Origin of the sequence: Dyadobacter luteus (genome assembly GCF_003383615.1) — a bacterium.
Classification (GTDB): Bacteria; Bacteroidota; Bacteroidia; order Cytophagales; family Spirosomataceae; genus Dyadobacter; species Dyadobacter luteus.
Map to the genome: position 1 here is coordinate 1 of NZ_QNUL01000017.1, position 115,343 is coordinate 115,343.

General features: G+C 42.9%; 81 protein-coding genes and 1 pseudogene (1 of these 82 running past the window's edge). 43 read left to right on the forward strand and 39 right to left on the reverse strand.

Going from position 1 to position 115,343, the window contains the following annotated elements; genetic code table 11:
* Positions 1-137: 137 nt before the first annotated feature.
* The 6 genes from DSL64_RS18685 to DSL64_RS18710 all read right to left on the reverse strand — a co-directional run bounded on the left by DSL64_RS18685 (position 138) and on the right by DSL64_RS18710 (position 4,754).
* Positions 138-926: an SHOCT domain-containing protein gene (locus DSL64_RS18685; RefSeq protein WP_115832547.1), complete on the reverse strand. Its 789-nt coding sequence runs from the start codon at positions 924-926 to the stop codon at positions 138-140.
* Between the two features lie 90 nt (positions 927-1,016).
* A complete protein-coding gene (locus tag DSL64_RS18690; RefSeq protein ID WP_115832449.1) occupies positions 1,017-1,262 on the reverse strand; it encodes a hypothetical protein in 246 nt (81 codons plus the stop codon).
* A 132-nt stretch (positions 1,263-1,394) separates the two neighbouring features.
* Positions 1,395-1,832 carry a PepSY-like domain-containing protein gene (locus DSL64_RS18695; protein ID WP_115832450.1) on the reverse strand — a complete coding sequence of 146 codons (438 nt, stop codon included), beginning with the start codon at positions 1,830-1,832 and terminating at the stop codon, positions 1,395-1,397.
* Positions 1,833-1,911: 79 nt separating this feature from the next.
* Positions 1,912-2,733: an HAEPLYID family protein gene (locus DSL64_RS18700; RefSeq protein WP_115832451.1), complete on the reverse strand. Its 822-nt coding sequence runs from the start codon at positions 2,731-2,733 to the stop codon at positions 1,912-1,914.
* 78 nt (positions 2,734-2,811) lie between these two features.
* Positions 2,812-4,080 (reverse strand): sensor histidine kinase, encoded by a 1,269-nt coding sequence (gene porY, locus DSL64_RS18705; RefSeq protein ID WP_115832452.1) that lies wholly within the window; start codon positions 4,078-4,080, stop codon positions 2,812-2,814.
* On the reverse strand, positions 4,077-4,754 hold the full coding sequence (locus DSL64_RS18710) for a response regulator transcription factor (protein ID WP_115832453.1): 678 nt from the start codon (positions 4,752-4,754) through the stop codon (positions 4,077-4,079). The genes porY and DSL64_RS18710 overlap by 4 nt, the downstream gene beginning before the upstream one ends.
* Before the next feature lie 132 nt (positions 4,755-4,886).
* Between DSL64_RS18710 and DSL64_RS18715 the strand changes: the two genes are divergently transcribed.
* Together DSL64_RS18715 and DSL64_RS18720 are read left to right on the forward strand one after the other, a co-directional pair.
* Positions 4,887-5,183, forward strand: a complete 297-nt coding sequence (locus DSL64_RS18715; protein ID WP_229217141.1) for a filamentous hemagglutinin — start codon at positions 4,887-4,889, stop codon at positions 5,181-5,183.
* Between the two features lie 355 nt (positions 5,184-5,538).
* On the forward strand, positions 5,539-10,014 hold the full coding sequence (locus DSL64_RS18720) for a carbohydrate-binding protein (RefSeq protein WP_115832454.1): 4,476 nt from the start codon (positions 5,539-5,541) through the stop codon (positions 10,012-10,014).
* Positions 10,015-10,065: 51 nt separating this feature from the next.
* On the opposite strand, the gene DSL64_RS18725 is transcribed toward DSL64_RS18720, so the two are convergent.
* Positions 10,066-10,653, reverse strand: coding sequence for an ASCH domain-containing protein (locus DSL64_RS18725; RefSeq protein ID WP_115832455.1), 588 nt, complete (start codon positions 10,651-10,653; stop codon positions 10,066-10,068).
* A 122-nt stretch (positions 10,654-10,775) separates the two neighbouring features.
* Here DSL64_RS18725 and DSL64_RS29665 point away from each other — a divergent pair.
* Positions 10,776-11,101, forward strand: a pseudogene (locus DSL64_RS29665) (four-helix bundle copper-binding protein).
* 7 nt (positions 11,102-11,108) lie between these two features.
* Here DSL64_RS29665 and DSL64_RS18735 read toward each other — a convergent pair.
* Positions 11,109-12,116 carry a GlxA family transcriptional regulator gene (locus DSL64_RS18735; protein ID WP_115832549.1) on the reverse strand — a complete coding sequence of 336 codons (1,008 nt, stop codon included), beginning with the start codon at positions 12,114-12,116 and terminating at the stop codon, positions 11,109-11,111.
* 192 nt (positions 12,117-12,308) lie between these two features.
* On the opposite strand from DSL64_RS18735, the gene DSL64_RS18740 reads away from it, so the two are divergent.
* Together DSL64_RS18740 and DSL64_RS18745 are read left to right on the forward strand one after the other, a co-directional pair.
* Entirely contained in the window at positions 12,309-12,740 is a 432-nt protein-coding gene (locus tag DSL64_RS18740) for a hypothetical protein (RefSeq protein WP_229217142.1), read from the forward strand.
* Between the two features lie 34 nt (positions 12,741-12,774).
* Positions 12,775-13,266, forward strand: a complete 492-nt coding sequence (locus tag DSL64_RS18745) for a DUF1579 domain-containing protein (RefSeq protein WP_115832457.1) — start codon at positions 12,775-12,777, stop codon at positions 13,264-13,266.
* 13 nt (positions 13,267-13,279) lie between these two features.
* Here the strand turns inward: DSL64_RS18745 and DSL64_RS18750 are convergent, their stop codons facing one another.
* Positions 13,280-14,572, reverse strand: coding sequence for a hypothetical protein (locus DSL64_RS18750; RefSeq protein ID WP_115832458.1), 1,293 nt, complete (start codon positions 14,570-14,572; stop codon positions 13,280-13,282).
* Positions 14,573-14,914: 342 nt separating this feature from the next.
* Between DSL64_RS18750 and DSL64_RS18755 the strand changes: the two genes are divergently transcribed.
* The 5 genes from DSL64_RS18755 (at position 14,915) to DSL64_RS18775 (ending at position 23,072) form a co-directional block, all read left to right on the forward strand.
* Positions 14,915-15,406 (forward strand): SRPBCC family protein, encoded by a 492-nt coding sequence (locus DSL64_RS18755; protein WP_115832459.1) that lies wholly within the window; start codon positions 14,915-14,917, stop codon positions 15,404-15,406.
* 306 nt (positions 15,407-15,712) lie between these two features.
* Positions 15,713-16,300, forward strand: a complete 588-nt coding sequence (locus tag DSL64_RS18760) for an RNA polymerase sigma factor (protein WP_115832460.1) — start codon at positions 15,713-15,715, stop codon at positions 16,298-16,300.
* Positions 16,301-16,383: 83 nt separating this feature from the next.
* Positions 16,384-17,466, forward strand: coding sequence for a FecR family protein (locus DSL64_RS18765; protein WP_115832461.1), 1,083 nt, complete (start codon positions 16,384-16,386; stop codon positions 17,464-17,466).
* Between the two features lie 194 nt (positions 17,467-17,660).
* Positions 17,661-21,062 (forward strand): TonB-dependent receptor, encoded by a 3,402-nt coding sequence (locus DSL64_RS18770; protein WP_115832462.1) that lies wholly within the window; start codon positions 17,661-17,663, stop codon positions 21,060-21,062.
* A gap of 72 nt (positions 21,063-21,134) precedes the next feature.
* Positions 21,135-23,072 (forward strand): RagB/SusD family nutrient uptake outer membrane protein, encoded by a 1,938-nt coding sequence (locus tag DSL64_RS18775; protein ID WP_199539444.1) that lies wholly within the window; start codon positions 21,135-21,137, stop codon positions 23,070-23,072.
* An 85-nt stretch (positions 23,073-23,157) separates the two neighbouring features.
* On the opposite strand, the gene DSL64_RS18780 is transcribed toward DSL64_RS18775, so the two are convergent.
* The gene (locus DSL64_RS18780) at positions 23,158-23,658 is read right to left on the reverse strand and encodes a DinB family protein (protein ID WP_115832464.1); all 501 of its coding nucleotides are present in this window, start codon (positions 23,656-23,658) and stop codon (positions 23,158-23,160) included.
* 154 nt (positions 23,659-23,812) lie between these two features.
* Here DSL64_RS18780 and DSL64_RS18785 point away from each other — a divergent pair, with 154 nt between their 5' ends.
* Positions 23,813-24,379, forward strand: coding sequence for a hypothetical protein (locus DSL64_RS18785; protein ID WP_115832465.1), 567 nt, complete (start codon positions 23,813-23,815; stop codon positions 24,377-24,379).
* A 5-nt stretch (positions 24,380-24,384) separates the two neighbouring features.
* Here DSL64_RS18785 and DSL64_RS18790 read toward each other — a convergent pair whose 3' ends face one another.
* Together DSL64_RS18790 and DSL64_RS18795 are read right to left on the reverse strand one after the other, a co-directional pair.
* Positions 24,385-25,818, reverse strand: a complete 1,434-nt coding sequence (locus DSL64_RS18790; RefSeq protein WP_115832466.1) for an arylsulfatase — start codon at positions 25,816-25,818, stop codon at positions 24,385-24,387.
* Between the two features lie 45 nt (positions 25,819-25,863).
* Positions 25,864-26,568, reverse strand: coding sequence for a DUF6250 domain-containing protein (locus DSL64_RS18795; RefSeq protein ID WP_115832467.1), 705 nt, complete (start codon positions 26,566-26,568; stop codon positions 25,864-25,866).
* Positions 26,569-26,786: 218 nt separating this feature from the next.
* Between DSL64_RS18795 and DSL64_RS18800 the strand changes: the two genes are divergently transcribed.
* The 7 genes from DSL64_RS18800 (at position 26,787) to DSL64_RS18830 (ending at position 35,366) form a co-directional block, all read left to right on the forward strand.
* Positions 26,787-27,845 (forward strand): LacI family DNA-binding transcriptional regulator, encoded by a 1,059-nt coding sequence (locus DSL64_RS18800; RefSeq protein WP_115832468.1) that lies wholly within the window; start codon positions 26,787-26,789, stop codon positions 27,843-27,845.
* Positions 27,846-28,089: 244 nt separating this feature from the next.
* The gene (locus DSL64_RS18805; RefSeq protein ID WP_374755838.1) at positions 28,090-29,025 is read left to right on the forward strand and encodes a Gfo/Idh/MocA family protein; all 936 of its coding nucleotides are present in this window, start codon (positions 28,090-28,092) and stop codon (positions 29,023-29,025) included.
* A 19-nt stretch (positions 29,026-29,044) separates the two neighbouring features.
* Positions 29,045-30,418 (forward strand): Gfo/Idh/MocA family protein, encoded by a 1,374-nt coding sequence (locus DSL64_RS18810; protein WP_115832470.1) that lies wholly within the window; start codon positions 29,045-29,047, stop codon positions 30,416-30,418.
* A 104-nt stretch (positions 30,419-30,522) separates the two neighbouring features.
* On the forward strand, positions 30,523-31,866 hold the full coding sequence (locus tag DSL64_RS18815; RefSeq protein WP_115832471.1) for a sugar MFS transporter: 1,344 nt from the start codon (positions 30,523-30,525) through the stop codon (positions 31,864-31,866).
* Positions 31,867-31,899: 33 nt separating this feature from the next.
* Positions 31,900-33,099, forward strand: a complete 1,200-nt coding sequence (nagA, locus tag DSL64_RS18820) for an N-acetylglucosamine-6-phosphate deacetylase (protein WP_115832472.1) — start codon at positions 31,900-31,902, stop codon at positions 33,097-33,099.
* Between the two features lie 20 nt (positions 33,100-33,119).
* Positions 33,120-33,869, forward strand: a complete 750-nt coding sequence (locus DSL64_RS18825; protein ID WP_115832473.1) for a glucosamine-6-phosphate deaminase — start codon at positions 33,120-33,122, stop codon at positions 33,867-33,869.
* A gap of 114 nt (positions 33,870-33,983) precedes the next feature.
* Entirely contained in the window at positions 33,984-35,366 is a 1,383-nt protein-coding gene (locus DSL64_RS18830; protein WP_115832474.1) for a putative oxidoreductase C-terminal domain-containing protein, read from the forward strand.
* A gap of 338 nt (positions 35,367-35,704) precedes the next feature.
* Here DSL64_RS18830 and lolA1 read toward each other — a convergent pair whose 3' ends face one another.
* The 3 genes from lolA1 to DSL64_RS18845 all read right to left on the reverse strand — a co-directional run bounded on the left by lolA1 (position 35,705) and on the right by DSL64_RS18845 (position 40,108).
* Positions 35,705-36,352, reverse strand: coding sequence for an outer membrane lipoprotein periplasmic chaperone LolA1 (gene lolA1 / locus DSL64_RS18835; RefSeq protein WP_115832475.1), 648 nt, complete (start codon positions 36,350-36,352; stop codon positions 35,705-35,707).
* 121 nt (positions 36,353-36,473) lie between these two features.
* Positions 36,474-39,026, reverse strand: a complete 2,553-nt coding sequence (locus DSL64_RS18840) for an FtsK/SpoIIIE family DNA translocase (RefSeq protein ID WP_115832476.1) — start codon at positions 39,024-39,026, stop codon at positions 36,474-36,476.
* Positions 39,027-39,076: 50 nt separating this feature from the next.
* Positions 39,077-40,108 (reverse strand): quinone-dependent dihydroorotate dehydrogenase, encoded by a 1,032-nt coding sequence (locus tag DSL64_RS18845; protein ID WP_115832477.1) that lies wholly within the window; start codon positions 40,106-40,108, stop codon positions 39,077-39,079.
* 397 nt (positions 40,109-40,505) lie between these two features.
* On the opposite strand from DSL64_RS18845, the gene DSL64_RS18850 reads away from it, so the two are divergent.
* The 4 genes from DSL64_RS18850 to tamL all read left to right on the forward strand — a co-directional run bounded on the left by DSL64_RS18850 (position 40,506) and on the right by tamL (position 51,504).
* On the forward strand, positions 40,506-42,905 hold the full coding sequence (locus tag DSL64_RS18850; RefSeq protein WP_229217143.1) for a TonB-dependent receptor: 2,400 nt from the start codon (positions 40,506-40,508) through the stop codon (positions 42,903-42,905).
* A gap of 347 nt (positions 42,906-43,252) precedes the next feature.
* Positions 43,253-43,966, forward strand: a complete 714-nt coding sequence (locus tag DSL64_RS18855; RefSeq protein ID WP_115832478.1) for a hypothetical protein — start codon at positions 43,253-43,255, stop codon at positions 43,964-43,966.
* Positions 43,967-44,090: 124 nt separating this feature from the next.
* Positions 44,091-49,070, forward strand: coding sequence for a translocation/assembly module TamB domain-containing protein (locus tag DSL64_RS18860; RefSeq protein ID WP_115832479.1), 4,980 nt, complete (start codon positions 44,091-44,093; stop codon positions 49,068-49,070).
* Positions 49,060-51,504, forward strand: coding sequence for a translocation and assembly module lipoprotein TamL (gene tamL / locus DSL64_RS18865; RefSeq protein WP_115832480.1), 2,445 nt, complete (start codon positions 49,060-49,062; stop codon positions 51,502-51,504). The genes DSL64_RS18860 and tamL overlap by 11 nt, the downstream gene beginning before the upstream one ends.
* A gap of 17 nt (positions 51,505-51,521) precedes the next feature.
* Here the strand turns inward: tamL and mce are convergent, their stop codons facing one another.
* Together mce and rsgA are read right to left on the reverse strand one after the other, a co-directional pair.
* Positions 51,522-51,929 carry a methylmalonyl-CoA epimerase gene (mce, locus tag DSL64_RS18870; RefSeq protein ID WP_115832481.1) on the reverse strand — a complete coding sequence of 136 codons (408 nt, stop codon included), beginning with the start codon at positions 51,927-51,929 and terminating at the stop codon, positions 51,522-51,524.
* 9 nt (positions 51,930-51,938) lie between these two features.
* Positions 51,939-52,874 (reverse strand): ribosome small subunit-dependent GTPase A, encoded by a 936-nt coding sequence (gene rsgA / locus DSL64_RS18875; protein ID WP_115832482.1) that lies wholly within the window; start codon positions 52,872-52,874, stop codon positions 51,939-51,941.
* A gap of 341 nt (positions 52,875-53,215) precedes the next feature.
* On the opposite strand from rsgA, the gene DSL64_RS18880 reads away from it, so the two are divergent.
* Complete coding sequence (locus tag DSL64_RS18880; protein ID WP_115832483.1) at positions 53,216-54,442, forward strand: ROK family transcriptional regulator; 1,227 nt, start codon at positions 53,216-53,218, stop codon at positions 54,440-54,442.
* Between the two features lie 37 nt (positions 54,443-54,479).
* On the opposite strand, the gene DSL64_RS18885 is transcribed toward DSL64_RS18880, so the two are convergent.
* The gene (locus tag DSL64_RS18885; RefSeq protein ID WP_310587858.1) at positions 54,480-55,730 is read right to left on the reverse strand and encodes a 3-deoxy-D-manno-octulosonic acid transferase; all 1,251 of its coding nucleotides are present in this window, start codon (positions 55,728-55,730) and stop codon (positions 54,480-54,482) included.
* A gap of 238 nt (positions 55,731-55,968) precedes the next feature.
* Between DSL64_RS18885 and DSL64_RS18890 the strand changes: the two genes are divergently transcribed.
* From DSL64_RS18890 to DSL64_RS18905, 4 genes are all read left to right on the forward strand, one after another.
* Positions 55,969-56,730, forward strand: a complete 762-nt coding sequence (locus DSL64_RS18890; protein WP_115832485.1) for a hypothetical protein — start codon at positions 55,969-55,971, stop codon at positions 56,728-56,730.
* 55 nt (positions 56,731-56,785) lie between these two features.
* Positions 56,786-57,664 carry a lipoyl synthase gene (lipA, locus tag DSL64_RS18895; protein WP_115832486.1) on the forward strand — a complete coding sequence of 293 codons (879 nt, stop codon included), beginning with the start codon at positions 56,786-56,788 and terminating at the stop codon, positions 57,662-57,664.
* Between the two features lie 218 nt (positions 57,665-57,882).
* Complete coding sequence (gene metK, locus DSL64_RS18900) at positions 57,883-59,163, forward strand: methionine adenosyltransferase (RefSeq protein ID WP_115832487.1); 1,281 nt, start codon at positions 57,883-57,885, stop codon at positions 59,161-59,163.
* Between the two features lie 375 nt (positions 59,164-59,538).
* Positions 59,539-60,531 (forward strand): fatty acid desaturase family protein, encoded by a 993-nt coding sequence (locus DSL64_RS18905; RefSeq protein WP_229217144.1) that lies wholly within the window; start codon positions 59,539-59,541, stop codon positions 60,529-60,531.
* 62 nt (positions 60,532-60,593) lie between these two features.
* Here DSL64_RS18905 and DSL64_RS18910 read toward each other — a convergent pair whose 3' ends face one another.
* Positions 60,594-63,695, reverse strand: a complete 3,102-nt coding sequence (locus DSL64_RS18910) for an efflux RND transporter permease subunit (RefSeq protein WP_115832488.1) — start codon at positions 63,693-63,695, stop codon at positions 60,594-60,596.
* A 36-nt stretch (positions 63,696-63,731) separates the two neighbouring features.
* Complete coding sequence (locus DSL64_RS18915) at positions 63,732-64,811, reverse strand: efflux RND transporter periplasmic adaptor subunit (RefSeq protein ID WP_115832489.1); 1,080 nt, start codon at positions 64,809-64,811, stop codon at positions 63,732-63,734.
* 350 nt (positions 64,812-65,161) lie between these two features.
* Here DSL64_RS18915 and DSL64_RS18920 point away from each other — a divergent pair, with 350 nt between their 5' ends.
* The 5 genes from DSL64_RS18920 to DSL64_RS18940 all read left to right on the forward strand — a co-directional run bounded on the left by DSL64_RS18920 (position 65,162) and on the right by DSL64_RS18940 (position 72,775).
* Complete coding sequence (locus DSL64_RS18920) at positions 65,162-71,149, forward strand: alpha-2-macroglobulin family protein (RefSeq protein ID WP_158547947.1); 5,988 nt, start codon at positions 65,162-65,164, stop codon at positions 71,147-71,149.
* Positions 71,150-71,202: 53 nt separating this feature from the next.
* Positions 71,203-71,418, forward strand: a complete 216-nt coding sequence (locus DSL64_RS18925) for a hypothetical protein (protein ID WP_147300385.1) — start codon at positions 71,203-71,205, stop codon at positions 71,416-71,418.
* A 54-nt stretch (positions 71,419-71,472) separates the two neighbouring features.
* Positions 71,473-71,886 carry a tetratricopeptide repeat protein gene (locus DSL64_RS18930; protein WP_115832492.1) on the forward strand — a complete coding sequence of 138 codons (414 nt, stop codon included), beginning with the start codon at positions 71,473-71,475 and terminating at the stop codon, positions 71,884-71,886.
* Positions 71,883-72,317: a hypothetical protein gene (locus DSL64_RS18935; protein ID WP_115832493.1), complete on the forward strand. Its 435-nt coding sequence runs from the start codon at positions 71,883-71,885 to the stop codon at positions 72,315-72,317. Before DSL64_RS18930 ends, DSL64_RS18935 begins: the two co-directional genes overlap by 4 nt.
* A 113-nt stretch (positions 72,318-72,430) precedes the next feature.
* Complete coding sequence (locus DSL64_RS18940; protein WP_115832494.1) at positions 72,431-72,775, forward strand: DUF1801 domain-containing protein; 345 nt, start codon at positions 72,431-72,433, stop codon at positions 72,773-72,775.
* An 11-nt stretch (positions 72,776-72,786) separates the two neighbouring features.
* Here the strand turns inward: DSL64_RS18940 and DSL64_RS18945 are convergent, their stop codons facing one another.
* From DSL64_RS18945 to DSL64_RS18960, 4 genes are read right to left on the reverse strand one after another with little or no spacing between them, the layout of a single operon-like run.
* Positions 72,787-73,752: an MBOAT family protein gene (locus DSL64_RS18945; RefSeq protein ID WP_115832495.1), complete on the reverse strand. Its 966-nt coding sequence runs from the start codon at positions 73,750-73,752 to the stop codon at positions 72,787-72,789.
* Positions 73,749-74,183, reverse strand: a complete 435-nt coding sequence (locus tag DSL64_RS18950) for a hypothetical protein (RefSeq protein WP_115832496.1) — start codon at positions 74,181-74,183, stop codon at positions 73,749-73,751. Before DSL64_RS18950 ends, DSL64_RS18945 begins: the two co-directional genes overlap by 4 nt.
* A complete protein-coding gene (locus DSL64_RS18955) occupies positions 74,176-74,997 on the reverse strand; it encodes a DCC1-like thiol-disulfide oxidoreductase family protein (RefSeq protein ID WP_115832497.1) in 822 nt (273 codons plus the stop codon). Before DSL64_RS18955 ends, DSL64_RS18950 begins: the two co-directional genes overlap by 8 nt.
* Positions 74,998-75,054: 57 nt before the next feature.
* Positions 75,055-75,561, reverse strand: a complete 507-nt coding sequence (locus DSL64_RS18960; RefSeq protein ID WP_115832498.1) for a GbsR/MarR family transcriptional regulator — start codon at positions 75,559-75,561, stop codon at positions 75,055-75,057.
* Positions 75,562-75,885: 324 nt separating this feature from the next.
* Here DSL64_RS18960 and DSL64_RS18965 point away from each other — a divergent pair, with 324 nt between their 5' ends.
* Complete coding sequence (locus DSL64_RS18965; protein WP_115832499.1) at positions 75,886-76,344, forward strand: DUF1569 domain-containing protein; 459 nt, start codon at positions 75,886-75,888, stop codon at positions 76,342-76,344.
* Between the two features lie 7 nt (positions 76,345-76,351).
* Here the strand turns inward: DSL64_RS18965 and DSL64_RS18970 are convergent, their stop codons facing one another.
* On the reverse strand, positions 76,352-77,575 hold the full coding sequence (locus DSL64_RS18970; protein ID WP_115832500.1) for a DegT/DnrJ/EryC1/StrS family aminotransferase: 1,224 nt from the start codon (positions 77,573-77,575) through the stop codon (positions 76,352-76,354).
* A 122-nt stretch (positions 77,576-77,697) separates the two neighbouring features.
* Here DSL64_RS18970 and DSL64_RS18975 point away from each other — a divergent pair, with 122 nt between their 5' ends.
* The gene (locus DSL64_RS18975) at positions 77,698-78,981 is read left to right on the forward strand and encodes a hypothetical protein (protein ID WP_115832501.1); all 1,284 of its coding nucleotides are present in this window, start codon (positions 77,698-77,700) and stop codon (positions 78,979-78,981) included.
* A 64-nt stretch (positions 78,982-79,045) separates the two neighbouring features.
* Here the strand turns inward: DSL64_RS18975 and DSL64_RS18980 are convergent, their stop codons facing one another.
* The 10 genes from DSL64_RS18980 to DSL64_RS19025 form a co-directional block, all read right to left on the reverse strand.
* A complete protein-coding gene (locus DSL64_RS18980; protein ID WP_115832502.1) occupies positions 79,046-79,612 on the reverse strand; it encodes a hypothetical protein in 567 nt (188 codons plus the stop codon).
* A gap of 11 nt (positions 79,613-79,623) precedes the next feature.
* Positions 79,624-81,264, reverse strand: coding sequence for a SusD/RagB family nutrient-binding outer membrane lipoprotein (locus tag DSL64_RS18985; protein ID WP_115832503.1), 1,641 nt, complete (start codon positions 81,262-81,264; stop codon positions 79,624-79,626).
* Positions 81,265-81,284: 20 nt separating this feature from the next.
* On the reverse strand, positions 81,285-84,443 hold the full coding sequence (locus DSL64_RS18990; protein WP_115832504.1) for a SusC/RagA family TonB-linked outer membrane protein: 3,159 nt from the start codon (positions 84,441-84,443) through the stop codon (positions 81,285-81,287).
* A gap of 371 nt (positions 84,444-84,814) precedes the next feature.
* A complete protein-coding gene (locus tag DSL64_RS18995) occupies positions 84,815-86,593 on the reverse strand; it encodes a purple acid phosphatase family protein (RefSeq protein ID WP_115832505.1) in 1,779 nt (592 codons plus the stop codon).
* Between the two features lie 46 nt (positions 86,594-86,639).
* Positions 86,640-87,998, reverse strand: a complete 1,359-nt coding sequence (locus DSL64_RS19000) for a PhoPQ-activated pathogenicity-related family protein (RefSeq protein WP_115832552.1) — start codon at positions 87,996-87,998, stop codon at positions 86,640-86,642.
* Between the two features lie 170 nt (positions 87,999-88,168).
* Positions 88,169-89,803, reverse strand: coding sequence for a SusD/RagB family nutrient-binding outer membrane lipoprotein (locus DSL64_RS19005; RefSeq protein WP_115832506.1), 1,635 nt, complete (start codon positions 89,801-89,803; stop codon positions 88,169-88,171).
* A gap of 28 nt (positions 89,804-89,831) precedes the next feature.
* Positions 89,832-93,278, reverse strand: a complete 3,447-nt coding sequence (locus tag DSL64_RS19010; RefSeq protein ID WP_115832507.1) for a SusC/RagA family TonB-linked outer membrane protein — start codon at positions 93,276-93,278, stop codon at positions 89,832-89,834.
* 295 nt (positions 93,279-93,573) lie between these two features.
* Positions 93,574-95,280 (reverse strand): SusD/RagB family nutrient-binding outer membrane lipoprotein, encoded by a 1,707-nt coding sequence (locus tag DSL64_RS19015; protein WP_115832508.1) that lies wholly within the window; start codon positions 95,278-95,280, stop codon positions 93,574-93,576.
* Positions 95,281-95,298: 18 nt separating this feature from the next.
* Complete coding sequence (locus DSL64_RS19020; RefSeq protein WP_229217145.1) at positions 95,299-98,625, reverse strand: SusC/RagA family TonB-linked outer membrane protein; 3,327 nt, start codon at positions 98,623-98,625, stop codon at positions 95,299-95,301.
* A gap of 161 nt (positions 98,626-98,786) precedes the next feature.
* Positions 98,787-98,969, reverse strand: a complete 183-nt coding sequence (locus DSL64_RS19025) for a hypothetical protein (protein ID WP_115832509.1) — start codon at positions 98,967-98,969, stop codon at positions 98,787-98,789.
* 236 nt (positions 98,970-99,205) lie between these two features.
* On the opposite strand from DSL64_RS19025, the gene DSL64_RS19030 reads away from it, so the two are divergent.
* The 6 genes from DSL64_RS19030 to DSL64_RS19055 all read left to right on the forward strand — a co-directional run bounded on the left by DSL64_RS19030 (position 99,206) and on the right by DSL64_RS19055 (position 104,718).
* Positions 99,206-100,633: a BamA/TamA family outer membrane protein gene (locus DSL64_RS19030; protein WP_115832510.1), complete on the forward strand. Its 1,428-nt coding sequence runs from the start codon at positions 99,206-99,208 to the stop codon at positions 100,631-100,633.
* Between the two features lie 160 nt (positions 100,634-100,793).
* Positions 100,794-101,417, forward strand: coding sequence for a hypothetical protein (locus DSL64_RS19035; RefSeq protein WP_229217146.1), 624 nt, complete (start codon positions 100,794-100,796; stop codon positions 101,415-101,417).
* 69 nt (positions 101,418-101,486) lie between these two features.
* A complete protein-coding gene (locus DSL64_RS19040; protein ID WP_115832511.1) occupies positions 101,487-102,194 on the forward strand; it encodes a peptidylprolyl isomerase in 708 nt (235 codons plus the stop codon).
* A gap of 29 nt (positions 102,195-102,223) precedes the next feature.
* Positions 102,224-103,126 (forward strand): SDR family oxidoreductase, encoded by a 903-nt coding sequence (locus DSL64_RS19045; protein ID WP_115832512.1) that lies wholly within the window; start codon positions 102,224-102,226, stop codon positions 103,124-103,126.
* A 322-nt stretch (positions 103,127-103,448) separates the two neighbouring features.
* Positions 103,449-103,931 (forward strand): hypothetical protein, encoded by a 483-nt coding sequence (locus tag DSL64_RS19050; RefSeq protein ID WP_115832513.1) that lies wholly within the window; start codon positions 103,449-103,451, stop codon positions 103,929-103,931.
* Positions 103,912-104,718: a tetratricopeptide repeat protein gene (locus tag DSL64_RS19055; protein ID WP_158547948.1), complete on the forward strand. Its 807-nt coding sequence runs from the start codon at positions 103,912-103,914 to the stop codon at positions 104,716-104,718. The genes DSL64_RS19050 and DSL64_RS19055 overlap by 20 nt, the downstream gene beginning before the upstream one ends.
* A gap of 24 nt (positions 104,719-104,742) precedes the next feature.
* Here DSL64_RS19055 and glgP read toward each other — a convergent pair whose 3' ends face one another.
* The 4 genes from glgP to DSL64_RS19075 form a co-directional block, all read right to left on the reverse strand.
* Positions 104,743-106,389: an alpha-glucan family phosphorylase gene (gene glgP / locus DSL64_RS19060; protein ID WP_115832515.1), complete on the reverse strand. Its 1,647-nt coding sequence runs from the start codon at positions 106,387-106,389 to the stop codon at positions 104,743-104,745.
* 134 nt (positions 106,390-106,523) lie between these two features.
* The gene (locus DSL64_RS19065; protein ID WP_115832516.1) at positions 106,524-107,435 is read right to left on the reverse strand and encodes a hypothetical protein; all 912 of its coding nucleotides are present in this window, start codon (positions 107,433-107,435) and stop codon (positions 106,524-106,526) included.
* Positions 107,436-107,528: 93 nt separating this feature from the next.
* Positions 107,529-108,095, reverse strand: coding sequence for a hypothetical protein (locus DSL64_RS19070; RefSeq protein ID WP_115832517.1), 567 nt, complete (start codon positions 108,093-108,095; stop codon positions 107,529-107,531).
* A gap of 116 nt (positions 108,096-108,211) precedes the next feature.
* Complete coding sequence (locus tag DSL64_RS19075; RefSeq protein WP_115832518.1) at positions 108,212-108,976, reverse strand: 3-keto-disaccharide hydrolase; 765 nt, start codon at positions 108,974-108,976, stop codon at positions 108,212-108,214.
* 349 nt (positions 108,977-109,325) lie between these two features.
* Between DSL64_RS19075 and DSL64_RS19080 the strand changes: the two genes are divergently transcribed.
* The 3 genes from DSL64_RS19080 to DSL64_RS19090 form a co-directional block, all read left to right on the forward strand.
* Complete coding sequence (locus DSL64_RS19080) at positions 109,326-110,387, forward strand: LacI family DNA-binding transcriptional regulator (RefSeq protein WP_115832519.1); 1,062 nt, start codon at positions 109,326-109,328, stop codon at positions 110,385-110,387.
* Positions 110,388-110,737: 350 nt separating this feature from the next.
* Positions 110,738-113,815, forward strand: a complete 3,078-nt coding sequence (locus DSL64_RS19085; protein ID WP_115832520.1) for a SusC/RagA family TonB-linked outer membrane protein — start codon at positions 110,738-110,740, stop codon at positions 113,813-113,815.
* A gap of 11 nt (positions 113,816-113,826) precedes the next feature.
* Positions 113,827-115,343, forward strand: the 5' portion of a protein-coding gene (locus DSL64_RS19090) for a RagB/SusD family nutrient uptake outer membrane protein (protein WP_115832521.1). It continues 130 nt past the right edge of the window; only the first 1,517 of its 1,647 coding nucleotides appear in the window; the start codon lies at positions 113,827-113,829; the stop codon falls past the right edge of the window.

Sequence of the window (115,343 nt, forward strand, 5' to 3'; positions counted from 1 at the left end):
CCATCAGCTAACGATAAGTACTGCAACTCTCGTTCGGGACTTGCACCCTATAGATATAGAACATGCCTGACACACACTAAAAACAGGCTGCCGGAAAATTTCCGGCAGCCTGTTTTTGTAATTGTAAAAATCTGTTTTTACAATCTTGATAACAATTCCGTCTTTTTCGTACTGAATTCCTCCTCCGTAATCTGCCCTCTTTCAAAAAGTACATTCAGCTTTTCAATAGTTGAAATAATAATCTCTTCCGGAGTTCGCAATGGAGTCTCATTCGGATTACTGTATGCACGCGTCACATCATAAGGAATATCGGGCGTATCCTGAATTTTATCCGCTGGCTCTGATATAAGTGTAAGGTCGCTCAGATCAATTTCCCCCTCCTGACTGGTGAAGCGATAGGAACGTGCGTTTCCCTGTTGCTGGGCAACCCCGGAAATATGATGATGCTTGGTATCATAAATCGACCTTTTTCCATTCTCTTCCACAACCAAGCGATGTTTCGGTGCAAAATAGGCATATCTGAAATTATTCTGAGAGCCGCTGGCTGTAGGGTTTCCAAATACTGTTGGCCAGGCACTACCCGGTTTCACTTCCACCAATTCTGAGTCCGATTCGTATTCTGACTGATATGCAGGATCGTTTTCTTCTGATGTAAAAATAACTCTGGTAGAAACCAGATCGGACAATTCGGCTGCCACCTGTTCTACTTTTACTTTGAGCCCATGATTGAACATATCTCCGATCATGGTCATTCCGCCTTTCATCCATTGCCCCGCTCCACCCAGCTCAGGAATATTGAATTGAGCCATAGTTCCGTGCCCCTTTACAACGGCGTTCAGCAAAGCTTCGACTGTTTGAAATTCGAGATCGTGCCTTTTAGCAGTTTCTTCAATAATATGCCGGCCTTCAGTTGTTAATGTTTTCATAGTAATCAGCGTTAAGCTGGCATCCCGAAAGATACCTGCAAAGTGTGTATTTATACTGCTCGCAACAAAAACAATGCCATAAGGCACATTTCAAAACTGTAAAGGATAGCCCATTGTGAAAAGGAAGCCCGGATCAAGCCAGGTCTCGATCATCTCATGAAGGGTTTCCGTTCGAATCAGATGCCTTTTCTCGTTACTTACGTGAAATACCTGCAATAAATCCAGACTCTGATCCTCTCTGAAATTGTAGCATTTAACGATAAAGGACTCATAATCTTCCTCTTCCAGCATGGAGACAATCCTCCCTCTTTCGTCCTTCACAGTTATCTGATACATCTGTGTAATTGCCTTAAAACCACTAAATAACTTATAATCGGGTGTTGAAAGAACAAATTTAAATAACTGGTTTTCAATCCTGAAATGGACTTATTCAACGGTTAAATGGTACAACCTCAGCGAAGCATCCGGCTACATTTTGACATTCTCCACCTTTTTGCCTTGGTGATCAAAAAATACATCCACGTCCTCAGAGCCTTTTTTCAGCTCAACTTTGTATAACGTTTCCTTCCCATTTTGCAGCTTTTCAACATCATCAATCCTGTACCCTTTGTAATCTTTGGCGATCACTGTTTTTACCGCTGCCGGCAAATCAGCGCTTCGTATATCCTCCTTGTGTTTCACCACATTTCCTGATTCATTAATCCATAGGGAGTGGTCTTTTCTACTTATTTCAAATTCCACTTTGTACAATTCCCCCTTGCGTTCCCATTCAACGTCGGCCGCTTTAGGAAATTTCTGATTAAAAACATTCATAACAACAGACGGTACTTCTCTGGCAGGAATATCCTGAGCAAACCCACTCAATGTGCATAGCAACATCAATGCAGACAACATTTTCTTTTTCATGTGTTTTAATATTAAAGTGAAGAAATCCGGATAAAAAATGGGAGCAATTTTCTTGCTTCTCAGTATTTGAAGATGTTTGTTATTTTCTTTTTGGCTCGTAAATGACACGCGCCATGAAACTCATTCCGTTACTCTGAAAGCTGGTGGGAATACCTGTAATGAGCCCCAGAGCGAGGTTATCGGCGAGAACAATTTTCATTTGAGGACGAAGTACCATCTGATTACTTCCCTTGCCATATTCGTCGTTCACCTCCAGACCCACGAAATTGCCGGAAGCAAGAACATAATGCGCACTGGCATTGACCTGATAAAACAGATCACGACGATTTTCTTCCGGAGTAAATTCCCACTCCGGCCCGGTGTAGAGCATTGTATTCCATCGCTGCCCAAACTTTTTTGCCATAATCAGAAAAGGACTTACCGAATTCCCTTTCAACATTCCCCGACCATGATCAATCGAGTAGAATGAATGCGCTCTGAACTCATGCATATACCCTGCAGCCATGGATAACTGATGTTTGGGAGAAACCAGAAAGGTATATTGAGTAGCCAGTTTGAGCCCTTCTACCCTGTTACGCGGAATGGCTGCATTTTCGTCACTGCCAACGGATCTGTAAAAGGAAAAAGGCACTTCCACTTCGAGCCCGAGCCGGTTTAAAGGGGAAAATTCATATTCTACAAAAGTGTGATTGACTGTATAATCCTTGTGTCCTTCAATACCATATCCCACGTTCCATTCTTTCTCTCCCTTTCTTGCGCCAAGGTCTCTGATCAAATCCATATATAATGGTTCTGCATGACGGATTTTAACTGGTAATTTTTTCTCAGTTGAGTCGGACTGAGCCATTGCGTGCTTACCGGCAATGACAAAAATGACGAATATAAAAAAGCTGTACTTCATACTTCCGGTGTTTTTGATACAATGTTAAATGTCAAAACCGGAAGGAATTGGGAACAATCTGTCGCGAAGGAAAAGATCTTAAGTTTTGAAAGAAACCGTCATTGTGTGCGCACCATCATAGTGATAGGTGATCGTCACAGCATACATGTCTGTAATAGCCTTCACAATGGCCAATCCCAAACCTGTATTGTTTTTATCGGACGAAGACTTTTCAAACCTTTTGAAAATCCGCTCACCGTCCAGTGGCTGAGCTGATCCTGTATTGGTAATATTGAAAAAATGCCTGTCCACCGCAATTTTCACAGTACCTCCTTCTTTATTATGGATAATGGCGTTGCGCAGCAGATTGGAAAGTAGAACCACAGCCAGATCCTTCTGCATGTAATAACTGAGTTCTCCTGATTCTTCCACATTCATCTGCACCTCCTTATAATCTGCAAAGTCCCGGAATTCAAGAACAAGCTCTTTGATAATCATATTAAGACTGACCAGCTCACCTTGTTCAAACTGACGATTTTCAATTTTTGAAAGCAACAGTAAAGATTTGTTCAGGCGCGTCAGTCGTTCCAGCGTTTGAATCACACGCCCTACCGTTTCCATATCCGGCTCTGTCAATGCCCCTTTTTCTGCCAGCAGCTCCAGTCTGTTAATACTTATAGCGATAGGAGTCTGTATCTCATGACTGGCATTTTCAATAAATTGTTTCTGGCTATTGAAAGTGTCTGTTGTGTGCCGGGTAAGGGATATCAAAGAATCATTCAATACCTTAAATTCCTTCACTTCGGTTTTTACCGAGCCGACAGGATTGTTCACGCCCAACCTGAAATCCTTCAATTGCTCCAGCATACTGTAAAATGGCTTCCAGACTTTACGTAACAAAAAATTATTAATGATAAGAATACTGCCGATCAGAGCGATATACAGCCAGATCAGTGCATAGAACAAATCCTCAATTAAATCATCCTCCTCCACCATGGAAGAAATGATTTTGAGTTCATAATATCTGTCATTTTTTTTGAACGCTGTAGTGAGCAGCCGTACAGGCTCCAGATCATTTTCATAAGGCATGTACATGAGCGTATCCTTATGCACATCCTTTATTTTCTTTGCATAGCTTTCAGCTACTTCTCGTATCTCATAGTTGCCTTCTGCAAATTCGTTTCGGAAAAGTATGGTCGAATCCTGACTTGCTTTTTCAATGATGAGCATTTTAAAGTTGTCCAGCCCGTCGTCCAGACTGTCATATACTTCATCCAACATATTTACATAAAAGATCACTGCCCATACATTTATGATTCCAAACAGTGCAAATGCCAGATACTTAAGTGTGTAGTTCAGTAAGCTCATAGCTGTATAAGTTTATACCCAATGCCATACACTGCCTGCACTTCCACATCGGCACCCTGATCCTTTAGTTTTTTTCGAAGATTTTTGATTTGAGAATAAATGAATTCGTAGTCGTCCGCGTCTTCCATGTGATCCCCCCACACGTGCTCAGCAAGAGCCGTCCTGGTTACCAGTCTGTTTTTATTGACAAGCATATAGGTCAGGATATCAAATTCTTTCCGGTTAAGCGCGAGAGAATCCCCGTTCACTGTCAATGTTCGTTCATCAATATCCAGTTTCAGATTCCCCAAAATCATAGTATTGTTTCCCAAAAATGATTTGCGTCTTAAAACTGATTTAACCCTTGCGGTCAGCTCTGCAATATGAAAAGGTTTGGTCAGGTAGTCATCCGCTCCCAGATTCAAACCGGCGAGTTTATCATCCAATGAATCTTTCGCGGATATGATAATCACATTGTCTGATTTGCCAAGCGCTTTCAATTCGGAAAGTAATTCCAGCCCGTTACCACCGGGAAGCATTATATCCAACAGAATACAGTCATATTCAAAACCAATAATCTTGTCCAGCGCAGATGTATAATCACCGGCAGACTCTACCACATATTGCTCTATTTCCAGGGATTGTCGGATTACATCCTGCAGATCCGCCTCATCTTCAACAATCAGTATTTTCATAACAGGTAAAATAACCAGGCAAAACCGGAAAAATTAGGGAATAGATCTATCATCTGGTGCTATAGTTTGAATAAAGGCACAATTATTTTAATACCATGCGAAACTATTTACTAGTATAAACGTCTAATCGTCATGGATATATATCAAGTGGCTACCGCCTTCTGGGAACAAAACCAGAACATTTATTCGAATAGTTTCAATACCGAGCCTACACCTGCTCCTACAGGTCCGGATGAAATGCCCCCATTCGATCCACGTCCGGAAGTGCCGGTTCCCGATGCACCGGAAGAAACTCCACCCTATGAAAGAGAACCAGAGACACCACCTGTAAAACCGGAACCCGAACTACCGCCTGTAGAGCCAGTAGTTCCTGAAACGGAGCCACTTCCTTATCCGGGAGAGGAACCGGAAATCCCGGCTTTTAAATAAATTATTAAGGATTGATCATTATTGGCAAACCGTCTGAGGACGACCTCGGTTTGGCGCACATTCCCAAAGCTACTGTTTACTCCCGTAACAGAATGTCCTTTATGTGCCAGTCAAATATAATCTCTTAAGGATGAAACAAATCCAGGTTTCGAATCCTCCTACCCGCTTCAAATCAAAAATATTGCCCTGTAAACTATAAAATTCCAGCATTGTAAAAATACATTGTATACCTGTAGAATATAATCTATATTTTTACAAAAAATTATTTTCGCTCAAAGCAAAATGATTGATTAAAATTTCTACATTGCTACAAATAAATTACAATAATCTCCTCCCGGATTTTCGAGATCAACAAATGAAAAAACTGCTACTCCCTCTACTCTTAATTTGGGGCTTTGTGTGCGCCAATGCCCAGAATTACACCTCAGTTCCTTCCAGAATTGAAGCTGAAGATTACAATGGCATTCATGATGCCGGTACGGAAACTACCGCTGATACAGGTGGCGGAAGTAACATCGGAAGCATCAATAATGGCAGCTGGATAGACTACAACATTAAGACATCCCAGGCCGGAGGATACACACTCCAACTAAGAGTGGCTAACGGATTCAATGATAATGCCGAGGTACATATCAAAAATGCAGATGGCACCAGACTGGCGGGTACCATTGTACCACGTACCGGTGGAATGCAGGCATGGCAGACTATCTCTTTGTTCGTGACGCTTCCAGCTGGAAATCAAACCATAAGAGTGTATGCACAAAACGGACTTTTCAACCTCAACTGGATCGAATTTGTTGCACCTAAATTACTTACAGCACGCATTGAAGCAGAAGATTTCAACGCAGCCACCGACGTAAGGCCTGAAACTACTGCAGATACAGGAGGCGGAAGCAATCTGGGATATATTGATGATGAAGACTGGATGGATTACCACGTAAAAGTGGCTAATTCAGGTGTACATACTTTTTCATTCAGAGTCGCTAATGCGTACGGAAACGGAATTATTCAGATCAGAAACCAGAACGCAGATGTGTTGGGAAGTGTGAACGTGCCGCAAACAGGAGGATGGCAAACGTATACTACTGTTAGTACTACTGCAACACTTAACGCAGGAGACCAGGTAATCAGGCTATTCCTGCCAAAAGGAACTTTCAATTTCAACTGGTTCGAAGTTGCAGAGGGAGGACAGGCAGAACAACCTACACAGTCTGTCATTACATTTGAAGCAATACCGGCTGTAAAAGTGGGCGGCAATAGCTTCAACCTCTACGCCACAAGTAACAATGCTCTAAGTCCTGTTACATTTACATCTTCCAACCCTTCGGTAATTGCACTCACAAACAATGCAGGTACATGGATCGCGACAATTCTTGCAGAGGGAAACACAAGCATCACCGCCTCACAGGCAGGCAACGGATCATTTACAGAAGCTGAGAATGTGACCAGAAACGTCATTGTTCAGCCCGCTGATCCAACTACGCCTGCAACTTATACACAAATCCCTTCCAGAATTGAAGCTGAAAATTACAGTGCTATTCACGATGCCGGTACGGAAACTACCGCTGATACAGGTGGCGGAAGTAACATCGGAAGCATCAACAATGGCAGCTGGATAGACTACAACATTAAGACATCCCAGGCCGGAGGATACACACTCCAACTAAGAGTGGCTAACGGATTCAACGATAATGCTGAAGTACATATCAAAAATGCTGAAGGAATAAAGCTGGCAGGTACCATTGTACCACGTACCGGTGGTATGCAGGCATGGCAGACTATCTCTTTGTTCGTGACGCTTCCAGCCGGAAATCAAACCATAAGAGTGTATGCACAAAACGGACTTTTCAACCTCAACTGGATCGAATTTGTTGCACCTAAGCTACTTACAGGACGCATTGAAGCAGAAGATTTCAACGCAGCCACCGACGTAAGACCTGAAACTACTGCAGATACAGGAGGCGGAAGCAATCTGGGATATATTGATGATGAAGACTGGATGGATTACCACGTAAAAGTGGCTAATTCAGGTGTACATACTTTTTCATTCAGAGTCGCTAATGCGTACGGAAACGGAATTATTCAGATCAGAAACCAGAACGCAGATGTGTTGGGAAGTGTGAACGTGCCGCAAACAGGAGGATGGCAAACGTATACTACCGTTAGTACTACTGCAACACTTAATGCAGGAGACCAGATAATCAGGCTATTCATGCCAAAAGGAACTTTCAATTTCAACTGGTTCGAAGTTGCAGAGGGAGGACAGGCAGAACAACCTACACAGTCTGTCATTACATTTGAAGCAATACCGGCTGTAAAAGTGGGCGGCAATAGCTTCAACCTCTACGCCACAAGTAACAATGCTCTAAGTCCTGTTACATTTACATCTTCCAACCCTTCGGTAATTGCACTCACAAACAATGCAGGTACATGGATCGCGACAATTCTTGCAGAGGGAAACACAAACATCACCGCCTCACAGGCAGGCAACGGATCATTTACAGAAGCTGAGAATGTGACCAGAAACGTCATTGTTCAGCCTGCTGATCCGGTATCCAATGCTCAGAAAATCACACTTGACCCTAAACGCTGGTATCAGCTAACCAATGCCGCTAACGGCCTTGACCAGTTATTTGACGGTAATTTAACTGAGACCTTACAGACAGGATGGGGGAAAGTGATCAGTGAATATGAGGCTTACTATCCCTTACTTGAAGGAGAAGAAATGACCATTGAAAGTCTGAGGTTTTTTGACCTGGAAGGGTCGAATACTCAAAATCCGGCGAAATTATCCATCATCACCGATCAGTGGGAACGCATCGAAATTGCAAGATTCACCGGAGACAGATACAATGGATGGGTTGGACCATATCCTGAGCGCAACCTGTCCGGAAATGCCCAGTTCTTACTTGATGCACCGGTTGGAAATATCCGCTATCTGATTTGGGATATACGTGGAATTATGCCGACGGAAATGGAAATTTACGGAACCCATACTCCTGCCACTGTAACTCCTTCACCTGTACCTGCAAAATCTGTTCGTCTGGGCGACATGTTTGGCGTGAATGGCTATGAATGGAATTTCCAGCATGGAGCCAAACCATGGGAAAATGACGAAAACCTGGTTAATGCTGCTAAAAACTTCAAAGGTTTGAGACACTATCTAGATTGGGAAAAGCTTGAATCAAGTGAGGGTGTATATTCTTTCAATCCGACACTTATTGGTGGCTGGCATTACGACCTGATGTACGAACGTTGCAAGCAAGAAAACATAGAAATTCTGGCATGTATCAAAACGCTGCCTGGCTGGATGCTTGCAACCTATCCTGAAGGGCATCGCGAAACAGAATTTGTTCCTGTAAAATCTGGCAAAAACTTCGCAGATCCTCTTTCCTACATCGAACAGGCTAAGGTAGCATTTCAATTCACCGCGAGATATGGAAGAAATACCTCAGTAGATCCATCTTTGTTAAGCGTATACAGTGAACCAAGATGGCCCGGTGACAATCCCAACACCATCAAAATCGGATTGGATCTGGTGAAGTACCTGGAATGTGACAACGAGCGTGACAAATGGTGGAAAGGTCGTATGGGTTATCAGACTGCCCGTGAATACGCAGCAAACCTCTCTGCATTCTATGATGGACACAAAAATACAATGGGACCTGGCGTAGGCGTTAAAAATGCCGATCCAAGTATGCTTGTAGTTATCGCCGGACTTGTTACAGGCCCTGACTATGTAAAAGGAATGGTGGACTGGTGTAAGGAATTCAGAGGTTATAATCCTGACGGCACTGTGAACCTCTGCTGGGATGTCATTAATTTTCACCTTTACACCGACAACACCTCTTCCGCTCAAAGCGGAACTTCCACAAGAGGTATGTCAGCAGAAATGACGCCTGCTAATATCATTGTTGAAGAATTCATGAAAGTAGCTCACGAAATTTGCTACGATATGCCCGTATGGCTTACTGAGACCGGATTCGATGTTCAGCCCAACAGTCCGATTAAAGCCATTCCGATCGGAAACAAATCTGCTCTGGAAACGCAGGCAGACTGGACCATCAGAACTTCACTATTCTCAGCCAGAAAAGGAATTGACAAGGTATATTTCTATCAGATGTACGACGACAATCCACTGGCTGGAATGTTCGGATCGTCTGGGCTTCTGAACACAGACCAGACCCGCCGACCAGCTGCTGACTACATTGTGCAGATCAATAAGCTTTTTGGTAACTATCGTTATAAAGAAACCATTTACAGCGATCCTATTGTGGATCGTTACGAGCTGGACGGCCAATCTCTGTATATTCTCGCTGTTCCCGACGAGGTGGGAAGAACAGCTGATTACATCCTTAATCTTCCAGGAAGCTCTAAAGCGCAGATATACCGTCCCGTCATAGGTGGTGACGATATGTCCTTGGAAGAACTTCCCGTAGCTAACGGAAAAGTAAACATTACTGCTACCGAAACACCTATGTTTGTACTTGGAGCAGGCAATCTGAATGCGCGCCGGGCTCTAATTGATACAGCACTAACGCAACTTACTAACAGCGAAGAAATTATTCCTTTGCAACGTGTTGTGTCTGTTTACCCCAACCCTACTGCCGATTACATTACAGTTGATCTTGCGAATACATCGACCGGAAATATAGAACTGCGGATTTTTGATACCGGCACCGGCAGACTGTACAAAAAAGAAACGCTGTCCAAATCAGAGAATAATTTCAAACAAAAGATCAGCGTTGCTCATTTACCTACCGGCTCCTACATTGTAGAAGTCATTCAGGGACAGGACAGAGCTTTCAGAAAGATCATTAAAACACATTAAAATCTATTCCTTATCCCTGATAGGCTCGAAAGTTGGTTATAACTTTTGAGCCTATTTTTTTGCTCCTGCCTTGTTAAGATATGCCTCACCACGTGGAGAAATGGAGTATCCGGGTTCATGACTAATCGTGAGTCCGAGCCCTTTTAATTTTCTGACATTCAGCTTCAGCCACTCTTTCTCCCGCTTCACAAGCACTGCAAGGTCTGCCGCTTTAAGTCTTGGATTAGCTTTAATTGCCTCCAAAACTTTACCTGTCCATTTACCGGTTTTACTATTCTTGTCAAGGTTCAGCAACTCTTTCTGGATTTGCACAAAATCAACCTCTTCCAGTTCCACCGTCTCTCTTAATTCTATGCGGGGATCTTCTGAATCAAACAGCACCCCCATTCTATAAACCTGGCCTTCGTCCTGTTTTCCCAGTAATCCAATCAGTGTGGAAGCATCTCTTAATCCTGCACTTACGGCTTCAGTATCAGAGATCTGAGATACGTTGATTTCCTCCACAGTAGTGATGCGGATTACCCCAACACTTGTTTTTATCAGGCTTCCGGGTTTTACCGCTAACTTTTTCCATCTGCGAAATGCAAGGGTTATTTTACCCGATTTTATAGCTTCCAGATGTTTCTGTTTGAATAACATATCAATTTTTTAATAAGTGTAAATTCCTAACTGCCACTAACTCGTATATGGCAGGATTTTTGGCAAAGATTGACAAATCGAAACAATTCCCAGCCATGGTCATGAATATCGAAGCAAAGATAATGTATTGTATTGATGCCTGTAACGCATGTGTGACCGCATGTAATTATTGCGCAAGCAGCTGCCTCGGAGAAGAACATGTAACGTACCAAATCAGATGCGTCAATCTTGCTTTGCATGTGCTGCGTCATGCCAGGCTGCAGCTCAGCTTATGCTTCTGAAAAGTAATTATACAGCCGAATTTTGCGCGGTGTGTGCTAAAATTTGTAATGAGTGTGCCGAAGAATGCGAAAAGCACGCCGTCATGCATATGGAGCATTGCAGGATATGTGCCGAAGCGTGCAGAAGATGCCAGGGGACCTGTGAATTTCTTGCACTTGCTGCCTGACTTTTCGTTATAAAGCTCCCATTCCGGCTGTCTGTCCATTCCGCTTAGGATCCATTCGGGCTACATTGAACTTGGCCCGGTAATCCTTTGGCGTGAGTCCTGCACTTTTTTTGAAAAGCTGACGAAAAGATTTAAGATCATTATATCCCGAATTCAGCATCACTTCCAACACGCTCTGATCCGTTTGCTCCAATAATTTTTTAGCCGCCTCTATTCTCGTTTTCTGAAGATATTCAATGGGAGTTATACCCGTCGCCTGTTTGAAACGACGTACCACATTCCGCCGGCTTGCAGGAATATCCTGAATCAACTCCTCAATCGTTCTTCCTTCCTGATATTGTTTTTCGATTTGCTTTTGCGCCATATTAACGATACCATCCCCATGATTCACCGCTGGCTCAAACGTCCCGAAATAGGTCTGCTGCTCACGGTCCATATCAATCGCAAACATCTTCGCAATACGCGTAGCCATCTCTTTGCCACAATAGTTTCGTATCAGATAAAGCATCAGATGAAAACTACTCGTAGCTCCACCGCTTGTGTACGTACGGTTATCATCCGTCACCACTGCATCTGCAGTCAGCAACACATGTGGAAATGATGCAGAAAACGGAATAGAGGCATTAATATGCGTTGTCGCTCTTTTGCCATTCAACAGGCCGGTAGCCGCAAGTAAAAATGCACCTGTGCAAAAGCTGGCAATCTCAGCTCCGCGGTTATACTGCTGATGTAACCAGGGAATCAGAGGCGCATTTTCGCCGATAGCATGCGATATGTCCTCAGCAGAAAAGGCAGGAATAAATATCAGTCCCGGTTCCTTTGCTTCGGAAATAGGGCGTACCGGATGTTTACCATATGCCTGAATATCTGTGGACGGTGCATATAATTTAATATCGAAAAATTCAGGTTGTCCGTCACTTTTATAAAACAGATTTACCGATTCAAATACATCCAGAATGGCTGCAACGCTTAACATCCTGTGTTTATTGGTGATCAATAAAGCTAACTGTATCATATTGTAAGATTTTTCTTTTGTATAGTGTTTCTGCAAGATTCCCACAAGTTAGTATTTTGTCCCGAATACCCCTCGCAGCTGTCTGATTCCGCCATACAAATTTTGCGTCATTCTATGTATTTTTGTTCATAGTTGCCACGTAAAATCTGCAGAGTCAAAATGGATGCTGTTTTCAAAAAGCTTAACTTCAAAATGCAATCCCCGGTAGTCATCCTGAATGCTCCGGATTCCTTCATTTCAAACATAGACAGTATCCGGGAGGAGGCTGTTATAGTTACAGAATTGGATCAGGTTATCCATACTGAATTTTGTATGGCATTTGTAACAAAGCAGGCAGAGATTGATGCCCTAATACCCAGCCTTGCCCCATTACTTAAAGGCGACGCAATACTGTGGATGTGTTATCCCAAAGGAACATCTAAGCGATACAAATGTGATTTCAACCGGGATACAGGCTGGACCATCATGGGGCAATTCGATATGGAGCCCGTCAGAATGGTAGCCATTAATGAAGACTGGAGCGCTTTGCGGTTTAAAAAAGTCGACTATATCAAAACCATGAAACGAAATACAGAAGGCGCTTTATCAGAAAAAGGAAAGATCAAAGCAGGTCAGAATTCTTAAATTTTAACATCTCATCTCAATCCAATATCAGTTCATGAGTAAGTTCGAAGAATCGTTATCATCAGGAATTCATAAAGAATTGTCGGCACTGACCGGTGCATGGAAAGGCATAACCAAAACCTGGTTTGAACCGGATGTACTCGCAGATGAATCCGAAATGGAAGCTACCTTTCGTCCTGTACTCGGAGGGCGCTTTCAGATGTTTGAATACAAAGGTCAGATGCAGGGAAAACCTTTTGAAGGCATCGCTTTCTATGGTTATGATATTCCAAATGAAACCCTGCAATGTGCCTGGATTGACAGTTTCCACATGGGTACCGGCATCATGTTATCAATGGGAGCGAAACAAGAGAAAGGCATTTCAGTTTTGGGCAGCTACGGTGGACCTGACATTCCGGTTCCCTGGGGATGGCGCACCGAAACAATACTTACAGAAGACGATACACTGGTGGTAACGGCTTACAATATTTCACCGGAAGGCGAAGAAAACAAAGCTACCGAAACGATTTTTCGCAGGGTGCAATAAAACAAGGACGTCACTATCTGTTTTCGCTGGAATGCTGATCACATGCCCCGTCATAAATAGGGTTTGTCAGCACCTTGTTGCAAATCGCCCACTCCAAAACGCCGGACGTGTTTTTAGCATCGTGGTAATAAACAAGCGGTATCGATTTATCCTTTTTCCACTTTACAACAGTTTCGTTTAGCTCTGTACGCATGGCTTTGAGAGCGAAATAGTTATTGTAAAAAGATAAGCCCCAGATTGAAAGCGTAACCGGCAGAATATACCTTAGCTGCGGCCACTTGATGATTCTCATATCCAGCAAAATCAGGACGATCATGACGGGAATGGTGGCCGTGAAGAACATGTAACGTGGGGCAATTCCTCCGGCAGATTTGGTTTCAAACCGTGAAATGGAAATGATAATTCCTGTTACAACCGGCAAAGAAAACAGCACATAAAGCAAAGGTTTTCTAAAAGCATATCCTGAAAAAAACAACCATAACCAGAAACCAGCTACAACTATTCCCGCCAGCATGCACACAATGATGTTGGCGTAGTGCCCTACCGACGGATTTACATACAGGAAACTCCCCAGAAAAGTAAACAACAACCTGCCCATCCATTCGAAATTGAAATCAACTACGGATAGCCTTTCAGGTTTATCAATCCGGAAGCCATAAATGATCATCATGCTGGTAAACAGAATCCATATAATCAGCAACTTGTAGCGGCTTCTTACAAACAATAAAAAACAGCCCATCAGCAAGGCCAGTATTCCATTTCCGAATGAGAGCGTGGCCAGCATGCCAGACAAAACCGCGAGCCCAAATCCGGAACTCCACCATTTTTCAGAATCATTTAAGCAAACCAGACATAAAAATGAGAAAACAAACACTGTGTAATGTTGAATACCACCCCAGTAAAATGAAGTGACCTGATAAAATGACAATCCGAACAGAAAGGAAGTGATGAATAAAAAGATAACAGGATTAAGCACTGCATACTTCCGGTATAAACGGACAACGATTCCGACAAACGCGAGTAGAAAGAGATTCTGAAGAATAAGCAGATGATGAAAACTAAGTTTTCCAAAAATGCAATAATAAGTCGCAGCCAGCGCTCTGGAAATGACAATTCTGTGTTCGTTGTGCCTCGCAAACAATAAGCCTAGCTGCTTCGCAAAGTCTGCATCTTCGAAGTAGAAGGTTTTGATCAGATACAGCGTGGCAAAATAATCATCAAAAGAAGGAATATCAGGAACAGCGAAAAAAACAATATATCCGAAAGCCAGAATCATAATGATACTGGCAGCAATGTATTTGATCATTTCTCAAAAGCGTGCTACTGGTGTTACTCAAATATCTGCAAAAAAACTATCGAACAAAAGCTATAAAAAAAGTGGAGCAACCAAATAGTTGCATATTTAACAGAATGATAAAAAGAGACGTTTTTCAGGTAACTACAGATCTTACAGGAAGGCCGATTCTGGTGTTAATAACTGATGGGGAAATGTTCTTGTAGATTCAAACCTGGCTTGGCAAGAAATTTGATTACCTATCAATACTGCTAAATGCGTAAAACAGATCAACGGCTGTCACAATTCAGGCAACTCCGGGAAGTAGGTCTCAGCCGGCTGGATGAATATTAACCAACCTAAATTCTGAAAACGATGAAAACTGACCTGTTAATGAACTTCTTGGTAGACAAAGAAAGTAAGAAAATCCATGTTGACCGGGAATTTGCTGCTCCGTTGGACAAAGTATGGGCAGCATGGACACAAAGTGAGATCCTGGATCAATGGTGGGCTCCGAAACCATGGCATGCACGCACCAAATTTATGGATTTCAGTGTAGGAGGTTACTGGCTATATGCCATGGTAGGACCTGAAGGTGAAGAACACTGGGCACGTGCCGATTACAGCGCGATCACTCCGGAAGATACATACACGGCACAGGATGCCTTCTGTGACGAAGAAGGCGTCATCAATACTTCATACCCGGGATCAACCTGGACCAATAAATTTGTGCAGTCAGGGACAAACACAAAGGTTCACATTGAGATTTCCTACGATGATTTGAAAGATCTTGAAGCTACACTGGAAATGGGCTTTCAGAAAGGTTTTACCATGGGATTACAAAATCTCGACGAGCTGTTTCAATAACATCCGGGCATGTGAGGCTTATCACCAACGAAACGTGCAGAGCCTCACATGTTGCAGTTTGTTTCTACAAAACCTATTTTTGCCTGCTTTCATAAGTAGTTTCAGTCAGTAGCTGCTTTAAGTATTCTTCCCTAACAAATAATACAGGATGATTTTTCCGCCCGATCTATAGTGATAAAAACGGAAATGTAAGTTTAAAGCCGATTCATCCGGAATAATTTCACTAAATTAAAATCGGAATAGTATTATTTTTTAACGACAAAGTTTTATATTATCGTTAAAAATAAAAGTTAGAACATTGCAGCAATGTCAGAGGAAGAGCAACTGTGGAAAGACTTTACGGGCGGAGATGAGAAAGCGCTGGAGCAGTTGATAAAGCTGTTTGGGAAACCGCTTGCACTTTATGGCAGGAAACTCATTAAAAATGATTTGCTGATACAGGATTGTATACAGGAAGTATATATTCAGCTCTGGCAATACCGCTCTGGCCTTCGCCAGCTTACAGAAATACGTCCTTACCTGTTCACCTGCCTTCGCCGGAAAATTATCAATACACTTAAAAAAGAAAGTGTATTTGTTACCAGTGAGCAGGACGACGAAGATCCATTTCTTTCGGAATTCTCAATCGAAACACGGCTTATCGAAAATGAAACCGAGGCCGAACGTGTCCGTACAATCAACCATTTCATCAATCAGCTCCCCCGCAGACAGAAAGAAGCGATATATCTTCGCTTTTATGAGAACATGAGCAATGAGGAAATTGCAGAAGTAATGGGTGTCAAATACCAGACAGCTACAAATCTTATTCACGAAGCGCTTACCTCCCTCCGCCAGTCGTTCCCGCTGAATTCAATATCAGCCATGCTTTTTTACTTCAAATTTTATTTTTTTTAAAAATTTCAAAAAAAAATATAATCAAACCAGTATAAACTTTAAGAAGTGTTGCTACTGCTAATAAACGGCAATATTAACATTTCATGATAAACTATTCCCATTACAAAGTAACCGACTATTTGTCCGACGAAAGTTTCAGACAATGGGTGCTTGACGGAGGCTTTCGAAATAGCGATACAGCATGGAGTTTATGGCTGTCACAAAATCCAGAACCGGCCAAAGAAGCAATGAAAGCCAGAGAAATTGTTCTGGCAAGCATCATCAGAGAAGAACCATTTCCGGACGATTATTTTGAAACGATCAGCCGCGAGACAATCAAAGCTGTAAGAGCAGGGCGATCAGGCTATATCAAACCCATTTACTGGCGCGCGGCGGCTGCGGTTGTGCTAATTTCTGCTTTTGCCGGCTGGTATTTCCTGACAAAACAAACTTCCGGTGATATTCAACCGGAACACTATTCCGCAGTTACCACTAAAACCATACCGGTAAGTATTTATAAAGAGAACAAAACCAACACGGTTGTACCGGTTGCATTGCCCGATGGAAGCTCCGTATTGCTTCACCCCAAAAGCACTTTGGAATATGAAAAAGAAGCAGGTGGCAACAGGACGGTGCATCTGACAGGAAAGGCTTTCTTTGAAGTTACAAGAGATCCGTCTTCTCCATTTTTGGTATATACAGGTGAAATGCTGACAAAGGTTTTGGGCACAAGTTTCACGGTAACCGCCTATTCAGGAGATAAAGATTATTCTGTAGTTGTGAAAACGGGAAAAGTGGCTGTATCAAGTATTTCGGAGCAACCGGGCAAAAATGAAACGGTCAATCTTGTACCTAACGAGCAAGTGATCTTCAATAGAGCAAAGTCCGGTTTTAACCGGAAAGATCTGGAAGCACAGGATTTGCTCAAATATGTTCCTGCCACACCAAGTTCCTATGCTTTTACGGACACGCCTGTTACAGAAATTTTTGAACAGATTGCCAAAGCATATGGATTAAAAATAGAACTGAGTGAAGCGCTATTGGACGGTTGCGAATTGACTACCAATCTGACAGACGAGCCCTTATTCGAGAAGCTGAATATCGTATGCAATTCAATCGGCCCCGGCACCAGCTACATAATTGAAAACGAACACATAAAGGTTATATCAAAAGGATGTAACCAATAAGAATTTCACATTTAAACCTGAATCTATGCTGATAAATATGTTTTACTCTCCCTGACAGGTCTATAAAAAAGCCGGGCATGTTCGTACCATGACCGGCTGAAATCCCCGACTTGTTTTCGATGCCAAGCTGCTCCCTTGCCGGGGAGCATGAGGAATGTTTTTGCCTTTTCAAATCACAAAAACCTATTAAATCTATGCAAAAAAATTATAACTATACCAATCTGTGGTTTAGGATTATGAAAATTACTACAGTACAGATTTTCATGACATTGCTGTTTTGCGGCGTTTCTTACGCAGGTGCCGCGCAGGAATTGCTTCAGAAACGGCTGCGGATATCCAGGGAAAATACAGAAATGCGTACCGCTCTGGATCAGATCAGCAAGGCTGCTAATGTCAGGATTTCTTTTAATTCAAAACTGATACCAAAAGGACAACCTGTAACCTTATACGCCAACGACGAACGTTTGTCGGAGGTGCTCGACAGAATTCTGACACCTTACGGAGTTTCGTACATCATTATGAACAAACAGATCGTGCTCCGTAAAAACACGGAAAAGGATCAAAGTGAAGTGCTGGATCTTCAGACTGCCCCTTCTATTGACCGGACTATTGCCGGTACTGTCAGGGATGCAGCCAATGAACCACTCCCCGGGGTAAGCATTGTTGTGAAAGGAACCAGCAGAGGTACCACTACCGGGTTTGATGGCCGGTATTCCATAGAAATTCCCGATAAGGCAGTGCTCACATTTTCCTATGTAGGTTACGAAACACGCGATGTTGAGATCGGTAACCAATCGGTACTGGACGTTACCCTTACGAATGATAATAAGACACTAGAGGAAATTGTAGTAATCGGATACAACCGTGTTAAGAAAAGCGATCTGACAGGTTCAGTAGCCAGTGTAGGCGCTGATGAAATCAAGAAAAGACCGGTGGCTAACGTACTGCAGGCTATGCAGGGAAGAGCTGCAGGGGTGGATATTACCTCCAATGAACGTCCTGGTGAAATGGGCAGTATACGTATACGGGGTAACCGTTCACTCAGTGCGAGTAACTCTCCATTGTATGTTGTGGATGGAATTCCGCTTGCGGCTGGTGGTATTGAATCAATCAATCCCAACGACATTGAGTCGATTGATGTTTTGAAAGATGCTTCTGCTACAGCCGTTTTCGGTTCCCGTGGCGCGAATGGGGTCGTTCTTGTAACTACCAAACAAGGTAAAAGCGGAAAGCTTTCACTGAACTACATCGGTACCACTACGATCGAAAATCAGCATGATCGCACGCAAATGATGAACTCAGCTCAGTATGTTCAGTTCAGAAGAGATGCATTTCGCCGTGCGGGAAATTATCCTGCTACGCCTACACAGGCTGACGATCAGCGTATTTTCGGAGGAGATTCCTATGCATTGGCCAATATCATGAAAGGCTGGGAAGGCGGCACCTGGAATGGCGATTTGGTACCGACCACCAACTGGACTGACATGGTGCTTAAAACCGGCGTAACCCAGGATCACACGCTAAGCCTGAGCGGGGGAACCGACAAAATGAAAGCCTATGGCTCAATTGGCTATTTATTCCAGGATGGTACGCAGCTGGGACAGGACTTCGAACGTTTCAATGCAAAATTCAGCGTAGAGATGTCTCCTGTGAAATGGTTCAAATTCGGAGGTAGCATCAATGGAACCTTTAGCCTGCAAAACTATGGCTTCGCTTCAAGCAGTGCGTCAGGTGCAGGTAACCTCTATTTTGCTGCACAAGGTATGCTTCCATTCGCTGTTCCGTTTGATGACAACGGAAACCGCATCAACCTCCCTGGCGGTGACATCAACATTTTGAATCCGATTGGTGAAGATAAATACAATATCAACGAAAGAAAGGTATTACGTACGCTAGGTGTATTATTTGCAGAAGTGGATATTTTGAAAGGACTTAAGTACCGCATGAATTTTGGTCCTGACTTTTACAATCTGCGTAACGGAAGATGGATGGATAAAAACTCTATCAACCGTGGTGGCGGTGAGCCAGGTTCAACCAACTACGCTCAGCTTAACCAAACTTCACGTTTCTCTTACACACTGGATAATCTTCTTTACTACGATCGTACTTTCGGAAAACATACAGTGGGTCTAACATTGCTGCAAAGTGCATCTTCCAACCTGACTGAAACCAGTGGAATGACTGCCACTAACCTTCCATGGGACAGCCAGAGATGGCATCAGCTCAATTCTGTGAGTGCTTTGGATGGTTTTGGAACAGGTTTAAGCCAAACACAGCTACTCTCCTATATGGCTCGTGTCAATTATGGATTTAACGACAAATACATGTTTACTGCATCGGCTCGCTGGGACGGAGCTTCTCAGCTGGCACCAGGCAACAAATGGGACTTCTTCCCATCAGCGGCATTTGCATGGAATATAGATCAGGAAGAATTTCTTAAAACAGTTCCATGGGTGAATCAGCTTAAAACCCGTATCGGATTCGGTAGTACAGGTAATGCGGCGATCAGTCCTTATCAAACCAAGGGAGCTGTACAAACGCTTTATTATACATGGGGAAACAAGGTTGAAGCAGGTTATGTATCATCTGATCCCTCTTCTCAAAGCCCTACTGCAATGGCTAATGAATTATTAAGCTGGGAGCACACAGCGCAAGTAAATATCGGTATAGATTTTGATTTATTCCGTCATCGCATAGGTGGAACACTTGACTTATATAAATCGCGTACATCCGGACTATTGCTATTACGAAGTGTAAACTCAGTGTTAGGCTATACAACCTCATGGGACAATATCGCCAGTACCTCAAACAAAGGGATAGACTTAACGCTAAATACCATAAATATAAAAACGCGAAAATTTGAGTGGTTGTCAACTGCGAATTTCTCAGCAAATACTGACAAAATAGAACAGCTTGTAAATGGAGATACGGACGACCTTAGAAACTTGTGGTTTATTGGTCAAAGACTAGCCGTATATTATGATTACTCTAAGCAGGGAATCTGGCAAAATAGCGAAGCAGACTTGGAAGAAATGGCAAAATTCAATGCTAATGGACACAGCTTCAGAGCGGGCGATATCAGAGTAGAGGATTTAAATGGTGATTACCGTATCGACGCTAACAATGATAGAAAGATTGTAGGGAATTCAAGTCCTAAATTCACATTCGGATTCAACAATACGTTTACATACAAAAACTGGGATCTGGCTGTATTTATGTTCGGACGCCTTGGATTTACAGTAGCAAGAGGGGCAGAATCCCTTCAAGGACGTTTTTCTCAACGCGTTGTTGACTATTGGACACCAGAGAATCCAACTAATGATTATCCTTCTCCAAATTACAATTCAGCAGCAGGTGATCCTTTCAAAAGTGCAATGAACTATCAGGATGGGTCATTTGTCAAAATCCGTAATATTTCACTGGGTTACAATGTTCCAGCAAACATTGCCGGAAAACTGCGCATGAGCAACTTCCGTGTCTACGCACAAATCCAGAATCCCGGTCTGATCTATTCAAACATATCCTGGCTGGATCCTGATCTTGGGGGTTCTACCTTCAACCGCGGATTTGTATTTGGTTTGAACATTGGTTTCTGATAAATCCTTTTTGAAACACTTTAAGATAGAATTTTTATGAATCATATAAAGTCGATATTTAACAAAGTTTGCATGGGAACTCTTTTACTGACAGCGCCGTCTGCCTGCAAGGAAAGCTTCCTGGATGAAGATCTGATCACGGCAAGAAGTACCCAGGATTTTGAAACCCCAAACGGATTGGACGGACTCGTAACAGGAATGTACCAAAGTCTCCGTTTCCACTTCAACTACGAATGGGCCTATGCTACCACTAATTATGGCACTGATGAATTTGCTGTGGGTGGCGACCGCACCATGCAGATGTGGAATTCGTACGATGCAAACCTGAACTCCCTGACCGGAGATGTAGGATCTGTTTGGGATAATATGTATGGTGTTATTAACTCTGCCAATATCGTCATCCAGAATGTACCGGTTTACTACGGCGATGGTACCAACAAAAATATCCGTCTTGGTGAAGGATATTTCATGCGTGGCTTCAATTATTTCAAATTAGTGAAGCAATATGGTGGCGTTCCGCTGAAGCTGGAACCATCGACAAGGGTAGAATCTGAGTTCTCACGTAACACTGCACAAGAGGTATATACGCATCTCATCAGTGACCTTGAAAAAGCTTATGAGCTACTTCCCGCAGCTCCCGCCGAAACGGGAAGAATTACAAAATGGGCAGCTGCTCACTTCCTGGCCAAGGCTTACCTTTACAGAGCCAGCGAACTGTATAGCGACTGGAACAGTAGCAGCCGTCAATCAGATCTGGAGAATGCGGTCAAATATGCCAATCTGGTTATTGATAGTGGATCCCATAGCCTTGCTCCTAATTTCAGTGATTTATGGAACTACACTGCTACTGATGGCGCTTCTGAAAGATTACCGGAAATTATTCTTTCAGCTCAATTTTCAGGCAACACCGCCACACAAGGCCGTTATGGAAATCAAGTTCACTTGTACTATCCGTCTGTATATCAGAATCTGGCAGGTATGCAACGTGATATCCCGGGAGGACGTGAATTCCAGCGTTTGCGTTCTACAGATTACGCTCTTGATGTATATGACAGAGTGAACGACAGTCGTTTCTGGAAAAGCTTTAAAACAGTATATCTTTCTAACCGTCCTGCAGCTGCACCGGTCTGGACCGCTGCGAATGCACCAAGCGCTGATCTTGTAGGCAAGCCAAGATTTGCAGGTGGAGAGCAGTCTATCCTGTACATTGTCAATAAAGCAGGTGACACACGTTATACATCCGAGAATATCCAGCGCCGTGCTCCCCACATGTTCGTAAGATATTTCTCAGGCCAGGCTGAAAATATGTTGGGAGGACATGGTAACTATGAGGCAAGCCGTTTCGTGGCACTTTCCAAATTTGCCGACGGATCACGTATTTCTGTAGCAACACAATTTGGCCAGCGCGATGGCATTCTTGCACGTCTGGCAGAAACCTACCTGATTGCAGCAGAAGCTTACGGACGTCTTCAGCAATATCCCCAGGCTTTGGCATATATCAACAAAGTACGTGACCGTGCCGCATACAAGTCAGGCGAAGATCGTACAGCTTATGTGGACGGAGGTGTAGCATACAAAAACAATGTAGCCGCCAATACAGCTGCATTTGTATCTTATTCTGACAAAAACACTTACTATGAGTCCAATAACGTTGCGACCACCACAGCCAGTTCTCTTGATGGATTGCACCTGACAAGCATCAATGACATTTTCAATTCTACGACTGAGTTTTATACCAAAGTAGGTGCTTCTACAAACGAAAGTAAATTCATCCATTTCATACTGAATGAGCGTTCACGCGAATTGATGGGAGAACTGATGCGCTGGGAAGATCTTGCACGTACTAAAACTTTGGTGTCACGCGCTTTGGTTTTCAATGATGAGGCCAAACCAAGTGAAGCCAAACATTACCTGCGGCCAATTCCACAAACCTTCCTTGATGCCATTCAAAAAAGTGGCAGACCGCTTACAACTGATGAAAAAACTGCTATGCAAAATCCGGGTTGGTAGTTAGATTTAAATGCAAAGAGGCGGAGATATCACAAGGGTATCTTCGCCTCTTTACGTTTACGCTATCTTCTTTTAAATAATCACATTAAAATGTCCGTTCATCGGCCGAAGGTCCATATATGGATGGCACAGCAATGTCATTCAGGCGCATGTATACCGTTAGCTGTCCACGGTGATGGACCCAATGCCTGACCGTCGCACCCAGTTCCTCAATCACTTTGGCTGTATACAACAGTTCTCCATTTTGTTTCAAAGAAAAAGAACCTGCAAGCCTCTCTTCTGTCGCCCCCTTCAAAGACTCCTTTGCTCTGACCAGATTTTCTTCAAAATGTGCAGATAATTTATCCTGCGTGCTTAGCTCAAAATGCTGATAATTAGCAAAGTCAATTTCACCCTTATCAATCATAAAAGTAATCCACGCCGGTATTTCGGCCACCAAAAGAGCCAGATAACCCAGATTCATGGATTTGGGATTAGGTTTGAAATCATAAAGCGATTCGGGAATTCTCTTCAGACATTTTCGTGTAGCAGTAGCTTCGGCATCAAGATCTCTGAGATAGATACCGGTAAGATCCATATTTTGCATAGTGCTGATTGATTTTAGCATCACCCACAAAAAATCCATACCTGATATTAAACATCAGCTATTTATAACATTCCTGCATGGAATTACTTATTAAGCGGAGCATGAATATTTTTCTAACTCAGTAACTTTCCATCATTACTTAATCCATCATAAGATGAAATCTGTTACCGGCCTCCTGTTTTGCCTTTTCATTTCCATTCCAATATTCGCCCAAAAACCTGCAGCTGACACATGGTCAAATGTACCTAAAGCACAGGACGACAGATATACCAACCCTAAAAGCGCAGTATATGCGGGACCGAATGGATGGTGGAATTTTGGAGAGGTTCGCGCGGAAGGCGCTTCGTCTCCGACACTTAAATTCTCCTACAAAGGTGGTCTGAGTACCAATAGTGGTATTTTTTCTTTCAACGAATCAGGAAAGCTTCAGATTCTAAATGTAGATTTTGGCACTGATGAGCCCATACCCGGAACATATCAAATCACGAAAAAACCTGATTTGGCAGGTAAAAAAGTATCCGTTTCTTTCTCCGATGTAGCTAACAAGGCCATCAGGAGCTGGTCAGGAGACAATGGTTCGGGAACCATTATAGTTACCAAATCAGGTGATTTTATTTATTTAAAAGCAAGAAATATTGTGCTTCAGCCCAGCGATGTCTACAACAAAAATGAAAGCAAACAAGCGCTAAAATTAGGTTTTGAAGGTGCATTAAAACCATAAGCTACTTACCTTTTCTCATTTTCACCAAATGGGAATAATGCAGAAGGTACATGCGCCTGGTTCATCAGCTCTCCCAGCTTTTTAGCCTCATCCGGATGCTGTCCGGCTATATTCGTTTTTTCAGCAGGATCTTTCGACAGATCGTAAAGTTCAACGGGTCCACCAGGTTGATCAGCTGCTTTTAAGCGCACGGCTTTCAAGTTGCCCTGTCGCACGGCCTGCCGACCTCCCTGCTCATGGAATTCCCAGTAGAGATAATTGTGCTGTATTTGTTTTCCTTTTCCGGTAAGCGTTGGTACAAACGAGACACCATCTATTGATCCGGTTACTTTCGTTTGAGCCAATTGAGCAAAGGTGGGAAGCAAATCCCAGAATGCCCCTACATGATCGTTGGTTTTGCCCGAAGCAATAACACCAGGCCAGCGCGCCACAAATGGCTCCCGTATCCCGCCTTCATAAAGATCACGCTTCACACCTCTGAATCCACCTCCACTATTGAAAAATGTCGGATCAGCACCGCCTTCAACATGAGGTCCGTTGTCACTTGTAAAAATCACCAGCGTATTTTCATCCAGCCCCTTCTCCTTCAGTCTGGTCATTACCTGCCCTACGTACAAATCAAGTCGAGCTACCATGGCCGCAAAGGCTGCATGCGGATATTCCTGTGAGGCATAACCTCCATCCTTAGCATCCGGACCATAGTCTGCTCCCTTGTAAGGCTTTTCTGCAAACTTACCTTTGTAATATTGAAAGATACTGTCTTCCGGCACCAACAACTCTGCGTGTGGCAAAATATAAGGAAGGAACAAAAAGAAAGGTTTCTCTTTGTTCTGAGCATCGACGAATTCAAGTGCCTGTTTCTGGATCAGATCCGGAGCATACTCTTTATTATATAACAAGTTCTGGTTTGCCTCCAGGATCACCTTTTTGTCATTATTCCACAAATGATTCGGATAGTACCTGTGCGCCAAAGACTGACAGTTGTAACCATAAAACTGATCAAAACCCTGTTTATTCGGCTCACCTTCCGAACCTACCGGTCCGAGCCCCCATTTGCCAAATGCCCCCGTAGCGTAACCTGCTTTTTTCAACACCTCAGCTATCGTCACAACCGAATCAGCAATAGGCTGCTGCCCTTCCGGATCCACCCCTTTGTTGCCGCGTATGTAAGTATGCCCTGTATGTTGACCCGTCAGCAAAGACGAACGTGAAGGAGCACAAACACTCGTACCTGCATAAAACTGGCGGAATTTTGTCCCTTCTTTGGCAAGTCGGTCAATATTGGGTGTACGAATCAGCTTCTGTCCATTGAAACCTACATCACCGTAACCAAGGTCATCGGCCAGAATAAGCACTATATTGGGACGCTTTGCAGAACCCTTTTGAGCCAAGGCCACAGATGCGACAAATAACAGGATTAGTAACAAACACTTTTTCATACTTATTAAACCTGGTTTTCTTTTATATCTACCTTCTGAAAATTGTCAAAGCGAGTCAATCCTGAAATTATCAATCTGGTGACGAGACCATGTTGACCTGAAGCCGAAATAACCCTCTGTTAACGGTGCAGGATCTTTGTAATCGAAGTATTTTTCCCCATCTACCCAAAAGCTTGTTTCACCATTTTGAACAACGATTCTGATTCGATAAGTATGATTAGGTTTCAATAAATGTTCCTGATCTGTATATTCCTGAAGCAGTTTCCTTTCACCCTTTCCATCGTATTTTCTGAACCGGGTAGTAGTGTTGGTATTGCCACCCATTCCTACATAATAAAGGCTGAGCGAATCGTATTCTTCAAACTTGCCGGTACGGGTAAAAAGCGAAGTATTTTTCGGATCTGTAGCCATCCAAAACTGGTTCAGATCTGAGAGCCGGTCATTCTTCCCTCCTGCCACAATCACTTTCCAATCATATGCAATGACAAAATCACCTTTCAATTTTTTATCGAGCCAAACCGTGACACCGCCGGGAGAGTCAATCACCAGTTTTCCATTTTCCGTTGCAACCAATACCGGTGCTGCTATTTCCGTTTTCCAATGATTCATATTCAGCTTCTCACCGAATTGATCTTCGAAAATAGTCTTCGATTTCCGGGACTGAGAGAAGCATTGTCCGCTTAGCAGGATCAGACCAAAAAGTAAAAAGTGAGCAGGTTTGAAACAAGTGAAAGAAAACTGAAGTATCATGAATATAAAATGTAGTCGTACTGCAAGGTCGGTAAAATATACACTCACCACCAGATTTATACTGAATTCCTGTGGATTTTACCTAAACTTATCAAAAGATCAAATACCAAAAGTAATCGGTTGCATACTGAATGGTCTGAGCATTTAGTAAATCCGTCTACATTTGTACTTATTTGAACGGAGACTTCCGAAACCTTTAATTACTTCCGTAACAACGAATGGAAAACGAGAATACATACTCTGGTGTAAAGGAGATAGCACGAAGGGCGAAAGTATCCATTGCCACAGTGGACAGAGTGTTGCATAACCGAACCGGCGTTTCTGAGAAAACGAAGAAAAGAATCAATGAAATCATCAAGGAATTGAATTACCAGCCCAATATTCTCGCGAGCAGACTTGCCTCCAAAAAAGTAATCAGCATTGGCGTACTGATCCCAGCCGTATCTGAGGAAACGGACTTCTGGGAAGCACCTTTAAGGGGAATTCGCAGAGCTGAAAGTGAGATCAGACAATACGGTATTCAGGTACACACTTTCCTGTTTGACCTTAACAATAAAAGGTCTTTTCAGGAACAATCTGATCTCTTGCTGAAAACAGGAGTGAGTGGTGTACTCATCGCTCCTTCGTTTATAGAAGAAGCATCAACATTCGCTCAGGAATGTAAAAGACTCAAAATTCCGGTGATTTGTATTGACAGCAACTTACCTGATACCGAAACACTTTCCTATATCGGGCCACATCTGTCTCAAAGTGGCTATGTGGGTGCCAGACTGTTGACATACAGACTTCAACCTGATCGCAAAATCCTTTTTATCAATATCTCTCCAGAAAAAGAAAGTTACAACTACATCCGGATCGAAGAAGGGTTTAGGTCCTATTTCAAAGATCACAATCAGCTGAATGACATTGTACGGATTGACTTACGGGATACCGATTTTCTCTCAGTGTCAAAAGCTTTGCTGGAAGCATTTCAAACTCATTCAGAAATCGGTGCCATTTTCGTTACCAATTCCAGGGTTTTTACTATTGCCAAATATTTGCAGGAAAAGGGTCTTACCGATATCGGTCTGGTTGGATATGATTTCATTAAAGAGAATGTAGTTTTTTTACAAAACGGAACGATTGATTTTCTGATCTGTCATAAACCTGAGGATCAGGGATATCGGGGGGTCATGTCTCTGTACCAAAATCTGGTATTGGGCACGTCCGTGGAAAAGGCTTACTTCATGCCTATTGATATTGTAACAAAGGAAAACGAAGCCTTCTATCAAAACTAGAAGTATGCTTGTCCCGAGCACCCGCTATAGGATTAATTTATCAATATTAAATCACATAAAAATATAAATTTATTCCTTTAAGGAGCGATTTACAGAAATATTTGATAATTTCACGGGTACGTACCCGATCTTTATGTTAATTGCTGACTATTCCTAAATCCTATAATTACATTTTGCAATGAATACCTTTTCCAGAAGAAAATTCGTTGGCACGGCGCTGGTTGGTGGTGTATCACTCGCGCTGATGGATAGCCTGGCACTCAGAGCGGCCGGCAATGTTGGCAAAAGAGTGGGAATCATTGGTCTTGACACTTCCCATAGTGTCGCATTCACAAAAGTGTTAAATGTCCCGGACTCCGATGCTGCTTACAATGGCTATAAGGTGGTAGCTGCTTATCCGCATGGCAGTAAAGATATCGTTTCGAGTACCAAAAGAATTCCTGAATACATCGAAGAAGTAAAAAAGCTGGGCGTAGAAATCACCGGTTCCATTCAGGAATTAATCGCGAAATCAGATGTGATTCTACTGGAAACCAATGATGGTCGCCGACATCTGGAACAGGCAACTGAAGTCTTAAAAGCCGGCAAGCGTATATTCATAGATAAGCCTGTAGCAGGTACGCTAACCGACGTAGTAGCCATATATAAGGCAGCTGAAAAATATAACATCCCTGTTTTCTCCGCATCATCACTCCGCTACATCACAGGTATTGAGGGTATTGACAAATCTAAAGTATTAGGTGCTGATACATTTAGTCCGGCTGTTCTGGAGAAAACGCATCCTGACCTGTTCTGGTACGGCGTCCATGGCGTGGAAACCTTATATACTGTCATGGGTACAGGCTGCAAAACTGTGACCCGAGTGAGCACACCCAATACCGACATTGTGGTTGGTACCTGGGAAGACGGACGCACCGGTACGTTCAGAGGTACCCGCACCGGCAAACATGACTACGGAGGAACCGTATTCACAGAATCAGGCAACAAAGTTCTGGGACCGTATAATGGCTATGAGCCCCTGCTGAAAGATATTATTAAGTATTTTCAAACCGGACAAGTACCGGTGACACCTCAGGAGACCATCGAAATATTTGCTTTTATGGAAGCAGCTGACGAAAGCAAAAGATTAGGCGGAAAGAGTGTAACCATTGAAAGTGTGATGAAAAAAGCGAGATCATGATATTCCTAAACTCTTAACTATGAAAAATACTTCCATCTCAGAACCTGCTGATACTGAATCTCGTCGTGGATTCATCAAAAAAACATTAGCCGGCTCAGCCTTGCTGACTTTCGGCGGCGTGCTCCCGGGCTTCAGTGCCAAAAGCTATTCCCGTATTTTAGGAGCCAATGAAAAGATAAAAGTGGGTGTGATGGGAGTAAACAGCCGGGGGCTGGCACTGGCCGGCAACTATGCACTTCAGCCCAATTGTGAAGTATTATCAATCTCTGATGTAGACTCCCGCGCCGCTGAAAAATGCATCAGTACGGTTGCCTCCATTCAAAACAGCAAGCCTGCCAACATTCCTGATTTCAGGAAATCGCTTGAAAACAAAGATATGGATGCGCTTGTGGTAGCCGCTCCCGATCACTGGCATGCGCCTGCCGCTATACTGGCTTCCAAAGCCGGTAAACATGTATATCTTGAAAAACCCTGCAGCCATAATCCGCATGAAGGCGAACTGCTTGTAGCTGCGGCAAAGAAATATAAAAATGTAATTCAGATGGGTAATCAGCGCCGTTCCTGGCCTAATGTGGCCGCTGCCATTCGGGAAGTACAGAACGGAGTTATCGGCAGGCCCTATTTTGCCAAAGGCTGGTATACCAACAACAGAGCTTCTATAGGAATCGGGAAACAAACTGCTGTTCCCTCCTGGCTGGATTATGACCTTTGGCAGGGACCCGCTCCCAGAGTTGCCTATAAAGACAACCTCATTCACTACAACTGGCACTGGCTGTGGAACTGGGGTACCGGAGAAGCTTTGAACAACGGGACACACATGGTGGATCTTATGCGCTGGGGTCTTGGAGTGGAATATCCCACGCACGTAACCTCGTCCGGTGGTAGATTTAGATATAAAGACGACTGGGAAACACCTGATACACAAGTCATCACATGGAATTTCGATAACAATACTGCTATCACCTGGGAGGGAAGAAGTTGCAACGGACGCACTGTAGAAGGTGATAGTGTGGGTGTCGTTTTTTATGGTGAAAATGGATCTGTACAGATTTACGGCGGTAATGAATACAAGATTTATGACCTCAACAACAAGCTTGTAAAAGATGTCAAAAACGATCTGGTGATTGATCCCCGAAATAAAATGAATCCTTCTCAGGCGTTGGATGCGATCCACATCCAGAATTTCTTTGACGGAATCAAAAAAGGTACGGCACTCAATGCAGAAATCGTCGGCGGACATCAGAGTACATTGCTTTGCCAATTGGGCAACATTGCGCAGCGTTCAGGAGGTTCTTTAAATATCGATCCTAAAAACGGACACATCATTGGAAATAAGCAAGCACAGAAATATTGGAAACGGGAATATCAGAAGGGCTGGGAGCCTACGGTTTAGGGGGCTGGGCAAAGGGCTGAGGGGGTTGGGCAAAGGGTGCAGGGTAAGGGGCTGAGGGGCATGGGGAAGGGCGTTCTGATAATTTTTATTAAAACTTTTGGGCAATGAAAACAGCTACAGCTGCTATTAAAGTTGAAAGTCTCACCAAGTCGCAAACCATGTTATCGATCTTCCTGATCGGTGTGATGTTTTTCATTTTTGGCTTTGTTTCGTGGGTCAATTCTATTCTGATTCCTTATTTTAAAATTGCCTGCGAACTCACCAGCTTTCAAGCCTACCTGGTGGCATTTGCTTTTTACATTGCCTATTTTATCATGTCCGTTCCTGCTTCCTATTTGCTCAGGACGGTGGGTTTCAAAAAAGGTATGATGGCAGGCTTCTGGTGTATGGCGCTGGGTGCCTTTATATTTGTACCGGCTGCAATGAGCCGCACTTATGAAATCTTCCTGGCAGGACTATTCACAATTGGTATCGGACTTGCCATATTACAAACGGCTGCCAATCCTTACATTACCATTCTGGGTCCCAAAGAACGCGCCGCTCAGCGGATCAGCATCATGGGAATCTGTAATAAGGCGGCAGGGATATTGTCTCCTATTGTATTTGCAGCGGTTATTCTTCGCCCTACTGATACAGATCTTTTTGCACAACTCGGAAGTATGACCGACATTGAGCGAAGTGCCGCTTTGGATGAACTGGTCAGAAGGGTGATTAATCCCTATATAGGTCTGGGTGTGTTTCTGCTGGTACTGGGTTTACTGGTCTATCTCTCCCCTCTACCCGAAATCGATACAGAACACGAAGATGAAAACCTTAGTGTCACCAACGCAGGAAAAACAAGTATTTTTCAATTCCCCCATCTGATACTCGGCGCATTGGCCATCTTCCTGCACGTGGGAACCCAGGTTATCGCTATTGATACAATCATCAGTTATGCCGGCTCAATGGGCATCAGTTTACTCGAAGCCAAAGTTTTCCCATCCTACACCCTGTTCTGCACCATTTGTGGTTATTTCATCGGCATCGCACTCATTCCAAAATACCTGAGTCAGGTGAATGCGCTTAGAATCTGTACGTTGCTCGGAGCTGTCTTTACCCTGCTGATCATTTTTGCCAAAGGGCCGATACAATTTCTTGGACACGATACAGATCTGTCCATCTGGTTTGTCGTATTGCTCGGTTTGGCCAATTCATTGGTGTGGGCAGGAATATGGCCACTGGCGCTGGATGGTTTGGGGAGATTCACAAAGCTTGGTGCATCCATCATGATCATGGGACTTTGCGGGAACGCCATCATGCCTTTATTCTACGGACATTTTGCCGATGTATATGGACTGCGTGAAGCCTATTGGGTGCTGTTTCCCTGCTATCTGTATTTGATTTTTTATGCTGTAAAGGGGCACCGGTTCAGGAAATGGGGTTTTTATGATCAGAATACCCGCCACTGATTACCACCTGCTTTTGAAATTCTTCTGATTATTATGAAACTCAAAATAACAAACGGAACGGTCATTACTCCTCACAGGTGTATTGAAAGCGGCACAGTATTGATTGAAGATGGTAAAATCATCGGTATAGAGCAGGGAAACACCGACTTCCCCGATGCTGAAATTATTGATGCCGGCGGCCAATACATTTCTCCTGGTTTTATTGACATCCATATTCACGGTGGTGGCGGATTCGATTTCATGGATGGTTCAGAAGAAGCTTTTTTGAACATAGCAAAAATCCACGCCCGGTACGGAACAACATCTCTTGTTCCCACTACGCTGACCAGCGAAAAAGAGGATCTCTTAAAAACACTGGATTACTATAAATCTGCTAACGAAAAGAATCACCATGGGGCGCAGTTTCTTGGGATGCATTTAGAAGGACCTTATTTTGCCTTGAATCAGCGGGGCGCACAGGATCCACGTTATATCCGTAATCCTGATCCGGCAGAATATGAAGAAATACTCGCCTATTCAGATTCCATCGTCCGCTGGAGCGCCGCGCCCGAACTTCCTGGTGCGATTTTATTCGGACAGAGACTTCGTCAAAAAAATATATTGCCGGCCGTGGCGCATACCGATGCGATTTACGAGGAAGTGCTGGAAGCATACGAAAACGGATATACACTTGCCACACATTTGTATTCAGCTATGTCGGGCGTCACGCGCAAAAATGCCTTCCGGTACGCCGGAACTATAGAAAGTGCATTATTACTGGATATGGACGTGGAGCTTATAGCAGATGGTGTCCATTTGCCGGCACCGTTGCTAAAACTCGTATTCAAGATAAAAGGACCTGAGAGAATTGCCCTGATCACAGATGCAATGCGCGCAGCTGGAATGCCAGAAGGCGACAGTATACTTGGTCCGCTGAACAATGGATTGAAGGTAATCGTAGAAGATGGTGTAGCCAAACTTCCCGATCGCACCTCCTTTGCCGGAAGCATCGCTACTGCTGACCGGCTCGTGAGAACAATGATTCAAAAAGCGGAAGTCTCCCTGACTGACGCCATTAAAATGATGTCGCTCACACCAGCACGAATTATGAAGGTTGATCATCGCAAGGGATCCCTTGCAGTTGGCAAAGATGCTGATATCGTGATTTTCGACAACCAGATTAACATAAGTCACACCATTGTATCCGGTAAACTGATATTTGAAAACAACAGTAGGCCGGGAAACAAACACTAACACCCTTATACAAACCTGACATGAAAGTAGATAATCTGAACATCAGCGTATTTGAAACGAGGCGGGATCTTGGACAAGCGGCTGCTGTACTTGTGGCTGACCGCATTCGCAAACTGCTCAAAGAAAGAGAACAGGTCAATATTATTTTTGCATCCGCACCTTCCCAAAACGAATTTCTTGAATTTCTTTCCGATGAAGAAGGTATTGAATGGCATAGAATCAATGCCTTTCATATGGACGAGTATATCGGGCTACCTGATGATGCACCCCAGAATTTCGGATATTTCCTGAAAGTCAGGTTATTTGAGAAAGTGGGAATACAAAACGTCTTTTATCTGAACGGCAACAATCCTGATATTGAGTCCGAAGCTGACCGGTATGCCTCTCTGCTTCAAAAATATCCAACAGATATTGTCTGTTTAGGAATTGGGGAGAACGGACATATTGCTTTTAACGATCCGCATGTCGCTGATTTCAATGATCCGCTTTTGGTAAAAAAAGTAGATCTTGACTTAGCCAGCAGACAGCAACAAGTTCATGATAAATGTTTTGATGAATTGTCGGAAGTTCCTGAACATGCGCTCACACTCACCATTCCTGCACTGATGAAAGCCACCCATGCCTACTGCATGGTTCCGGGTCCTACAAAAGCACAAGCCGTACTCAACACCATCACCAAAGATATTATTGAGGAATTCCCTTCAACCATTCTACGCCAACATCCCGATTGTATTCTGTTTATTGATGAAGACAGTTCAGGGCAATTGTAAAAATTTGCGTCGGTATTGTTAGCTTTTCTATGACAAAATCATGGCGATTAGAGTAAAATTGTAACCTCAACCAGTTATTAGTATTTAGCTGCAAAGATTTATAACCACAATCAGATGAAGGGAAAACTGTTAATGATCGCCGTAACGGGCATACTTGCTTTGAATCAGGGATGTAATCAGAAAAAAGAGGAAGCTCAGGAATCGAAAAAACCTTTGAGCCTTATCGTGGTAGAACCAGGACACTTCCATGCCGCTTTGGTGCAAAAATCTATGTATGCCGATGTTGATTCGGTTGTGCATGTATATGCTTCGGAAGGCCCCGATGTGAAAGCGTATCTTGACAAAATTGAAAAGTATAACACCAGACCAGAAGAGCCAACCCACTGGAAGGAGGAGGTATATACCGGACCGGATTTCCTGGATAAAATGATTGCTGATAAAAAAGGCAATGTAGTCGTACTTGCCGGTAACAATCAGAAAAAGACAGATTTTATCAAAAAGTCTGTAGATGCGGGGCTTAACGTACTGGCCGACAAACCCATGGCTATTGATGCAGCTGGTTTTGACAAACTGCAGGAAGCATTCACAAGTGCTGAAAAGAACAAGGTACTGCTATACGATATCATGACAGAACGTTATGAGATCACCAATACGCTGCAACGTGAACTGGCATTGCTTCCGGACATTTTCGGTGAATTGCAAAAAGGTACGCCAACTGATCCCTCAGTAGTAAAAGAAAGTGTTCACCACTTTTTCAAATACATTTCCGGTGAGCCTTTGGTACGTCCGAGCTGGTTTTTTGATGTAGAACAGCAAGGTGAAGGTATGGTGGATGTAACAACTCACTTAGTAGATCTTGTACAATGGAGCTGTTTCCCGAATGTATCTCTGGACTACAAAAAGGATATCAATTTACTTTCTACAAAGCGCACTGCAACCAAAATAACACCATCTCAATTTAAGCTGGTTACCAAAAGCGATACCTATCCTGACTACCTTAAAAAGGACGTTACGGACAGCACGCTTAACATTTACTCAAACGGTGAACTGAATTATACGCTGAAAGGCGTTCATGCGAAAGTGTCTGTAATCTGGAATTTTCAGGCACCGGAAGGAACCGGAGATACGCATTATTCGATCATGAAAGGTTCTAAAGCCAATCTCATCGTGCGCCAGGGTAAAGACCAGAAGTACAAGCCCGTTCTTTACATCGAAACAAAAGATAAAAGTAAGGCTTACGAAGATGCCGTTGCTGCAAGTTTCAAGGTTGTTCAGGATAAATATCCGGGCATTGAGTTGAAGAAAAACAAAGCCGGTTGGGAAATCAGCATTCCTGCGAAATACGACAACGGACATGAGGCACACTTTGCTCAGGTGGCGAATAAGTACATGGAGTATCTGAAAGAAGGAAAACTACCTGAGTGGGAAGTTCCTAATATGATCGCCAAATATTACACCACAACACAGGCGTTGAAACAGGCGAAAGAAAAGAAGTAATAGTTTCAGAAAATAATATGTTAAAAATGCCGTAGGTGTGCGATGTTGCATGCCTACGGCATTTTTGCTTCGCCACACATAACCTTGCTGCTACCGAAATTATATCCCTGACGGGATTTCTACATTTGATATTTGATATGCGCAGATAAAGACATTAACAGGTACAGGCAAGTCCCGTTTGGGACGTAATTTCGGTAGAAACAATCCAGCCTGAATTTTCCAAATCCCGTCAGGGATGGAATATCCGCAATGACGTAAGCATGTCCTAACCCCCTAAATCAACAATGGGCGCCCGCATTACTACGGACACCCATTATCACTTATCATTGAATTACCTTCTATCGCAAATCAACAACCTCCACACCCGGATATTGTTTTTTATCAAAAACAAAGAAGGCTTCCGCTACATTTACGTCAGGCTGAAACTGCTCCACTTTATAAGTAACCTTAGCTCCACTTTTTGGAAAAATTTTCCAGCTGGCAATTGACTTATCTGATTTGTTTACCTGAATCTGCACCTTGTTCACCTGGCTGGTTTTACCTGTTGGCGTAAGTTCCACAGTTTCCAAAACCTGGTTTCCTACTTTCTTCTCGTCCACAAAAGTATATTTAAATCCTTTTTTGTAAGCCGAATAAATCTTTGTCGGATCCAGGTCACCCGTTGCAGTAGGATCGAAATCCTGCACATTTACCTCATTTGTTTCTTTGATATAAGTCGACATCAGTTTACCGTCATTGAATATCTCCTGCCCTGCCATTTTAAGACGAAACTTCGTTCCTTTCACTGTCACATCCCCTTTCAATGCTTTTCCACCTTCGGGTGTATAGGTAAAAACTGCCTTAAAGGATTTGATTTTCTGATATTTGGCACTCATGGCTTCCAGAATAGCCGTAGACTTTTTATCTCCCTGAGCCGACACTTCTACTGCGTTACCCACACAAACAAAAAACAGCAGGAGAGATAACAGAACTTTCATTTTTTTCATAATTACAGAATTGATTCCAAGCGGGTTAATTGCAAAATTGTTTTTTAAAACACACAAATTTTAGACCAGCTCACAACAAGATGGTTTAATATACACTACTTAAATGTATTGAGCTGATGCATTAATTGATACCCATCACGCGCAGATGCTCCTCCAGTCCGCTCAAATCCATGAACATGACATCCCTGGCTTTACTCCCGGTGAATGGACCGACAACACCAATGGATTCAAGCTGATCCACAATGCGACCCGCACGGTTGTAACCCAGCTTCATCTTACGCTGGATCAATGATGTGCTACCTTGTTGGTGTGTTACGATCAGTCGGGCTGCTTCTGGCAAAAGATTGTCAAAATCATCAACGTTGACTTCACTCTTACCTTCTCCGCCTTCTTCACCTTCGTACTCAGGCAATGCATAAGCGCCATCATAACCGCGTTGCGCACCGATGAAATCGCAAACGTCTTCAATTTCACGGGTGTCGATAAACGGACATTGCAAACGGATCATTTCGGAGTTAATAGACAGAAGCATATCTCCTTGTCCTACAAGCTGCTCAGCCCCCCCTGCATCAAGGATAGTGCGTGAATCAATACTGGATGTTACGCGGAAAGACAAGCGTGCTGGGAAGTTGGCCTTGATCAAACCCGTGATAACCTTTACAGACGGGCGCTGCGTTGCTACAACCAGGTGAATTCCGACCGCACGGGCAAGCTGAGCAAGACGTGCAATTGGCGTTTCAACTTCTTTACCAGCTGTCATCATCAAATCAGCAAGCTCATCGATTACTAACACGATATAAGGAAGGAAACGGTGCCCGCGCTCCGGATTGAGCCTGCGCTGCGCAAATTTGGCGTTGTATTCCTTTAGGTTACGCACTGATGCTTCTTTCAGCAAGTCATAGCGCTGATCCATTTCAATACAAAGCGAATTCAGCGTAAAAATAACCTTCTTCGTATCGGTGATAATAGCTTCACCCGAGTTGGGTAACTTCGCAAGGAAATGCCTCTCCAGTTTATTGAAAAGTGTAAGTTCTACCTTTTTAGGATCTACAAGTACAAATTTCAATTCGGCGGGATGTTTCTTATAAATCAAAGACGCCAGAATCACGTTCAAACCTACCGACTTCCCTTGTCCGGTTGCTCCGGCCATGAGTAAGTGAGGCATCTTAGCAAGATCTGCAATATGGATTTCGTTGGAAATTGTTTTTCCCAGAATAACCGGCAAATCGTAAGTTGATTTCTGGAAACGCTCATTGGACAATACTGACCTGATAAAAACCGTCTCCCGGTTTTTGTTGGGCACTTCAATACCAATCGTACCACGGCCAGGCATAGGTGCGATAATACGAATACCCAATGCAGCAAGACTCAGTGCAATATCTCCTTCAAGATTCTTAATTTTCGAAATCCTTACCCCCGCTTCCGGTATAATCTCGTACAGTGTTACAGTAGGCCCGATCGTAGCTTTAATCTTGGAAATATTAATTCCGTAGCTGCCCAGCGTATCTACAATCCTTGTTTTATTTCCTTCCAACTCATCGTGAGATACCTTTTCATGCGCGTTTTCGAATACCTCATTCATTAAGGATACATCCGGAAACTGGTACGAAGGCAAATCCAGAGTTGGATCGTACTGCCCGAATTCGCGCAAAATAGAGGCATTTACATCTTCCTCTTCCACAACAAACTCTTCAGGCTCTTTCACCATCGTATCCTCTACTTCCAACTCCAATACTCCGGGAACCGATACTTTCGCAGGTTGAGCAACAGCTACTACCGGTTCTACAGAAAGCATTACAGGTTCCGCAGCAGAAACAGCCACAGGAGTCTCTTCAATCTCCTCGGCAACTGGCTCTACCTCTTCTACTACTTCTTCCTTCTCTTCCTCTAAGTCGTCGTAGGTATCATTCACCACCGAAACATATTTCGGTTCTTGAGGCTTTACAGCCTCTTTTTCTTCTGCTACGGGTTCGGTTGATACAGTTGCATCATCATTTACTTCGACAGTAACCGGATCCGGCACCGCATTTTTCACCTGCCATTGTTCAATGGTATCTCTGAAATCGTAGAAGTAAACTGCAAAAAGAAACAATGCAAAGATGATCGGAATAATACTTCCCCATTTAAGCCAGTCAAACAGGATTACGTTGATCGCATAACCCATTCCACCGGAAATAAAGCTCAGGCTACTTTCCTGATTGCTCATCAGCACAACGTACCCCATAAGCACACTTCCCCAGATCAGGAAGAAAACAACTTCTTTTGTTTTACGGCTTAACGAATAAGGTTCTCTGCCGAACGCAATTTTCCAGCCTCCCAAAACCGCGATAACAGGCAAGAGAATCGCACTGATCCCAAACCAACGATAAACAAAGATGTGAGAAATGGTGGCGCCGAGCACACCCAGCACGTTGCGTGTCTGCCTGCCAGCGTCACGTATAGATTCTTCTCTGATACCATCAATCACACTTTGGTCTGTGATACCAGTAAATATGTAAGAGACAAAAGATACCTCCATCACAAGGCCAAGCACCATGAAAAAGATACCCCATGCCAGCGTACTTTTCGGACTGGCAAAAATCCCATCCCAGTCTATCGACAAACGAAGACGTGAACCCGCGGCCTTTTGCTCCTGCTGCCTCTGTGTATTCCCCCGGGGTTTGTTAACTGCCATCTAATATAGACTTGTAATGTGTGAAGTGAATTTCAATGAAAACAAGGTATTCAACGTGCCACCATCGCTTTACAGATTCGGCTGGCCAATCCAGGTCCCTCGTAAATAAAACCTGTATACAACTGAACAAGGCTTGCACCTGCTCTGCGTTTTTCCAACGCCTGCTCCGGTGATGCTATTCCACCTACACCAATAACAGGAAAAGCGTTACCTGATTGCTGGCAAAGATAACTGATCACCTCAGTCGCTCTGTTCGCCAAAGGCTCCCCACTCAATCCGCCTGCACCCATTCTTGCAATTTCCGAAGCCGGTGTTTTCAGGTTTTCCCTGCTGATGGTTGTATTGGTTGCGATCACGCCGGCAATACCACTTGTTTTTACTATATCAATAATATCATCCAGCTGACTGTTCGTCAGATCCGGCGCTATTTTTAAAAATATAGGTTTGGGCGTAAACTTTTCTTTATTCTTCTTCTGCAACTCTCCCAACAATGCCGTAAGCGGTTCTTTCTCCTGCAATTCTCTCAGCCCGGGAGTGTTTGGCGAACTTACATTTACTACAAAATAATCAACCACCTCGAACAACTCGCGGAAGCAGATCAGGTAGTCGCTCAATGCATCTTCGTTGGGTGTATTTTTATTCTTGCCAATATTTCCGCCAACCAGAATCTTCGATTTACGGGTACGTAATTTAGCAGCTGCTACCTCAACCCCCTTGTTATTAAAACCCATTCTGTTGATCAGCGCCTTGTCCGATTTAAGGCGAAACAACCTTGGCTTATCATTGCCCGGCTGTGCCTTTGGCGTAAGTGTTCCGATCTCTATAAATCCAAAACCCAACGCTTCCAGCTGGTCAACCATTTCCGCATTTTTGTCAAACCCTGCAGCAAGTCCCACCGGGTTACGAAAGCGCAAACCTGCTACTTCCTGAACCAGATCAGGGTGTTCGTAGGTGTACAACGAGCGGAGGATTTGAGGTACGAATGGAATTTTAAAAGCAAAATCCAGCACGTCACAAACAAAGTGATGTACCCGCTCGGCATCGAACAAAAAAAGGAAAGGCGCAACAATAATCTTATACATGTTGCAAAAATAGAAGGTTTGTAGAAAGGGATAAGTTGATACCAGAATTTTATTTTTTACGCGCCCCTCATACTTCTTCTTGTCCTGATCTTTCCCTGTATTATATCAAAAGGCCAATTCTGGCTTCCCGATTGCGTGCCTTCGTTACATCTAAACGGAATAATGATAATCCAGCGTACCCGGAAACAATTAAAAAAATGCCTTCGAAGCCCGACAACAGTTTTAAATACTTCTTTTTTAGCATTTTTTACAATTTTATATATTAAATTGCGATAAATGTCCGTTTGTCTGGACAACGGTAAAATCATAAATGGTGAAACCGAATTACATCAGACAGTCCTACGGTCTGCCCTGCATTAGCTTTATATCCTAATCCCTAACATAACTTACCATTACTGTGAAAAGTAAACCTTTTCTTCTTCACCTTACTGTATTTTTCATTCTGAGCAACATTGTATCCGTTTCTATGGCCAGACCACTGGACGGCGGAAAACTTGTTGGGAAAATTGTTGAAGCATCCAATAATGAAGGCGTCAGTTTTGCTACTGTTGCTCTGCTGACATCCAGAGACTCTTCCCTGGCCTTCGGAGCTGTAGCTGATCTGGATGGTGTGTTCACCATTACAAGCGTAAAGCCAGGAAACTATATTCTTAGGGTCACTAACATCGGATTCGAAACACTTTATAAGCCGGGCGTAAGTGTTGCCACTGAGGCCAACGTGCTGGATCTGGGTACAATCAAAATGAACTCGGCAGCGCAAAAGCTGAATGAAGTGACGGTTACAGCTGAAAAAAGCATGATCGTTGATGACATTGATAAAAAGGTGATCAATATCGGTCAGGATCTGCTTGCATCCAGCAACAGCGTGAGTGATCTGATGGAAAAACTTCCTGCAGTTTCATTGGATGAAAATGGAAATCCTCAGGTGAGAGGAAAAGGAAATGTAGTCGTACTGATAGACGGTAAGCCATCCAACTTATATGGAAACGACCTTCCGACGATACTACAATCTTTCCCTGCCAATCTTATAGAACGCATTGAAGTGATGACAACCCCTTCCGCAAAGTATGAAGGAGAGGGAGCTTCAGGTGTTATTGACATTATTACCAAAAAAGTAAAAATACGCGGAACAAACGGAAGTGCAAGACTGAGCCTGGGAAACAAAAACAACCATAGCGCCTCGGGTAACCTGAACTACAAATCCGGTAAATTCGGACTTACTGCCGCCCTCAACGGGCAGTCGACAAACCGCTATAACAAACGTACCCTGAACAGGGAAAACTTCATTTCGGAGACTCCCACCTTGCTGGAGCAAACCGGAACTGGGAATAACAACAATAAGAGTCTCTTTGGAAGGGTTGGTATTAACTACGATTTCAATAGCAAAAACACACTTGAAGTTGGTGTGAATTATTCTCTTAATGAGAATGGAAACCGTTCCGACATATTGAACCGTACGACATTATCCGATGGCTTTGTGCTGGAAGAATTTACCAGAATTAACAGAGGTACCGGTAATGGGGAAAGTATGAATATGAGCCTCGATTACCGCAAGAAATTCAATAAGGAAAACCAGGCATTCTCTTTTACGGCCAACTACTCATTAGGCAGCTCCGATAATGATTCGTACTTCGATCAGGAAAGTAGCATTGACAGTCTGGACAGGTTTCAGAAAAACCTACGCAATAATCAGCGTACGTCACTTTTTCTTAATTCTGATTACACCTGGCCTATTACCGCGACAGGAACACTTGAAATGGGCGTTCGTTCGAGAATTAGCTCTAATGACAATGTAAACGGATTTTATAACCTCAACAGGGAAACGGAGTTGTTTGAGTTCAGTCCTGCACTGAGTAATGTATTTGCTTATAAGGATCAGACTTATACCGGGTTTATGACATACAGCCAGAAATCAGGGATGTGGGGAATACGCGCCGGGGTACGCCTTACGGATTATAACCAGGACATCAATCAGGTCAATATCAACCAATCATTCAATGTACATTTCCTTACGTTGATCCCATCTCTTGCACTGACTCGTAAATTGAATGATGCAGCGCAGTTCAAACTGAATTACAGCCGCAGAGTACAGCGCCCGGAAGCAAACTGGCTGAATCCTTTCACCGATCTTTCGGATCCACGTAACGTACAAACCGGAAATCCTGAACTGAGACCTGAGTTCACACACAAAGCTGAACTTGCCTATTCTAATTACGAGGCTTCCGGTGGTTGGGGACCATCCCTGTTCATGGATTATTCTGACAATGCCATTACCCGTATCAGAACCATTGATGAAAACGGGGTTTCTCTTACGCGTTACGACAATGTCGGTAGAGAAATATCATACGGAGTAGAAACAGATTTTTCTAAAACTGTTTGGGAAATACTCAAAATCAACGGGAGCGGACGTGTATTCAGAACTGAAGTAGTGTCGCAAATGGCTCAGATCGACAACCGTACATGGAGCTACTCCGGTAACCTGAATGCATTTATAAAACTCCCGATGGACTTTAGGGCTTCCGCTTATATCAATTATGAGGGTCCCAGGGCAATTGCACAGGGAACGCGGGAAGGTGTATTTATTGCCAATATGGGGATTAGAAAGGATGTTCTGGAAAAAAAAGCCACAGTTTCATTTAATATACAGGATGTGTTTTTGTCAAGAGCTTACAAGAGCCAGCTGAATACTGCTACCTATTCTCAGAATTCGTTATGGCAGCAGACCAACCGTCTGGTTAATCTTAGTTTCAACTACCGTTTCGGAAAAATATCAACAGGAAACGGCAACGGAGCATAATCATCTTCCTATTGTTATATCGTAACTGAAATTATTATATTTCACAAAAAAGAGAATGCTCACAAGGCGTTCTCTTTTTTGTGACCGAAAGTATATGAAAGGTTCAGTTACCCGATCTTTTCAGCATTCCTCTGTTGGCTCAATTCAGGTAATCTTGTAGCTTTACTTTTACACAGGATCAGATGGAACAATTTTTGTCAAACGTGTAGTAACGTTAACAAAAGTTAAGACAATCATGTTTTTTAAACTTTGTGCAGTTACGGTACTCTAAAAAAAAGTTTTGAAAATTACTTCCTGTGCCGCAATTCGTATTACTATTGTACAAACTAATTAAAAACACAATTAACATGAAAAAGCTTTTAAGTACCGCCGTAGCTCTGCTCCTGATACATACATTCTCATTCGGGCAAAAATTACCGGCGGATTCCATTTTTGCCAACTATTACAAGGCTACAGGTGGGAAAGAATTATGGGACGGCGTGAAGTCTTACGCGCTCAAACGTAATTACGCATCTGCAAGTGCTGCACCTTTCGAGGCAAATGTATCGGTTTCTATTCCGGATCAATCCATGTATAAATCAAAGGTGATTATGAGACGTAACTTCGAATATGGCGTTAAACCTGACGGAGGCTGGATCAAAGTTCCTATCGGTAACAAAATTGATGTGAAAGACCTGAGCCAGGCTGAACAGGAAAACATGAGAACTGAGATTTATGAGAACCTTGCTGCTTTCATTGATTATCAAAAAAGAGGGTTCATTGCAACAACTGTAGGTACTGAAGCAGTAAATGGTGTTACAACCAACCATGTTGAAATGCAGGGAAAAGGAATAAAGTACAATTTGTATTTTGATGCAGCTACCGGTTTACTGGTTCGTCAGCGCGAAACCGTGGGAGGAATAGAAACAGTATCGACCTATTCTAACTACGTGAAATCGCCATACGGAATTAGTTACCCAACCAAGATTGTGCAGGTAAACAGTTCAGATAAAAAGCCTGTGACAGTTACATCCAGCCTGACTGTGAATCAGACAATTGCTCCTGAGGTATTCAAGAGATAGTCTGTTAATAACATAAAACGTTTATTACTGGATAGTTATCTGATCATAACTATCCAGTTTTTTTAGCTTAACCAGTTTGCAAATTGCCCGGAACGAACACAAGTACCAGGTTTAACACTAAGGAATGAAAAAGGTATTGAAAGTATTGGCGGTCATTCTCCTGACGATATTGATTCTGATAGGTGTCCTTATATGGGGTATACAAACTCCGGCGGGACAAAATTTCCTGACCGACCAGGCCAATTCATACCTCAGAAAAAAACTCAAAACCAAGCTGAATATTGAAAAGGTACGGTTTGACGTACCGGATTGGATAATGCTGGAAGGTGTATATTTTGCTGACCAGAAAGGTGATACACTACTCTACGGAAAAAGACTCTACGTTGATATAGATATGTACAGCCTGATTAAAGGCAATGTGGGTATCAATAAGGTAGAATTGGAAGGAATAAACGCCAACATTTACCGCACACTTCCCGACACCGTTTTCAATTTTCAGTTTATTGCAGATGCTTTTGCAGGCTCGGATGAGCCCACTCCTGTAGACACCACATCCAAACCGATGGAAATGCGGTTAGACAGAATTTCCCTCAAAGATGTCCGTCTTTCTTATCGGGATGCTGTTATTGGTACGGATGCTGAAGCTAAAATTGACTCTGCCTCTGTACAATTCGACAAGTTCAATCCTTCCTTATCACAGTATCACCCGACCAAGGTTACTTTGCTGAACAGCGGCGCTAAGCTAAGAATGTACGCTGCTCTGAAAACAGATACAACATCTGCCCCATCCAATCCGGCTGATTCGCTGGATCTTAAATTGGGAGATATTGATATCCGTCAGTTCGACTGGGTATTTACCGATGAGACTTCAGGTTTAAAAAATGGTGTGACCGTTGGCAAACTGGAAGGGAAAATCAACAAAATTTATATGGGTAGCCAGCATGTTGATATAGACAAGATCAATCTGGAAAACATGACTGCTTATGCTGAATTTGCCAAAAAGGCGACAAGTGGTGCTAAGAAAGTAGGAAATGAAATTGACAAAGCAACTACCACTCCGGAAGAGGTTGCCAAAAAGCCGGATGCCAAAGCAGAGGATGTTCCAGGCTGGAATGTCAAAGTAGGCAGCATTAATCTTGTAAATAACAATCTCCGTTACGACGACTTTAATTCCCCTCAAATACCAAAGGGACTTGACTATTCACACTTGGATATTAAAAATCTGAACATTGATTTACAGGAATTCATTTTCTCTCCTGAAAATATTGCCGGTGCTTTAAAATCAGCATCATTCAGAGATAAAAGCGGATTCAGAATTGATGAATTCAGAACCAATTTCGCTTATGGCAACGAACAGACCTACCTGAAAAATCTGTTGCTCAGAACACCCAATACAACACTCCGCGATGAGCTTGTTTTAAGATACAGCAATCTGGAACAGCTTACTAACGACATAGCCAAAGTTAAAATCCGCCTGAGACTTACAGACAGCCGTGTTGCCTTTGCTGATTTGCTCATGCTTGTTCCCGACCTGGCAACTACTCCACCTTTCAACAAAGAGCCTAACGGCGTTCTGAAAGGCAGCGGACTGGTAACCGGTTCGGTAGATGATATGCTCATTTCAAAAGCCAGGTTCAGTATGCTGAACGGTACAGTGCTCAGTCTCGACGGGCGTATACAAGGATTGCCCGATGCCGAAAAACTGTCCATGAATATGAATATCGGCGAGTTGTCATCAACAAAACAGGATTTGCTGAAAATGCTTCCCGACAGCGCGTTACCGTCATCTATAGAACTCCCTGAGCAAATTAAAATCTCCGGGAAAATAAATGGCTCTATGGCCAACCTGAGCCTGAATACGACGATCAATACCTCTTTTGGTACCGGAACTTTTGCAGGAAACCTGAAAAATATTACTGATAGTATTAAAGCTGAATACGACGGTACGCTTAGTTTCCAGGAATTTGATCTTGGAAAATTGATGAAGCAGCCGCCTGAACAAATGGGGAAACTCACGCTCACTACCGACCTGAATGGTGTTGGCTATGACCCGAAAACTATGATGGCAAATGTTAACGGAACCATTCAGAGTGCTGACCTTAATGGATACGTTTATAAAAACCTGACCTTAAAGGGAAATATAGACAAAGGAATGGCGGGTGTTTCTGCCAAAATGGATGATCAGAATATCAAGGTAAGTGTAGACGGACAAGCCGATTTATCCAAAGAATTTCCGTCTGTTAAAGGTGATGTTAATATCAATCACCTGGATCTGACCGCCCTGAACCTTTATGCTGATTCATTGCAAATCAAGGGTGACATTAAAGTAGACATGCCATCCACCAATCCAGAAAATCCATTGGGTACGGTGAATATTGCTGACCTTGTACTGACCCATCATGGTAAACCTGTAGGAGTTTCGGACATTAACATGAGCCTTACTGATTCCAGCGGTGAGCGCCAGGCTATTATTGATTCTCCGTTCCTGAAAGCGAAAATGGAGGGCGAATTTGTTTATACTGAACTTGCAGATGTCCTTTTCACTGAAATTGGTAAGAATTTCAAAGCTCCTGATCTCACCTACAATGAGGTTACAAAACCTACCAATTTTACGCTGGACGCTACTGTGACCAACCACCCGGTTTTCAAGATTGTAGCACCAAAGCTTACCGAACTGAATCCTATTCGTTTCCAGGCCAAAGTAGATAACCAGCAGGATTCATCAATAGTAGCGACATTGAATATTCCGGTTGTAGAATTTGACAGTATCCGTACGGAAAGGATCAACGTCAAGTTCAGCAATCTTCAGCAAAATGCTGTGTTGAACTCTACAATCGGCCTGGTTAATACAGGTGGCTTCCGCATGCAAAATGCTTCACTGGAAAGTGATATTGTAAACAATGATATCAAGTTTGATTTTACAGTAAGGGATTCAGCGCTCGTGGAGCAGCATGCATTAAAAGGGGACCTTCTTCTGGCAGACAATAAATACCGGCTCAACCTTCGTGATAACCTGCTACTGAATTACCGCAATTGGGAAACCGATACTTCCGGGTATGTACAATATGCTACTGACAGTGTCTTTGTTAGTAACCTGATCATTAAGGATGGCAATCAATCTTTAAAAATTAATTCAACCACTCCGGAACCGAACAGCCCACTGGATATTGAGCTCAACAATATTGAAATAGGTCCGATGATCGCCATCGCAACCCGCGACTCAACCTTGGCTACCGGATTGCTCAAAGGAAAAATTCTGTTGAGTAATTATATGACTTCTCCGGTTTACACAGGTCAGCTTACAATTGATAATCTCGCTGCGATGCAGATACCGGTGGGTAATCTAAGTTTGAGGTCTACCAACGAAACTGAAAACCTGATAAGAGTCGGTATGTCGTTGGTAAGTGATAAAAATGACATTCGCATAGGTGGAAGCTATAACCTTCAGGATGAGAACAATGCACTTAACTTCAATATGGACTTGAAGAAGTTGAGTGGTGAAACAGTTGAAGCATTCAGCTTCGGCCAGTTACAGAGAGCTACCGGCAATTTGACCGGCAAAGCCAAAATAACGGGATCCACTTCTGCACCGAAGCTCGATGGCTCAGTAGATTTTGATAATGTAGCTTTCAACGTTACCCAGCTGGGTTCCAGATATTCTCTCAACAATCAAAAGATCAATTTCAACGGGCAGAATATCAATTTTAACAACTTCGTCATTGCTGATTCTCTGCAACAGGAGATGAAAATTAATGGGAATGTCAATATCGCTGCTTTGCCGGATGTAGGCTATAACCTGACAATAGGAGCCAAGAACTTTACGGTTTTGAACTCTACACAGAAGCAAAACGAAATGTTCTTCGGCAAAGCCAAAATTGATGCAAACCTTACTGTAAAAGGAAAAGGCAGTAAGTCTGTAGTAGATGGAAACGTAAAGGTGGATCCCGGAAGCGATATCACTTTTGTAATGATCAATGAGGCGACAGAAACGGGTGATGCAAGCAAAGGTATTATCGAATTTGTGGACATGAGTGATTCAACGCAGGTTGCAAAAGCAGATTCTGCAGTTGCCGCGCCAATCATCGTAGATTTTGCATCGGAAATAACCCTGGATATAGATGTGGACGACAAATCCATGTTCAAGGTGGTTATTGATGAGCTGAATGGTGACAATATCCAGCTGAAAGGAAATGCCAAGCTCAATACCGGTATTGCACCAAACGGCCAGCTGTACCTGATCGGAGCGTATGATGTAAGTGAAGGTTCTTACGATCTCACGCTACAGATTCTTAAAAGGAAATTTGAAATAGCCAAAGGAAGTAGTCTGATCTGGACCGGCGATCCGATGAAGGCTGACCTGAATATCACAGCTGTATATCAGGTAATGGTAGATCCTGGCTCTATTGACAATAATTACAAAGGAGACAGAAAAATACCGATTGATGTTCAGATTATAATTACCGGAAATCTGTCGTCGCCAAGTATCGTATTCAATGTGATACCTAATGAGGAGGTGAGCCAGAATGTACAAAGAGATATTACTTCTCAGACGTTCTGGAACGATATGAAAAACAATCCTTCAGAAATGAACAAGCAGGCATTTTCGCTGCTGATTACCAATCGCTTTATCACAGATCAATCCTCCGGTGGATTTGACATAGGATCGAGCGCAGAAGCGATTGCTCGTCAAAGCGTAAGTCAGCTATTAAGTGACCAGTTGAATAACCTTGCTTCTGATCTGGTAAAAGGAGTAAACCTTGATCTCGATCTTAACTCTTCAACTGACCAAGCCGCCGGTGCGCGAACTGACCTCAACGTAGGCCTCAGCAAGGCGTTCATGGGCGACCGCCTTAAGATATCAGTGGGTAAAAACTTTGAACTTGAAAGCAAAAGCCAGACGCCAAGTTCATCACAGGTATTCGACAACATCGCACTTGATTACTCCCTTAGCAAAGACGGACGCTATTTATTCCGCGGTTACCGCAAAAATCAATATCAGTCCATTCTTGAAGGTTTCATTATTGAAACAGGGGTTAGTTTTATTATAACGGCAGACTACGATTTGTTCCGTGAAATATTCCAAAAGCAAAAAAATGAGAATTAGTATAGTAGCCTTCTTTGTGATTTGCATTGCGTTGAGCAGCTGCTCGGTTCAGAAGTATGTACCGGAGGGGCAAAGTCTCTATGTAGGAAATAATGTAAAAGTACAACCTGATACCCTTACAAAACCTGATGTTTCCGGCCTGGCAAGCGGGCTTGAATCGATCATTAAACCCACTCCCAACAAAACACTGTTTGGTTTCCCATGGAAGGTTTGGTTTCATTATTTTATTGGCGAACCCAAAGATGAAGGAGGACTAAAAAGCTGGTTCAGAAAGAAACTAGGCGAACCGCCGGTATTTGCTACGCAACGTTTACTTGATATCAATGCGGCCAATATGGTTGGCTACATGGATAATGAAGGCTACTACCGTTCATCGGCAAAAGGCAAACTTAAAGAATCAAAGAAAAAACGTACTGCCATCGCCGAATACCAGGCTTATGTAATGCCGAGATATGTTATTAACCAGGTTAATTATGTGGTACCCGACAGCTCTACATTTAATAAAAACCTCGTTCTGACAGCAAAAAAAACATACTTACGTAAAGGAGACCCGATCAGGCTGGATGTAGTAACCGCAGAACGTACCCGTATTGACCAGGATCTGAAAGGAAAAGGCTACTATTATTTCAATCCTGATTATCTCATTGCAAAAGTCGATTCGACGATTGGAAAGCAGGACTCTACATTAGGACCTCAGCAGGTGAATATTTATCTGGAAGTAAAAAAAGAAACTGCCCAGACAGCCCTGAAACAATATTACATCAACAACATTTTTGTCAATACCGGAACGAAAGAAACCGCGACAACGGATAGCATGGCGATAAGACAGCCGCTTCGCAGAGGTATCAACGTGACAGATCCGGGCAGGTTATACAAAAGAAGAATTTTTTATGACGCCATTGGTTTCAGGAAAGGAGATATGTATACCAACATCATGCATGATGTGTCGGTGAGAAGGCTGGTTAATTTTCAGAATTTCAAATTTGTCAAAAACACTTTTGAGCTTGTCCCACGATCCGACTCCGCATTACTGGATGTGCGTTACGATCTGGCTCCGATGAAGAAAAAATCGTTACAGACCACAATAAGTGCCAGCACGAAATCCAATAACCTGGGCGGGATGGAACTGTCTCTAAACTGGAAAAACCGCAATTTCTTCAAAGGTGCTGAAATTCTCAGCCTGAGTGCCTACTACGGTTTTGACTTACAGTTGGGTGGAAACAGGGTTGAAAATCCTAATCGCGTAGGTAACGAATTTATCAGGTATGGTGCGCAGGCTAGCTTATCTTTTCCTCGTTTTGTAATTCCTTTTTCCAGAATACGGCCTGAAAAAAGTAATATTTTACCCAAAACCATATTGGCTTTAAATTATGAGAATAGGATTCAGAAGGGGTTTTTCAAATCGACTTCTATCCGTGCGGACTGGTCTTATGTCTGGAGTAAAAATTCAAAACTGGAGCATACTCTCACGCCTATTGCTATCAATTATGTAATTCCGAGTAATGTAAATATAGAGCTACTGGGAAAAATCGCTGAAGTGTTACCAGCCTTGGAAGTTGAGAGATATTATCAATTGGTAGACCAGAATTTCTTTATTCTGGGCTCAAATTACAATATCACTTTTCGGCCTTCTACAAGACCATTCAGTAAAAATCAGTTTGTATTAATTGGAGGATTAGACTGGGGAGGTAATTTACTTAGCCTACTTGGAAAAAAGGACTCCACAGATCTTACTGGTGCGAAAAGTTTTTTGGGCGCCCCTATTCTCCAGTTTGCCAAGTTTGACGGTGAAGTACGTTATTACAGAACTATTAATTCCAGAGTGAAATGGGCTAACCGCTTTGTGGCTGGTGTTGGTATTCCCTATGGAAATTCAAGGAACGATCAGCTACCCCAATTCAAACAATACTTTGGTGGTGGTAGCGTAGGTTTACGCGCATTTAGGGCACGCGCTTTAGGACCTGGTGCTTATAATGCAGACACGACATCAGTTAGCCTATTAGGATATAACTCATTTGGGGATATTCGCCTCGAGTTTAATTCAGAGGTGAGAATGAAATTTACGGATATTATTAATGGTGCCGTCTTCGTGGATGCAGGTAACATTTGGTCCTACAATGAGAATACCGGTAAAGGTTATGGGCCTGAATCAGTATTTAATAAAAATACTTTCCTCAAACAAGTCGCTGTTGGTGGAGGTATCGGGCTTCGTCTGGATTTCTCCTTCCTGATATTCCGTCTGGATCTGGCCACCCCATTCAGGAAACCTTGGTATACTGTCACACCTGTAGAAACAGATCCGGACGCACCATTCGATCCGGATGCACCTGTTGTTTATAAAAATCCGTGGGTGTTTAAAGAAATCAACTTCGGAAGCAGAGCCTGGAGAAAAGAGAATTTAGTATTGAATATTGCGGTGGGTCTGCCCTTCTAAGCTCTCAGGTATGGCAATTATTGATTGATCTCCTGGCAGAGCTCAATCAATATGCCGTTAGTCGTTTTGGGATTTAGAAAGCAAACCAGCTTATTGTCTGCCCCCTTCTTAGGAATCTCATTCAAAAAGCTAAAACCTTTTCCTTTCAATCTTTCGATTTCTGAGAGGAGGTCGTTCACCTCGTAGGCTATGTGATGAAAACCTTCACCTTTTCTCTCTATAAACTTTGCAATAACACTATCCGGCGCTGTGGCTTCGAGTAATTCGATCTTGGTTTCGTTAACTTTGAAAAAGGAAGTAGAAACCGCTTCAGAAGCAACTGTCTCTCTTTTGTATGGAAGGATATTGAACAGACGACTGTAGAGTTCCTCGGCCTGAGCCAGGTCTTTCACTGCAATTCCGATATGTTCCACATTTTTAAACATGATTGCAGTTTACTTCCTGTTATCACCGCCGCCTACCATGCTCAGGTAACTCTCATATCTGCTGAAAGCAATTTGTCCTTCCTGTACTGCATCTTTTACTGCGCAGCCAGGCTCATTGATATGCTGGCAATTGTTAAACCGGCATTCATTTAAGAGCTCTCTCATTTCCGGAAAATAATGACTGATTTCCCCTGGCTTCATATCGGCCAGACCGAGTTCTTTGATACCCGGCGAGTCTATAATGAAAGTATCTTTTTCCAGTTCAAACATTTCTGCAAACGTGGTAGTATGCACCCCTTTGTTTGCGAAAGTAGAGACTTCCTGTGTTTTAATGGAAAGTCCTGGCGAAATTGTATTCACTAAGGTAGACTTACCAACTCCCGAATGTCCCGAAAACAACGATACTTTTCCGTGAAGCAAATCCTTCAGTTCCTGTACGCCGTGGTTGTGCAATGCATCCGTAGCCAGACAAGTATAGCCCAGACTTTCGTATAAATCCATGAGCTGCTGCTGAAAATCACGTATTTCGTCGTTCAACAAATCCTGCTTATTAAATACAATCACACCTGGAATCCTGAATGACTCAATAGCCACCAGAAATCTGTCTATAAATCCCAGAGAAGTCCGGGGGAAGATAAGTGTCGCAATTAATATTGCCTGATCAACATTGGCTGCAAGCAAATGGGCATGGGCGGTTTTATGTACAGAGCTTCTGATTACATAATTGTCACGAGGCAAAATTTCATGAATGATTCCGAAATTCTCAGTTTCATTTTCAATTTCGAACATTACATAGTCGCCAACCGCCAGTGGATTGGTAACCTTAAGTCCCAGATTTTTAAATTTCCCTTTCAGCCGGCATTGCCATATATGTGCATCACGTGTGTCTCTCACCTCATACCAGGAACCCGTCGACCGTAATACCAATCCTTTTTGTAACTGCATTCTTTCAATTCAATTTTAAGCAATTACGAATATAACAGAAGTTTAAGGTTATCAGGAAATACGTAGAAATAAAAAGCATTCTTTACTCCTCCACATAGTAGTTTTCTTCATAGAACTGCCTTTTCTTACCGGCTTAGAAATCCTGCCTGGCAGGGAGCCAAAACCAGTAAACCGAATCCCCTGAGCTGATTGTTTCGAGTATTTATCATCTCTGAAGTAATCAGTGCTAAATCGTTTTATTAAGGCAATTATCATATTAAATTTATTATTTATGACATTTATTAAGAAATATTAATAATAGCCGTATATTTAGTAAATGAAAATGCTTTGCGTAACCGTTTATGAACCTAATTGCTGAGGAAGCAAATTCCGTAATAGATATTCGTAAGAATCGTGTCAGGAGCAATCTCTTGCTTCACCTCTACAATTCGGGCGACACATCCATCAATAAAATGGCACGTATGTTCCATGCCAGCATCCCGTCCGCAACCGGGATCGTCAATGAACTAATACGGGACGGATGGATTGTGGAGACCGGGACGGGCCCTGCAAGAGCAGGACGTCCTCCTGTTTTATATGGCCTGAATCCGAATAAATACCTGACACTGATCATGGATATAAACCGCCATGATACGCAGTTCATTATTTTCAATCTGCACAATAAGCTTATCACAAAACGAAAAGTTGACATCAGACTGGACGATTCTGCAGAGTTCCTCGAAACACTCTTTGAAGCAGCACACGACTTTCTGAGTTTCAACAATATCTCTGTTTCTAATATTTGGGGAATAGGAGTGGCTATGCCAGGACTGATCAACTCGATACAAGGTATTAATCTCACATATCCCAACCTGACCCCGGGTGGCACTTCACTGTCGGGATACATAGGAGCGCATTTCAATCTGCCTACTTACCTTTTTAATGATACAAAAGCGACAACGATTGGTGAACACCGGTTCGGATTCGCTGTAAATAAATCGCAGGTACTTACCATCAATATCGACTGGGGAGTTGGTTTGGGTATTATTGTAAATGGAGAAGTATTTCACGGAACTTCAGGCTTTGCCGGAGAGCTTGGGCATATTCAGGTAAAATCAGACGGCATGTTATGCCATTGCGGAAAAATAGGATGCCTTGACACCGTTTCATCGGCGATGGCGCTGATCAGGCAAGCCAAAGAAGAAATACAGAATGGTCGTGCTACTATTTTGTCTCAGATTGTTAATAACGATTTGAACAAACTTGACACTTCTCATATCATTGAAGCAGTTCACTCCGGTGACGAATTATCTATTGATCTGTTAAGTGTAGTGGGTACTGAATTAGGAAAAGGATTGGCTACCGCTGTTCATTTGTTCAATCCGGAAGTGATTATTGTAGGCGGAATGCTGGCAGAAGCGGGTCCGTTTATTTCGAATCCTATTGAGCATGCCATCAATAAATATTGCCTGTCTGACTTCAAAAATTCACTATCCATTCATATTTCAAAGTTGGGAGCCAATGCCCGTTTACTCGGCACACAGGCTTATCTCTTTGAACACTTGATCACCAGAGAATTTTCCAACTAAAATATTCAAGGCTGATAGCAGTAACCTAACTCTGTTATCAGCCTAACTTTTTTGCTACTTCCTTCATTACAAGATCCGTTGCCCCCACTCTCTCCTCTACGTAATGCCTGCTTATATTTCCTGCTGCATCGCTTATTTTCGGATTTCTCCATTCCTGAATTAATCCTGTTAGCTGAGCCACATCAGCTACCGCAACAGCACCACCTTCAGCGATAAGGTCTTTTGCTTCCTGAAATTTATAATAACCTCTATTTCCGAACATCACCGGCAAACCGAATGTAGCTGCTTCCAGAATATTATGGAGACCATTGCCAAAAGATCCTCCGATATAAGCCATTGTTCCATACCTGTAAAGGGACGAAAGCATTCCTATATTGTCAATAAACAGATAGTCCGCATCCACATGAATTCCTTTTACAAATTCTGAATAGCGAACAGAACTACCCTTCAACTGATCTTGCCATTTAGCAATTTCCTCTGTTTTGATTTCATGTGGTGCAATGATCATTTTTATGCGCTGTTTCAAAGCATTAACAGCCGGAATTAACACATGCATATCTGACTCCCAGACAGATCCCGCTACAAGGCATGCTTCTCCCTTTACAAAATCAGCTATCTGAGGCAACTCCCGGGCCTGGCCTGCAATCGCAAAAACTCTGTCGAAACGGGTATCACCTGCTAACGAACAATTCGTAATCTGAATGTGCTGTAACAATTTTACCGATTCTTCATTCTGTACAAAAATATGATCGAAGTAACATAGCAGACCTTTGTAGAAACCTCCGTACCATTTGAAGAAAACCTGATCCGGACGAAAAATGGCAGAAAATGAATAGACATACCGATCTCCCGATTTTAGTTCTTTCAGATAGTTATACCAAAACTCATATTTGATAAAAAAGGTAATTTGCGGATTCACAATCCGTACAAATTCAAGTGCATTTGCTTTGGAATCATGAGGTAGATAACAGATATAATCCGCGCCATTGTAGTTTTTTCTCACCTCATATCCTGAAGGAGAAAAGAAGGTTAGCAGGATAAAATAGTCAGGATACTGTGCTCTGAAAGCCTCCATTACAGGCCGCCCCTGCTCAAACTCTCCCAACGAAGCTGCATGAAACCAGGCTACCGGTCTTCCTTTTACAAGTCCTGCAAATGAATGGTCCAATTCTGAAAGCAAATTTACTCTGCCTTCCACACCCTTGCGGATCTTACTGCTAAATGATGAAGCTATACGCATCCCCAACTGAAGCAGGAGGATGAAAAACTGATACAAAAATGCTGTCAATGGGCTGCTGATTTGATGTAACCAAAAAATGAGTGACCTGCATACAGGTGAATTTTTCGGTTAATATGTAAGTGTTAAACTTTGTAAAGATCAAACGAAGATTTTTATTGTTAACAATAAGAACATAAATGTACAAAAAACCGTTAAACTGGTGTCGGAGCGGTGAGGATATATCAATAATTAGTATATTCACCCTTCCTACTCTGAATTGCTAATAGTCACTGAGATATAGAACCATATGATTCGTGCCAGACTTTTACTTATTTCATTAGCCCTGATCGCTGTGTCAATGGATTTGTACGCTCAGCGCAAACCAAAAATTGAAGATAACGAAGACGCTTACAAAACCTTCACTTCTGCCGGACTTACGACCAATACAAATTCAGGAATACTGGGTGGGTTTGTTTTCAGGCAATCCTCTGCTTTGTCATCTAAAATGTTCGGAAAAAACCAGTATCGTTATCTGGCCGTGGAATTGGTTAATGTAAAACATCCGAAAGAACTTGCGGAGCAAAACTTTTCGACCGGTTCCAGATTTGTATACGGCAAGCGAAACTACCTCTTTTCCCTGAGACCTGAATATGGCCGGGAAATCACACTTTTCAACAGGCATGAAGACGAAGGTATTTCTATCAGTGCCCTTCTTGCAGCAGGACCAACCTTGGGTCTCGAAAAGGCCTACATGGTACAGTTCCGGAATTCTGACGGGCGTGTAGAGTATCGTCCAATTGATGCATCTAAAGCTAATCCTTATGAAAATGCTGTAGGTGGCGGCAACTTTTTCCAGGGCTTCGGGCACATTAAGGTAGTACCTGGTGTTCACGTGAAGGCAGCAGTTACTTTTGAACTGAGTGCATTCCGCGAAAGTGTAACAGGAGTAGAGATCGGTTTTTTGGGTGAAGCCTTTACGCGTAAACCTGAGATAATGCTATTTGCAGATAACAAAAGCTTTTTCACATCAGGGTATCTTACGCTGTATTTTGGAAGCAAAAAGAAATAATTTGAAGTACCTAACCGACGTAGACTAATAACCTGTCGTCAGTATTTATATAACCATGATTGAATTACCAGTTATTCCTTCGGAACGTAAAAAAAGACCCGACTGGCTGAGAGTGAAGCTTCCGGCAGGACCTGAGTTCCGGAAAGTCCGCCAGCTGGTGGATAATTACAAACTACATACAATATGCGAAAGTGGCAGCTGCCCTAACATGGGTGAATGCTGGGGTGCCGGGACTGCCACATTTATGATATTAGGCAATGTGTGTACGCGCAGTTGTAGTTTCTGTGCAGTAGCAACGGGGCGCCCTAATGAATATGATGCAGATGAACCACGCCGTGTTGCAGAAGCGATTAAGCTTATGCAGGTGAAACATGCTGTACTGACTTCCGTAAACAGAGATGAATTAAAGGACCGCGGAGCGGAGATATGGTATCAAACTGTAGTACAGGTAAAAGAAAATACTCCTGAGACAACCATCGAAACTTTAATTCCCGACGTGAAAAACAATTGGGATGCTTTGATCCGTATGATTGAAGGAGGCCAGGAGGTTGTTTCTCACAACATGGAAACTGTGGAACGCCTGTACAGAGCAGTACGTCCGCAAGCAAAATATGCGAGAAGTCTTGAACAGATCAAACGTACTAAAGAATACGGACAGCGCACCAAATCCGGTATCATGCTCGGACTTGGGGAAACACAGGATGAAGTATACAAAGCCATGGATGATCTGGTAGAAAACGGGCTGGATATCCTTACTCTGGGACAATATCTGCAACCGACAAAAATGCACCACGAAGTAATCGAGTGGATTACACCTGAAATGTTCGATAACTACCGTGAAGAAGGTCTCAGACGCGGACTTAAATATGTTGAGTCAGGGCCGCTGGTAAGATCCAGCTACCACGCTGAAAGACACGTAAATGTGCCTATCTGATCAATGAAATTTATAGATATAAAGCCTTGCCTCTACACCGAAGCAAGGCTTTATGTTTTAGCGATTTATCCGACTGCTCAATTTTAAAGATCACACTGATAACTTTTCCAAATATAAAATTTGGTTAATTTCTTAAAAAAATTCAATTTTACACCTCAAACTGTTTGAATGCCCAAGCGGCACTTGGCAGCTTATAACATCTTAAAAATTCAATTTTTATGCCATATTTATTTACCTCGGAGTCTGTTTCCGAAGGACATCCCGATAAAATTGCAGATCAGATATCAGATGCTTTAATTGACAATTTTCTTGCCTGGGATACTGATAGTAAAGTTGCTTGCGAAACGCTTGTAACAACAGGACAAGTTGTGTTGGCTGGTGAAGTAAAGACAAATACTTATCTGGATGTACAAAAAATCACACGCGAGGTAATTAAGAAAATTGGTTACACGAAAAGTGAATATATGTTTGAAGCCAATTCATGTGGCATTCTTTCGGCTATTCATGATCAGAGTGAAGATATAAACCAGGGTGTAGACCGCGCAGCCGCAGGACAATCTTTCGAAGACAAAGCCAACGCACAGGGTGCCGGTGACCAGGGAATGATGTTCGGATACGCAACCCGCGAAACCGAAAACTATATGCCACTTGCTTTGGATCTTGCACACAAGATTCTTCAGGAAATGTCATATATCCGAAACAATGAACCTCAACTGATCTCATACCTTCGTCCTGATGCAAAATCTCAGGTTACAATTGAATACAGCGACGACAATGTGCCTTTGCGTATTGATACGATCGTAGTTTCAACTCAACATGACGATTTCGATTCAGAAGAAAAAATGCTTGCTAAAATCAAAGAGGATGTGATCAACATTGTAATCCCTCGTGTTAAAGCAAAGCTTTCAGCTGAAATTCAGGCATTGTTTACAGATGATATTACCCACCACATCAACCCAACGGGCAAGTTCGTAATCGGTGGACCACACGGTGATACAGGTCTTACAGGCCGTAAGATCATCGTAGATACCTACGGTGGAAAAGGTGCTCACGGTGGCGGTGCGTTCTCAGGTAAAGATCCTTCCAAAGTAGACAGATCTGCTGCTTATGCAACACGTCATATTGCTAAAAACATGGTTGCTTCGGGGCTTTGCGACGAAGTACTTGTTCAGGTTTCTTACGCGATTGGTGTTGCCAAGCCTTGCGGTCTTTATGTAAACACTTACGGAACAGCAAAAGTATCTGACCATGACGGTGCTATTGCCGAAAAAATCGGTGAAATTTTCGACATGCGTCCATATGCAATCGAACAAAGATTGAAACTACGTAATCCTATCTATTCTGAAACTGCTGCTTATGGCCACATGGGACGTAAGAATGAGATTGTTAAAAAGTCTTTCAGAGCAGCTAACGGAGAAGAAAAGGAAGTAGAGGTAGAATTGTTTACCTGGGAAAAACTTGATTTCGCAGATCAGATCAAAGCGAAGTTCAGCTTGTAAGAATTACAGGATATATCTTAATATTGAAGAAGGCTGGCATCCGTCAGCCTTCTTTTTTTATGGCTTTTCCCAGATTTGCATAATATTATTGGGAATTAGTGGCAAATTATAAAATTAGTTTTTAGCTGGATTGAATTAATATATACTTTTAGCTAATAAATTGAAGCATGTACCGTTCCCTAAAGGTTGAAAGGAGAAAATCTTCTTACTGGCTTCTTAAATTTGCCGCCTCTTATGCAGTATCAGAAGATTAAATTTTCAAATAAGGACAAGTCAGTCTTTTTCCCCGTTCTGCGCCAAAGAATTGACCATCATTTTTCCTCTAACAATATCTGTAAATCAGGTGGAAAAGGGATTAAGTACAAAGCTTTATTTATGCTAAGTCTTTATCTGATTCCATACGCCCTAATCCTGTCCGGAAATTTTTCTAATATGATTAATCTGGCGCTTGCAGTCATCATGGGACTAGGCGTAGCAGGAGTTGGTATGTCTGTGATGCACGATGCCATTCATGGTTCTCTGGCGACTTCAAAACTTTGGAACAAATTTTTCGGAGCATCTATTTACCTGCTGGGTGGTAATGCGTACAATTGGGAAGTACAACATAACAGGCTTCACCATACCTACACCAACATTCACGAGGTAGATGAAGATATTACAGGAAAGTTCCTCCTGCGTTTATCGTTTCAGGAAAAGTACAAATCAATCCACCGCTTTCAGCACATCTACGCTTTCTTTTTGTACAGCCTGATGACCATATCGTTTCTATGGAAAGACTTTAAGGAGATTTCCTTATTTAATAAAATGGCTGAATCGGGAATGACTAAGCCTTTTCCAAAGAAAGAACTGGCTACACTCATCATCAGCAAGATAGGTTATGTAATTTTTATATTGGCAATACCTATGTATTTCCTGCCTATCAGTTTCGGACAATGGCTTCTTGGGTTTCTGGCCATGCATTTCACGTCAGGAATTATTCTAAGTACCGTTTTCCAGATGGCGCACGTGGTGGAAGGAGTACATCAGCCGGAACCTGACGAAACAGGCTGTGTAGAAAATGCCTGGGCTGTACACCAGCTTCAGACTACGTCTAATTTCGCTGGAAAAAGCAAACTTTTATCATGGTACATCGGCGGATTGGATTACCAGATTGAACATCATTTGTTTCCATCAATTTCGCACGTGCACTATCATGCTATCTCTCCGATAGTGCGAGCTACAGCACTGGAGTTTGGTTATGATTACAATGCCAAAAAGAATTTCATTACGGCGCTAGGCTCACACATCCGTATGCTGCGCAGCATGGGTTATCCATTTCCGCCAGCTGTATTTGCACAACAACCGGAAGAGGTATCGGTTCCTGCTTAACAAAAGCGCCAGGAAACTCAAAAACAATATACATCTGTATAGCAAAAGAAAGTGAGACAGGCCTACTCAGCCATCTCACTTTCTTTTGCTATACGGTCAATCATCTTCATGTTCTCATAGTCCTTCTCTCTGGAAAGGAATGTATAAATTGCCGGTATTACATAAAGGGTAAGTACCAGCGAGAACAGCAGTCCACCCATAATTACAATTCCCATCGACATCCGGCTTCGTCCTGCCGAGCCCAATGCCATCGCGATAGGCAGCGCTCCTAAAACCGTTGCCAAACTTGTCATTAATATGGGACGAAAACGTAAGGTGGCTGCTTCCAGAGCAGCTTCTTTAATACCAAGCCCTTTTTCTCTGAGCTGATTGGCGAATTCCACGATCAGAATTCCATTTTTGGTCACCAATCCAATCAGCATAATCATACCGATCTGGCTGAAAATATTGAGGGTCTGATCGAAAAACCATAATGAGAATACGGCACCACCAATGGCAAGCGGAACTGTAATCATAATAATGAAAGGATCAATGAAACTTTCAAACTGCGCCGCAAGGATGAAATAAATCAGGATCAGAGCCAGGAAGAAAGAGAACATGGTATTGGATGAACTTTCCGCATAATCTCTCGACGAACCGCTCAGCGCAGTCTGTATGGATTCATCCTTCAGCTTATCACGGATTTTGTCCATCGCAGCGATTCCATCGCCGATCGTCTTCCCGGGAGCAAGTGCTGCCTGTACCGTGGCACTCATGTAACGATTGAAGTGAAATAATTGCGGAGGACTACTCTCCTCCTCAGCTTTCACAATATTATCCAGCTGAACCATACTACCACTGCTTGTTCTCACAAACATGCTTTTCAAATCCAGTGGCTCATCCCTGTTCATTCTGTCATACTGACCTATCACCTGATACTGCCGGCCATTCATGGTAAAATACCCGAACCGCTGTCCGGCAAATGCCAGCTGCATAGTTTGCGCTACATCCTGAACGGATACGCCTAAAGATTTGGCTTTTTCACGATCAATAGAAATTTCCAGTTCCGGTTTACTGAATTTGAGATTCACATCCGTGATGGAGAAAGTGGGATCATTGGAAACCTCTTCCATAAACTTTGGCAGGTATTCGCGAAGCTTCTCAAAATCGGGAGCCTGGATCACGTATTGTATCGGTAACCCACCTCTCGAATCCACAGAAATGGTTTGCTGCTGTACTACAAACGACTTGGCATCAGGCATTTGTTTCAATTTGGCATTGACATAATCTGCAATTTCCTGTTGTGTTTCCTTTCGGTTCGTCTTATCTACCAATGCAATACGTCCACTTCCTGTATTGGCTGCACCCAGCCCTGAATTCCCCGGAGACGTAATCAGCATCAAACCTTTTCTTCCGGGCATAGAATCCATCAGCATATTACCCACCTGCTGTACGTAACGGTCCGTAAACTCAAACGATGAACCTTCAGGAGCCGTCATATTGATCCTGAACCAATTTCTGTCATCCAGCGGTGCAAGTTCTGACTGTAGACCTTTGCCAAAAAAGTAAATCATTCCAAGAGTGAGACCTACCAACGGAATAGCGACCCATCTCATTTGCAGGAACTTAGCCAGCGCATTTCCATAATTTTCAGTAATACGCTCGAAAAATGGCTCGGTCTTTTCATAGAACCAGCTTTTCTTGTGATCCTTACGAACCAGATAAGCGTTCAGCATCGGTGTCAATGTGAGCGATACGAAAGCAGAAATCAATACAGCTGCTGAGATCACGATACCGAATTCTCGGAACAGCTTCCCCACAAAGCCCTGCATAAATATCACCGGAAGAAATACCGACGCCAGTGTAATAGAAGTTGAAATCACCGCGAAAATAATTTCGTTCGCACCTTTGATCGCCGCTTCTACCGGCTTCATTCCTTCTTCGATTTTCTTGAAGATATTTTCCGTCACCACAATACCATCATCTACCACCAACCCCGTTGCAAGAACAATGGCCAGCAGCGTAAGTACATTGATGGAAAAACCCATGATGTACATGACGAAGAATGTCCCGATCAGCGAAACGGGAATATCAATAAGGGGACGGAAAGCAATGAGCCAGTCTCTGAAAAACAGATAAATAATCAATACAACCAGTACGATCGCAATCAACAGCGTCTCTCCTACCTCTTCAATAGATCGTTCTACAAAAATGGTGTTGTCAATCAGCGTGTCCAGTTCATAATCCTTTGGCAGTTCCTTTTTGATATCCGCCATCCGTTTATTTACCTCTTCCGCAATATTGATATAATTAGCCCCCGGCATTGGCGATATCGCCAGACCGATCATCGGAATATTGTTCAATCTCAAAATGGTCTCCTCATTTTCCGGACCAAGTTGGGCAAAACCGATATCACGTAGGTGGATGGTTTGGGTAGAGGAATTTTTAACGATCATATCATTAAAATCCTCAACAGTACGGAAGCGCCCGATTGTTTTTACCGTAAGTTCGGTATTGTCACCAGCCAACTTCCCGCTCGGCAGTTCCACATTTTCTTTATCCAGGGCAGATTTCACATCCTGTGTCGTAATACCCAGGGAAGCCATTTTGATAGGATCCATCCATATCCGCATGGAATATTTCTTCTGACCAAAAATGCGGATTTCGCTCACTCCTTCAATCGTCTGCAGGCGTTGGGCAATGACATTTTCGGCATAATCACTCACTTCCAGGTGCGACCGCGTGTCACTCTTGAAAGTCAATACAATAATAGGTTCCGAATTGGCATCTGCCTTCGCCACCACAGGCGGACCGTCTATATCCAATGGCAATGTTCTGGAAGCTGAACCCACTTTGTCACGCACATCATTGGCAGCGCGTTCCATATCCACACCTATATCGAATTCTACGGTGATCTGGCTCGTTCCCTGACTGCTCGTAGAACTGATCGACTTGATCCCTTCGATACTATTCAGCTGTTTTTCGAGTGGTTCAGTAATTTGCGATTCAATAATATCGGCATTCGCTCCCGTATAGCTTGTACGGATAGAAACTACCGGCGGGTCAATAGAAGGGAACTCCCTCATCCCGAGATAGGTATACCCTAAAAAGCCAAACAGAATGATGAGCAGGTTCATCACAATGGCTAAAACAGGGCGTTTGATAGAAATAGTTGAAATACTCATTTTTGAGAAGTTAGAGTAGTTAAGGAGTTATAGAAGTTAGGGGGCAGCAACTGGCGCATTGACCCGAACTGCCGCATCCGGCTTCAGTGCAATAATCCCTGATACAATCAGGGAATCGCCGGGCTGAAGGCCTTCTACCACCTGAATTTTCTTATCCGTACGTACTCCTGTTTTTACCATCGCCTCCACCGCTTTTCCATTTTTAACTACAAATACCTTTTTTCCTTTCAAAACCGGCACAATTGCTTCCGTCGGAATCATCATCGCTGTATTGTTCGCATCCAGATTCGCCATGACCTTTACAAACATACCCGGCACAAATCTTCCCTGGGGATTAGGAGCAGTCGCTCTGATTTTCAGCGTTCTCAGGTTTTCGTCTACCTTCGGGTCAATCGCAATCACTTTGGCATTGTAAGTAGAAGGATCGTTGTCCAGATAAAACCGCACCACATTGCCATTTCTGATGTTGGGAGAATACTTTTCAGGAACCGCAAAATCGATTTTCACAGGATTGCTCTGAATGATACTCGCGATAGGTGTTCCCGGTGCCACGTAGGCTCCGACACTGATATTCTTCAGACCTATACGCCCGCTGAAAGGTGCTCTGATCTCAGTCTTTTCCAATTGTGAAGCCACTATTTCTTTGTCGGCATCAAGCACCCTGATATTGTTATTGGTAATATCATATTCTTCCAGATTAATCGCCTCTACTTTCAACAGTTTCTTTTGTCGCTCTTCCACCTTTCTGGCCAGATCCTGATTGTAATCTATTCGCTGCAATTGCGCTTTCAGTTCTCTGTCATTAATTTTAGCAATGAGTTGCCCCTTCTGTACATAAGCCCCCTCCTGAATTTCGAGCTTTACCAACCGGCCTGCAATTTCAGCCATCAGGTTCACTTCTTCATTGGGAAGCACTGTGCCGGAAGCAAACACCTGATTTTCCAGCGCTTCTCGTCCTATCACATATACATCCACAGGTATTCCTGCCTTTCCACTACCACCTCCCGACTTTACCGGAGCTCCATCAGCTTTGCCATTTTCCTCCTTCGGAAATACATAAAGCTTACCAATCACCAATGCGATGATAATCGCCCCGATCAATAATATTGTACGCATAAAGAGTGTAAACTAAATTCTGTTCAATTAGTATTTGTATAAATTATATTTCCAAAAAGTGCTATTTAAAGATAGACCTTATCAGTCAAAGCGGCAATGGGTTCCTTTTTTACTTTTAGTAATTATTAATTTCTGTTTAAGAATCACTTACCTGGGCATTGCCTTACTCTCAAAACCAGGAATAGGATGTATTTATTTTTACTATATTTCAACCATTTCCCTTCCGGATTACTCATACAGACTAACACATACCTGATCATCTGCAACACATGAAACAAAGACCGCCTTATACCAGCCTTTTGATTTTCTTTCTGCTTTACATTTTATCTAACCATATAAATGCCCAAAACTTGGCTACTACATATCATTCACAATGGAAGCAGGTTGAAGATCATTTGAGCAAAGGTCTTCCCGGCTCGGCTCTGGAAGAAGTGAAAAAGATATATCAGGCGGCAAAAAAGGAAAATGACCAGGTGCAGATGATCAAAGCAACTGTGTATATGGCCAACCTGCAAAATGAAAACCGCGAGAATAATGCGGTGTTATCCATTGCTGAGCTGGAAAAAGAAATAAAGGAAAGTAAGGAACCGGCGAAATCCATCCTGAACAGCCTGCTGGCCACTTCCTATTACCAATATTTTCAAAACAACCGTTGGCAACTTTACCAGCGCACCCAGACAATTGATTTTAAGAAAGACGACATCACGACATGGGGAATAGATGATTTTCATACTAAAATCAGCAAGTTATATATTCAATCCCTTAGAGATGAGAAGCTTTTGCAGCAGACCAAATTGGAAAATTATGATGCAATAATCACAAAGGGGAATGTCAGGAAACTACGACCAACACTTTTTGACCTGCTCGCCTTCAAAGCACTGGAGTACTTTTCTTCCAACGAAAGGGACATTAAAAAGCCGGCCTATTCTTATGAAATCAACACTGCATCAGCATTTGATCCTGCTGCCGACTTTATCCATCGTCAATTTGAAACGAGGGATACTGCATCTCTGGAATACAAAGCCCTGCTCATTTACCAAAAATTACTCGCTTTTCATGCCAATGACAAGGAGCCGGATGCATTGATTGATGCTGATATCGAAAGATTACAATTTGTGAAGAGAAAGTCTGTTCATCCGGACACCGATCAGTTGTACTATATATCCGTGAATCATCTGGCAGAACAGTATGCCTCAACGCCAGCTGCGGCACAAGCCTGGTATCTGACAGGCCTGTGGCATGAAGAAAAAGGAAGAAAATACGATGCACATACGGATACGACCAATCGCCTTGAAAGAATTAAAGCGAGCGCGATATTTGAAAAAATTTTAAAACAAAATCCGGATACGGAAGGAGGCACCAAAGCATTCAATATGCTGAACATCATCCGTGCGAAGAGCTTTCAGTTTCAGGTTGAAAATGTAAATGTACCGGACGCTCCCTTTCGTGCCCTGGTAAATTACACCAATGTCGATCAGCTTTATTTCAGGTTAGTTAAAGCCACCGATAAATTAAAAACAGAACTACAGAACGATCGGAATAATACTTTCCGCTCTTCGTTGGCTGGTGCTCCTTCTGTCCGCAGCTGGAAACAGGCGTTACCGGATACCAAAGACCATCAGAAACATGAGGTAGAAGTAAAAGTAGATGCCTTGCCTGTTGGCGAATACTTTCTGGTGGCGTCCACATCAGAAAACTTCAGCGACAGCAAATCGGCAATGGGTTCCATGCTGTTCAATGTATCCAACATCAGCTATATGAGCCGGGGCAATGATTTCTTTGTACTGGACCGTACCAGCGGGCAGCCTTTGACGGGAGCTCAGGTACAGGTTTGGAATCAGATTTACAATAACAAAACTTACAGATATACCTATCAGAAAGGAGATGCCTTTACGACGGATAAAAATGGTTTTTTCAAAAGAGAAGATGCACCAAACAAAAAGGGAAATCAAAATTTCCGTCTTGAAATCAGTTATAAAAAAGACAGGCTTTTCGACGACAACCTGATTCATCAATATTATGGTTACGGTCCTGTCGAACAACCTGATGAGGCGCGTTTTTTTGTTTTTACAGACAGAAGTATTTACCGTCCCGGGCAAACCGTTCACTACAAAGGCATTGCAGCCGGAAAAGATCAGGTAATTGCCAATGAAGAATTCAGCGTTGTTCTTCAGAATGCCAACAGAGAAGAAGTTTCAGAAGTATCGGCGACAACCAATGAGTATGGTACATTTTCTGGTAAATTTCAGTTACCGCAGGGCGTTCTAAATGGTGAATTTACTATCGTTGTAGATGACGATCAGGAGTTCCGTTTCCGGGTAGAAGAATACAAACGCCCCAAATTTTATGTTGATTATGAACCTGTAAAGACGACCTATCAGGTCAATGACAGCGTAAGGATCAATGGAAATGCAAACGCTTATGCAGGAAATACGATCAGTGGAGCAACTGTCAGCTACCGTGTAGTCCGCACTCCGCGCTTTATGTATCCCTGGTTTATGAAGCGGGGCTATTTCCCCCGGCAAACTCCGATGGAAATCAGCCACGGAAAAACGGTTACTGATGTTAATGGAAAATTCAGTATTACATTCCCTGCCATTCCTGATTTGACGATTGATAAAAAACTGGATCCGATTTTTAATTACACTGTTTACGCAGATGTAACAGACTCCAACGGGGAAACCCGAAGTGCGGAGAAATCGGTTTCTGTCAGCTACAAATCTATTTTACTGCAAATGAATTTGCCGTCGACACTTCCGGCCGACAGTCTGAAAACGCTTGATATCAAACCTGAAAATACCAATGGCGAATTCGTTCCTGCGTATGTGTCGGTCAAAATTAACAAACTCAAAGCGGAGCAGCGTTTGATCCGCCGTCGTTACTGGAGTCGTCCGGATCAGTTTGTGATGACCAAAGCGGAGTATATCAAAAACTTTCCATTTGATGAATATGATAATGAAACCGATGCAACTACATGGTTGAAAGAAAAAATTGCTTTCGAAAAAAGTGACTCCATTACCGCCGGAAAGAAGTTCAGCATCAATAACAAACTGACTCCTGGTTTCTATCAGATTGAGATACAGACTAAGGATAAAGACGGGGAAGAAGTAAAACTCTTAACCAACATCGAACTCACCGATCCGGGCAGTAAACAACTCTCCGACACCAAATACCTGTGGACAGAAGGAAGTAAGCCAATTGAACCCGGACAAAAAACTACTGTGAAACTGGGTACATCGGCAGACAATCTTTTTATTGTACACGGCCTAACCAAAATCTCAACTGAGCAAAACACTGATTATTCATTTTTGAAGCTTAATAAAGAAAAACGCAGCTTTGACTTTACAGCAACAGAAGAGGACCGCGGCGGCTACGGATTAACATACATGTTTGTAAAGCACAATCGATTTTACGAATTCAATGATAAAATTAATGTCCCGTGGACGAATAAAGATCTTAAAATTGAATACACTACTTTCCGGGACAAGACGCTTCCGGGCAGCGATGAGAAATGGAAGGTTAAAATAAGCGGATATAAAAAGGATAAGGTCGCTGCTGAGATGCTAGCGAGTATGTACGACGCTTCCCTGGATCAGTTTTACGCGCATAATTGGGTAAAACCAAACGTATGGTCCATATATAACAACCACCAGTTCTGGAGCTCAAATGAAAATTTTGGGTTTGGAAATGCAAATGTGTTTAGCGCGCAGGGCACAAAATATAAAACTTATGACAAAATATATGACCAGCTTATAGAGCCTGCCAATACAGGTACCAATATCCGGCTTAGTGGTGTGAACAGAATGGCAAAAGGTTCGGTACTGCAAGCAGCGCCAGCGCCAGCCGGATTCGCAAGAGATGAGTCAGTTGTAAATACAGTATTGTGGGTTGAACCAGAAGCACAGAGCAAGATTGCTGAAATAGCAATAAAGGATGAAGAAGCTCCGGAAACAGATCAGCCGGATGCATCCGTTTCTATCAAAACACCACAGATTCGAAAGAACTTTAATGAAACGGCATTTTGGTTACCAGATTTGCATACCAACGAAGCGGGAGAAATAGAGTTTTCGTTCACTCTTCCGGAAGCACTAACGCGCTGGAAGTTTCAGGCTCTGACACACACCAAAGACCTCGCATTCGGGTATAGCAGTAAAGAGATTGTTACACAAAAAGACCTGATGGTGCAACCCAATGCACCGAGGTTTTTACGCGAAGGGGATCAAATAGAATTCAGCTCTAAAATTGCCAACCTGACGGACAAAGCTTTGACCGGAACAGTTACCTTCCAGTTGTTTGACACGGAAACCGATTCACCGATTGACGATTTATTTGGCAACACGGTAAAAAGTTTACCATTTACGGCGCAGCCTAAGCAGAGTACCGCGGTACAATTTCCTGTCTCAGTTCCAAAGAATTTCACTCAAACAGTAACCTGGCGAATTACTGCAAAAGCAGGTTCTGTATCGGATGGCGAAGAAAATGTACTACCTGTTTTGCCCAACAGAATGCTGGTTACAGAAAGTTTGCCACTTACTGTGCGCGGTACAGAAAGTAAATCATTCAAATTTGAAAAGCTTATCAATTCCGGCAAATCGGCTACTTTGACCCAACATGCTCTGACCATAGAATATACCAGCAATCCCGTATGGTATGCGGTACAGGCATTGCCTTATCTGATGGAATATCCATATGACTGTTCGGAACAAACCTGGAACCGCTATTATGCCAACGCGCTTGCAGCTCATATTGCCAATAGCTCACCAAAGATTGCGAAAGTGTTTGAAAACTGGCGAACTGCTGACACCACGGCACTATTGAGCAATCTGCAGAAGAATGAGGAGTTGAAATCCGTATTACTGGAGGAAACGCCCTGGGTTTTGGAAGGGAAATCAGAATCGGAACAAAAACGAAATATTGCCTTACTTTTTGACCTGATCAGAATGGGGAAAGAAATGAGCCTGAATCTTGAAAAAGTAAAGCAAATGCAAAGTGCAAATGGTGGTTTTGTGTGGTTCAAAGGCGGACCGGATGATCGTTATATGACACAGTATATCGTGTCAGGAATAGGTCATTTACATAAACTGAAGGCCATAAACAAGGATCAGTCAGCTGTTTTGAAACAGCTATTGGACAAAGCTATACCCTATCTGGATCTAAAAATCAAGAATGATTATGATGAGCTGATTCGGACTAAAGCGAATACAAAGGATTATATGCCGGGCGCCGTTGCAGTTCAATATCTGTACATGCGTAGCTTCTTCCCAGATTACAAAATTGCTGAAACATCGCGGAAAGCGGTCGATTTTTTTACCGAACGTTCACGAACAACCTGGACCAAGCAGAATAAATACATGCAGGGAATGATTGCGCTTGCCTCACACCGCGCGAAGGACAATGCTACGCCAAAGGCAATTTTAAAATCACTTGGTGAAACAGCAGTTCGTAATGAGGAGTTGGGTATGTACTGGAAAAGTACGCAAAGCTGGTGGTGGCATGAAAATCCGGTTGAACGTCAGGCGCTGTTGATCGAAGCCTTTCAGGAAGCAGGTAATGATACAAAAACGGTGGATGATTTAAGAACGTGGCTTTTGAAAAACAAGCAGACCAATCGTTGGGAGAGTACAAAAGCAACTGCCGAAGCTTGTTATGCCTTGTTGTTACAAGGTACGGTGTGGCTTTCCGTTAGCCCGGAAGTTACCATACAGCTTGGAGAAACAACTATCAAATCGTCTGACGAAAAACAGCAGGCGGGAACCGGCTATTTCAAAAAAACAATACAGCAGGAAGATGTAAAGCCTGACATGGGGAATATTAAAGTAAACCTTTCAAAGGCTGACAATGGGAAAGTAACCACCAGCTGGGGCGCGGTTTATTGGCAGTATTTTGAAGATCTGGATAAAATCACCTTTGCTGAAACACCGCTTAAAATTGAGAAAAAGTTATTTATTGAGAAAAATTCAGATACAGGCCCGGTATTGACCCCGATTGAAAATAACACCGTCTTACGCGTAGGAGACAAAATCAAGGTGAGGATTGTACTTCGGGTGGACAGAGAAATGGAATATGTTCATATGAAAGACATGCGGGCATCATCATTAGAGCCTGTAAATGTACTTAGTGGATATAAATGGCAGGGCGGACTTGGCTATTATGAAAGCACCAAAGATGCAGCCACAAATTTCTTTTTCAACTCATTACAGAAGGGAACTTATGTATTCGAATATCCACTATTTATAACTCATGAAGGAAATTTCAGCAACGGTATCACAACCATCCAGTGTATGTACGCACCTGAATTCACAGCGCACAGCGAGGGAGTGAGGATTGAGGTGAAGTAATTCATCCTCATTCTTTATGCAAAATTTGCATCTTTGTAACGATGATTATAAAAATGAAGTACATTCTTGGATTTCTTGCTACACTGGTTATTTTCTCTTCTTCTGCTCAGGAAATGAGTTATAAAGAATGGAATCGTGAAGCCAAAAGAAATATCAGGTTATTACCTAAATATGGTAATCAACCCAAATCCGACAAGCAAAAACAAGCAGATCAGGAATTGATTGATAGTTATATTGCTCAGGAAGGCAGCAGGCGCAAGGCATCTTAATTTTTAATCAACACCGGTTTTAACTATTTGTATGCAGGAGATGTTAAAACTGCTATGTATAGGTTTAACCAGGCATGGCTACTAGACCCTGACAATGAAGATGTCTTTTGGGGATGGGGCTCTGTTTACTTTCATTTCAGTGACAAACAAAAAGCGTTAGAACAATATAATGAAGGTCTTACTTTAAATCCAAGAAATCCACGGCTGTTGACGGACAAAGCGACAATTTTCATGGGCGACTATTATGAAAATTCAGATGTGAACGCTGCCAATATGGCTATTGCGCTATTTTCTGAATCCTATTCAATAGACAGTACTGACCAGAACACAACTTACAAGCTTTCTGTGGCCTACTTCACTCAGAAAGACTGTGAGAACGCATTAAAATATTATAATCTATGTAAGCAGCTCGGAGGGAAACCGATTAGAGCTGCTTATACGGATGCATTAAAAGAGACCTGTAAATGAAATTTTTGAACAATATTCTTTATTTTCTTTTGCTAACACTTATTCTTTTAGGTCAATTCTCCTGCATCAACAAACATGGAATCAATTTACCACTGAATGTCAGAAAGCTTAAAAATAAAGTTCGGCCTCCTCACGAATTCGGACAGATGGTTATGGATTATCGTTACGAAAAGGGTTTCTGGCCGAAATCAGAGCTTGATCTTATATCTGCAGACAGACATACTGTAAATGCATTATACGGACATGGCTTCACCGACTGGCATTTAGGCGACTCCACCTCTGATTCTCTTTATGTTCATTTTACACACGAGCCTGTTTTTGAAGATGCGCACGTTGGTATCATGCCCATTACCGGCAAAAATGTAAAAATTACAACGCTGTATATTTATTCCAGTGGTATTATCAAAACCCAGCTGGTTAAAAGAAGGTAGAAGCGATACCAGAAATTCTGTTGTCTCATATACCACCTTATTTTGTCGTCAATAGCACCTGTAGATCTGCTGTATTACCTTCATATTTGCATATCACAAAACTAACCCATAACATGAACGAGGAAGTATCACAGTACATTCAGAAATTGCCCACATGGCAAGTCGAAATTTGCGAATCACTTCGTAAAGTGGTTTTTGAAACCATCCCGGATGCACAGGAACGGATGCAATATGGCAAACCACATTATCTCAAAAATGGTCATTATGCTGCGGTTATTTCTGTGGCAAAAGACAAAGTCTCTTTTATAATCTTCAATGCCACAGAACTGGAAGATATCAAGGGCTTTTTCAAGTCCACAAGCAGTCCTGACAGAAAAACAGCCACAATTACACAAGGGACCGAAGTAGATTACGCTATACTCGCTTCAAGACTCCAACAGGCTAGCGAAACTTTGTAACCAGGAGTTGATCAGGGTACATGTAGTCCGGCCAATGGCCAGATAATTCCTGTAATAAATGGTTTATGGAACAGCAATGGCAGAGGTATCACCAGCCAGCTGAATAGCCATATCTTATCAATGACAGTATTCCCTGCGCGGATAATATTCTTCGTTATCAGAAATTTTTCCATCGCAACCGCCAATCCCTGAATCACAAAGTAGGCCATCGGTAATCCGTATCCCTTATTTACAGAAACGCTGATGGCCATTTCATGCAATACTCCGGAAAACATAAAAGCCAAAAGTAATGCAGGTATGGCTCCAATTTTTTGCTTCAACAGGCGAAACACTGCAATGGATGTCATCTCACTGAACGCTATGTTCCAGCGCCGGCTCCAGAATTCATTCAGTGTTCCGGATTTCAACGGTTCATTAAAAAGCAGATAGGTATCCACTCCAAAGTAACGCCATACACCCGCACTGATGGCCAATATCCCGAAATGGAGCTTCAGGCTGAATGCAATCATTAGTGCAGATGTAATCAGGAAATATTGAAGAGAGGCATTCATTTCGACAGACGCCAGGTAATGCGCAACCACAACCAATGAAACTCCGGCCATCACTTTAAGGATTCCGTGTACGATCATCCTCTTTGCCCCCGGCAGCGATTCCAAACCAGCAGTTTTAAAAATTTCAGCCCTCATTCCTGCCCATGTGAGGCAGAAAGCCAGCCATTGAGGGAACGTCAAAGTAAAGGGCTTATTTCGGATCTCTACCGCGGCAGTAATAACTTTCATTCCCATAAAAACGGTAGTGATCAGCGCAAACATCCGAATAGTTGCAGATGCTGACAGAAAAACGAAATGGATCAAAAAGCCGCAAAAAAGACACAAAAACCAACTTACCGAAATCAGTTTTTTATGGGCAAACCAGTATCCCAAGCAAATGATCGCGATGTTAATAGCAGTCAGATAAAGCAGGTTCTGAACCATCATAAAACATTCAGATTAAAGTAAAACACCAGACTATAAATGACTGCCAACGCTATAAACAGACAAGTCAGCACCACTTCAGCCAGTTGATTTAAAACGCCTGCAGGGAAGCTCGAACGATCAAAATAGAAGAATTGCACCAGCACCCTTGAAATCCAGTAGACAGCTATAAAACCAGTGATGACCTGTGCCAGAAAAGATTTATTCATCAACTCGTCTACCGCCACTACGGACAATGACCCGAAGTAAAAGTTTATCACCAGAATATAGGCTGCATAAGTCCAGAACATTTGTCTGATCAGAGGCTGTACCCTGGCCAGTTCCTTATTCCAGCCAAGTACTTTAGGGATAGCGACGCTGCCTGCTACAAGCACGAGTTGAGCCAGGCCAGCCAGAAACAAACTGGCGGGCAGGTAGGTAAATAAATTATGCATAGGAAATGATGATTGCTGATAGCACATTGTATAAAACCCACGTAAGAGTCATAACCCAGCCCAAGCCCAAAAGCTTACACCTCCGGATATGTTCCAACAACATCAGTCCGGCCACTACAAGAAACCAACCTACACCTATCACCGGACTTACCACCACTAATTTTGAAATCCAGATCAACGGTAAGAGCAGCAATGCCCCGGCAAATGAAACGGTCATCATATTTCCCAGGTAACTCCAGATTTCATCTTTCTTAACCAGGATGATTACAATAGCCTGAAAAAGTATTTGTCCACCACAAATGATATACTCCCGGTAATTTTCTCCCTGTGTAATGATCGGATTTAACAACGGAGCATAAGCAGACAGAATAGAACCAACGATCAGCAGCATTATAACGATATACAGTATACGACACCCTAAACGAAAGGTTGGCTGCAGCTGAAAACGGTCAGAATTGACGGGAGCTGGGATAATTACTCTTCGATTGTAAGAAATAAATGCATATGCTTTCGTCATCAGCCAAACAAACGGTTTAAACGAAAATAAAGCCCGCATACCTGGCATCACTGCTGCCATCACCTTAAACAAGCTCTGAACTCCATATGTGACTTCACCTGTGCGGTGGTTAATCAGTGCAATTTCATTCACTGCGCGCTGTCTGTCTACCATAGGACAGGATTCTTCCGTCACTTCCTGATAGGCAACCCGTCCTTCATCGTCCAAAATTCCTGCATTCACAATCGCTTTTGTATACAGCTTGCACATAGGACATTCTGCATCAAAAAGTATCTGATGATCTTTTAAAATTTCCATTTTATGAGTTATTGAACTTTCAGAAAATAATGAAACTTTTAATCAAAAAAATAGTTACTACTTAAACATTTTGAAAATAGAGCCCCAAAACCAGCTTTCTTCAGCCTTCAGCATGGTGTCCAACGTTTTATCTACATTCCTGGCAAGCTTATTGATATCTCCTACAGATTTCGTGAACGTGGCAAACTCAGGATCTTTAGGATCTCCTTCTACCTTGCTTATCTCATCCAGAACCTTCAAAACAGGATCCAGTTCACGCTTACGTCTTTCCTTTGCAACCTGCCTGGCAATATTCCAGGTGTCTTTATCAGCATAAAAATATTCTTTCCGCTCCCCTGCTTTATGTTGTTTTTCGATCAACCCCCAGCCAATCAGGTCGCGCAGCGTCATGTTAGCGTTTCCTCTTGAAATACTCAGCGTTTCCATAATTTCTTCCGTCGTGAGTGCATCCGGTGAAATTAAAAGCAAAGCATGGATCTGAGCCATTGTGCGGTTGATCCCCCACTCCGAACCCAATTTGCCCCAGGCTTCTATGAATTTTTGCTTTGCTTCAGTCAATTCCATGAACAAATGTAATTAAGTTTTTAAACTTTCAATAATTATTGAAAGTTTATTTTTAGACCACTTTTCTTTCTTCTGTCTGTTCAACCCCTACCGGGGTTGCCATAATAAAGATTGTTTCCTCTTCCCCGGGCATCGGCCCGGGGGTTATTCATGTTGAAGCCCGAGAGAGCTTGCTTAGCTTAGCAATTTGTATTCAGATAAAAAATTCAAAATCAATTCTAAATGAACGTGTTGGAACAATATATAATCCTGAGGAAATAAATATTTCACTACATTTAGCACCTGATCATTCCCGCTTTTATCAACATAAAATCAAACTCAATTATGGCACTGGCCAACATCTTCACCAAACCTGTTTCTGACGGAGTAATCAACCGGATCAACAAACTTACTGCTCAAACGCAGCCTTTGTGGGGCAAAATGGAAGTAGCGCAAATGCTGGCTCATTGCTGTGTGACCTATGAGATGGTTTATGAAACTAAACATCCGAAACCCAATTTTCTGATGCGGCTGATGTTGAAGTCATTTGTAAAAAAGATGGTTGTTAATGAAGCGCCATATCCGCGTAATTCCCGCACCGCCCCTGCATTCCTGATCTCTGATTCCCGGGATTTTGAAAAAGAAAAAAACAGACTAATTACCTACATTTCCAAAACGCAGGAACTTGGAGAAGCCCATTTCGATGGCAAAGAATCCCATTCCTTCGGCCCGCTGAATGTTACCGAATGGAACAATATGTTCTACAAACATCTGGATCATCATTTGAATCAGTTTGGAGTGTAAAATCGATTTATAAATCTGCTTTCATCGCACTCTGAATCTTCCTGACAGCTTCAGCAAAAGCAATCATATCTTCACGTTCGCCGAGCATTGCATGCTGCAAAATCCAGACGGCTTCTGTAGCACATGCCAGTTCCGCGACCGGACAATGGATGGTCATGTAATCAACATCATCAGGAATAGCATAACACATAAAGTTTTTATTCTGAAAAAGAGGCTGCTTATAAAGCGGATGCGGATATCCTTTGAAGCAGGGTACACCTTCAGCCGCCAGCATGTCAGCAAATTTTTCTTTACTTAAACCTCCGAATTCGGAAGCATCGTATTTAAAAATGTAAATGTGATAGCTGTGTTTGGTAATGGTTGCATCGCGTCTCAAAGGAGTTATCCCTTTTATATCGCTGAGCAGTTGATCTAAAAACAATCCGTTTTCATTCCTGCGGCTTGTCTGCTCTGCCAGACGTTTCAGCTGGCAAGAAAGCAATACAGCCTGCATTTGGGTAATCCTGTAGTTACAACCCGGATTGTAATGGTCGTACCACTGACCGCCCTCTACCCTGCCTACGTTCCTGAGCGATCGCATCATGGCGTACAACTCATCATTGTTTGTAATCACGATACCTCCTTCACCCGCTGTCAGGTTTTTGGAAGACTGAAAACTGAAACTTCCTACATCTCCGATTGATCCCAATTTTTGCCCCTTGTACTCTGCACTATGCGCATGGGCTGCATCTTCGATAACCCGCAGGTTGTACCTCCGGGCAATATCCATAATAGCATCCATATCACAGGCCAAACCTCCAAAATGAACAACAATAATCGCTTTGGTTCGTTCCGTGATGGCCGATTCAATGGCTTTGGGATGAATATTGTAAGTTTCCGGATCAATATCCACGAATACGGGAACACAGTTACACTCAATAACCGATGAAGCCGTCGTAATAAATGTGTACGGAGGAACAATCACTTCGTCACCAGGTTTCACACCACATGCGATCAGAGCCAGGCGCAGCGATACGGAGCCATTCACACACGTAATTGCATATTTTGAACCACAGTAAACTGCAAATTCTTTTTCGAACTTCTCTACAGCATCCCCACAATCAGGATTACCCCATTTCCCACTCCTGACAATCCCGGCCACAGCTGCTACTTCATGCTCGTCATAGATCGGCCAGGGAAACTGCTTTTGTACAGTTTTATGTCCTCCGTTAATCGCCAGTTGCTGTTTCATATCGCTATCAAAATCAATATTAACCTTGATATACTACTGAATAAAAACGATTTAAGACTATGTAATCACCTCGGACATAGTCCAATTGGTATCAGCGCTAGTAATACTCAAAATAGCTTAGCATGAGAAACAAACAATTGCTCTACTCCCTGGCTATCGCTGGTATATCTCTCGGTACGGCTTGGGCGATACGTGGTCATTTCGGTCATACGTATGGTGCTGCATGGGCAGGTAGCATCATCGCCATTGTGATAGTATTGCTTGCCCGAAGGGCTGATTGGTATGCAAAAGTTTTTCCCCTTGCACTGGCCTCTGCCGCTGGCTGGGGAATTGGTGGAATCATCAGTTATGGCATTGTAGTGGGCTATGGGAGATCGACTGATTTTACCAATGCATATTACGGATTTCTGATGTTGTTCGTAATCGGAAGTCTGTTCGGCTTACTTGGAGGTGGCTTATTCGGACTTACTTTGGCCGATCAGCCATCCAAACCTGTAAAATGGCACAGATTACTGACAGAAATAACGGCTGGTTCGGTCGTATTTTACTATCTGTTTACCGAAGAATTAGGCTGGCTCATGACGCCCCCACGATCCGAGGCATGGGCAGCATGTGTGGGTATGGTGGCTGCTATGTTCTGGTATATGTTTCGTCATCAGCAATTTGGCGCCATTCGGGTGACCATTTTTTCGGGATTAGGAGCCGGTTTCGGTTTTTCGTTTGGAAACTTCCTACAGGTAATGGGATCGGTATCAGGGATTCATTTCAATTTCTGGAATGTGATGGAATATTCCATCGGTTTCTTCGGAGGAGCGGGGATGGCTTACGGCACATTCACTGCGCAATGGCCCGAAGGCAGGCAGGACGTACACAAACACAAACTGATCGTTCCACTTGGGATACTTCTCTTAGTAGTTCCATTATGGGTTTGGGAACAGAGTTTTTCAACAAAGCGTATTGGTAATATACTGACGTCGATTGAAGGATTGTTCGATATTCACACGCTCACATCCTTCTCGCAATGGGGTTCATTCCTCTTACTTATTGCAGCTGCCGGCTACTGGTTTTATTATTTTTTCAAAAAACAAAAATCAGATTTAATTTCTATCTCCTATCATGACATTTTCAGGTTTCTTGTCAGCCATCTCACACTTTATGCTGTTTTCAGTATACTCATCACCGGTGCGTATCTGAGTTTCTACAGAATCGAGCAGTATTTGTATCTGGTCAATATTGTGGCTCTCTCTGTTCTTATCAGCAAGCTTCATCCTGATTTTTCTCCTAAACGAATTGATATCAAAAGGTGGATTACCAATTTCATCTTTATCCTGATTGTAATTGCACTATTTACGGCCGTTGCTATCAGTTCGCACGAAGACCTCGCATATAGTCAGACAAGATTCTAAAAAAAATCGCCCCGGTAAACAACCGGGACGATTTAACAAAATACAAGTATGAGGTATTATAAAATCAGGGATTCACGGTAATCCGGTAGAAAAATGGCGACTTGTAATATGCTCCTCCTTTTATCTCCGAACCCGAGTTCGTGTCGGTAAAACTACGGCCATCAGCAAGCTTCATTACTGCATGCACCTCAAAAACATCACCAGCAGCAACATCCGCTGCGGTTAGCCCCAGTTTAGACATCAATTCACTTGCTGTCAATGTCATTTCCCTGCGTGGATATCCCGTAACAACATCCTTTGTGAAACTGGATGCAGGGTAAGAGTCCAGTGCAGCGTACGGTTTTGATGAATTACCGTTGGCGGTCGTGTTGTCTACAAATCTTACAGTCAGGTCGTAGGCGCTAAAAAGCGATCCCTTCTGTGGATCCACAGCTTCCAGAGTCATTTTTACACTTCCTGCTGCCAGCGCAGCCTTCGAATACACAACGCCATTTGCCACATTCAGGGGCCACGGAGCCACTGTGCGCATATATGCACCTGTTTCCAAAGAGAAAACGTCTATTTTATCAATCAATTCAGTTTTGCAGGACATTATCCCCAACAACATGAATGCTATAAGTATCTTTTTCATATAGATCAAGGTTAAAAAGTCAGTGTTGCAGGATTGCTATCCCAGAATACCGGCTGAGCAATACTGCTCTTTTGCGTAATCGCATTGTTTCTGTTTACAACAGCTGCAGGATAGTACAGAGAGCGTACAAACGCACCAGGGCTTGCCTCCAGAGCAGGCTGCATTTTGGATGGTTTTCCGGTACGGCGATACATGTTGTAAGCTTCTATACCGTTTCCATAAAGTGCCAGCCAGTATTCACGCGCAATCACATCCAGTTTTGCATCATTGGTAGCCGCAGCATCGTAGAGCGACAAAACCCTTGTTACATACTGATTTACTTCCTGTGCCCACACGATTGATTTGCTTGTTTCAAAAGCGGTGATTGATGCATTCTCAATCGTAGAAGTAGCAAAACTTCTTACATCGGACATGGATTTGCGTATCGCAGATTCGAGCAAAGTCTTCGGATTACCCGTCGTGCTGATCGCCAAAGCCGACTCAGCAAGCATAAAGTCTACAAAAGATGACATCATGATCGGGTGAATACCGCCACCACCTGCACCTACACCCTGTCCTACCGGACGACCGGCATCATTGTCATACAAACCTCCCGCAGGATACAATCCCCATGCCGTACGCTTCAATCCATCTGGTGGTATACCTTCGTTACTCAAATGATCGCGTCCCCAGTAACCCACCGATGTAGGCACACAGAATACCATATCATTAGCGTAATGCGCCGGCTTCTGGTTGTTGATACAGCTCAACTCATTGGTAGTCGTTGTGTTGGTGAGCACCTGGCGGTACATGTAGAAACGAATGCGTGGGTCAGGGAAACCTTTGCCGGCATACAGGTGCCACATGTAAAAATTCGCCTGATAATCTCCGCCACCTGTTGGTGAGTATTGGCTTCCATAACGTGGGTGACGGCTATCGGGATTGGATAGGGAAGTACCGAATTTGAATGTAAAATTCTGTGTTCCGTCTTTGATCAGTTTGTCTTCTGCAATCAAAGTATTGATAGAAGCTGCAACCGTATTATCTGTAAGTCGCTTTGTAAAGAGCAGTTTCAACTTGATTGTTTTAGCTGCCCGTGTCCAGCTGTCAGCATTTCCACCATAGAAAAAATCGTTAGGTGTTGCAGCAGAAGTAGTGCCAAAGTTCACAATTGCATCATCAATATCTTTCATCGCCGCAGAGTATACCGTAACGGCACCATCCAGACCAGGATTAAAGTTTGAAGAATTGAGCGCTTCCGACAACGGAACATCTCCGTAGTAATCTACAAGTGTTGCCAGTGTATATCCGCGGATCACACGTGCAATTCCTGCGTGCATATTCAGGTTCGAGGATTCAGCCAGCGGGAGCAAAGTCTGTATGTCGATCAAAATGTTAGCATACGAATTAGTCCATAAGCCATCACCTCCACCCGGTGCGTAGGCATTTTCGTACAAAGCAGATCCCTGATTGAGCATCCTCGTAAGGCGCATTCCGATATCCGAAGTACTGTTGAAGAACGTTGCGTAGTTCAATTGAATACGGTTCAGCAAAAAGTTGACATCCGTATTGCTTGTGGTTACCTCATTGGGATTATCCAGCAAGTCGAGCTTACAGGACGTGACGCACAATGCAAACATTGCGAGACACATGAATTTAAATTTCCTTATCATAATGATTCAGTAAGTTGCTGTTAAAATGATACTCTCAGCGTTCCACCCAGTCTTCTTGAACTCGGACCAGTCAGGAACTCGAAGCCAAGACCATTACCTACTCCAAGACCCAGGTTATCCGTATCGAAGTTCAGGTGTTTTTCAAAGTATAGCGCTTTGTACCACAGGTTGTTTCCTGAGAAAGAAAGCGATACTGATTTGAAAGGAGTTTTAGCCAACAAGGATTTTGGAATAGAATACGAAAGTGAAGCTTCGCGCAAACGGATCGTCGAACCATCGTACATACGCCCTTCATCTCCGAAGAAATAATAGTTATCGAAGTACACGTTTGAAGAAGTGATCTGCGTAGTATTAGGATTTCCCTCCTGCGTTACACCAGGGAAGATGTAACCCTGAGAACGGTCAATATCCAGATCCTTCGTAAGACCACGACCCAATAGCGAACCCGCCGTTGTGGAATACATGGCACCTCCGTGGCGGTACTCCATCATCACTGACAAGCTGAATCCTCTATAGTTGAAAGTATTGATCAATGCAGAAGTAAAGGCAGGATTAGGATCTCCCAAAATACGCGGAGAAGCTTCCTGTAGCAAATATCCATTACTTGCTATGATCGGATTACCATTCTCGTCACGGCGAATAGCAGTTCCTTTGATAATATTGAAGGGTTCACCCGGAATGGCATAATTACCCAAACCTCCACCAAAACCAGTTACCTGTACCTCATCCAAACCCTGACCTAATTCTTTCACCAAAGGTTTATTGCGGGTGTAGTTCAGGTTCATATCCCAGCTGAAACGTTCGCCGGAGATCGGAGTAGCAGTAAGACCTAGTTCTATACCATCGTTACGCAGCTTCCCAACGTTAATGGTTGTGGATGTGTATCCCGTAGAAGGATCCAATGGCGTGTTGGTAATCAGGTTACGTGTATCGCGGCGATAGATTGTAAAATCTGCCCCGATTTTATTGTTGAACAACTTCGCTTCCACACCAAACTCATATTCCGTAAGCAGTTCAGGTTTCAGATTTGGGTTACCCAAAATATCGCTCACAGAGTGTGTGGATGATACCGTTCCCGATCTGTCTACGAATCCTCTTGCTACCTGATTCAGGATATTTCTGGTACGGTATGGACTTGGAAAACCAGCAGAAGTACCTACACCGGCTCTGAGTTTAAGGAAATTCAGCACACTGGATTCCAATGCAGGAATTGCAGAAGTCGGTACAAAAGAAACACTACCAGATGGATAGAAAATGGTACGGTTTTCTTTCTCTACAGTAGACGTCCAATCATGACGACCCGCTACGTTAAGGAACAAATAGTTACTCACATCTGCAGTAATTTCTCCGTAGACTCCCATTCTGGTTTCTTCTATTTCATTATTAGACGCAGTACTTGTAATGAAGTTAGAATGACGCATCAGACCAAAAGCCAGCTGGTTTTCACTGGTCGTAGCTACATTGCGGAATCTGTCGTTACGAAGGTTACCTCCTATTTTTCCTGAGAAACTGAGTTTTTCACTTACATTCTTATTGTATGACAGGATCACACTATTGTCCCAGATGGTATTGCTGATATCATTGGTGCTATACCAGCCATTCACAAAATCCACACCGCCTTTGTTGTACTTGTATTCCTGATTTTCAGAATAAGTGTCCAATCCGACACGGTACAACAAAGTCAGATCTTTGGTCAGCTCGGCACGAAGCGAAGTTGAATTGAACAAACGATTCACTTTACCAGTATTGCTGTAGTATTTCAGCATCCAGCGTGGGTTAGGAATGTCATTGCCACTACGGAAGTAAACACTTCTGTTATCTATCGGACTTTCAAACGGCATTCCCCACAGATCCACACTCAAAGGAGTATACATCACGTTGGCCATAATAGAAGGAAAGCCCCCCAAAGTATTGTTTCCCTGCCCGGCGTTCAGAGGAGGTGAAACCTGATCCGTATTGGCAAAGCTGAAAGAGGTAATCAAACTGATTTTTTTGGTGAGCTGAGCATTGATACCCATACCGATATTCAGCTTTTTCAGGTTGTTACCTGGTATATATCCCTGCTCATTATTGTAGCCCACAGAAGCATTGTAACTCACCTTTTCACCACCACCTGATATATTCAGGGATGAATTAGAAATTAAACCTTTACGGAAAAATTTCTCAACGTTGTCTGAGTAAGGACGAAAATCATATACAGTTCCCACCAATTCAGGAAAAGCATTTTTCAAAGACGTATTCGTCAGGTAGGTAAACGGGTGTAATTGTGAACCGGCAGGAACCTCATCAAAACGCGGTCCCCAGTTGCTAAAGAAATAACCCACTGCCTGGTTGAATCCACCTGCATATACATCCGTATAGCTGGGTAGGTGCGCCTGATTTGTAAAAACAGACTGTGCAATAGAAACCTCTGTAGGCCGGTTCTTTTGCGAACCATTTTTAGTGGTCACCAATATCACACCGTTTCTTCCCTGGTCACCATAAAGCACAGTAGCAGCCAAACCTTTCAGTACGCTGATGTTTTCAATACTGTTTGGATCAAGATCAAGAAAACGGCTGGATGCCGATTGACCGCCACCCGTAAATCCGCCACGAGAGTTGGTATTAGAGTTAAAAGGAACACCGTCAACCACAAACAGTGGCTGATTAGAACCCGTAATAGAAGAATATCCACGAATTACAATATTGGTTCCGGTTCCCGATACCCCTGAAGTAGAAGTAATATTTACACCCGGGATTTTGCCCTGTAGCGTACGACCGATATCAGACTGAGGTCTGTCTTCAATCAATTTCTTGTCTACATTGGCAATGGCATAACCCAGCGCACGCTTTTCTCTCGCGATACCCTGTGCCGTTACTACCACCTCCTGCAAACTTTTGGTGTCGTTTACCAGCTTCACATCAATCACTGACCGCGATCCGATGTTCACCTCCTGGGTTGCACTTCCCACGAAACTGAAAATTAAAGTAGTTGATCCTGAAGGTACATCAACAGAATAGCTTCCGTCGGCACCCGTGTTGGTTCCCACACTGGTACCCTTCACGATAATAGACACTCCGGGCAGATCGCTCCCGTCGTCTGCGGAGGTGACTTTCCCTGTCACCTTCTTTTGCTGGGCAAACACCGTCAGCCAGCAAGAGCACACCATGAGGAGGCTTAGCAGTAGATTTTTTCGCATGAAATTGATAGTTAGGTTCCTGGCTTTAAATAACCGTTATGCAATAATAGGAACCTTAATCTGCCTGAAGCCTTCAAAAATTAGCCAATTATAAATCAGAATTATCAACTCAAAATTTTATATTGACTTTAACTTTAGTAAATATAATTTATTCTACATTAATCAATTTATCAAGAATAATATTCTACTAAAATTGACATTTATGTATAATAGTAACTGTATGTTTACTGATTAAAAAAATACAATAAGTAACTGTTATTGTGATGTTTACATTTTATTGCGATACACTTTTAAAATCCCAAAAAAAGAAGAAGGGTAAGCAATCCTACATGACTGCTTACCCTTCAATTGAATTACAAAATTCGCCGCCTTTACTTTTCGATGATCAGTTCATCTTTAACTTTACCATCCGGGTCGAGTGACCGATAGAAAAGTTTATTATCTCTGATTACAATGTGCTGGTAGAGCGGTCCGTCCGGATAACGAACTATGGCATAATCTTCATCCGGCCATTCGTCCTGCTTGCCCGGAATACTGATGGACATGGTATAAATGGTACCTTTCGACGCTTTGTCAACAGCCTTACCTGCAAACATAGGTTTGGTTCGAAGGTAATAATGCATGTGCCCGCTCATTACCATATCAACGTGGTATTTATCGAACAGTGAGCACCATTCACTCATAATCTCCTCGTAAGGCTCCACGAAATTGTAAGGTGGAAAATGGAACATCGCGAACTTCCATTTCGACTTGCTGTTCTTCAGCTGATTTTCAATCCAGGCTGTTTGCGCTTTTACTGGTAATGTACCGTCGATCATCAAAAACTGTGCATCTCCGTATACAAAACTATAAGTCATTTCTTTCGGCAACTTGTCGGGACCATTTTCAGGGAGACTGAACATTTCCTGATACATCCAGGCACCTAATCCATCCTGACTGTCGTGATTACCCGGCACAGGCATCAAAGGACGTTTACTGAACACACCACCGGAATGATTCCAGAGTTCGTCCCATTCATTGCGATGCAAACCAGTTGAAACCAAATCTCCTGCTATTGAATAAAAGGCTGCGTCGGGATGTCTGTTAAATGCCTTTTGAGCCATATCACCCCATATTTTGGAATAATGCGTATCACCAAACCAGATGAATGAGAAATCCTTTTGTTTGTCGGACTCTGTACGAAAACGCTCAACTTCTGACCAGCTTCCGCCCTTTGCCCCAACGTTATACCCGTATTCGGCACCCGGTGTCAGTCCTGTTAATCTGGCCGTGAACCTTTTGACATACCGGTCATTCTGAAGCAGTCTGTCTTCCATTTCAAATACATCAGCAACAGTGGTGAGTGTATCACTTCCACCTACTTTCCAATATTTAGCGATGCCTTCTTTCACATCCATACCTGTTCTCCACTGTACATTCACAGTAGTTTTTGGATCGGCACTCCAGGTTAGCAATAACTGATCGGGCTTGTCGGACGATGGTGTATTCGTTTTTCTGAAAGCACCTGTGAGATGTGCTTCACGTGCGCGTCCACGAACGGTTGTGAACAAAACTTGTCCTGTAAGTTCAGCAGGCACAACGGTTAATACCAATCCATCCCAATCATGATAGGTGAAAGCCCCTTTCTGCATAACAGACAGGTTATATTCTGCCGGATATACATTTGAAACCTGAAGACTATCCTCCTTCTTTTGTGGCGCTACACTGATAAAATAAACAGGACGATGTTTATCAAAACCATTAATACCCAAGCCAACTATTCCTTTATCAAAACTGCGTTGCCATACCTCGTAGGTATATTCTTCATTTTTGACAAACATATCTGTCTTTTTGAATCCGCTCTCTTCTATCCAGAAAGGCACTATTTTCTGAGCGGTATCGCGCATCAGCGAAACAGTCACCGGCACATTCACATCAAATGTCCAGAATTTAGTAGCAAGGACCTGCTTCTCCTCCGGACTCAGAAATCCGCGAATATATGCATCCGAAATCGTATCAAGTTCAGCTGCTGACAATTGCTTGTAAAGCCGCGTAACAGCATTATCAATCACATCCTTTACGGTTCCTTCTACTGGTGAGGTCTTCTTGTTGCAGGAAAGGCAAACTAAAAAAACGAGGCTGTATTTAAAAAGCAGGGTTATATGTTTCATGCTTTGAATACTTCTTTATGGAATAAAGGGACTACTGAAAGCAAAATCACAAAACCTCATTTTCATTAGCCAGAAAAACCCTGGTACTCTCTGTATAAGTCGCCCCAGCCTTATTTTTATATTTTAAATCGACATACATCGCCTTAAAACCTGACTTCGGAAAAGGCTCAACCACCTTAATGTTCGATTTATTTTTGATACCCAGACTACGGCTTGTCCACTGGTCATTTCTCAGATCCTGGTCAGGAGAAGTAGCCGACCATAAAATCACATCCACCAGTGCATCTGACGTCGCTTTAATATCCAGCCGTATATTTTTTTTCTCTACAGATTGCTTCCAATCGCAAACAGTAAATGGTGTTTTATTAATGGTTGATCCGTAAAAAGCACTCAAAGCCTCCATGGCCTGTTGTCCGCCGCCAAGGTCATGCCCCGCATTAGGTACATAATGTAAACTGTTTTCTCCCGGAATATTTTTCAGATAATTTTTGACATTGTCCACTACCCAATATTCATCGTTCGTTCCCATGAAAATCAGTTTCGGCATCGTCAGTTTTGATCTGTATGAATAAGGATCAATCATGGCGGTTATTGCCTCTCCATCCGCAGAACCCGTAGATTGTGGAATACCCAACTTCACATAATCCTCAATCTGAATGCTGTAATCGCCCCAGGATTTGATCTGATAATCGAGACTGACCGGCATGTTCAGTATATCAATCACCATGGGAGCTATTGCGGATACCCGCTTATCGCTGGCACCAGTCAACCAGGTCGTCCAACCTCTCTTGGATGCACCTGAAACAACAAATTCTTTTACCTCGTGGTTAAGCTTCTCTTTCGAGAATGCCTGTACAACATCCATGGCGCGAACAGCACTTTTCACCATCGGAAACAATAGTGGCCAGCTGTAATCCTTGTCCTTTTTCCAATGATGAAGCGTGTAAGAAATAAGTGCATCTTCCGTAAGATCTCCGAAGAAAGGCTGATTAGGAGTTTGCCTGAGCTGAACAACAATAGCCTCATTGGCAGCGGCGATACCTGCGAGTGAGGCAATAAGCTTATCGTCCTTTTTGCTGTTCCATTTTGGCATTTCATCCTGATTAGAACCTCCGGTGATAAAAAGCAATGCGGCATTATGCTTGTTTTCCTTTGGAACTATAACAGTCAACTGGTGCGTCCAGGTAAACTCACGCCACTTCTGAGAAGTAAGCAGGATGTTGTAAATCGTCTGATTGTCTTTGACGTATTCATCCTTCAACTCCCATTTCATGCTCTTGTCGCCATTATTCAGATAGCTTTCCAAAGCATTTTGTGGCGTGATTATCTGCGCTTGCAGATTGAAACAGTGTGTCGCTACAGATAGCAACAAGATCATTGCGAGGTTTTTAGTTTTTGTTATCATGGGCTGAAATCCGGTCTGCATCGCTGCGCGAGGCTGAACGATTAGAGGTTGTTATTAAATTAAAAAAGATTGAAGGCTGAACGGTTAAGCGAGAAGTCGTCCCAACCGTTCAGCCCGACTGCGTCGTGCAGACCGGGTCGCGCAGACCCGGTTTGCGCAGACCGGATCACCTACCAGGGCTTGGTAGTCCCCTGCAATAACCAGGGTTTAGACCAGGCACTGTTCTTACCATCCGCTTCAGAATACCTGGTCACTTCCAGTTTACCGATGGCTGCGTCTGCATTGGCTTTGTTCAGATTACGCTCATCAAGCATATAGTAAAAACGCAGCGGCAATGCAGCTCTTTTGCTTTGTGGACCTGTTTTCATTTCCGGGAAACCTGTTCTGCGGTAGTCAAACCAGGCTTCGGAAGCGGAAGTCCAGCTGGCAATCCATTTTTGTTCAATGATCTGCTTCAAAGTTCCGTTGTAGGCTACAAGCGGCTGAGCCATATAGGCTGCCAAAGCTGTAGTTGTACCCCAGGTTGTAAAAGATGCCTGAATGGCGGCTTTATAGTTTGTTTCAGCATTACCCGCAGCCCATCCTTTTTGTGCAGCCTCAGCCAGTATGAAATTCACTTCCGAAGCTGACATAATTCTTGCTCTCAGCATAGCTCCTGTAGGCTGCATGTACATACTGTTTACCCACGACACGTGTGGGTTGCGCGCGCCTTGCGCTGCGGTAGGACTCATGTTATACGAAGCCCCTCCCAACAATGCCACAGGTAATCCTACATATTCAGGATCAGTATTAATTGTACCCGCAACCTTGTCCGGAGACAGATAACGTTTCCCACCTGTGATCCGGTCAGTTCCGGCTGGCAAGGTAGCATCCACCACCAATGGAATCTGCACTTTGTTTGCAAATACACCCAAACGCGGATCCTTTACAGCCTGCAGGTATTTCACGAAAGTGTCACACATTTTTATCCTGCGGTAGTTGCTGGAATCCGGATCGAAACGAACTGCTCCAGGCCACGAGTCCGAAGCACTATTTCCTGCATAAGCCATGGAAGCATCGTCCGCAGCTGCGGTGATAATCGGGTATTGGGTAGGATTGGCGACAATAGCCTCTATGCCCGCTTTGGCAAAATCAGGTTTTTTGGCAGACAAACGCATGTAATAGCGAAGCTTCAATGAATTCGCCAGCTTTCTCCATTTAGCAGGATTGCCCTGGTAGTAGACATCAGCACTTCCAACTGCAGCATATTCCGAAGCATTTTTAGAAAGAAGCACATTGGCTTTTTCCAGATCATTCAAAATTCCTGTATAGATATTCTCCTGAGCATCAAAAGCGGGGAAGGTATTCTCTGCTCCTCCTTCGGCGGCCTTTAAAGCATTTGTGTACGGTGCATCGCCCCACAAATCTGTGATCAATCCGAAAATCATCGATTTCATCACCAGTGCTATTCCCTGATGCATTTCGTAATTAAGCTCCACAGACCGGTCGTACACGTACTGGTTATTACGAAGGATATCATAATAGCCCGACCAGCTGTTTTCCTGATTCCACTCATAGTCATTATGACCACCACTCCAGCCGTCCTTTTGTGTATGCTGTACAATACCTGCAGCATCCTGATAACCCAGATTCACAATTGCACGACCGGTTTCGGTCAGTACTGTCGAAAGCACCAGACTCGGATTAGCTGTGAGCGGATTCACTCCATTCGGGTTATCATTCAGGTCGGTGATGTCGTTGCACGAGGAAGCCACGAAAATTCCGACAATCGCGATAACAATAGATTTTATATGTAAACGATTCATAAACAATCAATTTTAATGTGCTTTTGTATTAGAATGTAAGACCAACTTTAAACCCTACAGGCATTACCCAGGGCGTTACATTGTACCTTTCAATTCCTTGCTTAAACTGCATCCCGTTGCCCTGCACACCCGACTCAACCTGGAAAGCCGTCTCAGGATCAATCCCAATCCTGGCTGCGGTCCAGAGCATGATATTGCGGCTGTACACCGACACATTTGCATTTTGTAAACCAATTCTCTTCACCCATCTCGTCGGCAGTTCATAGCCAACCGCCACTTCACGCAGTTTGATAAAAGAAGCATCGTAAGTAAATGGTTTCGTAAATGACCAGGTCGTCAAACCTGCGATTGGTTGGTATACTGTCCCTGAGCCACCCAGATTTTTGGTATAGCCCGTCAGATTTCCGGCAGCATCGTAATTGGCAATTACGCCCGGCACAAAGGCACCACCGTGAGGAAGCGGTATCCCGCTGTATTTTACAGGAAAACTTCCGTAGTCGGGTGTAGGCCCGCCCACTACAGGGAAATTGCCCCCGTTTACTTTGATCATTGTTTCCTGATTTGCAATCAGATAGTTTTCAAGTTCATCTCCGCTCATGCCATTCGGGTTGATGAGCTTATCCAGGAAAAGCTGTGACCGCATATGTTCCTCACCATAGCGGTAGGTTTGAGACACAAAATCACCACCATTTCGCCAATCGAACGACAGGCTCAGGCTTACTCCCTTGTAAGTGAGCGAGGTCTGCATACCCATGATAAACTTCGGGTTGAAATTCCCGATCTTATTTTTGGATTGAATAGCATCAACAGACTGCCATTTTCCATTTCTGTCGAGCAAAGGATATCCGTAATAGGGAGACGACTGATCCGTAACAGTCACAAGCTTCGCATCATATATATCACCAATTTCTTCACCTACGTAAGTCCATGCACCACCTTTAGCATCCGACCACAATGTGAAATACGGAATATCATCAGCCAGTTCCATAATGCGGGTACGGTTTCTGGAAATGTTCGTATTGATGTCCCATCTCAGGTTTTCAGTCTGAATGGGCGTTCCTCCAAGTGAAAACTCTACACCTTTACTTACCAATAATCCGGCATTGATATTCTTACCAATATACCCTGACGAAGGCGGCAATTTGGTACTTAAAATCTGATTCCTGTTTTCCACCACATAGTAAGTTCCCGACATTCTCAATCTGTTCTGAAAAAGATTCAGATCAACGCCTGCTTCATAAGAAGTAGCAATCTCAGGTTTCAAATTATTGATCAGCAAGTTATTCGGAACCGATAAACGTGGAATAGAACCCCAAGTTCCTGCGTTGGCTAATGTTGTTTCAAGCTGATACGGAGAAGCGTCATTACCTACCTGTGCTACACCTCCCCTGAATTTGAAAAGACTCAGCGCATTGATATCCGGCAACATTTCGCTCACCAGTACACTCAACGAAGCAGAAGGATAGAAATAGGAATTATTCCCTTTGGGTAAAGTACTCGACCAATCGTTTCTGGCAGTTACATCCAGAAACACCATGTCCTTAAATCCAATGTTGGCGAGACCATATACGCTGTATATTCCTCTTTTGGATAAGCTACTTGAATAATTCAGATTATCAGGCAGGATATTCTGAAGTGTGTAAACACCCGGAACGATTAGCCCTGTACCACCTTTGGTAGTATTCGTAACACTTGATCCCGTCTGGTAACGATAGTTACCACCTGCGGAAATGGAAAAGCTAAAATCTTTAATATCTTCCTTCAGCGTAGCCAGGAAATCCGTATTGGTTTCAAGTCCTTTAATTCCGATCAGACCATAAGCACCTCTGGGATCGCTCACATAGCTGGTTGCAATTTTAGATTCACGCTGTTCATTATAAGTATCCAGCGCTACTCTACCCATCAGACTAAGTTTTGGAGTGATCTGATAGTCAGCCTTAATATTCCCGAAAACGCGGTCTCTTACAAAGCTGTTTTTGATTTCTTTTGAGAGAAAATAAGGGTTATTGAAAACACCATTATAAGGCGTACGCTGTTGCAGACCTTCCTGCCCCGGCATCCAGTATTGCTGCAAGTCACGCACATCTATATGCGGAGAAAGCTCATATACGGCTTCCAGCGGATTGCTTCCTGTATTTCCTGACGGCCGGTTATTCGAGTTATTTCTGCTGAGATCAAGGTTTGTACTTAATCTCACTTTCTCATGCACTTTGGTTGAAACGTTCAGGTTTAATGTATTGCGGAACAGGTCAGTATTGGGGATAATTCCCTTGTTACGCATGTTGTTATACGAGATTCTATACGTTATCAAATCCGTATTATTGGCGATAGCTACATTACTCGTAGTAGTAACACCTGTTTGCAGAAAGTTTTCGGCATTATTGGGATGCGACACCAGCTCTAAAGGTATTTTCTTACCGTCGGCACCAACCGGACTGTTCCATTGGATTTCCTTATAACCTTTATCCAGTGCACCTCCACCTGTTGCTCCCACGCTCTCATCAACAATTTTACCAAATGGATTGCTGTACGGATTGCCTGAAATGTCAGCAGGAATACCTGAAAACTGCCCTGATCCAAACTGCGTCTGCCATTTCAGAAAACGATAGGGTTTGTCAAAAACAGTACTTGAATTAACTGAAACGGTCATTTTTTTATTTTTGGCACCGCTTTTAGTAGTGATCAACACGACCCCGTTTCCTGCACGGGAACCGTACAATGCCGCTGCACTGGGTCCTTTGAGCACAGAAATATTCTCAATATCCTCAGGATTTAAACCAGATATCGCATTCCCATAATCCACACGGTTGTTATTACCGATCTGGCTCACGTTGTTCAGGGTGTTGGCAATAGGCACACCATCTATTACAAAAAGTGGCTGATTGTCGCTGTTCAGGGAAGTAGCACCGCGAATCACCATACTCACGGAAGAACCTGTTCCGCCTGTTGCATTAACAGTTACACCAGCAATTCTACCTGAAATTGAGTTCAGCACATTTTCCTGAACTACCTTTGTCATCTCCTTACCCTCAACCTTCCCCACGTTATAACCCAGCGAGCGTTCTTCTCTTTTGATCCCCAAAGCCGTTACCACAACCTCATTCAGGTTTTCACTGCTGACGGCAAGTGAAGCATCCACTACACTGCGGTTACCAACAGCAGCCTCAGATGCCTGGTAGCCCACGAATGAGAAAATAAGCGTTGCATTCCCGTCTGGTACGTCTATACTATATCTGCCTTCTGCGTCGGTGGTGGTTCCTCTTTGTGTCCCTTTCAGAATAACATTTACACCGGGCATACCGATGTTATCCGATTTAGAGGTTACAGTTCCGGTAACCGTTCTGTCGAGCACGTTTTTTTGTAAGCCAATTTTCGTTGTGTTCAGAGGTAAAGCGGAAACAGGAGCAACGAGCAGCGCAGAAACCAGAACAATGCCGGGAATCTGCCTGATAAAGTTTGTAGCGGGTGATCTCATATAGTGAAGTTAAAAGTGAGCGATTATTGTAGTTGGTAAATTGATTGATGATGTATTTCAATACCAGTTTTACTCTCTGAAGTTCTATTGAGCCTACTTCCTTATATTATGCTTTTGTTATGTATGCATACTATTATGCGACTGTAAAAAAACCGGATTGAATCCGGTGAGAATTCAAACTTGCAAGCACTTTACTTATTACTATTATTTCACGATAATGTACTACTGCTTACATAAAAAAACTGGCACGCCGTGATTCGGCGTGCCAGTTAAAAAAACATACTAACTATTTGAATTACCAGGGTTTACCCGTTCCCTGTACCAACCACGGCTTGGACCATTGGCTGTTTTTTCCTCTCAGTCCCGAATGAGATGTCACTTCCAGCTTATTTATTGCCGCATCAGCATTTGACCCATTGAAATTGAGCTCATTGTCGCCGTAATTAAAACGAACAGGGAGCACATTTTCAGTAGAAGCATTACCTGCTACGAGCGCAGGTAATCCCGTACGACGAAAATCAAACCAAGCTTCTGTACCAACAGTCCAGCTTGCAATCCATTTCTGATCAATAATTTGCGCCAGTGAATTATTGAATGCTACATTTTTTTCAGCGATGTAAGCAGCATACTTACTTTCAATTCCCCATGTAGTTAATGAGTTTTTGATACCATTTTCGTAATGCTCTTTCGCAGTTCCTGCAGTCCAGCCCTTTTGAGCCGCTTCCGCCAAAATAAACGATGTTTCAGAAGCTGACATTAATCTTGCTTTCAGTATACCTCCTGTGCTTCCCCGGTATACGTCTGCCAATTGAGATACGTGCTGATTTTGTACAACCTGACCTGTAGTTGGGTTACGGTTATAGAAATCCGGCTGTCTCATACCGGCAGGAATACCTACGTAAAGTCCTGTATTAATAGCGTCAGTACCTGTTCCTGTATATAATTTAGGATTATAATGACGGGTAAATTTCGCTCCGGCTTTAATCTGAGTCTGGTATTGAATGTCTGTCAAGCTTACAATCCCTGTCTGTATTACTCCGTCTTTACGAATAAATTCATCTAATGGAACTGTCAGCGATTCATCTGCTACCCATTGACAATGGACAGGTGCTATCCATACGGTGAGCCGTGGATCATTGTTTGAAAGCAGTTTACTTACAAGTGTTTGAGCTGGCTTTATTCTCCGGAAGTTAGTCTGCTGAGCATCCCATTGTATAGCTCCAGGCCAGGATAAGTCTGCCGTAGTTCCCAAATAGTTCATAACAGCGTCTTCCGAAGGCAACTTAATATAAATTCCAGAACTGTATATACTTTCGATTCCTGCTTTTGCTACATCAGGCAGCTTGGCTGAAATACGCATATAGTATCTCAGCAACAAACTGTTAGCAAATTTTTGCCATTTGGAAGCATCCCCAGCATAGTATACATCGTAATTCGTAAGATATGCCGAATTATCCTTTGTTGCAAAGTGAGCTGAAGCCTGTTTTAAATCTTCAATAATGCCTCTGTAGATAACTTCCTGACTATCATAAACAGGCGTAACTGTACCATCCACCTTAGCTCCTGTAATTGCCGCCGTATATGGCGCATCACCCCACAAGTCGGTTATTGTACCGAAAACAAAAGCTTTCATGGTTAAAGCAACACCCATGTGAAATTTAGAATCAATTGTGGTGGCTCTTTCCAGCATAAGCTGGTTATTTCTCAGCATATTATACCAGGCAGTCCAGTCCTGCGGTCCCCAGCCATACGAATTTACTCCTTCGTGCCAACCATCATGTTGTATATGCTGAGCAACGCCTCCTACATCTCCGTAACCAAGCTTAAGGTATTCCATTGCCGCGCTGGTCATCACTGTCGGCATCAGCAAATTTGGATTTGCTTTCGAAAGGTCCAGTCCATTAGGGTTGATGTTCACCTCATCGAGCCGATCGTTACATGACGACATCATCGCCAGGCCGATCACTAATGTATATTTGGGTATTAATTTTAGAATATTCATCTCTTAAAAGTTTGGCTATTATAGATTGAAGCTTACCTTAAATCCTACTGGCATCGTCCACGGCAATACGTTCTGCAACTCTATACCTTGTCTGAACTTACCATTATCTGCCTGAAACGCTCTTTCAGGATCAATTCCGATCTTAGCTGCCGTCCACAACATAATGTTACGGCTAAATACTGAAACTGTAGCATTACGGAATGGTCCGATATTCGGGATGCTGTATCCCAAAGATATTTCTCTCAGTTTAATAAATGATGCATCAAAAGTATACTGTTTTGCAAAGCTCCAGGGATATCCATCTGTTATCGGAGCTATTACAGTACCGGGTCCGCCAAGATGTTCAGTATAGCCTATGATATTTTTGTCAGCATCATAAATAGGTAACACACCCGGTACAAAACCTCCATCATTAGCTCCATCGAAAGGCATACCACCCGTTTCCTTGGTATGGCCACCCACACGTGGGAAGTTTCCATTCTTTGGAATGATATACTTTTCCGGATCTGACTTCAACAATGCAACCAGTTCGTCTGTGGAGTAATTTCCTCCCGGAATAAGGTTGTCCAACTGACGCTGGCTTCTCCAATCCGATTCCATATAACGGTAGGTGGCAGATTGGAACTGACCACCCGCACGCCAATCAAAGCTTGCAGCAAGATTAAATCGTTTGTAGGAAAGATTCAGTTGCATCCCCATCATAAAATTGGGATTAAAATTCCCTACCTTTTCACGATCCTTTCTGTCATTCGATTCTGTCCACTGGCCATCACTCGGATCTAGGATTGGCCATTTATAGTATGGAGAATTAGGATCATCTACTTTTTTATATCCACGGCTATACAGGTTTCCGATATCTTCACCAACCCATGTAAATGCTCCTCCACCATTATCATCCCATAATGTATAAAAATCCGTCTGAGGTGTTAGAGCTTTGATCTTTGTACGGTTTCTTGTAAAATTGAAAGTCGCATCAAGATTCCATCCATTTCTTTCTCTGATCGGACTCACACCGAGCATTATTTCAAACCCACGACTGGCTAGTAAGCCGGCATTTGTTTTTTGACTTGTATACCCAGAAGACGCCGCGGTTGTTATGTCAAGAAGCTGATTTTTATTTTCAGTATAGTAGTAAGTACCTTCAAATCTCAATCTGTTATCAAACAAGCCAAAATCTATTCCATATTCCTGAGATGTCGCAATTTCAGGTTTTAGATTCGGACTCAGCAGATTGGCAGGAATATTTCCTACTACCAGGTTTCCGTAAGATCCTGTACCTAAAGTTTGTACCCTTTGATAAGGACTTGCGTCATTACCTACCTGTGCCCAACCTGCTCTCAGTTTGAGTAAAGAGATTTCTTCAGGAAGACTGAACGTATAATTTGCCAACCAGCTTAAAGATGCCGACGGATAAAAGTAAGATCTGTTTTCTCTTGAAAATGTACTCGACCAGTCGTTACGCGCTGTTACATCCAGATAAAGCATATTTTTGTAACCTACAGATCCTGTTCCATATATACTGTAGACCTCTTTCTTATCAGTATAATTAGTATAGACAAGACTACCTGACGGAATGTTACTTACTCTATAAACACCTGGCTCAGTAAGAACGCTTCCTCCATTATAAAAATCTCTTCCCGACTGCCTTAGGATGTTTCCACCACCCGATACACTGAAATCAACATCCTGAACTTTTTTCTTATATGTTATCAAAAAGTCTGTATTCGTTTCCTGCCGTGAAAAATTCTGATTGTAATATCCTCCGTTTCTGACACGGCTATAGCTCTTAGGAATTTTAGTTTCACGATTTTCTGTAAATATGTCATGTGAGACTCTTGCAAAAGCAGTGAGTTCCGGTAAAATTTCCCAGTCCAGTTTCACATTACCAAAAGCACGATCGCGCGTAAATCCATTGTTGATACCATAAGCCAGAAAGTATGGGTTATCCTCTGCAGTCGGAGACCTTTGTGCTACATCTTCGGCACCCGGCTTCCAGTAATCTCTTAGCTCACGAATATCAATATGTGACCATAGATAAGCTGCCTGCAGAGGGTTCGCACCTCTGTTTGCCGTAGAGGGGCGATTATTCGAATTAGAACGAATGAAGTTAAGGTTTGTACTAAGTTTTAACTTCTTGTGTGCTTCATAAGTTGCACTGGCCGCCAATGAGTTTCTTTTCAGGTCCGAATTAGGAATCAATCCTTTATTGTTCATTAAATTGTAAGAGACACGATAAGTTGCTCTATCTGTAGAACCTGAGATTGCTACGTTATTGGTAGAAGTAATCCCTGTTTGCAGAAAGTTCTTCATATTGTCCTTATAGGAGCGTAGTTCTGTTGCTATTTTATTTCCGTTTGCATCTACAGGACTATTCCATTGTACTGCTGTATTACCCACATCCAGCTGAGGTCCACCCCAATAGCTGGATGCTTCACTTAATGCATTGTTACGATCTCCGTTCGCATATTTATAATGCAGATCAAGATATTCGTAAGGCTTCTCGAACACATTACTTGTTGAGAAAGATACGCCTAAGCCTTTCCCTTTTTTACCACTTTTTGTTGTGATCAGGATGACCCCATTACCAGCACGTGAACCATATAGGGCTGCTGCACTTGGCCCTTTCAGAACTGACATACTTTCCACATCGTCCGGATTAATATCGGATATTACGTTTCCATAATCTACGTTATTCCGATCTCCCATCTGGCGCAAATTATTGAGTGCGTTGGAAACCGGAACCCCATCAATTACAAACAGAGGCTGATTGTCGTTACTCAAGGATTTTGCACCACGGATCACAATACTTACCGACGATCCCGCGCCACTGGTTTGGTTAATAGCAACCCCTGCCACGCGACCAGCAAGTGCATTCACTACGTTTTCCTGCGGTACATTCACAATATCTTTTCCATTCACAGTCCCTACAGAATAACCCAGCGATTTTTTCTCACGGCTGATGCCTAGTGCAGTAACCACCGCTTCGTTCAAAGTGGCAACATCTTCCTGCATGGTTACATCAATCTCCGCTTTGCTTCCTGCTTTTACTTCTATACTATTAAAACCAATATAGGAAAACACAAGTGTTACATCTGTACCCGAAACATCAAGTGTATAATTACCGTTTGCATCGGTTGTCGTCCCTGTCTGCGTTCCTTTTACGAGTACGTTCACGCCCGGCATCGACGAGCCGTCAACTGCCGAAGTAACTTTCCCCGTGATACGCGCTACTGCCCTGGCATGATTACCAACGTTTCCTGCAATAGCGGGCACTACCATTCCGGCAGGTGCTACCATTACAAGAAAACATCGCATGGCGATTTTTCTGAGTAAGATTGAGTTCATAGTTCTTCTGAATAATTGATAAATACTAATTGAGGGATATTAGATAGAATATTCATAGCTGCCTTTGTGGTAATAAGGCGATTGTAGTAGTGTTTAGATCCATAGTTTTTCATGATTAGTGGGAATTTATAAGTAACCTTTCTGAGATTTTCTAATACTGCTTATTTGACTTTCTTCGCTTCATCCTCTTGTAATAATCGGTTAAAATATTTTTCAAGAACATCAGATATCTTTCGCTGCTCTTCCTCGTTGCTCACACCGTTCAGCAACTCCTGCAATTCGTCAGCAGAAAGGTTATTGCTGATCAGCCTGTCAATCAGATATTCGGCCCGGGTAACTGACATATCGTTAGGTGTTTAGTTGTGTATGATACTCTGTGTGATTTGCAAAAGACTATTGCCTGGCTTCGATTTTTAAAAAGTTAACATTTCGTTCATATTCGAAAAATAGTCTTCCGATTCATCGTGAATCATGTCTATATTTTATTAATACTGCCAAATCAAACCCGAATATGCCTTACTTTTGCTATAATTCAGTAGAACTCATTGAATCAGAACCAAGGAAAGATCAGGTGTAAAACATGTGTAGATCGGTAAAATCTTTATTTCATTATATATTTTTTGCCATACTGATATTCGCAGGACTGCCGGGAACTGTCAGCGCACAAACCGATTCCCTCACCTCGCCTATTGTGATCGGAGATATTATTATCGAAGGAAATCATAAAACACGCTCGCCGATCATCCTCAGAGAAATGGCTGTAAAAACGGGGGATACCATCTCACCGGCAAGCTTACCTGAACTACTGGAAATAGATCGCAGAAAAATAATCAATACGAATCTTTTTGTAACGGTAGACATGCTACCTCAGCTCAATGCGGATTCTGTAAGGACGGATGTAAAAGTATTGATCAAGGAGCGCTGGTATCTGATCGCACTTCCTGTTTTCCAGCTTGCCGATAGAAATTTTAATGAGTGGTGGTATGACAGAAACCGCGACCTCAGCCGTACCATCTACGGTGCCTATGTGAGTTACGGTAATGTAACCGGTCGCGGCGACCGTCTCCGTTTAATCACAGAATTTGGTTTTATTCCTAAATTCGAAATAGCCTATTCGCTTCCTTATCTGGATAAAGCTCAAAAAACAGGTATTACCGTAGGCGCGTCCTATTCCATGAATAAAACCATGGCGCATAGGACCTGGATGGATAAGCTAGACTACCTCAGTAGCGAGAATAAGAACAAAGAAAGATTCTACACCTATATCGCCCTCACGCGACGAAATAAGTATTATACGTTCCACAGTGTGGATTTACGATGGAGCACGTCTAACATTTCAGATACAATTGCCAGGCTGAATCCTGCTTACATGCTGGATGGCCGCACATCACAGAAATATTTCCAGCTTACCTATTCATTCTCTTACGACAAGCGCGACAACACCCAGTATCCGTTATTAGGACAAAGCGCCGGTATTCAGCTGTCCAAAATCGGACTACTTCCAACCGACGACGTCAATATGGGATATCTTTACGGATCCTACAGAAAATATTTCTCCCTGGGTAAAAACTGGTATGCCAACACGGGCGTCAGAGCAAGACTCTCTGTCCCACGGCGGCAACCTTATCTGCAAACGATAGGACTGGGTTACCGGAATGATCTGGTTCGGGGATATGAACTTTATGTAGTAGACGGGCGGAGTTATGGACTCCTTAAAAGTGAGATCAAGTACAGACTCTTCTCTATCCGAAAGCATTTCCCCTGGATACCCATCAAACAATTCAATACACTCCCACTGGCCGTTTATATCAACACCTTTGCTGACGCAGGATATGTCCGCAACAACTATCCCGAGCTCAGCCGGACACGACTTGGTAACACGATGCTCTACGGAGCAGGAACCGGTCTTGATATCGTCACATTCTATAACATTGTGGCACGTTTCAATGTCAATATTAATGCAGAAGGCGACCGCAGATTCTTTTTTAACCTGGCCCGTGAATTTTAATTTCTCTGTTTGAAATCTTACAACATGGTGAAACCTGTGTACATTTTGCCCGTCTGAGATAGGTAAAAACTATTCAATCTGTATAAATTTGCATTATATTGTTGTTTTGGCAATCACCAGCGCAGGCATACATTTTAACCTCTTATATCAAATCACTAAAATGAACACACCTTCTACGGAAATGAAACACACTTCTTTATTTAAAAAATTGCTGTTTACCTGCCTCGTTTCGGTATGCATTATTGCCTGTAATTCCAAAACACAGGAAGAAACCGACACACCCGCGACAGACTCTTCAGCTATTGCGGATACTGCCCAATCTGAGCTGAATAGTAATCAGTCTGCATTATTGGAAACCATGCTGGGTACTGCTCCTGCCGAAGGAACCATATTAAGAGGTGTGTCATTCGGAGATCCTGTAAGCAAAGTGAAAGCAACTGAAACTTTTGAAATGTTTGAAGAAGTAGCCGATCACCTGGGCTACACGATGGAAACGCCTCAGCTGGAAACCATCGATGTTCAGTATTTCATCAATAAAGACAAAAAAGTAGAAAGCATCAGAGTGGATGTTTATCTGAACAGTGCCGATGCAACCAAACAACTCTGGAACGCGGGGAAAGCACACTTTACAGAACAATATGCTGCTCCGAAAGAGGAAGGAAAAGTTGTGACCTGGAATAAAAATGCAGTACGTGTGAACATGGAAGACGTCTCTTCAGGCAAAGATTATGGATTAAAATTTGAATTTTCCCCGGCCGGAGCTGCTGTTCTTGCCAAAAAATAAAATGTATCTTCCCGGCGTTGAAGTTAGCTCCTGCCAATAGAATACATCGTTTTACCATTAATTAACAATATGAAAAACCACAAGTTAGCTTTATTAGGACTGATATGCCTTTTTTCAATAGAGGCTATAGCTCAGAAAAAATCGAAGAAAGACGAACTGATCACTATAAAAACAGAGCAGGGAACCATGCAGGTGATCCTGTTTGATGAAACCCCTAAGCACAAAGCCAACTTCATTAAACTGGCAAAAGACAAATTCTATGACGGTCTGCTTTTCCACCGTGTTATCGAAGGCTTCATGATCCAGGGCGGTGACCCTGAATCCAAAAATGCAGAAGCCGGAAAAATGCTTGGCAAGGGAGATAATGGCTATAAAATTCCTGCCGAATTTAACCAGAATCTCTTCCATCAGAAAGGCGCATTGGCCGCGGCACGCGACAACAATCCTGCGAAAGAATCAAGCGGATGCCAGTTTTATATAGTGCAGGGTAAAAAATGGAGCAAAGCTGATCTCGCCAAACAGGCAGTAAGAGCTGCACGTAAGATTTCTGATGAACAGAAAAACGTATATGAGACGATTGGCGGAGCACCTCATTTGGATGGAGCTTATACTGTATTCGGACAAGTAATTGACGGTATAGATGTGATCGATAAAATCACCTCCTATCCACGTGACGAGCGCGACAGACCGGAGAAAAATATTGCGATGAAGGTATCAGTGAAGAAGATGAAAAAGAAGAAAATCACAAGAAAATATGGTTGGAAATACGCCGCCTGAAATCCTTTTCCTTCCAAACAAGCTTCATTTTGACTAAGAAAAAAATCCTCATCACAGGATCCAATGGATTACTGGGCCAGAAACTGGTGAGTCTGTTGATTACCAGGCCTGATGTAACTGTCATTGCCACAGCAGCAGGAAAAAACCGGCTGCCTTATGATACCGGTTACAAGTACCTCGAAATGGATATCACTGACCCCGCAGGGATTGACCGGGTAATTGCTCAAATACGCCCTGATGTGCTGATCCATACAGCAGCCATGACCAACGTGGATCAGTGTGAAGCAGAAAAAGAGACTTGCTGGAAACTCAATGTTACAGCTGTTGAATATTTGATTGAAGCGTGCCGGAAGTACGATGTTTTTCTTGAACACCTTTCAACTGACTTTGTATTCGACGGCTTAAACGGACCATATCAGGAAGATGACGCCCCCAATCCGGTAAGTTTCTACGGGTGGAGTAAATATGCTGCAGAAAAGGCTGTCATCAATTCAGGATTGCGCTGGAGTATTGCCCGAACTGTGCTTGTTTATGGCATTGCACACGACATGAGCCGGAGCAATATTATCCTTTGGGTAAAAAAATCATTGGAAGAAGGTAAGGCCATCAAGGTGGTAACAGACCAGTTCAGGACTCCTACCCTGGCTGAAGATTTGGCCATGGGCTGCTATCTTATTGCAGACAAAGAAGCAGAAGGCATTTTCCATATTTCCGGAAAGGATTTTCTTACACCTTACCAAATGGCCATTATGGCGGCTGAATATTTCGGTCTGGACAAATCACTGATTTTTCCGACTGATTCATCCGCTTTCTCTCAGCCCGCCCGCCGTCCGCCCCGCACAGGCTTTGACCTGACGAAATCAAGAGAAGTGCTGGGTTATGAACCGCATTCATTTACGGAGGGAATTGGGATTTTAGAGGGGCAGCTATAAAAGGTGCTTCGGTTTATTGCCTTTTATCAAAATTTACTATTGCACTTCATTCTGACCTGTAGCACGCTCTTCTGGTACTATTTACCATTTGGGGCAATGCTGGATCGGAATCTCTAAAAACTATTTGCCCGTTTTTTTTGCGAAAGTCGCTATCTTCATACGTTTCGCAACACAGTGACCTTACTGACATCTGCACAGTCTTAGTATGGCTTACATCCAGGTTAGGGAAATCTCAATAGAACATTTACCTAATCGGAAGAGCCAATTCAATGGATAAATGACCATAGAAGAGCATTGCTCAATACACTAAACTGATTAGTAAATGAAATTTTTTACCATCCTCTTCTGTCTGGTATCTAACATTTTATTTGCTCAGAATTTTGTTCTACCCCAAGGCGAATACATGGATACGACAAGCGTTTTTCATTCCGATTGTGCTCCTCCTTATGCTATTTATTATTATCAGGTACAGGCCAAATATCCGGTCAGTTCTCCGGCACTGCTTACTGAAGCCAGAGCATTTCTGAAACAAAATAGCAACTCAATAGAAAGTTCAGGTTATATCACTTTCCGGTTTTTTATAGACTGCAAAGGTTCCATGAGCCGGGTTCAGGTATTGCAAACTGACGAAAATTACAAAACCACGCATTTCCCCAAAGAGTATGTAAATAGCCTTTATCTTTTTGTCAAAACCTTGGATAAATGGCCGACTCAGCTCCAGATACAGAATATTAAAAACATCAATTATATCGCTTTTATCTCATTCAAAATCAAAAATGGGCAGGTTGACAATATTATTCCTTAGCTTTTTACTGTTGAAAGTGAATGGCTACTCACAGTCGGTGGCCGATTGCAAGTCCAAAGTTTTTCAGGATAGTCTCGTTCAGGTGTATTCAGAAAAAGCATGGAAATTCGGATACAATCACCCACAATGGCAGGCAAGCTGGGACAGCCTATTGGCTATTTGCCCCGATATAGCCATGGCGTATAGGGAGAAAGCTATTCCCTATTTAAAAAACGGAGATTATGCCAAAGCTTTCCAGTTGGAAGACAAAGCAGTAGAGCTTGATCCGGAAAGTTGGATTGCCTACCGGGCATTTCTGCATTGTATTTTCACCAAAAACTACGAAAGGGCATTAGTCGATTTTGAGCGTGCCGAAAAGCTGGTTCCCAAAGCCTACATTATGGACCATACCTATTCTTTTTATAAGGGATTATCCTGCCTTGGGTTAGAGGAATACGACAAGGCTGAGCAAGCTTTGTTACTGGATATAGCTCAACAGCATGAGAAAAGTGCAAACAATGACACTCATTTTAATTCATTCCTTTATCTCGGAATTGTCTACTATGAAATGAAGGAATATGTCAAAGCAGAAAAAGTTTTAAAAGATTGCCTCCGGCTTTACGAACAACTGCCAGAGGCAAATTACTATCTGGCTCTCACCTTCAAAAAAACAGGTAATGCGATGGCTACTCAATATTTGGAGAAAGCAAAGGAATACTTACAGCTGGGGTATAAAATAAATGAAGACAACGAATTTTATGCCAACTACCCCAAGCAGATTTCGCTGTCAGATATTAACAACAAATAATACCTCAATGCTTCTTCGGTAAGTTCAATACAACTTCTCATAATATTCCCTCGCCATTCTGTCGGAATTGAATTCCTGGCTGACGTCGTTCATACTATTCAATACCATTTCTCCCCATTTCTCCTGATTTTTATAGTACGTTGGAATCACGGTTTTTTCCAGTATCGTGAGCAGATTTTGTGAATCCTGCTTATTGATGTCGTCGCCTTTGGCAACCGGTAAGATGAAGGAGTTTTCTCCGTCACGGGCAAATTCACAAATCCAGCCATCGAATGTGGACAGGTTGAGAGATGCATTCATGGCGGCCGTCATACCACTGGTTCCCGATGCTTCACGCGTTACCACAGGAGTGTTGAGCCATATATCGGAGCCATCTTTCAACAACTTTGATAAAGCCAGTTCATAACCTGTAAGTACCGCCACATTTGAGAAGTGATGGCTCAGATAGTACAGGTGGTTAAAAGTATTAATGGCTCCTTCGTCTTTGGGATAAGGTTTCCCCGCCCAGATTATCTGCACGGGACGAGAAGTATTTTTCAAAATTTTGGTAAAAAGCTCCATATCCCACACCAGCATGTCCGGTCGTTTATAAGCTGCAAAACGTCTGGCCCAAACGATGGTTAATACCTCCGGATCGAATAGTTTACCACATTGATCAGCCACAGTTTGGAACAAAACCTTTTTCAACTCTTTCTTCCGCACCGAGATCTTACTGATATCCTTGTTCAACCGGGCTTCTTCCAATGTTTTATCTACCCAATAGGTCTTGTTCTGGGCGTTGGTAATATGACCTATTTCCGCTATTCCGGAAAACGACTTCCACATATTCCTGGACACTTCTCCATGCAGCTTTGAAACTCCGTTTGCCTTCCTGCTCATAGAAAGCGCTGCAAGTGAATGGTTGAAAACATCGCCTGCATTTCCGCTTATCTTACGAACCTCATCCAGAGAAAGTCCCGAGAAAAAGCCTAAACCCTCCAGAAACTGGATATTGTGTTTTTCATTACCAGCTTCCTCAGGCGTATGCGTTGTAAACACAACCTTCTTTTTCAAACTCTCTACAGCTCCAAACTTTTTATAAAGCTGAAAAAGTGCTGAAACTGCATGTGCTTCGTTCAGATGGTACACCTCCGGCTCATACTGCAACTCTTCCAGCAAACGAGCCCCTCCTATCCCCAAAACCATACATTGAGCCACTTTCATGGTAGCATCTGCATCGTAGAGCGAATGACTGATCGCTCTTGCTTGCGGATCATTGCCATCCGTGTCGGTAGTAAGTAAAAACAACGGTGCAGACTGAAATACATCGGGAGGCAAATAATAAGCAGCTACCCACACCTGCTTTCCCAGTATCGGGATCTGAAAACGAATACCTGTATCCTGTAAAAAATGATATATTTTCTCTCTGAACTGAGGTTCCATACTCCCGTCCATTCTGCGATCCTGATCATAATAGCCATATTTCCATAACATGCCTATACCGATCAGATTCTGTTTCAGTGCATACACACTTCTCATATGTGATCCTGCCAGAAAACCCAATCCGCCGGAATAGATTTTCAGCGACTGATCAATGGCAAACTCCATGGAAAAATAAGCAACAGACTTTTTGTATTTCTTATCCGCTTTCAACGGATGCTTATAGGGTAAAGCAAAGCTCGATTGTGGCATAAGTGATCAGTTTGAAAATGAATGTGATGATGCCGTTGAAATTAATAAAACTGTACCATGTAACCTTTCAGCCTCAAAATAAAAAGCACCTGAATGAAGATTTCAAACAGGTGCTTATCAGCTCATTGAATTTTCTACTTTCCGAAAAGTCTTGCCCAGAAACCTTTGGCCTTTGTTTTAGTCTCTTCGTATTTCTCACTTGCAGCCTCTTTCAGCTCCGCAATTTCGACTTCTGCTTTTGCTTTCAGCTCAGCAGCTTTTACCTGTGCCTCTGCAAGTTTTTCAGCCGCCAGCTCTTTAGCATCTTCCAATGCTTCCTCTGCATCTTCCCGGAAATCGGCCAGCTTTTCAGAAGCTTCGGCTCTCAACTCTTGTGCCTTTTCTTTTGCTTCATCAAATTTCTCGCTTGCGGCAACCTTAAGATCATCTGCCTTATCCGACAAGTCTGCAGCTATTTCCTGCGCTTTTACCTTACCTGCAGCTATGTTCAGCTCAACTTCATTCTGAAGCTGACTGACTTTACCCGAGATTCCGGAAGTTACTTCATCCACTTTTTCGGAAGTTTCAGCTTTTACTTCTTCAATCTTCGTCGCTGTTTCTTCAACCTTGTTTTCAACAGCAGCTACTACTTCCTCTTTTTTGTCAATCGCTGCTTCTTTCGCTTCTTCAACTTTTTCTGTCGCGTCTGCTTTTACCTCAGCTGCTTTTTCTTCAACAACAGTCGTTGCCTCATCAGCCTTATCCGCAATTTGCGCTTTCACCTCTGCAACTGATTCCTTTGCTTCTTCCACTTTGTCAGCAACACCCGCTTTCATCTCTTCTGTGGTTTCAGCAACATTGTCTTTTACAAGCTCTATCTTCTCGTCCACCGCATTTTCAACCGCAGCAATTTCAGTCTCAGCAACTGCTACAGCTTCGTCCTTTACTTCAGCTGCTTTGTCAAGAACATCTTCTTTAGCATCCGAAACAGTTTCTTTCAGTTCTTCTGTTTTCTTTTTAAGCGATTCATTCTCGTCGTCGGGTATCAGGTCGGTTGGTGTAGCCATCGGGAACAATGTTTAGGTATTTAGATAAGAAAGGATGAAAATGTAAGCTACAAAGGAGTTGCGAACGTTGCAAACATTGTTATTGCTTTTTACCTAAGCTAACCTTCTTATGATCAATTTTTTAACAAATTCATAAAACGGATCAGGCTGTAAGGTACGCCAGTTATTGAGTTGCAGCGTTCCGCCAAAGTTGATATAGTAATCCAGTCTGAATTTTTTCCACTGCTGCTCTACATGTTCCCTGAAATTGACAGCTGCAATCCATCCATCCTCTACATCGTCAAACCATTCAGCATAATAGTCGTCCTCGGCTCCATGAAAATCCAGCACATTTTCCCCCATAAGAATAAATTGGTTGATCCCTTCGTCTATCAAAGGATCAATCACCTGCCTTTTGAGAAACATGATATCGTTGTGAAGAGTATCGTTCCATTCGCCAAACAGCTCGATTATCACATACTTTTTTACATAGTCAGCAAAGAGAATTTTGACATACAAAGTCTCTGAGCCTATATGGTCCCAAAGCGGGTGGATGTAGTAACCATAAATCGCATTTTCAAAATAATCAAGATTATAGGTTCTTCCATAAAACGGAGAGCGCTCATCATGACTTGCTACATAATGTTTTTCCCAGTTGTAATAGGGCTCAATCTCTTGCATACATAAGTCGGTTTACAAACAGCTACAGTCCAAAAATAAAAAAGACTTAAACGATGTTGTGCATCATTTAAGTCTTTTAAATACTCTGCCTGATTACAAATCAGGTTTATATGCTTTTACAACTCACGGATCCAGATATTTCTGAAGCTGGTTGTGTTGTTGTGATCCTGCAACTTGATCGGGCCACGTCCGTGGGGCTCTATAGTTGGCTGACCGATATATGGAGTCGTTCCCTGAATGGCAGTATGGTTTTGTACCAAAACGCCATTGTGCAATACAGTAATGTATGGAGGAATCGTCATCTGTCCATCCTTATTGAAATGCGGAGCCGTGTAAACGACATCATAAGTTTGCCATTCTCCGGGAGCAACGGTTGCATTCACAAGCGGCATAGTTTGCTTATATATCGAACCTGCCTGGCCGTTGGAGTAAGTCGGGTTATTATAACTATCCAATACCTGTAACTCATAAATGCCCTGCATGAAAATACCGCTATTTCCGCGTCCCTGACCATTACCATCTACTTTTGCAGGTGTTCTCCATTCGATATGAAGCTGGTAATCACCAAATGTCTGTTTGGTTTGAATATCACCTGACTTAGGACTCACAGTCATAGCACCATCCCCTACCGTCCATGGCGCTGCAGGATTACCTTGCTTACTTGAAACCCAGTTATCCAGGTTTCTTCCGTCAAACAAAACGATTGCATCCGAAGGGGCGGTAAAGCCTGATACAGCAGGGTTAGCCTTCCCGGGAACAATTACACGTGGTACCGGATTCCAAAGTTCGCTCGACTCAGGTGTTTGCTTGGATGGTTGTAGCTGGGCATGTGCAACTGCTGCTGTCAAAAGACCAGCCGCAATCATTGTAACTTTTTTCATAGATTATCAATCAACTTTTAATTGTAGATTATAAAGGTATTTGGGAATATGGATTTACTTGTTTTGAAATACAAATCATGCTGCTCAACAGAATGATGCAACAAGATCATTGCCAAATTTACATTTCTTAAATTGTATTATACACGTATAATCTAAAAATATATATTGTCAAATCAACACTTTTTAATATTCTGCTTCCGGAACCTTATGCTTAAATAACTATGGCGCATATCTTTAAACATAGGAATGTGTATATTGCCGCCCGTTTTATTCAGTGACTTACAACAGGTTGGACTCACCTTAATACAGCTCCTGATGACTTTTAAATTATACCATCGCTAAGCATAGCATGCAACCGGGTAAGAAAAACAAGAAAGTTTCGATAAGGGATATCGGAAGAGAACTGGGCATATCTATCACTACTGTGTCCTTTATCCTTAACGGGAAAGCCAAAGAGAAAAGGATCAGCGATGCGCTGACGGAAAGAGTTCTTGAATTTGTTGAGCGGATCAACTTCAAGCCCAACATGATGGCACAAGGGTTGAGGACGGGGAAGTCCAAAATCATTTGCCTGATGGTGGAAGACATTTCCAATAACCTGCTTTTTGCAAAAGTGGCAAGATATATTGAAGAAGAAGCACACAGCAGAGGCTACAGGATCATCTATTGCAGTACGGAAAATAAGAAGGAAAAAGCAACCGAACTGATTCGCCTTTTTCAGGACCGGTCGATAGATGGATATATTATTACACCTCCTGAAGGCATTGAAGAAGAGATACAATCATTGATTAATGATGGAATCCCTATCGTATTAATCGACAGAGGGCTGCCCGGACTCAGCTGCAACCAGGTAGTTATAGAAAACCTGAACAGTACATACGAAGCCATCACACATCTCATTTCAAACGGGTACAAAAATATCGGCTTCGTCACTTTGGATTCCAACCAGACTCAGATGACCGATCGCCTGGCAGGTTACCAAAAGGCTCTTGATCAACACCATCTGAGTTCTTTTGTCAAAAAACTTGGGTTTCATCAGACTACCGAGCAAAATGTGCATGAGATTACCTCATTTCTCAATACACATCCGGAACTCGATGCCTTGTTCTTCTCTACCAATTACATCGGAGGCTGGGGACTTCAGGCTATTAAAAATTTAAATCTCCGCATTCCCACCGACCTGGCAGTTGTCTCGTTTGACGATCAGGACTTGTTTCGCTTTTACTCTCCTACGATCACTGCTGTGGAACAGCCTGTTCAGGCGATTTCAAAGGAAATTATCAGGCTCATGCTGAATGCTCTTGAAGATAACGACACTAACATTCATCAGATTACCCTACCAGCCAAGCTTATTATTCGTGAATCATCTTTGCCGGCAACCGTAAATGATGAACATGTATTTTTCAAATAATATTTGCATAATACTACGAATCCCTTTACCTTGGCATCGGAATTCCTCTAATCTCTTTCTAAGACTGTATACACTTGTTATACTTCAATCAGGAATACTAAATTTCCCAAAAAATACAGGAAAAGTTACAAATTTTTAATAAATTATTTAACAATAAGCTAATAGCTAAATCGTTTTAGTTTATATAGATAAAATTAGAACTTTATCAAGATAACATTTCACCTATGAACTTAACTATTCCTAACCCAACCTTTTATATCAGCCATTAATCATAGTGTATTTCAGCGCATTGTGCTTAATGGCTAAATCGATTTAGCCCAATACCTAATAATTAACCTATAATCACTTTTATGAAACAAAAAGTACCTTCCAGCCGTCGCAGGGCAAGCGGCGGTAAGCTGAGGATGCTGTGCCTGGGTTCAATAATCCTGGCTCTTCATCTTTCGCCGAACTTAATTCATGCCGAAACAAGTAAAGTCCTCGTTTCCAATTTCACTGCACAGCGCACTTCTGCTGAAGACATCGTGATAAAAGGTCGCGTTGTAAGTGCAAAGGACAAATCAACACTACCGGGTGTATCTGTTATCGTGAAAGGAACTTCTAAAGGAGTTACTACCGATGTGGATGGTGGCTATACCATTACGGTAAGCAGCCCTCAGGACGTACTTATTTTCTCTTTTGTAGGAAGCATTACACAGGAAGTTACAGTTGGAAACCGGTCAGTTATTGACGTGGATCTTGCTGAAAACGCGAAGCTTCTGGACGAAGTGGTCGTTGTAGGTTATGGTTCTCAGACGAGAGAAAGAACCACTTCTGCGATTTCCAACATTACATCTGCCAACTTCAACAACTCAGGTGCAAGAAATGCAATGGACCTGATCCAGGGTAAAGTGGCAGGTTTGAGCATCAACAGAAGCGGATCAAACCCTAACTCAGGTGTTTCTATGCAGCTTCGTGGGGTTACTTCACTTACGGGCGGTCTCTCCCCTCTTGTGGTAATCGACGGTATTCCTGGTGGAAATCTTGATCTGTTGCAACAGGATGACGTAGAATCGATCAGTGTATTGAAAGACGGTTCTGCAGCCGCTATCTACGGAACCCGCGCAAACGGTGGTGTAATCCTTGTTACAACCAAAAAAGGACAAGCTGGCAGCGCGAAATTCGATTACAATACTTATTTCAGAAAGGAATACGTTCGTAATCGTCCTGATTTCATGAACGCAGATCAGTTCCGTGCCAAAATCGCTGAAGGAATCTATCCCGCAAGCGCTGATTATGGCAGTACAACTGATGCTTATGATGCCTTGATCAACCATGGTAACCTTACCCAAAACCATAACCTGGCTATGTCGGGCGGAGCAAAAGGTACAACTTATCGCGCCAGTCTTTACTATCAGGATCTGCAGGGTATTGCTAAAGAAAACGGTCGTAAGCAATATGGCGGACGTCTGACGGTAATGCAGACAGGTCTTAAGGATCGTCTTACTGCTCAGCTGAACCTTGCTACCAACTTCAACAAAGCTAACCTTTTGGGTGGCGGAGGATGGGAAGGATCGCTGATCAGAAACCCGACTTTGTCTTTCTACAATCCTGATGGTTCTTACTATTTCGAGCAAACCAGTACCAACGAGGTGGCTCGCTTGAAGCAGGAAACCAACCGTCGTCAGCAACAGACTACCTCAGCCGATGCAAAATTCAGTCTTGAAATTCTTCCGGGCTTACAGGCTTCTGTATTCGGAGCGGTACAGCGCAATAGCTATATCGACGGTGCTTATCGCTCGCTGGCATCTGAATTCTCAAAAGAGAATGACGTATATCCAAACGGTGGTTATGCAAGAAGATATACTTACCTGAGCAACAACTATACGCTGGAACCTACTGTGTCTTTTGATAAGACAATCGGTGCTAACCATACCATTAATGCAGTGGGAGGTTACAGTTACCAGTATGCTGTACAGGAAAACTTTGAGGCTACTAACTACGGATTTGTAAATGACATTTTCGAAGAGAACAACCTTGAAGCCGGTAGCCAGCTGGTAACCGGAAAAGCAAACATGAAAAGTGGAAAAGGTGACAACACGTTGATCGCGTTCTTCGGTCGTGCGAACTACTCTTTCATGGACAAATACATGGTGTCGTTGATTCTGCGTCATGAAGGTTCTTCACGCTTCGGCGCCAACAACAAATGGGGGAACTTCCCGGCAGCTTCTGTGGGATGGAACATCAGCAAAGAGAAATTCATGGAAGGTGTTACTTTCGTAAACAGCCTGAAATTAAGAGCCGGATATGGTGTAACGGGTAACCAGGACATCGCCAACTATTCATCTCTGGTAACATTGGGAACAGGTGGTGTGTATGTGAATCCGGATGGAGAATGGAGACAAACTTACGGCCCTAACCGTAACCCGAACCCGAACCTGAAGTGGGAACGTAAAAGCGAATTCAACGTTGGTGCAGACTTTACTGTACTTAACAAAAGGTTAAGCGGATCTTTGGACGTATTCAAACGTGTAACCCGTGACCTGCTTTATAACTACACTTCTCAGCTGCCTCCTTTTGTTCGTGAAACAATTTATACCAACGTAGGTGCAATATCTAACCGTGGTGTGGAATTGACATTGAATGCTGTACCGGTACAAACTAAGGATTTCAGCTGGACAGTGGATGCAACGGGAAGTTATGTAAAAAACATTGCTGACGACCTTTCAAACGACGTTTACAAAGTTGAAGCTATTACAACAAGTAGCATCGGTGGTTACGGAGCATTGGGCGAAGCCATTCGTATCGAACAAGGCGGCCAGTTGGGTAACTTCTACGGAAAACGTTTCGCAGGTTTTACAGATGACGGAAAATGGTTGTTCTATAACCGCAACGGAGAAAAAGTAAGATTCGATCAGATCAACAATTCAGCTGATCCTAATGTATCTGACCTTTCTATTATCGGTAATGCCATTCCTAAATTCAACGCGTCTTTGACCAACAATTTCACATATAAAAACCTGAGTCTGCGTGTGTTCATGAGAGGCCGTTTTGACTACGATATCCTTAACACGATGGATCTTTCCTACGGTAACAAGGTGTCTATTCCAAACAACCTGCTGAACAGTGCTTTCGGAAAACATGCGAGACTGAACGATACTTATCAGTACTCAGACTACTACCTGGAATCAGGAAGCTTCCTTAAACTGGATGAGATTACTTTGAGCTACAATTTCAAGTTGAAATCTGATATCATCCGTAACCTTAGAGTGTATGCTACCGGTGCTAACCTGGCAACATTTACCAAATACACGGGTAACGATCCTGACTTCGTGAATGACACAGGTTTGGGAAGAGAAGATGACGGACAGCGTCGTCTGGGTATCGATGGCCGCAGCGCTTATCCAAACACCCGCTCATTCCTGGTAGGACTTAGTTTTGGCTTCTAATTTTAGTAAAAATGATAAATTTTAAGAAAGCATTTAAAATTGCAGCCGTGGCATTGCCTCTGTTTGCAACTACTGCCTGTACTGACCTGAACGAGAACATTTACGACCAGTTAGTTACAGACAACTTTTATAACAATAAAAACGAAGTGCTATCCGCAGTACTTCGCCCCTATACACATGCTAATGCCTGGGCTACTCCGGGACAAGATGGCTGGTGGCGCCTTAACGAACTTTCGGCTGACCAGCTTGCATGGCCTGTAAAAGGTCGTCACGGGCAGGATGGTGGAAAATGGTTCCGCTTGCATTACCACACCTGGACTGCAGATGACGATGCAGTTTGGGGCGCATGGAGACTGATGTGGTGGGGACTCGGGCTTTGTACCGACCCTATCGAAGCACTTGAAGCACGTACTCCGGCTGCTATGGGAATTACAGAAACTGAAAAGGCAGAATACATCGCTGAATTGAAATTGCTTCGCGCTTTCCATTACATCAAGTTGATGAGCCTTTATGGTAACATTCCTACAGTAAGTAAAGTAGGAGATCCTGTGAGCCCTCCTACCCAGCCACGTGCAGAGGTTTTCAAATTTATCGAGAAGGAAATTCTGGATAACGTCAATGCAGCTCCTAAGCTTTCTCAGGCAATGATCGGCCGTATGACCCAGGCAGGAGGATATGCAATGCTTGTTGAATTATACCTGAATGCTGAAACATGGACAGGAACTGCTCGCTGGGATGATTGTATTGCTGCTGCAAACAAGCTGATCAACGGAGAAGCAGGTGGATTGAACGGTGCTCCTGCACTGGATGTAAACCTGACTGATACCTACAAACCGGCAAACTTCCAGTCAAAGGAGATATTGTTCCAATTGGCTTACGAGTTCAAGAAAGCGAACTTCCAGCCTCAATGGCCTGGTGATTTCTTCCACTTCCAGCAGCGCTTTATCTATGGCGGAGCTCGTAACGGAAACGATGGTGTTGTGGTGATTCCTGGTGTTTACACTACTTTCAAAAACACTGACAAGCGCAAGAAAGAGTGGATTCTGGAAGGAACTCAGTATCAATATGCGGATCCTACAAAACCAGTATTGGCAACAGGTGGTAACGAATACGATCAGCAACCATTGGTATTTGTTGATAACATCCGTAAAAACAAAACGCTTCAGCCAGGTCAGGATCCTGCATCCTTGCCATCTGATATGACACAGGGTGAAGAAAACAGCGGTGTTCGTTTCAACAAGTACAAATTGGGTGCATTGGAAGATGCGAACTACAATGGATGCGACTGGGCAATCTATCGTCTTTCATGGGTAATGTTTGCAAAAGCAGAGGCTATGATGCGTAAAAATGGCAAGGTTGCTACTGCTGAAGCTGTTGATATTGTAAATCAGGTGAAACAACGCGCATTTGCTACAGATGCCTGGACTGCCGAAAAATATACAGCTACTACGCTTACCATGGATGAATTCCTTGCTGAGCGCGGACGTGAGTTTATCTTCGAAGGTTTCCGTCGTGATGATATGATCCG

Excerpts from the sequence above, each read along its gene's own strand:
- DSL64_RS18685 (WP_115832547.1), bottom strand. The coding sequence starts at position 926 with ATGAAAACATTAACAACTGAAGGCCGGCATATTATTGAAGAAACTGCT.
- DSL64_RS18690 (WP_115832449.1), bottom strand. The coding sequence starts at position 1,262 with ATGTATCAGATAACTGTGAAGGACGAAAGAGGGAGGATTGTCTCCATG.
- DSL64_RS18695 (WP_115832450.1), bottom strand. The coding sequence starts at position 1,832 with ATGAAAAAGAAAATGTTGTCTGCATTGATGTTGCTATGCACATTGAGT.
- DSL64_RS18700 (WP_115832451.1), bottom strand. The coding sequence starts at position 2,733 with ATGAAGTACAGCTTTTTTATATTCGTCATTTTTGTCATTGCCGGTAAG.
- porY (WP_115832452.1), bottom strand. The coding sequence starts at position 4,080 with ATGAGCTTACTGAACTACACACTTAAGTATCTGGCATTTGCACTGTTT.
- DSL64_RS18710 (WP_115832453.1), bottom strand. The coding sequence starts at position 4,754 with ATGAAAATACTGATTGTTGAAGATGAGGCGGATCTGCAGGATGTAATC.
- DSL64_RS18715 (WP_229217141.1), top strand. The coding sequence starts at position 4,887 with ATGGATATATATCAAGTGGCTACCGCCTTCTGGGAACAAAACCAGAAC.
- DSL64_RS18720 (WP_115832454.1), top strand. The coding sequence starts at position 5,539 with ATGAAAAAACTGCTACTCCCTCTACTCTTAATTTGGGGCTTTGTGTGC.
- DSL64_RS18725 (WP_115832455.1), bottom strand. The coding sequence starts at position 10,653 with ATGTTATTCAAACAGAAACATCTGGAAGCTATAAAATCGGGTAAAATA.
- DSL64_RS18735 (WP_115832549.1), bottom strand. The coding sequence starts at position 12,116 with ATGATACAGTTAGCTTTATTGATCACCAATAAACACAGGATGTTAAGC.
- DSL64_RS18740 (WP_229217142.1), top strand. The coding sequence starts at position 12,309 with ATGCAATCCCCGGTAGTCATCCTGAATGCTCCGGATTCCTTCATTTCA.
- DSL64_RS18745 (WP_115832457.1), top strand. The coding sequence starts at position 12,775 with ATGAGTAAGTTCGAAGAATCGTTATCATCAGGAATTCATAAAGAATTG.
- DSL64_RS18750 (WP_115832458.1), bottom strand. The coding sequence starts at position 14,572 with ATGATCAAATACATTGCTGCCAGTATCATTATGATTCTGGCTTTCGGA.
- DSL64_RS18755 (WP_115832459.1), top strand. The coding sequence starts at position 14,915 with ATGAAAACTGACCTGTTAATGAACTTCTTGGTAGACAAAGAAAGTAAG.
- DSL64_RS18760 (WP_115832460.1), top strand. The coding sequence starts at position 15,713 with ATGTCAGAGGAAGAGCAACTGTGGAAAGACTTTACGGGCGGAGATGAG.
- DSL64_RS18765 (WP_115832461.1), top strand. The coding sequence starts at position 16,384 with ATGATAAACTATTCCCATTACAAAGTAACCGACTATTTGTCCGACGAA.
- DSL64_RS18770 (WP_115832462.1), top strand. The coding sequence starts at position 17,661 with ATGCAAAAAAATTATAACTATACCAATCTGTGGTTTAGGATTATGAAA.
- DSL64_RS18775 (WP_199539444.1), top strand. The coding sequence starts at position 21,135 with ATGGGAACTCTTTTACTGACAGCGCCGTCTGCCTGCAAGGAAAGCTTC.
- DSL64_RS18780 (WP_115832464.1), bottom strand. The coding sequence starts at position 23,658 with ATGCAAAATATGGATCTTACCGGTATCTATCTCAGAGATCTTGATGCC.
- DSL64_RS18785 (WP_115832465.1), top strand. The coding sequence starts at position 23,813 with ATGAAATCTGTTACCGGCCTCCTGTTTTGCCTTTTCATTTCCATTCCA.
- DSL64_RS18790 (WP_115832466.1), bottom strand. The coding sequence starts at position 25,818 with ATGAAAAAGTGTTTGTTACTAATCCTGTTATTTGTCGCATCTGTGGCC.
- DSL64_RS18795 (WP_115832467.1), bottom strand. The coding sequence starts at position 26,568 with ATGATACTTCAGTTTTCTTTCACTTGTTTCAAACCTGCTCACTTTTTA.
- DSL64_RS18800 (WP_115832468.1), top strand. The coding sequence starts at position 26,787 with ATGGAAAACGAGAATACATACTCTGGTGTAAAGGAGATAGCACGAAGG.
- DSL64_RS18805 (WP_374755838.1), top strand. The coding sequence starts at position 28,090 with ATGGATAGCCTGGCACTCAGAGCGGCCGGCAATGTTGGCAAAAGAGTG.
- DSL64_RS18810 (WP_115832470.1), top strand. The coding sequence starts at position 29,045 with ATGAAAAATACTTCCATCTCAGAACCTGCTGATACTGAATCTCGTCGT.
- DSL64_RS18815 (WP_115832471.1), top strand. The coding sequence starts at position 30,523 with ATGAAAACAGCTACAGCTGCTATTAAAGTTGAAAGTCTCACCAAGTCG.
- nagA (WP_115832472.1), top strand. The coding sequence starts at position 31,900 with ATGAAACTCAAAATAACAAACGGAACGGTCATTACTCCTCACAGGTGT.
- DSL64_RS18825 (WP_115832473.1), top strand. The coding sequence starts at position 33,120 with ATGAAAGTAGATAATCTGAACATCAGCGTATTTGAAACGAGGCGGGAT.
- DSL64_RS18830 (WP_115832474.1), top strand. The coding sequence starts at position 33,984 with ATGAAGGGAAAACTGTTAATGATCGCCGTAACGGGCATACTTGCTTTG.
- lolA1 (WP_115832475.1), bottom strand. The coding sequence starts at position 36,352 with ATGAAAAAAATGAAAGTTCTGTTATCTCTCCTGCTGTTTTTTGTTTGT.
- DSL64_RS18840 (WP_115832476.1), bottom strand. The coding sequence starts at position 39,026 with ATGGCAGTTAACAAACCCCGGGGGAATACACAGAGGCAGCAGGAGCAA.
- DSL64_RS18845 (WP_115832477.1), bottom strand. The coding sequence starts at position 40,108 with ATGTATAAGATTATTGTTGCGCCTTTCCTTTTTTTGTTCGATGCCGAG.
- DSL64_RS18855 (WP_115832478.1), top strand. The coding sequence starts at position 43,253 with ATGAAAAAGCTTTTAAGTACCGCCGTAGCTCTGCTCCTGATACATACA.
- DSL64_RS18860 (WP_115832479.1), top strand. The coding sequence starts at position 44,091 with ATGAAAAAGGTATTGAAAGTATTGGCGGTCATTCTCCTGACGATATTG.
- tamL (WP_115832480.1), top strand. The coding sequence starts at position 49,060 with ATGAGAATTAGTATAGTAGCCTTCTTTGTGATTTGCATTGCGTTGAGC.
- mce (WP_115832481.1), bottom strand. The coding sequence starts at position 51,929 with ATGTTTAAAAATGTGGAACATATCGGAATTGCAGTGAAAGACCTGGCT.
- rsgA (WP_115832482.1), bottom strand. The coding sequence starts at position 52,874 with ATGCAGTTACAAAAAGGATTGGTATTACGGTCGACGGGTTCCTGGTAT.
- DSL64_RS18880 (WP_115832483.1), top strand. The coding sequence starts at position 53,216 with ATGAACCTAATTGCTGAGGAAGCAAATTCCGTAATAGATATTCGTAAG.
- DSL64_RS18890 (WP_115832485.1), top strand. The coding sequence starts at position 55,969 with ATGATTCGTGCCAGACTTTTACTTATTTCATTAGCCCTGATCGCTGTG.
- lipA (WP_115832486.1), top strand. The coding sequence starts at position 56,786 with ATGATTGAATTACCAGTTATTCCTTCGGAACGTAAAAAAAGACCCGAC.
- metK (WP_115832487.1), top strand. The coding sequence starts at position 57,883 with ATGCCATATTTATTTACCTCGGAGTCTGTTTCCGAAGGACATCCCGAT.
- DSL64_RS18905 (WP_229217144.1), top strand. The coding sequence starts at position 59,539 with ATGCTAAGTCTTTATCTGATTCCATACGCCCTAATCCTGTCCGGAAAT.
- DSL64_RS18910 (WP_115832488.1), bottom strand. The coding sequence starts at position 63,695 with ATGAGTATTTCAACTATTTCTATCAAACGCCCTGTTTTAGCCATTGTG.
- DSL64_RS18915 (WP_115832489.1), bottom strand. The coding sequence starts at position 64,811 with ATGCGTACAATATTATTGATCGGGGCGATTATCATCGCATTGGTGATT.
- DSL64_RS18925 (WP_147300385.1), top strand. The coding sequence starts at position 71,203 with ATGAAGTACATTCTTGGATTTCTTGCTACACTGGTTATTTTCTCTTCT.
- DSL64_RS18930 (WP_115832492.1), top strand. The coding sequence starts at position 71,473 with ATGTATAGGTTTAACCAGGCATGGCTACTAGACCCTGACAATGAAGAT.
- DSL64_RS18935 (WP_115832493.1), top strand. The coding sequence starts at position 71,883 with ATGAAATTTTTGAACAATATTCTTTATTTTCTTTTGCTAACACTTATT.
- DSL64_RS18940 (WP_115832494.1), top strand. The coding sequence starts at position 72,431 with ATGAACGAGGAAGTATCACAGTACATTCAGAAATTGCCCACATGGCAA.
- DSL64_RS18945 (WP_115832495.1), bottom strand. The coding sequence starts at position 73,752 with ATGATGGTTCAGAACCTGCTTTATCTGACTGCTATTAACATCGCGATC.
- DSL64_RS18950 (WP_115832496.1), bottom strand. The coding sequence starts at position 74,183 with ATGCATAATTTATTTACCTACCTGCCCGCCAGTTTGTTTCTGGCTGGC.
- DSL64_RS18955 (WP_115832497.1), bottom strand. The coding sequence starts at position 74,997 with ATGGAAATTTTAAAAGATCATCAGATACTTTTTGATGCAGAATGTCCT.
- DSL64_RS18960 (WP_115832498.1), bottom strand. The coding sequence starts at position 75,561 with ATGGAATTGACTGAAGCAAAGCAAAAATTCATAGAAGCCTGGGGCAAA.
- DSL64_RS18965 (WP_115832499.1), top strand. The coding sequence starts at position 75,886 with ATGGCACTGGCCAACATCTTCACCAAACCTGTTTCTGACGGAGTAATC.
- DSL64_RS18970 (WP_115832500.1), bottom strand. The coding sequence starts at position 77,575 with ATGAAACAGCAACTGGCGATTAACGGAGGACATAAAACTGTACAAAAG.
- DSL64_RS18975 (WP_115832501.1), top strand. The coding sequence starts at position 77,698 with ATGAGAAACAAACAATTGCTCTACTCCCTGGCTATCGCTGGTATATCT.
- DSL64_RS18980 (WP_115832502.1), bottom strand. The coding sequence starts at position 79,612 with ATGAAAAAGATACTTATAGCATTCATGTTGTTGGGGATAATGTCCTGC.
- DSL64_RS18985 (WP_115832503.1), bottom strand. The coding sequence starts at position 81,264 with ATGATAAGGAAATTTAAATTCATGTGTCTCGCAATGTTTGCATTGTGC.
- DSL64_RS18990 (WP_115832504.1), bottom strand. The coding sequence starts at position 84,443 with ATGCGAAAAAATCTACTGCTAAGCCTCCTCATGGTGTGCTCTTGCTGG.
- DSL64_RS18995 (WP_115832505.1), bottom strand. The coding sequence starts at position 86,593 with ATGAAACATATAACCCTGCTTTTTAAATACAGCCTCGTTTTTTTAGTT.
- DSL64_RS19000 (WP_115832552.1), bottom strand. The coding sequence starts at position 87,998 with ATGATAACAAAAACTAAAAACCTCGCAATGATCTTGTTGCTATCTGTA.
- DSL64_RS19005 (WP_115832506.1), bottom strand. The coding sequence starts at position 89,803 with ATGAATCGTTTACATATAAAATCTATTGTTATCGCGATTGTCGGAATT.
- DSL64_RS19010 (WP_115832507.1), bottom strand. The coding sequence starts at position 93,278 with ATGAGATCACCCGCTACAAACTTTATCAGGCAGATTCCCGGCATTGTT.
- DSL64_RS19015 (WP_115832508.1), bottom strand. The coding sequence starts at position 95,280 with ATGAATATTCTAAAATTAATACCCAAATATACATTAGTGATCGGCCTG.
- DSL64_RS19020 (WP_229217145.1), bottom strand. The coding sequence starts at position 98,625 with ATGAACTCAATCTTACTCAGAAAAATCGCCATGCGATGTTTTCTTGTA.
- DSL64_RS19025 (WP_115832509.1), bottom strand. The coding sequence starts at position 98,969 with ATGTCAGTTACCCGGGCCGAATATCTGATTGACAGGCTGATCAGCAAT.
- DSL64_RS19030 (WP_115832510.1), top strand. The coding sequence starts at position 99,206 with ATGTGTAGATCGGTAAAATCTTTATTTCATTATATATTTTTTGCCATA.
- DSL64_RS19035 (WP_229217146.1), top strand. The coding sequence starts at position 100,794 with ATGAACACACCTTCTACGGAAATGAAACACACTTCTTTATTTAAAAAA.
- DSL64_RS19040 (WP_115832511.1), top strand. The coding sequence starts at position 101,487 with ATGAAAAACCACAAGTTAGCTTTATTAGGACTGATATGCCTTTTTTCA.
- DSL64_RS19050 (WP_115832513.1), top strand. The coding sequence starts at position 103,449 with ATGAAATTTTTTACCATCCTCTTCTGTCTGGTATCTAACATTTTATTT.
- glgP (WP_115832515.1), bottom strand. The coding sequence starts at position 106,389 with ATGCCACAATCGAGCTTTGCTTTACCCTATAAGCATCCGTTGAAAGCG.
- DSL64_RS19065 (WP_115832516.1), bottom strand. The coding sequence starts at position 107,435 with ATGGCTACACCAACCGACCTGATACCCGACGACGAGAATGAATCGCTT.
- DSL64_RS19070 (WP_115832517.1), bottom strand. The coding sequence starts at position 108,095 with ATGCAAGAGATTGAGCCCTATTACAACTGGGAAAAACATTATGTAGCA.
- DSL64_RS19075 (WP_115832518.1), bottom strand. The coding sequence starts at position 108,976 with ATGAAAAAAGTTACAATGATTGCGGCTGGTCTTTTGACAGCAGCAGTT.
- DSL64_RS19080 (WP_115832519.1), top strand. The coding sequence starts at position 109,326 with ATGCAACCGGGTAAGAAAAACAAGAAAGTTTCGATAAGGGATATCGGA.
- DSL64_RS19085 (WP_115832520.1), top strand. The coding sequence starts at position 110,738 with ATGAAACAAAAAGTACCTTCCAGCCGTCGCAGGGCAAGCGGCGGTAAG.